Genomic DNA, 115,343 nt, shown 5'->3' on the forward strand with positions numbered 1-115,343 from the left:
TTGGTTTGCATAATTTGGATTAGCCATCGCTGGTACAAACATTACCTTAGCTGTTGATTCACCATTAACAGTTCCTGTAACATATTTTTTATCTACACCTGAATCTCTATGCAAATCTATAATTAAATCAAAGTTTCCATATTCACTTAAATATTTTTTCATAGTTTCACGTGATTTATAATAAGCAGCATTATAATCTGGTAGGTCATGTGCTGTTGTATCATGTATAACAGTAAATCCTTGTGCTTGTAAATTTTTTGTAAGTTCTTCGCCTACAGCAATTATATTCTGACTGGCATCTTTCTTACTTTCTTCTCCTGGTGAATAGGCTTCAGAAGAATGGCTATGATATATTAGCACTTTCTTATTTGCATTTTTGGTAGCATCTTCTTTTGGCACAGCACCTACTTCATTTTTATTTATATCATTTTCCCCTAAATTAAAAGCACTTATTTTATACTCTTCTGCTTTTACTTGTTTTACCTGCTCTTTGTCAAAAAAACCTAATTCTCCTTTGATAAGTTCTAGAATACTAAACGATGATATACCCTTGTCTTCTTCTCTTAACATATTATTAGATGAAACCCCTACAGTAGCCATACAATTATTTATAGCTTTAAAGTATAAAGTTGTCTTTATCCCATCACTATTATGCCCCTCATATATAATAAAACTTTTTGGCAAAATTACTAGTAACGTAGCCACTAAGATTATAATTATAAATTTCATATATTTAAAATTTAATTTAACATTTTTTACATTTTCATATGTTCTATTACTAACATATCTAGAACTGTATCTTGGGTTATATCTTGGATTATATCTTTTATATTTCTCCCTATTGTATCTCATTTTACCCTCCTGTTATTTGTATAAAATTTACATATAAAGCTATACTTTATAAGATTCCAAATTGATTTTTCAAATTATTCATTTGAAGATTGGGATGCCTAAAAGATTAGCACAAGTCCATAAATATCTAAAATAAGCACTCTATATTTATATAAAAATATTTTTTAGTTAAATGACCTTTGTAAATTACATAACTTGTCCTAAATTAAAATCCTTCTTTGTTTCAATCACTATAATATATGTTTAGGTTCTTTAAAATATAACAGCATAAAAATATCTGCTTTAAGATAAAACTTAAGTTTTATCTTAAAGCAGATTCTTTTGATGTTTTTAATTTAAATATCTATCAATGTCCTCCAATGTCAGGGCTGGCTGCAATGCTATATTTATGCCATTAGCTATAATTTTTGATAGACAATCTACTACCATATCTATATCTTTAGGTGTAACAACCATAGTAGCCATTTTTTCACCTAAAACTTGACCTATTAGTACTTCCTTTTCTTCTCTATCTAATGAATTTAAACTATTATAAAATTCACTACCACTTTTAGCTTCTTTCATTAAATCTTCTATTACTAGTTCTATAGTATCATTCGCTAATGTTGCCGCATCTACAACTGTAGGAACACCTATAGCTATTACAGGAACACCTAATTCTTTTTCATTTAACGCCATTCTATTATTTCCTATTCCTGCACCTGGTGATATACCTGTATTTCCAACTTGTATTGTTCTATTAACTCTTTGAGTTTTTCTTGATGCTAATGCATCTATACATATTACTACATTAGGTTTTACTCTATCTACAACACCTTTTACTATTTCACTAGTTTCTACACCTGTGATTCCAAGAACACCTGGTGCTATAGCAGAAACTGGTATTATTCCCTCATCTATACTATCTGGTACGTATTCTTTTAAATGTCTTGTCACCATTAACTTTGATGTAACTTTAGGACCTAACGCATCTGGTGTAATGTTCCAATTTCCCAAGCCAACTACTAACGCAGTGGTTTTATCATTTATCTTTACTAATTTTGAAAGTTCTTTTGCTAAACTTTGACTTAAATCTTCCTTTGCCTCTACGTCATAATAAACAAAATCGGCAAACTCTAAAGTTACATAACTTCCTTTAGGTTTTCCAATTATTTTTTCTCCATTCTCATTTATAACTTTAACATGAGAAACCATAACTTGTTTATCAACATATTCTTCAACTTCTACACCATCTATTTCACGTTCTTCACTATTTTGCTCAGTATAATACTCCCTAGCTTCTAATGCTAAATCCGTTCTAATATTATTCACTGGTATTCCTCCCTTAAACTTTTTAACTCTTAATTGTAAAACTAGTATTTATAGCATATTATTCTAAAATTATATCTGATTTTATTTTTTCCAAATAAAATATTAATATTCTTTAATTACTGCTTCTTAATTACAATTAAATAAATTAAATTTCCCATGTATTTTTTTAGCAATTAATATAAAGTTAAAAAATTTTATGTATTTTTGTTATTAATACTGTTATAATAAGATTTAGGGGTATTTATACATAAAATCAGTAATTTTTTCTAATTAACTTATAAAATTTACTTGAAGTGTAAAAAAATTAGTGATATAATATCACTTGTTGAATAAAAAGAACTCATACGCAGACTTCCCCAAAGCTGCTGAGACGTGATAAAAATACAAGGGGGTGAAGTGAAATGGCAAACATTAAGTCAGCAAAAAAGAGAATAAAAGTTACTAAAGCTAAAACTCTTAAAAATACAATGATAAAATCTGCACTTAAAACTAGAATTAAAAAGTTTGAAGTTGCAGTTGCTAACAAAAATGTAGAAGAAGCTCAAGCTAACTATACTGTAGTTGCTAAAGCTTTAGATATGGCTGCATCAAAAGGAATACTACATAAAAATAAAGCAGCTAGAAAGAAATCTAGATTAGCTACTAAATTAAACAATTTATCAGCTTAATAAATGAACCGGTTTTTACCGGTTTTTTTATTTTACTTTACATAAAAAATAACTAATCCTTAAAGATTAGTTATTTTTTATATCATAGAATTTATAATAAAGATTTCTAACTGTATTCTACTATTAGTTGTTAAACTCTTTATATTACCTTCAACTTCTAATGCTAATTCTAGATTTCTCTTAAGCTTTTCCAAAGTAAACTTCTTGCTTTGACCTATCATTTTTTCAGCTACATATGGATGCAATCTAAATTTTCTAGATATTTTTTCAATAGATTCTCCTTTTTCACTACTTACTCTTACAGATAATAGTAACCTAAATTGTCTTTGTATCATATATAATATAGACGTTACCTCTTGCCCTTTATAAATCAATTCATTTAATACATCTATAGATTTTTTTATATTTTTTTGAGATATATAATCTACTAAATTAAAGATATCATTTTCGCTCTTTTGAGACATTAATAATAGTATATCTTCTTTAGTTATGTTTCTTCCTTCACAATAGCAACAAAGTTTTTCCACCTCATTATTTATAATATCCATATTACCTTCTACTAAACTACAAAAAAAACTCAATTCAGGTTTATCTATCTTATTACCTTTTCTCTCAAAAACTTCTTTTACTTTAAAATATAAATTATTACCCTTTACTTTATCTACCTTTACTAATACACCATTTTTTTCAAGTTTTTTGACTTTACTACTAGGTTTATCTCTATCACTTTTAAATATATAGTACATTATTAATGTTGTATATGGTGGTAAATTTTGTGTGTATTTTAAAAGTTTATTAAAATCTATTGTTTTTTCATCATCTAAAGATTTAGTATCATCTAAAAAATTTGCTCTAAAAACTTCAACAACTTTTCGCTGACCCATAAAAGGCATAGTTTCACAAGCATTTATTATAATGTCATTATCCACTTTTCTTCCATCTAATCTTATAAAATTAAATTCTTTAAAATCTTCTCCCACTAATCCCTTTGATATCTTTTCTATAGATTCTTTTATCAAATTCTCATCGGAACCACAAAATACATATAAATTTTTCAAGTCACCTTTTTTTATATTTGCTTCAAATTGAACTAAATTAATCACCGATTTTCCCTTACCTTTCATAGAAAGAATGTATAAACTAAAAATTGATATAGGGTTCCAAGTTAAATCTTAAACTTATTCATTTATCAAATGAGAAAACTCAAATTAATATTTTTTTAATAACTAACAGATTATTTTAGTTAAAAGTTAATAGTGAATAGTGAAAAGTTTTGGTTATTACTACTCACTTCGTTCCTAGTAATTTTCAACGTATCTTTTTATAAATTTGTAAAGCAAATTATATTGATAGATTTTTTAAAATCATTTTCAGAAAGTGGTTGCCACTTTCATCCTAAATTCATAATTCATAATTCTTAAGTAAATATATTTGCACTTATTTCTCTCAACTGATAACAAAAATTTGATGAATAAATTTAAATGTCAGCTTGTTTTCCTATATATCTATATATTATATTTTTTTTTTTTATTTTACAATAACTCTTTACTTTAATAATATATTTTTACTATATCCTCATTTATAAGCTTATACTTTCCATATATAGTTCCCTTTGGTTTATATTTATCATCTTCAACCAATTCCACAATATTATATTTGTCTATGTTGGCTTTACTATAATTCTCTTTCTCAGTTATAAATATCTTTTTATTTTTACAAGCTATTATTAAATCTAAATAACCATCACTATTTATAGCTTTTATGTTATATTTATTATCTAAATTTAAATTTTTCTCACAATCTATTTCATCATAAATTCTATGTATATCTAATGGTTCTTTTATTTTTGAAAGTTTTACTGACTTATTGCTTAAAATAACATTTTTCATTTTGTAATTAATATTTATAGTAGTTCCTTTTTTTGTCTTTATATAATGTATATTGGGATAAAAGGAATATTGACTTATAATTGTAATCATAAGCATTATAACGGGTATATATTTGCTCTTTTTATAGCCACTTTTATAAAATATATAAGAACAATACATAGATAAAATAGTTAAAGAGGCAACATACCCTACATTATATACCTGATTAAAATCTTTTATTAAAAACCCTTCAAAGGTATTTATACATAATAATAATCCTTTTAAAAAACATAGAAATAAAGTGTTTATTTTAGGAATATAAATAATAAATAAAAACATATTACTTGCTATTATTAGAATTGTATAAAATGGAATTAACAAACAATTTCCTACTATACCATTTAAATTTACTGTACCAAAATTAAAAGCAATATATAATGTTGTAAAAGTCGAAGCGGATAATGTAATAACTATAGAGTCCCTTAATAGCTTAGGCAAAAAGTATAATGTTTCATCAAATTTTTTATTCATTACAAAGATACCTAATACTGATAAAAATGATAAATTAAAGGCAGGATCCAAAATATAATATGGATTCATTGTTATAACTATTATAAACGCTAATGCTAAACTACTTATACCATCATAATTTCTATAAACTTTTTTTGATAATACAAAAACGCAAATCATTATAAATGCCCTGACTGTAGAGGCTGTATAGCCTATAATTGTTATGTAGATAAGTGTAATTAATATAGATATCTTATATCCTAACAATTTTTCCATACATTTATATATCAACGCAATATGGAATCCTGAAACTGTAAGTATATGCACAATTCCTAAAGTATTCATATCATTTTTCTTTTCATAGTCTAGATATGATTTATCTCCTAAAGATATAGCCATAACAATTGATGCTAGATCCTCATCATACTTTGCAATTTTATTATAACAGTTATTTTTTATATTATAAATTTTTGTTATACTATCTTTGCCTTTTTCTATTTTATTTGTTTTATAAACTCCTATAATTCCATTTTTATAATCTAAATCTTTTATATACAATCCTTTTGCATTAAATAGTTGTCCTAGTTTTAAATCATCCAAATTATTGCCTTCTAAAAGTACTTTTCTACTTTCTATCTTAGCTATAACTTTACCATTATTATTTTCAATAATTCTACCTTGAACAGATTGTCCTAGTTCTGTAGTAAAGTATATACTATATGAAACAAATCCTATAAAAATAAAAGCTAGTACAAAGAAAAAATAATGCTTTTCTAATTCAATATAGGATATTATTAAAAAAATTAATAATATACAAAATATAAAATAAACATTTTGCAACAAAAACAATGCAGAAAAATTACCTATAAGTATACATATAGCATAAAATATTAATGGCCTTTCCATATAATCACCTATTATCATTTTTATAGAAATTATTGCCACATAATTCATATTTTATCCATTCAACTTAACACATAGGGAAGAAGGCTTAAATTTTATCATTTAATAGATAAATAATTTTAACTGATAGCTTCAAACCTTATAATAAGCTTAAAAAACATAAATTATCATAAATTCATATTTTTTAAGCTTATTGTTTTACTCTGGCTCTTTCTCTAGAGCTATATCTAATATTAAATATACAATGATACCAGATCCCCCTAATAAAATAGTTAGTGTAAATAGAATTCGAATCCAACTAGCATCTACCTCTAATGAATTTGCTATACCTGCACATACCCCGTCTATTTTTTTATTTTTTCTAGATTTATATATAGGTTTTTTGAAAAACTCCATTATCTTCACCTCCAGTTATACATAATTCTAAATTTATACTTATTTATGTAGTGTTATATAATTTATACTTACTTTTATTATACTATTTTATTATACTATTTTATTCTTCTATTGTACCCTAAATATTCTTTACATTGTTTGTTATAAAAATAAACCTTATATAATAAACATAAGGTTTTAGATTGTTTTTTTATATAAAATTTTATACATTAACTTTAATATTACTATTTATATATTCTTACTAAATTTTAAATCTAAAAGTATAACAAATAAATTCTGTATCTGTGAATACTCTGTTCAAAATTGTTTTAATTTCTACAGCCTTATCTTTAAATAATCTTTTCATAAATTTCAACTCCTAATACTTATTTTAGAAATCATACTTTTTAATATTTTTAGCAGAATTTTAGTGAATAGTTGGTTAATTACTTTATACTTTTTTAATGATACTAAAAATACTTTTCATTTGATTTTAAATTTAAGTACATTAAATTAAATTTTAATTTATAAAAAATAATATGTTACCTTAGTATATATTTCAAAGCTAATGATTCAGTTCCTTTTTTATATTAAGATTTTAATAAATAAGTTACATTTTAAATATATACTAATATATTACATTGTAGATTTTTTCAAATTATTTATACATTATATGCCATAGCTATTTTATTATATTACAATTCATTTTTATACATATTTTCAGGTTTTAAAAGAATTCATTCTAAATCTGGTATCTCCTAAGAAATTAATACTTCTAAAATTCAAATAAATATAAAAAGACTTATATAACCTTAAGATTATATAAGTCTGTATATACTTATTTGGCGGGAATATGTGGGAATCGAACCCACCCGTCGTGGTCTTAGCACGGCAACACGGTTTTGAAGACCGGCAGGCACACCAGCACCTATCTACTCCCAGAATATTTGTTTTTCAAATAATTATTGACACATCTATTATTATATCAAATTTTTCACATAATTCAACACTTTTTTTATGTTTCTAATAATTTATCTGTCTTTTTATAATTTTAATATAGAATTCTGTCGTTTTCTATCCTTTTAGTGAATTTTATGCCGTCAAAATGTTCTAACATAGCAACTGCATACTTTCTATTAGTTTCAAATAAATCTCTTGTTGATGATGCACTTATAGATCCATTTTTTTTGATATATTCTTTTAGCATAATTTTTGCTTTATCATAATTTCCCTTTTCTATTATACACTCTTCATTGAGTTTTACCAATAACTCTTGATCAAGTAAAGATTCAAAGACCATTTTAAAGTTACTTTTATCTTTTTCATTTAAAGCTAAATCACTATACTTGGGACAATTATATTTTGTTTCTTTATATGACTTTATCAATGTTTCCTTAATTCTTTGTTGTTCTTTATTATATTCAACTTTAAAATTAAACAAAGATATAAATTTAGAATTTACTTTTATTATATTTCTATCTTGTAAAAGATTTAAGATTTCATCATAATTTTTTTGTTTTAAAGCTTTACCAAAAACCTTACTTTTTATTTCCTCTTTTGACATTCCGAATTTTAAAGGATTAATCTTATGAAACTCTACTAAGTTTTCTTCTATGATATTTATCTTATTTTTTAAAAACTCTTTATGAACATATATATTATTTTCTGATGCTTTAAGTTCTATTATAATTTTATTTTCAACTAGTTCTTCTATTTTTTCATCAATATTTTCTAAATTTTTCCCAAGTGATTTTAATATATTAGCTTTATTAGGATATGTGTTGCTTAATTGATTTATGACATTTTCTAATATGCTTTCTGATTTTCCACTCTCTTTAATTTTTAACTCTTCTATATACTTTTCATCAAATCTTTTAGCTTTTTTAGCTACTGGCTCTATTATTGATCCACCTGCTATTGTAAACATAGGCGAATAGCTTCTAAGTACGTACCTGTCATTACGTTGTGCAGTTATTTGCTTTTCTAATCTCAATTGAACGTATCCACTTTCACCTGGTTTAATCTCATCTTTGTCTAATATAATTACTCTACAAAGTACTTCTTCTGTACCATGGTAAAGTCTAACTCTTTGTCTATTTACCAATGGTTTTTCTGCACTTTTTAAATAATATAAATTACAATCTATATTGTAAGAAGGTTCCATTATATTTTCCTTTGCTATAACATTTCCTCTTGACACTTCTTCTAATTTTATATTAGTAAGGTTTATTGCACATCTTTGTCCCGCTTCACCTATTTCACACGGTTCATCATGAATTCTTATACCTCGTACCTTAGTTATTATTTTAGATGGATATATTTCTATACTATCCCCAACTTTAACACGTCCACTTATTACTGTTCCTGTAACAACAGTACCAAATCCTTTTATGGTAAATACTCTATCTACCGGTAATCTAAAATGTCCTTCTGTATCTTTTGGATTTACTTCACTAGTAAGCTTTTCTATATCTTCAGTAAGAGCTTCAAATCCTAATTTTGTTTTAGATGATACTTCATGGATTGGAGCATTTTCAAGGAATGTACCCTCAAATTCTTTTTTTATATCTCCTTTTATCATATCTATCCATTCATCATCAACTAAATCAGCTTTAGTAAGTACAATTATTCCTTTTTTTACATTTAAAAGTTGTAGGATTTCTAAATGTTCCCTAGTCTGTGGCATAATTCCTTCATCTGCTGCTATAACTAATAGAACAACATCTATGCTACTTATTCCTGCTAGCATATTTTTTATAAATTTTTCATGACCTGGAACATCAATTATTCCTGCTCTTTTTCCAGATGGTAAATCAAAATATGTAAAACCTAAATTAATAGAAATCCCTCTATCCTTTTCTTCTTTTAAAGTGTCAGTTTCTCTTCCTGTTAACGCTTTAATTAATGTAGTTTTTCCATGATCTATATGACCTGCAGTTCCTATAATAACGTGTTTCATAACTAACATCCTTTCAAATTAAATTTTAAAAAGACATTGGTCTACCTTATTTAATAAAATAGACCAATAAACCTTAAACTATTATTTTTGTAAACTTAGTTTTCCATGTCTTTTAAAGCCTTTATAATTTCTTTTATATCCTCTTCAAAAACAGTTCTTACATCTATTATAAACTCATTATCAAAAACTCTACCTATAATAGGAATCTCATTTAGTCTTAGATTTTTTTCTATTTCTGCTGCTGATATACCCTCATTTCTAACCTTTATAACATATGTAGGTATTTTTTCTGTTGGCATAGATCCTCCACCAACCATAGAATAATCTTCTTCTATATCAAATTTAAAATCTTTAACTACATTTCTAAGTTTTTTTCTAAATCTTATAGCTTTTTTCTTCATTTCATCTTTAGATGCTAATATCATATTTAAAGTTGGAATGTTTTTTATAGCATTCCTTTCATCTAAATAATGTCTTAATGTTCCTTCTAATCCTGCTAAAGTCATCTTATCTATTCTAAGTGCACGAGTTAATTGATTTTTTTTCATTGCTTGTATATATTTTTTCTTTCCAACTATTATTCCAGCTTGAGGTCCTCCTAGCATTTTATCTCCACTAAAAGTAACTATATCTACCCCTTTTTTTATACTATCTTGGACAGTAGGTTCATGAGTAAATCCATACTTAGTGAAATCAACCAAAACTCCACTACCAATATCTTCTACTACAGGTATTTCTTTTGTTTGTCCTAATTCTACCAATTCATCAAGTTCTACTTCTTCAGTAAATCCATAAATTTTAAAATTAGATGTATGAACCTTTAATAATATACCTGTATTTTCATTTATATTATCTTCATAATCATATAAATGAGTTCTATTAGTTGTACCTACCTCTATTAATTTAGCTCCACTAAATTTCATAACTTCTGGAATTCTAAAAGATCCACCAATTTCAACAAGTTGACCTCTTGATACTATAACCTCCTTATTTTTAGATAAAGTATCTAAAACTAGCATTATGGCTGCTGCATTATTATTAACTACTATAGCAGCCTCTGCACCGGTTATTTTTGTTATTAATTCTTCTATATGACTATATCTAGAACCTCTTTTTCCTTCTTTTATATCATATTCTAAATTATTGTATCTACTTGCCACTTCCATAGCATTTTTAACTGCATCGCTACTTAATAAAGAACGCCCTAAGTTTGTATGTATAACTGTTCCAGTAGCATTTATAACTTTTCTTAAATTATGCTGTTTTTTTCTAGTTAAAATTCCTAGTGCATAGTTTAAAACATCTTCACTTTCAAAATCATTAATTTTATTTTCTAATATATTTCTTCTAAACTTATCTATAGCTTCTCTTAAAGAATCTACTACTAATACTCTATATGTAATATCTATTTCTTTTTGAATTAATGGCTCCTTTAATAACTCATCAATTTTTGGAAGTTTTCTTAATAATTCCTTGTTCATAAGCCTTCTCCTAAACCCTAATAAATTATTTTAATTTTTAAAAAATCAATTGATTTAAATATATAATTATTCTACAATTATATTCTTATCATTAAATTTTACAACTTCTCCTATTATGGCAGTTTTCAACTCTAATCTTTTTAATTCCTCAAAAAGTATAATGCCTTCTTCTTTAGGTATTGATATCAATAAACCACCTGAAGTCTGTGGATCAAATAATATATCGCAAATAAAATCATCAACATTATTTAATTCATATTTCCCATTTAAATAATTTCTGTTATTATAAGTTCCTGCTGGAACTAAACCCATCTTTGCATATTCTTCTACAGAATTTATTATAGGTAATTTATCTTTAAATATTTTAAATGTTACCTCTGATGCACTTGCCATCTCATAACTATGTCCCATTAAGCTAAAACCTGTAACATCTGTACATGCCGTTATATTATATTTGGTTATAATTTCCCCTGCATATTTATTTAAAGTGCTCATAACTTTTACACCTTCATTATAAGCATCCTTAGATGCCATTTCTGCCTTTATAGCAGTTGTAAGTATTCCAGTTCCTAATGGCTTGGTTAAAATTAAAATATCTCCAACCTTAGATCCATAATTTTTTAATATTTTCTCTGGATGAACTAATCCCATTACGGAAAGCCCATATTTAGGCTCATCATCAGCAACACTGTGTCCACCTATAATAACTGCCCCTGCTTCTATAACTTTATCTGCTCCACCTTTTAATATTTCTCCTAAAACATCTATATTAAGACAATTAGGGAAACATACTATATTCATAGCTACAGTTGGTTTTCCTCCCATAGCGTATACATCACTTAATGAATTTGCTGCCGCTATTTGACCAAAAATGTATGGGTCATCTACTACCGGCGTAAAGAAATCTAAAGTTTGTATTGTTGCTATATCATCATTTATTTTATAAACAGCTGCATCATCTGAAGTCTCTATTCCAACTATCAAGTTTTCATTTTCCATTTTAGGTAATTTACCTAATATTTTTGAAAGGGTCTCCGGCCCTATTTTTGCTGCTCAACCTGACGTTTTTGAAAGCTCTGTCAGTCTCTTATCCATGTTAAGCCTGCTACTCAAAATATGGACAAAAATACCCATATTGAGATTTTTCCTGTTTCAATGTACTCCATTTTGCCGAAGCTACTTTGGTTTATATAGCACTCCACAGGCCTAAATTCCCATCTAGCCAACGGTACATATATAAGTATCTATTTAACGTTAGATAATCTTATATTCTTTTGCATCTCTGAGATTATATGAAGCATTTGCATCTCTATCAAAACTATAACCACACTTGCAATTATATACTCTATCTGAAAGCTTTAAGTCCTTTTTTATGCTTCCACATTTATTACAAAGTTTAGATGATGGATACCATTTACTCACTTGTCTTATTTCAATATTATTTTGATGTGATTTTGAAATAAGTTTATTTCTTAAGTCATACAATTTTTGCTTTTGTATAGCTTTAGATAAATGCTTATTCTTAATCATATTAGAAATAGCTAAATCTTCTATAGTTATAAAAACTGGTTTGATTTTCACTAGTTCTGAAACTATTTTATTATTATAATCATTTCTAATATTATATAATCTTTGATGGATTTTCTGTACCTTAACTACTTGCTTTTGGATATTTTGTCTAGTAGCTCCCTCCTTATTATTTTTATTTCTTATTTTAAAACTTTCATATTTCCTTGAAAGTTTTCTTTAAAATTCAATATCTGTTCACCCTAATAATTTTATAATATTAACTATCTAATGTCCACCTTATCTCTTAATTTCTCTAAAGTCTTACCTCCTATACCATCTATATTAGAAAGTTCATCTATACTTTTAAATCCACCATTACTTTCTCGATAATCTAATATTGCCTTTGCTTTACTATCTCCTATTCCTGATAATGTTTTTAGTTGTTCTATAGATGCTTTATTTATATTTATTTTATTATTTTCTTTTCCTGTATTTTTTACACCTTTTTCTGTCTCAACTAAATCCTTAACTTCATCATTTTCTTCTAACTCTTCTCCTATTTTAGGAATGACTATACAATCTTCATCATTTAGTTTTTTAGAAAAATGTATTAAATTTTCATTGGCCTCTTTAGTTAATCCTCCTGCCTCATTTATTATATCTCTTATCCTACTGCCTTCTAACAGCACATATTCTCTAGGATTTTTTACCGGACCTTTTATATCAACAACAATATATTTTTTTTCAGTTGCATTTTCAGTTGTATCTTCATTTTCTATCTCATTAAAAACATCTTTTTCAGTTGTTTTATCTTTATTATGAGTTGTTTCTTCCGAAAAAATTTCATCGCATTCAATTGATCTATTACTCTTTGAAATAAAATAACCGCCTAAAACAAAAATTATTGACATCATTACCATACAAATTGAACCTATTATTTTCTCTTTTTCTTTCATAAAATTATCAACTCCTTATATAATTGAAATAATTTACATTTCAAGGCTAAATCTTTAATTATATCCATATTATTGCCAAATATAATTTATTAATTTTCTTTTTCTGTATTTTTCTGATATAATTTAAATACATATAATGCAGTAAATAAAATATCTTTAACTTTATAAGGGAAAAGTTAATTTTTATTATATATTTTAATAAAAATATTTCATTTACAGTTTTATTAAAATGATTTTAAAACATTTGTAATCCTATAAAAGCATAGTAAGACTAAACTTGATTATAAAATAAGTTAATTGGTTAAAATCATTAATATTAAATTTAAATTACTAGGAGATGATTATGAATACATTAAAGAAACTTTTAATTTGTACATTTACGCTTATGACGCTTAATACCAATCTGGCCGTGGCAGCAACAACAGCTCCAAGTGCTAGTGCAGAAGGGGCTGTTGTCATAAATGCTTCAACTGGTGAAATTATTTATGGCAAAAATGAAAATATTCAATATGCTCCAGCATCCCCTACTAAACTTATGACTGCTTTGCTAACACTAGAAAATTGTGATTTAAACGAACAAGTAAAGATTAGTACCTTACCACCTACTATAGAAGGCTCTAAAATATATCTTGATACTGATGAAATTCTTACAGTTAGAGAACTTTTATACTCTTTAATAATGGTATCTGCAAATGATTCTGCTACTGCTTTAGCTGAGCATATTGGTGGCAATGTCGATAATTTTGCTAAAATGATGAATGAACGTGCCAAAAAGTTAGGTTGTAAAAATACTAATTTTAAGAATCCTCATGGATTATACGAAAAAGAGCATAAAACTACAGCTTATGATTTAGCTTTAATGGAAAAGGAGTTATTAAAAAACTCTACATATTTAGAAATATCTCAAACTAAAAATACACTTTTAGAACCAACAAACAAATTCAAAGAACAAAGACCTCTTTGGAATGACAATCGACTTATACAACCTACTTCTGAATATTATTATCAGCCTTGTTTAGCTGCCAAAACAGGATTTACAGATGAAGCTTTACATTCTTTTGTGGCTTCAGCTAAAAAAGGAAATGAAACTTTTATAGTTTCTCTTTTAAGAGATCAAAATAAAACATATTTCAAAGATAGTAAGGAACTTTTTGAATGGGCTTTTAATAACTTTGAAACTGTGAAATTATATGAAAAAAATAGTAAAGTCACTGATTATAAATGTACTACAACTGGTATAGAAATACCTTTAGTTGCCGGTGAAAGTTTTTACTATACTAAAGATAAAACAGTAACAGATGAACCTAAAATTACTTACGATATAACAGCCTTAGATAATAGTGCTATTTTAGCTGGTCAAAAGGTAGGAGTTGCTCATTTTAAATATAATAATATAGAAAAAGATATTCCCCTTATAAGCAGCAAAGACTATTATCCAATAAAAACTGTCAATACTTACGAATATATAAACAATACAATAACTGATACCACAAATAACTTTACTTTAATTTTAACAGGTATTTGTGTGTTATTTTTAGGGATTATAATTATTTTTATTCTTTTAACGATAAAAAAAAGAAGTGAAAAAAATATGTTTTTCTTAAAAAATAAAAGACATTAGATGTTTCTAATGTCTTTTATTTGGTATCTTCCTTTAAGATATGTATAAGTCTTTTCATGTCTTCTGGCATTTCCTTTTGAACTTCAATAACTTCACCAGTTCGCGGATGAGGAAGTATCAATTTATATGCATGTAATGCCTGCCTTTTTATATATTGTCCTTCTTCTTCACCATATAAGGAATCACCATATATAGGACAATTTAAATAACTAAGATGTACTCTTATCTGATGTGTTCTTCCAGTCTCTAAATTTAATTCTACTAAACTACCCTTTTTAAATCTTTCTAATACCTTAAAATGTGTTACACTTCGTTGTCCACTATCAATTACAGATCTTTTTATACTATCTTCTTTTGCTATACCTATATTAGCATCTATAGTGCCACTATCTTCTAATATATTATTATGGCATATAGCAAGATATTTTTTAGTTATAAGATTATTTTCCATACTTTTAGCTAAACTCATATGGGCAAATTGATTTTTAGCAATCATTATTAGACCTGAAGTATTCATATCTAATCTACTAACTAATCTTACTATACATTTTTCATCATTCTCTCTAAAATAATTTAAAACTCCATTTGAAAGAGTTCCTTTAGGATAACTTTTAGTTGGATGAACCACCATATTCACTGGTTTATTTACTATTATTAAATCCATATCCTCATATACAACATCAATATCCATTTTTTCTGGTATTATGTTTTGACTCTCATTTTTTTTCTCTACTTGAATTATTAATATATCTCCTTCTGTCAACTTATAGTTTAATCTCACAACATTACCATTTATTTTTATTCTATCACTTAATCCAACTTTCTTTATGAATCTACCTGAAAGCTCTAAAACATCTTTCATGTAGTCTCTAACCTTCATACCTTCACCTTTTGATTCAACTTTATATATTAAATTACTATCCAAGATTTCACCACCTATTATTATTTTATATAAAATATTGTATATAATTTCCGATTGCCTAGAGATATGACATTCATTCAACCCTTTAGTCCTAAAAATTCAAAAAAATATTAGAGTTTTTCGAAATAACGGTTTAAAATTATGTTATCATTTTTTTACAATAAGCTCCTTACATAATTTTAAATACCAACTTTAAACCCTATAATATTTACAAACATATTTAAATTCCTCTTAATATTTTATATTATATCAAAAAACTTTTTTCTACACAAAAAAACTCCAGAATATAATCTGGAGTTCTAATTTATTATTCAGCTATTGCTACTACTTCTATTTCAACTAAAGCATCTTTTGGTAATGCTCCAACTTGGAAACAAGATCTTGCTGGTGGATTTGATGTAAAGAATGTTCCATATACTTCATTCATAGCAGCAAAATCATTTATATCTTTTAATAAAACTAATGTTTTAACTACTTTATCCATTGAAGTTCCAGCTTCTTCTAATATAGCTTTAACGTTGTTTAAAGATTGTTCTGTAGCTTTTCTTATATCGTCATTTACTAATTCTCCAGTTGCAGAGTTTATTGCTAATTGTCCTGAAGTGTAAACCATATTTCCTGCTTTAACAGCTTGAGAGTATGGTCCTAAAGCTGCAGGCGCTTTTTCTGTGTGTATTATTTTCTTTTCCATTTTAAATTCCTCCTTAAAATTGTGTGTATATTTATAAATTCAATTTCTAATGAATCTATTATCTAATTAAATTACTGTGTCTTATCTTCTCCTAAAATTACTTCTATCTCACAATCAGGATTTACTTCTTTCATTATTTTAATATTACTTATTCCAAAATCTTTTTCTATACTAGCTTTATCTTCCTCTTTAAGACCATATAATCTAATTTCAGATACGCTAACTGGTTTTAAAGATTGATCATAATTTCCATATATACAATTTTCATATCCTTTTGCAAGTATTCCATTTGCAAAAGTTTCTGCTAACCCACCTTGATTAGTCCCATTTAAAATACTAACTCTAAGTTTTGATTTACTAATAGTAGTTGGGTCTTCATTGTTTAATATGGATATAATATCACTATTCATTTCTTCTTTATATATATAATACGATGTTTCATCAATCCATGCATCTTCTCCCATTAAAGTATGGAATGCTATATTATTTTTAGGTGTTGAAATCACATTTAATCCATAATCCATAATTTCCATAGCATTTAAATTAGTCTCTAAATATTTAGGAAAAACACCTAATATTTTTGGAGCTTTAGTTATTATTGATGGACTTTGAACTTTAGATAACAAGGCATTATAAAATTTTTGTTGCTGTTTTATTCTTCCTATATCACCTTCTACAAGTCCTGTACCATCATTGTTTTTTCTCCATCTAAAGAACTCTTCTGCTTTCTTTCCATCTAAATGCTGAGGCTCTGTACTAGCAGTAAAATTTATATGCAAGTCTTGAACTGGGTCATCATAGTACATGTTTTGATCTATAACTATATCAACACCACCGACAGCATCTATTATTTCTCTAAACGCTATTGTATCCAATTTTACATAGTAATCTATATTTACATTTAACAAATCTTCCACTGTATCAACTAAATATTGAACTCCACCAATAGCATGTGCTGCATTTATTTTACGAGTTCCTTCTTCCAACTCTACTAAAGTATCTCTTGGAATTGAAATTACATCATACTTTTTATCAACTTTATTATAATGAACCAACATTATAGTATCTGTTCTTTTAGGATCATTTTTGTCATTTTCATCACCTGAACCTAAATCTACACCCATAACTAAAAAATTTGCTGATTCTACATCTTTAGTTTGATTTCTGTCTTTGTCATTACCAGTAATATCTATAGAGTTATTACTAAACGTAGATAAATACATATATCCGCCGCCAACTACCATAAATATTAAAAAAGAAAATATTATCAATATTTTTTTTAGTGATGATGACTTTTTATTTCTTTTTTTCTTTGTTTTTTTATTATTTTCTCCCATATTAATACCTCAATTATTTTATTAGTAGGTAATTTCTAGCCTCTATCGTTTTCGGATAAAGTAATTGATTTTTAGATATTATATACTTTATAGTTTGATTATACATCATAAGTAAAGCTTTATCTAAATCTTTTATTGCTACTTCTCTAATATCGTCTACTCCTTCAAATTTTCTTGAAGGTTCTATACCATCTGATACATATATTATTTTCTCTAAAATACTCATATTAGGTCTTCCAGTTGTATGATATTTAATTGAATTGATAATATCTACATCATTTATATTAAATTTTTCACCTGCTATATATGCTCCTACAAATCCATGCAATAACATAGGCGAATGTTTTATAATTTCATCTACTTCTATTAAGTTATTTTCTTTAGTTATTTTAATTAATTCATCGTCACTCATATTTTTAGCACAATCATGTAAAAGTGCAGCTATTCGTGTTTTATATTTATCACAACCATAAATTTCACATAAACTCTCAGCAGTTTCTAAAACACCTAATGTATGAGTATACCTTTTAGGCCTTAAAGCTCCTCTAATGTACTGATATATTTCAGTCTCATTAACCATTTCTCCACATCCTCTTGAATATAACTTTAGTTCAAGTATTTTATGAAAAGCTTCATTTGGAATAAGGTACTTAATATTTTCACCTTTTAAAATTTTCTTTTTTATATTAGTTGATGAAATATCTACTAATGGAACGTTTAAAAACATTATTTTCGCTTTATATTTTTTTTCTATATATTTTTTTTGTTGTTTAACATCTTGAATATCATAACCAGGTCTATTAAAAACTATGAGATTACATAGTTTTAATAGTCCCTTTACATTTTTCCATTTTTCTATTTCAAGTAAACTGTCTGCACCAACAATAAAATACCAATCTGTATTAGATTCTATTTTTTTAAAATGCTCTAAGGTTTTATATGTGTAACTAGCTTCATCTCTTACTATTTCATAATCATCTATTTCAAAATACTTTTCACCATTTATAGCAGCATTAACAATGTCATACCTTATTCTTCCATCAGTCACATTCCTTTTATCTTTATGTGGTGGATTTCCACTTGGTACAAAAATTATTTTATCCAACTTTAACTTATATAACGCTTCATACGCAATATTCATATGACCATTATGTATTGGGTCAAAAGTTCCTCCAAATATAGCTTTTTTCATAGTAAAACCTTCTCTTTTAAATCTATTATATATAATATCACATAAAATAATATTTACCAAATTTAAAATTTCATTTACCCTTTTAGTTATTTAAATTTAACTAAAAGATACTTTTATTTGCTTTATATTACTTTGGTAATTCTATTTTAGGTTTTTTCTTTGACTTTCTATATAATACAAGCTTACTACCTATAGCTTGAATTCCTTCACAGTTTAATTTTTCGCATATATAATCAGATGCTTCTCTTGAAGTAATTCCACTATTGTTAAGAGTTTTTATTTTTATTAACTCTCGTGCTTCTAAAGCAGTATCTACTTGTGCTAAGAAATTTTCTTCTATTCCACCTTTACCCACTTGAAATATAGGGTTCATATCATTTGCTAATTTTCTTAAGTATCCTCTTTGTTTAGTTGTTATCATATTTTCCTCCTATAGTAAAAACTCAAATTCAAAATCATTAAGCCTTATAATATCTCCGTCTTGTACTCCCATTTCTTTCAAATCATCAAATACTCCCTTATTTCTTAATACTTTATGGAAATATCTTAATGAATCTGGCTCATTAACATTTACACTGTTAAGTAGTCTATCAACAAAAGATCCTTCTACTACAAATATACCTTCTTCTTCTTCTTTTATAGTGTACGTAAATCTTTTTTCTTCTGGTATATATTTTTCATCATCACTTATTTGAAGATCTTCTACTGGTATGTGTGTTAACATTTCAGCTGCTTCTTTCATCAGTTCATCTACACCTTTATTAGTAGCTGCAGAGATTTTAAACACTTTGTCATATCCCATTTTATTCAATTCTTTTTTAAAGTTTTCAAAAACTTCTTCATCAAATAACATATCAGATTTATTTGCAGCAATTATTTGTGGTCTATCCCATAATTTAATACTATATTTTTTTAATTCTTCATTTATTCTTTTAAAATCATCAATAGGATCTCTACCTTCTAATCCTGAAATGTCTACTACATGTATAAGAAGTCTTGTTCTTTCTATATGTCTTAAGAAATCAAGCCCTAACCCTATACCTTCAGATGCTCCTTCTATTATTCCTGGTATATCAGCAATAACAAAGTTTTGTATTCCTTTTAAACTTACAACACCTAAATTGGGCTTTAATGTTGTAAAATGATAGTTTGCTATTTTAGGTCTTGCCTTTGATACAACAGAAAGCAATGTTGATTTACCTACATTAGGGAATCCTAAAAGTCCAACATCGGCAAGTAATTTTAATTCTAATTTAACAAATCTTTCTTCTCCTGGCATACCTGGCTCTGCAAAATTTGGAGCCTGTCTTGTTGGTGTACAGAATTTACAGTTTCCTTTTCCACCTTTTCCACCTTTACAAACTACATATGTATCGTCAGCATGTGATAAATCACACATTATTTTATTTGTCTGAGCGTCTCTTATAACTGTTCCCATTGGAACATTTATTACAAGGTCTTCACCATCTCTTCCATAACATTTGGAGCCTTCACCTTTTCCTCCATCATTTGCTATAAATTTTCTATTATATGAAAAATCTAATAGCGTTGTCATATTACGGTCAGCTTTTAATACTATACTTCCGCCGTTTCCACCGTCTCCACCGTCTGGTCCTCCAAGTGGAACATATTTTTCTCTTCTAAATGAAATACATCCATTACCACCAGTTCCTGATTTAACAAATATCTTGGCTGTATCTATAAACATATATCTTCACCTTACTTTCTAAAATTATATTTAGTCATACTTAATTAAATCACAAATGAAGTTTAACGTGTCTTTTTAAATAATACACATTACAGCTTTCTTCTGTTATTTGCTTTTATATGACTTAAGAATTAGGAATTAGGAATCATTTCATATTAATTCTTTCTCTTACCTTCATATTATAAAGTTTTGCCCATATATAATTAATAATACGCATTTATATTCTTATACACAATAACTTTTTATAAGTTTAGAGCTTAAAATTTAGAATTATAAAAGTTAATACTGATAAATTCCTAGTTTCTAATGTTTTAAATCTTATTTATCCTTTTTAACTTTTTAAAATCATAGTAACTAAATTTAAATTATATTTTTCTAATTCTTAATTCCTAATTCTTAATTAAAAAAGCACCCCTATAAAGGGTGCCTTTAAACTATTCAGCTATTGCAACTTCTACATCAACTGGATAAATACTAGCTTTTTTCTTGTCTTTACCCATTCTCTCGTATCTTACAACACCATCTATTTTAGCGAAAAGAGTATCATCTCCACCTATTCCAACGTTGTTTCCTGGATGGATTTTTGTTCCTCTTTGTCTAACTAAGATGTTTCCAGCAAGTACAAATTGTCCATCTGCACGCTTAACACCAAGTCTCTTAGATTCACTATCTCTTCCGTTTTTTGAGCTACCTACTCCCTTTTTGTGAGCACATAACTGAAGGTTTATTAGTAACATATCACTGCACCTCCTCTACTAATACTTTAAGGTATTTTCCATAACTTATTTCTAAATTTTGCAACCCTAGTAACATCGTTTCAAGCAGAACCTGTGCACTCTCTATTTCACTATGTAATAAGTTTGATATATCTAACTGTATATCACCTTCATCTGCAACATAAGTTGCATTTAGCTTTAACACTTCTACCAACCCTAAGATTGTTACCTGCGCTAAATTTGATACACATCCACAAACTACATCATCATAAACAGTTACTTTTTCTTGTCGATCATAATATTCAGCATGACCATTTACACGAAACGATACTAACTCACTAGATTTCTTTGTAAAATTTATATTAATCACAATTAAGCCTCTATTTTCTCAATTACGATTTTAGTGAAAGGTTGTCTGTGTCCTTGTTTCTTTCTGTAGTCTTTTTTAGGCTTATATTTGAATACTATAACCTTTTTAGCTTTTCCTTGTGCTACAACTTTAGCAACAACTTTAGCTCCATCAACTACAGGCTTACCAATTACTAAACCTTCCTCTTTTCCAACTGCTAACACTTGATCGAATTCTACAGTTGAATCAACTTCAGCTTCAAGTTTTTCAACGAATAAAACGTCTCCCTCTTGAACTCTATATTGTTTTCCTCCAGTAAGTAATACTGCGTACATGTAAATACACCTCCTCAATCCAGTCTCGCCTTTTAAGGTACTTAATTAAATAAGTTTCAACACCTTTTCCGTGCGGTCTACAAAAGCCATTTTAGCACATAAAAATATCTTTGTAAAGATTTTATTGTTAAAATTTATTTTTAATTACCCACATAAAATAAAATAATCTACAGTAATAATAGAGTATATTTTACTCTATTATTTAATTAAATATACTTTAATCAATATACTCCTCAGGATAAACCTTATATATATGTAGGTTTTTTATTTGACTATTAAAAATAAGTGGCTCTATTTTAAATGTATCTATCCCATGTACATAATTAACATAGATATTTTTATCTAAACCATGAATATTTTTCACAAAAGATAATATATCACTTTTTATTTCATTTTTATAGATATCATTTATTTCTATATACATATTCTTTACATCTTGTTCCACTTTTAAACGTTCTATATTGTTTTGAATCATTGTTTCTATATACGAAAGTTTCACTTTCACTCCCTTGCCATTGCAAGAAGTACATTTTTCAAATATATATTCAAAAATAGACTTTCCACTTCTTCGTCTTGCTATTTGTACAAGGTTTAACTCAGTAAAGTCATATATACTTACTTTATTTTTATCATTTTTAAAATGCTTTTTTAATTCTTCTATTATTATTTTCTTCTCTTCTGATTCCTTCATATCTATAAAATCTACAACTACGATTCCACTTATGTTTCTAAGCTTTATCTGATCTGCAATTATTTCAGCTGCTTCCAAATTAGTTTCAAATATAGTTTTTTTCATAGAGGAATTTTTAGTATTTTTAGCAGAATTTACATCTATAACGTGCATTGCTTCTGTTTTTTCTATAACTATATTTCCTCCACTTGGTAGATTCACTTTATTGTTTCTTAAACTTAAAATTTCTTTTTCTATCCCAAAATAATTAAATAGACTTATAGCATCTTCATATATCTCTAAATTAACTTTTTCAAATTTATATTCTAGAATTTCTTTACAAAAATTGAAGTCATTTAGATTATTTACTATAACTTTATAGTTTTCATGTTTTAATCCCTTTAATATATTTCCTATTATTCCATCATTATCATATAATAGACCTATATTTTTAGAATAAGTAAACTTTTTAGTGACATTTTCATAAATGGAATAAATAGTTTGAATTTCCCTATTTATTTCATCACTTTGAACTCCATATGCACCGGTCCTTAGGACAACTCCTATATTTTCAGGTTTATGTATGTTTATCATAGCATTTTCTTTAAATTTATCATCTTTTATTTTAGGCGAAAATCTTATTTCTTTATGACCATTTGATAAAACTACATAATTTCCTGGGAAATTCACATTTTCTGTTACCTTTGCTCCTTTTTTGCCACTTTGTTCTTTTATAACCTCTACTAGAACCTCTTGCCCCTTTTTTAAAGTTTTTAAATCTCCTTTTAAATACATATAAGCATTCTTTTTTGTTCCTATATCTATAAATGCAGATTTTATGGATGGCACTATATTTTGCACCACTCCTTTATATATATTAGAGACTTTAGGTTCATTATTCTCTTCTTCTATATAACACTCTGATAATTGTCCATTAGTTTTTACCGCTATTCTAACAATTTTCTCATGTCTTTCAATAAATATTTCTTTCAATTAGAAACACTCCAAACTACTTTAAAAATATTCATTAAGTGGAAGCATAGTTTTCCCTTTTAATGCATACATATCTATTCTTTCTATATCTACAAAAGCGTCTTTTTCTATGGCATCTACATGGTTCTTTATAAAATCAGCTAATAAACTTGCAGATAGATTTGCTCTACTACCACATGCTAATGTAGAATTTAATACTATATAGTTATCTTCTTTAGAAAAAGATATCTTTTTTATTAAAGGTCTAATATCTACATCTTTTTCGCCTTTTTTACTTTTTTTAATAGTATTCCATTCTTTTATATTATTTAACTTTTTTATTCCTTCTAAAGCTTCTTCTGAATTAATAGTTCTTAACTTTATTTTATATTTAGCTTCATCTATTATAGCCATTGCTTGCGGACATTTAGTATTTTCTTCTTTTTCAACTTTTTTAGCATCTAAAAATTTAATACCAATTGGCGCATTTTCATTTAATAAATTTACTATTTCCTCTAAAGGCATCTCTTCTTTAAATACAACATCCATATATTCTCCACTAGAATAGACCCCTACAGAAAGTGGTTGAGCTATAGATATTGTCATATGAGGATTAAATCCTTTTGAATATTCAATTGGTAAATCTGCTCTTCTTATTGTTCTTTGTATTGTTCTCATTAAATCTAAATGTGATATAAATTTTATTTCACTTTCTTTAGTGTATTTTATTAAATAACGCACCTTCAAAGCATTTTCCCTCCTTAAAGTTTACATTTACTCCACACCCAGTACATCTTTCTCTACAATCTGGAGTTAAGCTTGCTTTTTTTGCATTTTCATTTTCTTTCATTAAGTATTCTTTTGTAACACCTATATCAATAAACTCCCATGGAAGTATTTCATCATAACTTCTTTCTCTATATGTATAGAAGTCTCCATCTACTCCACACTCTTGCAATGCTTCTTTCCAAGTTTCAAAGTTAAAGTATTCACCCCAACCATCAAATCTTGCCCCTTTTTTAAAAGCTTTAATTAAGACATCACATAATCTTCTATCACCTCTTGCAAATACTGCCTCCATATAGCTTACTGGTGATTCATGCCAATTATAAACTATAGCTTTGCTTTTTATAGAATCTCTTAAATTTCCAATTTTACCTTTAACACTTTCCATTGTATCCATTGACGCCCATTGGAATGGAGTAAATGCTTTTGGAACAAATATAGACGTACTTAAAGTAACTCTAAGTCCTCTTTTCCTTACATTTTTAGGAACTTTAAAATATTCTTCTACAACTTTTTCTCCAAGAGTTCCAATTCCTATAACATCATCCATAGTTTCATAAGGAAGTCCTATCATAAAGTATAACTTTAATGTTGACCATCCAGCTTCAAAAGCGCTTCTACTAGAGTTTAATAGATTTTCTTCATTTACACCTTTATTTATTATATCTCTCATTCTTTGACTACCTGCTTCTGGCGCAAATGTAAGTCCTGTTTTTCTAACTTTTTGTATCTCATTAATTAAATCTACTGAAAATGAATCTATTCTAATAGAAGGTAGTGAAACCCCTATTTTTTTATCTTTATATTTTTCTATTAAAGAAAAAACTAGGTTTTGTATATCTGAATAGTCACATATACTAAGTGATGTTAATGAAACTTCCTCATATCCTGTCTTCTTTATAATATCATCTACTTGATTAACTAATGTAGATGTCTTCTTTTCTCTAACCGGTCTATAAATCATACCTGCTTGACAGAATCTACATCCTCTTGTACATCCTCTAAAAGTTTCAAGAGTTATTCTGTCATGAACTATCTCTGTATAAGGAACTATAAGTTTATCTGGATATGTATTTTCATCAAAATTTGTAATTATTCTTTTCTTAACTTTTTTTGGTACATCTTCATACTTAGGTTTAAAGCTTTTTATCGTATTATCATCGTTATATTCTACATTATAAAGACTTGGAACATATATTCCTTCAATTTTTGAAGCAGCTCTTAAGTACTCTTCTCTAGATTTGTCTTTATATTCTTTATATAGATTTAAAAGTTCATTTAAGACTTCTTCCCCTTCTCCTAAGCTAAATAAATCTGCAATATCATAAAGGGGTTCTGGATTGTAAGCACAAGGTCCTCCCATCATAACTATTGGGTGATCCTTTGTTCTTTCTGATGCTCTAAGTGGTATATTAGACATATCTAACATATTTAATATGTTTGTATAACTCATCTCATATTGAAGAGTAAAACCTAAAAAATCAAACTCACTTAAAGACTCTTTACTTTCTAACGCAAATAATGGAATACTATTATCTCTTAAAGCTTTTTCCATATCTGGCCATGGTGCATAAGCTCTTTCACAAAATGTGTCTTCTCTTTGATTTAACACATGATACAGTATTTTACTTCCTAAATGAGACATTCCTACCTCATAGACATCTGGAAAACAAAATGCATATCTTATATCTACTTTGTTTATATCTTTATTATAAGAATTAAATTCTCCACCTATATATCTAGCTGGTTTTTCAACTTTATATAGTATATCATCGGAAATTTTCTTCATTTAAATTCCTCCTTAAGTTAATTACAATACTTTATTTTATCATAAGCTAATAATAATTCAAAATATATATTAATATTTTTTTATTAATTCTTCTAAGGTTATATTTCCATCATTTTTTAAAAACTCTATTATCTCTTCCTCATATATAGTTTTTAAAACTTCCATGTTATCATCTAATACAGTAAATATATGATAATGGTTCTTGTCTATGAAATCTAATAACTGTATAAGGTTTAATTTGTAATAAACAGATATACTTTTATTTTCTATATAACCTCTCTTTAAGAGTTTTTCTCTTTTCTTTATTGTATAACCCATAATTACATAAACTATCCTTTCTTTCTCTTTCTTTGTGATTATTAATATAAAAATAGCTATTAAAACTATATTTATATTCGACACATCACAAGGCAAAGAAATTATACCTAATATTAAAATTATATAGGCACAAAACATACTGATATTTAAAGCTATTTCATTGGCCTTTTTATATAAAAATTTAACTCTTAATACATCTTTTAAAACCCGTCCTCCATCCAAAGGAAATAATGGCAATAAATTGAACATGCCTAAAGCTAAATTATAGTCTAAAAATTTTTTGATTATCATATTTCCATATACTACGTATAAAGATAGACTTATTAAGGCTAAAATAAAATTTCCTATTGGTCCACTAATAGATATTAGTATATCTTCCTTTATTGAAGCTTCATCTAAATCTTTAAGTTTTATAGATGCCCCAACAGGAAGTAATTCTATACAAAAACCTTTAAACCCTAAAGTTCTAGCCATAAAATAATGGCAAAACTCATGAATAATAACTATGGAAAATCCCATAAATAAATTTTTATTTAATCCTAAAATTATTAAAAATATTAGATAAGGTATTAAATATTTATTAAATTTTATCAAAATTTCACCTATATCTTCAAATTACCATACTATTATATATATCTTGTGCTTTTCCCATGTAAAGTATCTCAAAATAAAAATTTGTGATACCTTCTGGTGATACATCCACTTCACCAATAACTGTATCTTTGTCTACCTTATCTCCTACTTTAACAAATATTTTTGATATATTATAATATTTACTTTCTATTCCTTTACCATGATCTATTATTATATATTCACCTAAATTTTTATCCACATCTATTTTTTTTATCTTTCCTGAATTGCAGCTCTTTATAGGTGTCTTTTCTTTTATTGAAAATGTTATAATATTATCTTTATCTTTCCTATGAGCATCATCTTCAAAAGACTTATTTGCCATAACTGGTATTGAATATTCTGTTTCTAGCTCTTCAATTATCGTTTTTCCACCTACAAATCCGGCTTTTATTTTATCAATCATTTGCACACTAACATTTTCCACATCATCCAAGGTCATATTATCTAATCTATTTACAACATATTTATAATCATATTTTTTATTTATAGCTCCATTAGCACATTTCAGTACTTTATTGCCATATTCATTATTTACAGTTTTGCATCCTAAGAAAAATATCATCATAAATATAGCTATTGATAGTTGAATTATAAATTTATTAGCTAAACTTAATTTTTTTTCACTATTAAAATTAGGTTGTACATAACCCTGCCTTCGATTTAAACTACTGTTTCTTTTTCCTTTTGTAAGATTATTATAATATCTTTCATAAAGTTCTTTATAATGATTCATAATCCTCTCTCCCCATTTAATATTTTAGATTATTTAATATCATATTATGTATTTAAAATGTCTATTGATATAAGGTTCCAAGTTAAGTTTTAAAGTTATTCATTTATCAAATAAAAAATTTAAGATTAATATCTTACTGCTAGTTAACATCTTATTTTAGCTAAGAATTAATAGCGAGGTACGCTTCGAATCACTTAGAATTCAACACTACATTTTATATGAAAATATTTTAAAGCTATTGAATAAATTTAAATACGAGCTTGTTTCCCTATACATAGGTTTTTTAATAAAATTCATTTAGGTTCTTTCTATCCAAATATGATATTAGTTTTTAAACTCCTACTTTTTTATTTATATTTAATTGGTTGAGCTTTTATGAATATTGTTTTTATTATAAAGACCTATTTTAATTATTTAAAAGTAATTTTTATATAACAAAAAGCTATTCTAGATAGATTTTTTCACTACCTAGAATAGCTTAAATTTTCTTTATTTATTTTTCATTGCAGCAATAATTGTTTCTGCTGTACCTAGATTTGTTGCCAATGGCACTGAATGCACATCACAAAGTCTTATAAGAGCATTTACATCGGGTTCATGTGGTTGAGCCGTTAATGGATCTCTAAAGAAAAACACCACATCTATTTCTCCTTGAGCTATCTTTGCTCCTATTTGTTGTCCCCCACCCATGGTTCCTGTTAAAAAAGTGTGTATATCAAGGTCTGCAAGTTTTCCAACAAATTTACCAGTAGTGCCTGTTGCATACAATTCATGTCTACATAATATTTTTCTATATCTTCTTGCAAAATCTATCATTTCATCTTTTTTCTTATCATGAGCAATCAATGCAATTCTCATATAATTCCTCCTAGAAATTAATCTTCTTTCTTCTCATTCCTACATTTAGCATTAATCCTAAAGAAATAAAGTTCGTAAGCATAGAACTACCTCCATAACTTACAAAGGGAAGAGTTATTCCTGTTACTGGCATAATTCCTATTGCCATGCCCATATTTTGAATTATAGAAAACATAATAAATCCAATAATACCAGCACACAATATACTTCCTGATACATCTTTTGATGTTTTAGCTATATTTATAAGTTTATATAAAAGTATTCCATATAATGTTAGTAATATTATAGCACCTAACATTCCCCACTCTTCACCTATAACTGCAAATATAAAATCAGTGTGATTTTCTGGAACAAATTTATATTGCTTACCATTTAAAAATCCAAGACCAAATAATCCACCAGATCCTATAGCTATTTTAGATTGTATAATTTGATGTCCATATGTCAACTCAAATTGTTCTGGATTTAAAAATGAAATTAATCTATTTTTCCAGTAGTCATGCATTAATGGAGAATTCCATAATGCAACTATAGTTACAATCAGAAAAGACAAACCTCCCGTTATTATTTTCCAATCTACATTTGCTACAACCACTATTGGAAGTATAATAAAAAATGATACCATAGTCATTCCCATGTCTGGTTGTGAGACTATTAATATCATAGGAATAGCTGCATAAAACATCATAGTCAAGATGCTTTTTAAATTATTAACGTCACCTTCCATATCTTGAATAACTCTTGCTAACATAAGTATCATACCTATTTTAGCAAACTCAGCTGGTTGAATAGCCCTACTACCAATACTAATCCATCCTGTAGCTCCATTTACAGTACTTCCTAAAACATAGTTATTTAAAATAAGTAATATTACTCCACCCCAATAAATTATAGAAGCATAATTTAGAATTAAATTATAATCCCAAATAAGCATTATGTACATAGCTATTAATCCAACTATAAGCCACATAAACTGTAACTTAGCATAATATATTCCAGCGGTACTGTTAGTTGCACTATATATATTTAATATAGAAAATGCAACAATTAAAACAACTACAATTATGATGCTATAATCTAATCTTTTTACAAGTTTACTATTTAATTTAAGCTTATTTATCATATTCATCAGCATAATTATCCCTCCAACATAAATATGATTATAGCACATTTAAAATAATAACAAAAGTTTTTATAATTTATATCTATATTGTTTTTATAAATTCTTAAATTAAATTATATATTATAAAATAAGCGTTGAAATAAAATATTAATTTTATCTCAACACTATTTTCATTTATCTTTGTTTTATATTTTTTATAGGTATACTAGCTATTAATGCTGGTGAAGATCCTTGTATTTCTTCTGTTTTTGTTATTTTTACATCTACTTCACTATCATCTATTTCAACATACTTAGATATAACCTCAAGCAAGTCTCCTTTTATCATATTTAATAAATCTGGAGAAAAATTTGCCCTATCATGTATTAGTATTAACTTTAGTCTATCTGTAGCTATACCTTTCGATGATGCTTTGTTTGAAAATAATTTAAAGAATTCCATAACTTCCTCCTATTTATTACCCCCAAATATTTTCTTTATTGTTGCAAAAAAACCTCCTTGTTGAACTGTTACGCTTAAATCTAAAAACGGAACTTCATATCCCATTATTCTTTTAGCAATATTATTAAATGCTTGCCCTGCATCAGCGGAATTGTCTAATACTATAGGTTCACCTTTATTAGTAGATACTGTTACCTTTTTATCATCAGGCACAACTCCTATTAATTTTATAGCAAGACATTCTTTTATATCTTCAATATCCAACATATCTCCATTTTGTGTCATCTCAAAATTTATTCTATTAACTATTAATTGGGTATCTTCTAATCCTTTTGCACATAATTTCCCTATAACTCTATCAGCATCCCTTACCGATGTTATTTCTGGGTTAACTACAACCACAGCTCTATCAGCACCTACTATAGCATTTTCGAACCCTTGTTCAATACCAGCTGGACAATCAATTATAACATAATCAAAATTATCTTTTAAATCATTAACAACCTTTAACATAGCCTCTATATTAACATCATTTTTATCCCTAGTCTGAGCTGTAGGCAATAAAAACAAATTGCTAAATCTTTTATCCTTTATTAATGCCTGTTTTAATCTACATTTTTCATCTATTACATCAAGTAGTGTAAAAACTACTCTATTTTCAAGACCCATAAGAACATCTAAATTTCTAAGTCCTGTATCACCATCTATTACTACCACTTTTTTTCCCGCAGAAGCTAAAGCAGTACCTATATTTGCTGTTGTTGTTGTTTTGCCAACTCCACCTTTTCCTGAAGTTATAACAATTGATTCTCCCATACTATCTCCTCCATTAAATGTATTTATTAACTAAATACGGTTCAACTATTATGTTTCCATTTTTTATTTTTGCAATTTCTGGATATGTAGGTTTAATTCCATCATCTGGAGATATTGTCATCAAATTTGCAATCTTTAATATTTGAGGATTTAAATAAAAAGCCCCTATTATAGCTTTTTCATTTCCTGTACATCCAGCATGAACACAACCCTTTATACTTCCTAAAACTATAATGTTACCAGCAGCACATACTTCTGCTCCTGGATTTATATCTCCTATTATAACTAAATTTCCTAAATACTCATAAGTTTGTCCACTTCTAATACTCTTTCTAAGATATTTAGTTCTTCCTTCATAAACGCCATTAAACATTTTTGTATTTGTTTCTTCTATGTCTATAAATATACAATCTTTTATATAAATTTTTTCAAACAATATATCTTTTATATAATTTAATTCTCGCTTTGTAAATTCCTTTATCTGAGTAGTTATTTTTATAGTACAACCTTTATAAAAATTTTTCCTTTTTGAAAGTTTTTCTATTAAACAACTAATCATATCTTCAAAGCTTCTAAACTTATTAATATCTATAATAACATTAAGTCCATCTCTATTTCCTTTTAGTATAATATTATCTCCTTGCATACATATCCTCCACACTATGCTATTTGATATATTTCAACATGTTTAATTAAAATCCTTCTTTTTGATTAAAAAATTTCTATTTTTTAGCAAATCTAGAAAGAATCCATGTTTTAAACTTTTAATTACAAAAAAAATATATCACAATTTCACATTAAAATCTATTGATATGATTAAAAGTTGGAAATTTAATAAAATATAGGTTGTTATATACAAAAGACACCATAAATTTATGGTGTCTTTCTATTTTATTCTTAGTTATTATCATTACCATCTGTATTCTCTTTGTTAAGGTTATCATTAGTATTTTCATTCGTTTGATTTTTAGAGCTATTCTCTCTAGAATCTGGATACTTAAATTCATACCCTGGATTTGTTGATAATATTTCATCTCTAAAATATTGCTCATAAACTGCTCTTGCAACGTAACCTACATTTCCACCATGTCCCCCGTCAAAAACAACAATACAAGATACTATTTGCGGGTCATCTAGTGGAACAAATCCTAAGAATGTTGCATATGAAGTTCTTCCTAGAGAATCCTGTTTATTTTGGTTAAATGTTGATGAACCAGACTTAGCTCCAGTTGATATTGGAAAACCATGAAATGCAGTTGCAGCAGTACCTTCATCATTAAATACAGCACGTTGCAACCCTTCTTTTATAGCATTAACATATTCCTCAGTTAAATCTATATGTTCTAGTAGTTTTGGCTCTATTTCAGTTTTCTCTCCTGTTACTGGATCTATTATACTATCTACTAAATGCATTTCATATCTATTTCCACCATTAACTAAAGTTGCCATATAATTTGCTAATTGAAGTGGAGTAAAATAGTTCATACCTTGACCAATAGATGCATCATAAGCATTTGCCCCTGATATTCTATTGGCTATAGCATCTCCTATAGAATAGTTTATTGCTACTGCCATATTTTCTATATCCTTATCAGAATATTTTTTAGCTCTTAGCTCATCACTTGATTCTATTAAATCTTTTAATAAATTTTGCATCTTTGGTAATATATCTTCTTCTTTTACTTTTTTCTCTTTTTTCATCTCTTCTTTTATATCATCTACCAAAGCAGTTTTCTTTTCATTTATTTTTTTAATTGCTTCTTTTTCCTTATCAGTGCCTGTTTCATTCTTTTTAGTAATGTCAATATCCTTATAATGACGTTCAGTATTTATTGAATTAGTACCTGTTTGTAGATAATTGACTACATGATTAATATACTCATCTGCAAATCTATTTTTGCTTGATTCATAATTATATACTTGGCCAAAATTTTCTGCTATTTCTATACCAGTTGAAGGTTTTGTATTTGAGCCTGGCTCAACACCTAGTCCAAATTTCCAAGCATATTTTGCTAAATAATTAAGTCCACTTGAATTTTCCCCACCTTTTGCAAAAAGTCTATCTGCAACATCATAGAAAAAGTAGTTACAAGATACTTCCAATGCCTTTCTCACATCTGTATCACCATGTGAACCATGTTGGGTATTATAAATCCAACAGGCACCAGGATAATCAGAATATCTTTTATTATATTTACCATCATCATATACAGATGTATATGGCGTTATTACACCTTCTTCTAAACCTGCGATGGATGTCAACGGTTTAAATATAGAACCTGGTGGTATTAATGTAAATGTTGCATAATTATAAAATGGTTTGGGAAATATATCATAACTATCCTCTCTTATTTTAGTGTTACCGTCAATAGAATCATTTAAAGGAAACATTCTATTTAACATAGTATTAACTTTATCCTCATAACTCATTGTAGCAACTTCATTTTCACTTAATACTCCTGGTATTGATGTAAGACCTCTACTTTCAATATACTCTTTTCCCATTTTTTCTAAATCAGGATTAAAATATTTTTCTGAATCCTCTGCACTAAGTGATCCTCCTATAAACATATTAGGATCATATCCAGGTCTACTAGCTAATGCTAATATTTTTCCTGTTTTAATATCCATAAAAACAGCTGCACCTCTAGTAGCATTAGTACTATCAACATCATTTACTCTACCTTTACTCTGTAAATTTGCCATAGTATCATCTAAAGCCTTTTCTGCTATTTTTTGTAAACTTTTATCAATAGTAAGTTGAATATTTTTACCTGGGTAAGCTTCAACTTCACCTAATGTCTTTACTTTTCTACCTTGTTTATTAACTTCAATACTTTCCTGACCTTTAGTTCCTTTTAATATATCTTCAAAGCTTGACTCAATTCCTGCTTTACCAACGCTATCGCTACTTACATCACAACCTTTTTCTTCATATTTTTCTTGTTGCCATGAATCTATCTTAGATGTGTACCCTAAAAATGCTGAACCTAAATCACCATTTGGATAATATCTCATCGGTTGAGTTTCTACACTTACTCCAGGTAAATCTGGTTGCAGTTGTTCAAAAATAAATGCAACTTCCTTTGATAAATTGTTTGCAATAGCCACAGGTTTATATCCTGAATAACTTTGCATTTTCACAGCATCTAAAACAACTAATAATCTTCTTTTTTCCTCTAATGTATACTCATCTTTATCTAATAAATCATATTCTTTTAACAATTCATTTAAACACTCTTCTGCAGACACATTTAATAATTCTTCATCTACATTTTTAAGCTGCTCCTCACTAAGATCTTTTTCATCTTTTCCTGGATAAAGCTTTTTTATTGCTATACTTTGAATTCCCCTATCTTTTTTAAACCTTAACTCCATCCATCGTCTATTTTCATTATCTGTATCCTTAAAATTAAATTCAGCTTTTGGCTCTTTAGATGAATCTATAGCTATTGCAAATTCATCTACCATCGCAACACCTTTTTTATCTAATTTTTTAAAGACTTTATCCATAGTAGTTAAAAAACTTTTCTTACTTTCTGTTGTTTCTGTAAACATCAGTGTATAGCTTTGAATGCTAGTTGCAAACACTTCTCCATTTTTATCTAAAATTTTACCTCTAGGTGCTGCTTTAGATACATTTTTATAGTTTTTTTGTGTTGATTTTTTTTTAAATTCTTCACCCATTATAACTTGCAGGTAAAAAAGTCTGGAAATTATAGCTGAAAATATTATTCCCATTGCAATAAAAAACATCGTATACCTTGAAAATTTTTTATCTATTTTTCTGTTTCTAATCATAATATTCCTTTCTCAAAGTCATCTTCTTTTTATAAATTTTTTCTTTAAATATTTTTTTATCAAATAAGTTAATCATAACTCCAAAATTTCTAATCGTAATAATATCTATTTCCTTTTCTATAGTATTACATTCCTACACTACTATTTTCCACATTATCCTATTTGATATATTTCAACACATTTAGTTAAATTCCTTTTTTTATCTAAAAAAAATTTCTATATTTTAGTAAAGATAGATTTTTTTTTATTAAAAATTTAATTTTAAAAAACATTTTTATAAAATATAAATAATAGTAAAATAAAAAACACCATGAAATCATGATGTTTTTTACTTTACTATTATTTATTAATACTACTTTCTATTTGTTAAGATTTTCGGTAGTCTTTTCATTTGTTGCATCTTTAGAATTCTTCTCTCTAGAATCTGGATACTTAAATTCATATCCTGGATTTTTTCCTAATATTTCATCTCTAAAATATTGCTCATAAACTGCTCTTGCAACTGGACCTGCATATCCTCCATGTCCTCCATCAAAAATAACAATACAAGATACTATTTGCGGGTCATCTAGTGGAGCAAATCCTAGAAATGTTGCATATGAAGTTCTTCCTAACGAATCCTGTTTATTTTGATTAAATGTTGATGAACCAGACTTAGCACCATGTTCTATTGGGAATCCACTAAATGCAGTTGAAGCTGTACCTTCATCATTAGAAGCACCACGTCGTAAACCCTCTTTTATGGCATTAACATATTCCTCATCTAAATCTATATGTTCTAGTAGTTTTGGTTCTATTTCAGTTTTATCTCCTGTCACAGGATCTATTATACTGTCCACTAAATGCATTTCATATCTATTTCCGCCATTAACTAAAGTTGCCATATAATTTGCTAATTGAAGTGGAGTAAAATAATTCATACCCTGACCTATAGATGCATCATAAGCATTTGCTCCTGATATTCTATTTGATATAGCATCTGCTATAGAGTAATTTATTGCTATAGCCATATCCTCTATATCTTTATCAGAATATTTTTTAGCCTTTAACTCATCACTTGATTCTATTAAATCCTTTAATAGATCTTGCATCTTTGGTAATATTTCTTCTTCTTTAGCTTTTGTCTCTTTCTTCATCTCTTCTTTTATAGCATCTACCAAAGCAGTTTTCTTTTCATTTACTTTTTTAATTGCCTCTTTTTCTTTATTACTACCTTTTTCTTCTTTTTTAGTAATATCAATCCCCTTATAATGAGGTGTAGTATTTATTGAATCAGTACCTGTGTTCATAAAATTAACTAATTTATTAATATACTCATTTGCAAATATATTTTTACTTGATTCATAATTATATACTTGACCAAAGTTTTCTTCTATTTCTATACCTGTTGAAGGTTTTATATTTGAGCCTGGCTCAACACCTAATCCAAATTTCCAAGCATATTTTGCTAAGTAATTAAGTCCACTTGAACTTTCCCCACCTTTTGCAAAAAGTCTATCTGCAACATCATAGAAAAAATAGTTACAAGACACTTCTAAGGCTTTTCTTATATCTATAGCTCCATGTGATCCACCTTGTGTATTATAAATCCAACAAGCTCCATTATAATCAGAATATCTTTTATTGTATTTAGCATCATCATATATAAGTGTATCTGGTGTTATTACACCTTCCTCTAAACCTGCAATAGCTGTCAGTGGCTTAAATATAGAACCTGGTGGTATTAATGTAAATGTTGCATAATTATAAAATGGTTTTGGGAATATATCATAAATATCCTCTCTTACTGTAGTGTTACCTTCAATAGAATCATTTAATGGAAACATTCTATTTAACATAGTATTAACTTTATCTTCATAACTCATTGTAGCAACTTCTTCTTCAGTTAATACTCCTGGTATTGATGTAAGACCTCTACTTTCAATATACTCTTTTCCCATTTTTTCTAAATTAGGATTAAAGTATTTTTCTGAATCCTCTGCACTAAGTGATCCTTCTGTAAATATATTAGGATCATATCCTGGTCTACTAGCTAGTGCTAATATTTTTCCTGTTTTAGCATCCATGAAAACAGCTGCAGCTCTAGTAGCATTAGTACTATCAACATCAGCTACTCTACCTTGTTTTTGTAAATTAGCCATAGTATCATCTAAAGCTTTTTCTGCTATTTCTTGTAAATTTTTATCAATGGTAAGTTGAATAGTTTTACCTGGGTAAGCTTCTACTTCACCTAATGTCTTTACCTTTCTACCTTGTTTATTAACTTCAATACTTTCCTGACCTTTAGTTCCTTTTAATATATCCTCAAAGCTTGACTCAAGCCCTGCTTTACCAACACTATCGCTACTTACATCGTAACCTTTTTCTTCATATTTTTCTTGTTGCCATGAATCTATCTTAGATGTGTATCCTAAAAACGCTGAACCTAAATCACCATTTGGATAATATCTCATTGGTTGAGTTTCTACACTTATTCCTGGCAAATCTGGTTGTAGCTGTTCAAATAGAAACGCAACTTCCTTTGATAAGTTGTTTGCAATAACTACAGGTTTATAACCTGAGTAACTTTGCATTTTTACAGCATCTAAAACAACTAATAATCTTCTTTTTTCCTCTAATGTATATTCATCTTTATCTAATAAATCATATTCTTTTAATAATTCATTTAGACAATCCTCTGCAGATATTTTTAATAATTCTTCATCTACTTTTTTAAGTTCTTCTTCATTAAGATCTTTTTCATCTTTTCCTGGGTAAAGCTTTTTTATTGCTATACTTTGAATTCCTCTATCTTTTTTAAATCTTAACTCCATCCAACGCCTATTTGCATCATCTGTAGCTTTAAAATTAAATCGCACTTTCGGCTCTTTAGATGAATCTATAGCTATTGCAAATTCATCTACCATCGCAACACCTTTTTCATCTAATTTTTTAAAGACTTTATCCATAGTAGTTAAAAAACTTTCCTTACTTTCTGTTGTTTCTGTAAACATCAGCGTATAGCTTTGAATACTAGTTGCAAACACTTCTCCATTTTTATCTAAAATCTCACCTCTAGGTGCTACTTTAGATACATTTTTATAGTTTTTTTCTGTTGATTGCTTTTTAAATTCTTCACCCATCACAACTTGCAAATACAAAAGTCTGGAAATTATACCTGAAAATATTATTCCCATTGCAATAAAAAACACTGTATATCTTGAAAATTTCTTATCTGTTTTTTTGTTTTTTACCATAATATCACGTTCCTAAAATCTCCATTCTTTCTTTATAAATTTTGTTTCTGAAAGTTTGTAAACATATCTATATAATATAATCGATAAAACCATATTATATAAACTAGTATATAATATATTTTCCGTATTTATTTTTATATTCATTAAATATAATACTATTAGTATTATTATACCTTTCAAAATACTAAGGAATAATGTAGAAACTATTGGTACAAATGATTTTTCTTTAAAAATACTTTTTCCTACTACTGCTGCTATATAACAAATTATCATATTTGTTAGCATATTGACCCCTATTCCATTAAAAAAGTATAAATCTTGAATTGCACCTGAAAATATTCCTAATAGTATAGCTTCCTTTTCCCCATTTATAATTGAATAGGATATAATAAAGATTAATACTAAACTTGGGTACACAGACTTTATAGCAAAAAATGTTACCAATGTATTATCTAATATAGTAAGTACTAATATTATCCCTATCAGTGTTAATATTTTCTTCATATTATCACCTAATTTCTTTTTTCTTTTTGCACTACTATAAGTACTTGCTCTAATTTATTAAAATCTACATTTGGCTTTACCACCGCACTTTTCATAACAGCTGCCTTATCTTCTTTTACATCTAAAACTTTTCCTATTTCTATACCTTTAGGATAAATTTTACCTAATCCAGATGTTACTATTGTATCTCCTACTTTTATTCCTGAGTCAATAGATAATCCTGTTATTTCAGCTAAAAACTTATCCTCATTTCCTTTATATCCCTTTACTATACCATCACTTTCTTTCGTTGATAATACATATCCTGCTACTGCTATATTTTCATTACATAATGTTTGAATTGTAGCACTATTATTTCCAACACTTGTAACTTGACCTACCAATCCAACAGAAGTAACTGCAATCATTCCTTTTTCTATCCCATCTTTGCTACCTCTATTAATAGTAAATCCATCTAAAAAATTTTGTCCGCTTCTTCCTACTATATCAGCACCTATATATTCATATTCTAACCTTGTGTCCTTAAATTTTAAATTTTCCCTCAACCTAGCATTTTCGTCTGCTAGCATTGTATTTTCATTCTTTAACTTATCTAAATTTTTATTGTCTTCTTTTAACTTTTCATTTTCAGATTTTAAATCTTTTATATGAAATATAAAAGAAAATGAATTTTTAACTTTATTACCAATATTATAAACAACACCTTGAACACTATTTAAAGTTGTTCCTACACCATTTTCCACGAAAGACACATGTTTTCTTTGCACAGTATAACCTATAAGAAATAAAAAGCATACTGACAGTATTATTACTAGTACTGCCAGTTTATTTTTTAGTTTATCCAATTTTTAGCCTCTTTTATCCATTATATCAAGATTATCTAGTGCTTTACCTGCTCCTATAGCAACACAATCTAATGGTATCTCCGCAGCTTTTACAGGCATATGAGTTTCGTGGTTTATTAGCGCATCTAGTCCTTTTAGCATAGCACCGCCACCAGTTAACATTATACCTTTATCCATTATATCTGCAGCAAGTTCTGGTGGTGTTTTTTCTAGTGTAGTTTTTATTGAATCTATAATTGATGCTACTGGCTCTTTTAAAGCTTCTCTTACTTCACTTTCGCTTATTTCTATAACTTTAGGAAGTCCTGAAACTAAATCCCTTCCCTTAATTTCCATATGTTTATCTTCTTCTCCTAGATCAAAAGCTGAACCTAGTTCTATTTTTACTGCTTCTGCAGTACGTTCACCAATCATTAAATTATACTCTTTTTTTATGTAAGCAATTATGGCTTTATCAAGCTCATCACCAGCAACTCTTAAAGATTTACTAGTTACTATTCCCCCTAGAGAAATTATTGCAACTTCTGTTGTTCCTCCACCAATATCTACGACCATACTTCCTGTTGGTTCATTTACTGGAAGTCCTGCACCAATTGCAGCTGCCATTGGCTCTTCTAAAAGACACGCAAATCTAGCACCTGCACTTTTAGTTGCTTCTTCTATAGCTCTTTTTTCTACTTCTGTTACTCCTGATGGAAAACATACCACTATTCTAGGGCTTTTAAATCCATTTTTCGCACCAGCTTTTTCTATAAAACTTCTTAACATTTTTTCAGTTACATCAAAATCTGCAATAACACCATCTCTCATTGGTCTTATAGCTACTATATTTCCTGGAGTTCTACCTATCATTTGTTTTGCTTCTTCACCAACTGCTAAAACCTTATTAGTTTTTTTATTTATAGCCACAACTGATGGCTCTCTTAATACTATTCCTTTTCCTTTTACATACACTAGAGTATTAGCCGTTCCTAGGTCTATACCCATATCTCTTGACTTTGAAAAAAATCTCATCATCTTTTTTCTCCTTTCGTTTCTATAAAAATGCTCTTTCTTTTAAGCTAACATATATACCATTTCCTATAATAATATGATCTAAAACTTCAATACCAATTATTTTTCCACATTCTCTTAATCGCATTGTAATGTTTATATCTTCTTTACTTGGATTAGGATCACCTGAAGGATGATTGTGGCATACTATAACTGAAGCACTATTATTCTTTATGGCCTCAACAAACACCTCTCTTGGATGTACAATTGAGCTATTTAAACTTCCTATAGATATATCTTTTACAGACAAAACTATATTTTTAGTATTTAACATTATAAGCTTTAAATATTCCTTTTTCAAATGTTTCATATCTTCCATAACATAATTAGCAGCACTTAGTGGACTTAAAATTCTATACTCTTCACCTGACTTAAATGATTTAAACCTTTTAGAAAGTTCACATAATGCTACAAGTTGTGTAGCTTTAGCTTCACCTATCCCTGATAATTTCATAAAATCATTTATACTAGAATTTAAAAGTCCATTTAACCCCTTACAACTTACAAGTATCCTATTACATAATTTAAGAACATCTTCCTTTTTACTTCCTGTTCTTAATATTATTGCTAAAAGCTCAGCATTGGATAAACATTCACTGCCATATCTTAATAGCTTTTCTCTAGGTCTCTCACCTTTCGGCAAATCCATAATACTTAAATTCTTCAAAAAATCACTTCCCTGAAATAATTGTACTTAAAGATTTACCCCCATCTCATTAATCATTGAATTTAACCTATTTAAAGGCAATCCAACAACATTATAATAACAACCATTAATTTTTTCAATAAAAACAGCTGCTTTTCCTTGTATACCGTAAGCCCCTGATTTATCCATAGGTTCTTTAGTTTGTATATATTCTAATATTTGATCATCAGTCAACTTTGAAAATTTAACTTCTGTACAAACTGCATCTGATAGCATTTCATTTGTTTCCAAATTCAAAACTACTATTCCAGAATAAACCTTATGGGTATTATCACTAAGACTTTTTAGCATATTAAATGCTTCTTTTTCATCTTTAGGCTTAAGCATTAGATTTTCATTATTAAAAACAATGGTATCACTAGCAATTATTAGTTTCTCACCTTTAACTCTATCTGCAACTTCCAAAGCTTTTCCTTTTGAAAGCTTAATAACATACTCCCTGCACTTTCCCTCAAAAGACACAGTGCTTTCATCAAAATTACTTGGAATTATTTCAAATTTATTAGTAATTAAATTTAAAAGTTCTCGCCTTCTTTGTGATGAGGATGCTAAAATTATATCCATACAAATTCACTCCTAATATTTCCTAAATAATATCATTGCTACTATTATACAAATAATAGACATTAAATTAAGCTTAAATTGTAATCCAAACGTTATACTTATAACCTTAAGATCTAGTAATATAGGTTGTTTCAGCCCTATAAAATAGGATAACCCTAAAATGTCTAAAAAGCTAACACTTTTTGACAAAACTTCCCCAATAAAGCTTCCAGAAATGCAGGCTAATAAAATAACAAAAATATACTCTTTTGCCTTTTTATCTGAACTCTTCAAATTTTAATCCCCCATTTTATTTCTTTATCTTATATAGTTTATCACTTAATAAAATTATTAACAAGTATATAAAACACATAATAATAAAAAATATATTTATTTTTATGTTTGAATTCTTTTTAATTTTTTTTAATAAACTATTAATTTTATGTAAATAATGTAATATTATACAAACATACATTATCATACTAAAAATCTATAACAATAGATTTTTAGTATGACTATTTATTTTTAATTTTTAACAGTATATACGTTTTCTAAAAAACACATAAAAAAAGCAAAGACTTTAATGTCCTTGCTTCCTTATTTTTAACTTTATAAATATATATAGTTCCAAGTTGACTTTTAAAATTATCCATTTCAAAACTTGCATACCCAAATAGTGAGACATGCTTCGAATCACTTAGAATTCAACACTGCATCTTGTATGAAAATATTTTAAAGTTATTGAATAAATTTGAATTGGAGCTTGTTTCCCTATATATTTAATACTTATTTACTTTGCTGCTTTTCTTTAAATTTTGATATTTGATTATAAATAAAAGAATTCATCTCTGATGCCTTACTTTTATCCACTTCTTCAGGAAGTTTATTTATATGTTCTTTTAATTCATTCACTTCTTTATATGCATCATGATTTTCATTTATAGGATCTAATTCTGAAACCCATTTTTTAAGTTCTGTGGTTTTTACAGATTTTATTTTCGGATCCATTGCATTGTTTATAATATCTAATTCTGCCTCTATTATTTTTGCTAGCTCAATCATAGATAAATCTTTATAATATATCTTTATTATGTTTTTACTTGTATTTATTCCACTTTTCTCTAAAGTATTTATAACTTTTTCACTTTCATTTATGTTTTTATACATACCATAATATATTTTATATAAATCATTGTCTTCTATGACAAATGGACTTCCTGTTGCTGAAAGCTCTTTTAAAATTTTATCAGCATTATCTTTCACTTTAAATACTCCACACTGCAAAAGTACTATTTCACTTTTTTCTATTTCACTTTCTCTTACATTATTTTTTTCTTTAGATTCTATATTACTTTTATTGTTTCTAATATTAATTCCTTTCACTCCATCTAAAATCAAATAACTAAATAGCACACAAAAGAAAATAATAACTATCAATGGAAACAACTTAGTTCTTTTTCGTTTTGGCCTCACATCATATCTTGTGTATTTCATTTTTATCACCTTCCCTAATTTCTTGTTTATAAATTTATATTTATAAACCTAAGAGAATATGACTTTTAAATGAAAAAGTTAGATTATACTACCTTAATATACTAATCGAATATTCTTCTTGCGCCTACATAAACATCAGAATAATATTTATTTATTAAACTACCCTTTATAACTCTTCCTGTAGTTTTATCCGCATAAACAAAATTATTGTTTCCAACATATACTCCTGCAATAGATAAATTTTGATTATCTGTTTTTAGAAACACCAAATCTCCATTAACTAATTCATTTTTAGAAACAGCTTTACCAAATTGAATTTGTTTAGAAACACAATGTGGCAAATCTACATTATACTTGCCATAAATATATTTTGTAAATCCTGCTGAGTCAAAAGATTCTGTTCCTTCTGCACCTTCTACATAAGGTCTACCTAATTTTGATAATGAAATATTTACTACTTCATTAGATTCTATAGGTATATTTTTTTCTTCTCCTCTTGACACTCGTTCAATGTTTTCATCACTATTAGAAACCGTTATAACTTTATCTGTAGATATAGTTGTGGCTCTTAGTTTCATGTTTATTTTCTCATTAAATATAGTATATGCATAAGTTATCTTATTACCAAAGGCTACTGCAATTAAAAACACTAGAAAAATACTAATTACACTTTTTCTAATCATTGTTTTTTTAATCATTAAATTTCCTCCTAATTCTTAAATCATCTAAATAACTATTATAAAAATATGAGTTACCTTATTATTGTATATAAGCTATCATATCTTTTTTAACTAATTACTTAAATTAACATTTGTTAGTTTTTAATTTTAATTTGCAAATTACTAAAATAATTTCTTGCAACAAAATTATTTTATATGCAAAATTCACTAACTAATTATCTGATTCTTATAGCTATTATAAATTATTAAAATACCATAAGTCAAATTTTAACCACTAAATTTAAAATGGAATTTTCAAAAAAATAATTAATGACACTTTTTATTATATATTTATCTTAATATTCATTATATTTTAAAAAGTATTTTTCTAATAAACTTACAATAAATATATTCACTATAAATTTTAAGCTCTTCTCAACTATTGAAAAGAGCTTAATTAATTTATTATCTATATAACATAGCTAATTTTACTATTTTTTCAACTATTTTTATGCTTTGTCTGTAAGGTAACCCTGTAGACAATAAAAACTTAATTATTTCTGGATTATTCTTTTCTATTCTATTTATAGTCTTATTAATCTTCAAATCATCATACTTCTCCTTTATATACTCAAATTTATGTTCATTTTTAGATTCTATTAAACTATGTTTCACAAACTCATTTTCTTCAATTACAGCAGGCATTGGCGTTAAAAAACCTATGAATTTATTTTTTTCAAAATTGATAAGACCTCTCATACTATAAAGAGCCATAAATTCTTCCATTTCTTCTGATAATCTCATATTGTTTATATTTTGTAATGGAATTAAATCATATTCATCATAATTCATAATTTTACTGTCGCCAACATTTTAACTATATATTTTTTTGGCAACTTTCCCTCCTTTTTGTATTTTAGACCTATAATATATTGTTTAAATTTTCATTTCATAATATATACAATATAACGTATGCTCTATATATTTATTTTATGATAAACTTCCTTTTGTGTAATATATAGGGAAACAAGCTCAAATTTAAATTTATTCAATAACTTTAAAATATTTTCATATAAAATGCACTGTTAAATTATAAATGATTCAGAGCTTGCTATTTTGGGTATTTAAGTTTTAGAGCGATCAATTTTAAAAGTTAACTTAAAATCTTATATAGTGAGATGATCTTAAATTACAATTTATTCATTATATTATTTATTCATTATAAAAAATCTTATTCTAAATATATTTTATAAATTCATAGGATTTTAAGTCATTCATTTATGCAATATATTTTTTAATGTTAAATAAAGCACAACTTAAAAATTCCCTTACTTTATGAATTAATTAATTAAAATACTATTTTAAAATAAAAAAAGATTAAAAACGAAGGATTAACTTCGTTTTCAATCTTTTTATTTATAATTTAAAATTCTCCACTTCACTTATAAAGTATATCTAATTTACACCTTCTTAAAGATATTTTTTAAAAAATATCTATTGCATCTCCTGCATTATTTTTAAGTGTATCTATTGAATGTATATACCTATTAGTTGTAGCTATATTTCTATGTCCTGCAAATTCTCTTACTTTTTCTATTGTCACGCCTTTAGTTATTGCTAAAGTTATAGCTGTATGTCTCATAGAGTGAACCTTTATTGCTTTTGTTATATTTGCATTTTTGCATATATTTTTTATTATATAATTTAAACTACTAGGATCTAATTTATTATCTTTTTTACTATTTCTTGAATGACCTAAAAACAAGTAGTCTTCTTTATTACCAACCTTATCTCTTGACGTAATAGATAGGTATTCATAAATAAACTCTAAAACCTGCTTTTGAAGCTTTACCATATCTTGTTTATTACCTTTTCGCTTTACTATAATTACATCATAATTTCCATAAGTACAAATATCTTTTATTTTTATATTTATTATTTCTGATTTTCTCAACGCTGTCGTAAGTGCTAATCCAATAATAGCTCTATTTCTTATACCAATAACGTTATCTGTTTTTATGCTATTTATTACTTTTTTACACTCTTCTTCTGTTAAAAACTCCGTTTCTTTATTATTAACTATAGGTTTTTCTTCTTTTAATCCAGAAAAAGGATTATATCTTATAATTTCTACTTCGTTATAATTATCCTTATATTTTAATAACCATTTATAAAGAGCACTTAATGAAGAAATTTTTCTATTTATTGTAGCTGAAGAAAATCCCTTCTCTGTAAGATATAATATATAATTTTGGACATGAAATATATTCACTGATTTAATATGATTTAATGTTATTTCTTCAACATTACTCACATTAAAAAAATCTTTTATATCTCTTTCATAACCTTTTGCCGTATTAACACTTCTATTACCTTTTATATCTAAAAAATTTTTTATAAAATGATTATTATTAACTCCTATATGTTTTAGTATTTCATTTTTTTCATTTGATAATATAATTTCATTCATATTCATCACCTATTTCAATTATAATAAAATATAAGAAAAACTGCTAATAAATCATTAGCAGTTTTTCTTATATTATTCTAAGTTGTTTATCAATTCACAAATATTTTCTAATGCTTTTTCTTCATCACTACCTTTTATCACTATATTAACAGTACTATCCTTATTAATTCCTAAAGATAGAATCCCTATTAAGCTTTTAGCGTTAGCAGCTTTATCATTATATTCAATACTTATTGATGACTTAAATGACGATGCTACTCTAACTAATAACGTAGCTGGTCTAGCATGTAATCCTTGTGAATTTCTAATTTTTAACTCTTTTGATACCACTGGCATCACCTCTTAATTATTGTATGTTTTTTATAAATTTTTCTATTCTGTTTAATCCTTCTTTTATATTTTCTACAGATGTAGCATAAGATAATCTTACAAACTCATCAACTCCAAATGCTATACCTGGAACTAACGCAACTTTTTCTTCCTCTAACAATAATTGTGAGAAAGTTAATGAATCTTTTATTGTTACACCATTAAATTCTTTACCTAAAACTTTACTTATATTAACCATAACATAAAATGCGCCTTCTGGTTTTACACAAGATAAATTATCTATTGAATTAATTCTATCAACCATAAAATCTCTTCTATTTTTAAATTCTTTTATCATATTTTCAACTTCGCCTTGTTCCCCATTTAAAGCTTCAACTGATGCATATTGAGATATTGAACAAGGATTTGATGTTGTATGACTTTGAATATTTGACATTAATTTTGCAATTTTTTCTGGAGCTGCAACATAACCAATTCTCCAACCTGTCATAGCATAAGCTTTGGAAACACCATTAATAACTATTGTTCTATTGTAAGCATCTTCTGAAAGGCTTGCTATTGATATATGACCTTCTGATCCATATAATAATTTTTCATAAATTTCATCTGAAATAATCATTATATCTTTTTCTTTAGCAAACTCTGCTATAGCTAATAATTCCTCTTTTGTATATGCTGTTCCTGTTGGATTATTAGGACTATTTAATATTAAGGCTTTTGTTTTTTCTGTTGTAGCTTTTCTTATTGCATCTACTGTTAATTTAAAGGCATTTGATTCTGAAGTTTCTACAAAAACTGGCTTTCCATCTGCTAGTTGTACTAGTTCAGGATAACTTACCCAATAAGGAACTCCAATTAGTACTTCATCATTAGGATTTAAAATAGCTTGAAATGCATTTGCTAAACATTGTTTAGCTCCTGTAGAAATTACTATTTGAGATGTTTTATAAGTTAAATTATTATCATTTTTAAACTTATTAACTATTGCTTCCTTTAATTCAACTATTCCTGAAGCAGCAGTATATCTAGTCAATCCCTTTTGAATTGCATCAATAGCAGCATTTTGAATATTTTTTGGAGTATTAAAATCTGGTTCTCCTGCTCCAAATCCAATCACATCTATTCCATCTGCTTTCATTTGTTTTGCTTTAGCTGTTATTGCTAAAGTTAAAGATGGTGAAATTTGTAAAGCTTTATTTGATAATTTCATAAATTAAACCCCCATTGCTCAGTATATTTTATGTAAACTTGAATTGATACCTTCATTTTTCCCTCTTATGAAGGATATGCTTCATACAATTTATACTATATCATTTATTATATGAAGTGTAAACAAGTTTATAGCGTATTTTGAACATTTACTAAATAAAGTGACACATTATATATTTATTTGTATATCACTTTTATTTTATATTAAATTATGATTCATTATATATTATGGTTTGTTTTTTATTATTCATTCTATATTTTTTATTTTTTTATAATAAAGTAAATTTAATGCTTAACTTTTTATTATATTTTCTCTATAGTCTTTAAAAAAACAATCCCAAAATAGAATTTAAATACTATTTTGGGATTGTGCCTATATAATTTATTTTCTAATAATTATCTAGGTTGTACAATTAATCTTATAGCAGTTCTTTCTTCTCCATCAATTTCTATATCTGTAAATGCTGGAACACAAACTAAATCTATTCCACTCGGTGCTACAAACCCCCTAGCTATGGCAACCGATTTCACAGCTTGATTAAGAGCACCAGCACCTATAGCTTGTATTTCTGCTGCTCCTTTTTCTCTTAATACCCCTGCTAAAGCTCCTGCTACTGAATTTGGGCTTGATTTTGCTGAAACTTTTAATACTTCCATGATTAACCCTCCTAGTAAATTTAAATTCTGTATAATTAGTTATTCTACAAAAGTTAAAAAAATCCTCTTAAATTTTTGATAAAAATAAATTTTTTCAAAATTTAAGAAGATTATTTTTGTCTATTTTATAAAAATTTACTATTTTGCATACTCTATAGCGCGAGTTTCTCTGATTACATTTACCTTTATTTGACCTGGGTACTCTAATTCTCCCTCTATTCTCTTCACAATATCCCTTGCCACCTCAATAGCACCTGTATCATCAATCTCTTCTGGTTTAATCATAATTCTAACTTCTCTTCCAGCCTGAATGGCATATGACTTTTCTACACCTTCATATGAATTTGCAATTTCTTCAAGCTTTTCTAAACGCTTAATATAAGCTTCTAAAGTTTCTCTTCTAGCTCCTGGTCTTGCCGCTGAAATAGCATCAGCCGCTTGAACTAAAACAGCTTCAAGTGATTGTTGTTCAACATCTCCATGGTGAGCAGCTATAGCATTTACAACTATTGCTGATTCATGATATTTTTTTGCAAGTTCTGATCCTATTAATGCATGCGGACCTTGAACTTCATGATCTACTGCTTTACCGATGTCATGTAATAAACCACATCTTTTTGCAACTGTTGGATCTATTCCTAACTCTGAAGCCATTAGCCCTGCTAAATAAGAAACCTCAATTGAATGTTTTAACACATTCTGACCATAACTTGTTCTGTACTTAAGTCTTCCTAATAGTTTTAACACTTCTATATGTAGACCATGTACACCTGTTTCAAAAGTAGCCTGTTCGCCTTCTTCTCTGATATCATTTTCTACATCCTTCTTAGCCTTTTCAACCATTTCTTCTATTCTAGCAGGATGTATTCTTCCATCAACTATTAATTTTTCTAAAGCTATCTTAGCAACTTCTCTTCTAATCGGATCAAATCCTGAAAGAATCACGGCTTCTGGAGTATCATCTATAATTAAATCTACACCTGTAAGAGTTTCAAGTGCTCTAATATTTCTACCCTCTCTACCAATTATCCTTCCTTTCATTTCATCATTTGGAAGTGAAACAACATGAACAGTAGATTCTGCAACATGGTCTGCTGCACATCTTTGTATAGCATAAGTTATAATTTCTCTAGCTTTTTTATCTGCTTCTTCTTTTGCCTTTTGTTCAACATCTTTAATCATGATTGCTGTTTCATGTCTAATCTCTTTTCTTACTTCCTCAAGCAAAACTTGCTTGGCTTCTTCTGAAGTAAGCTTTGATAATCTTTCTAATTCTTCTCTTTCTTTAGTATACAAATCTTGTATACTCGTTTCTAATGCCTCTACCTCTTGTTGCTTCTTATTAAGGGTATCCTCTTTTTTTTCTAATATTGCATTTTTCTTATCTAATGACTCTTCCCTTTGAATTACCCTTCTTTCAAGTCTTTGTACTTCATTTCTTCTTTCTCTAGACTCTCTTTCAAAATCCGTTCTTAATCTATGGACTTCTTCTTTAGCCTCTAGTATAGATTCTTTTTTTGTAGATTCGGCCTCTTTTTTAGCCTCCTCTATAATTTTTTTAGCATCTTCCTCAGACTTAGCAATATTAGCTTGTGATATATTTTTTCTAGTATAAATAACAACAAAAGTTCCAATTAAAATAATAATTAATAATCCTATTATAAACAATGCAGTCATTGTATATAAACACCTCCTTCTTCATTTTTAGTGCAATCTATTTTACTCCAAAATAAAAGTTAGAAAAGGTGTCATATTTTATTCAATTGGTAGCAATTATATTATGCTAAACCAGTATTTGTATTTATTTTATATTACTTTCTATATAATGTCAAGGTGATTAACATTTGCTAAAGAGTGCATAACACTAACCTTTACAAGGTTTTCATAGTGTCATTTTTATAATTTATTTTATTTTTTTATATTTTAAAATAATCAGGATATTATCTAAATTATAACCAAAATTCAATAGGTATATTCAAAGTCTTATTTTAAATATAATAATAATATTTTTTTTAATCTTGTAGTTTATAAAATACTTAACTGATACCAATTTACACCTTATTCTATGAATATTAACTTTCATTTAGAGACCTTGTATAGTTTTTTTATTGTTATAGCTGTTTTATATAAATAACCCTTAGAAAAACTATTCCTCATTAAGTATATATTATTAATATTAATATAAACAAGTATTTTAAATAAACTCTTTAATTTTTTTTTAATTTAACTAGCTTATATCTTTTTGGCATAAAAAAAAGGGGCTTTAACCCCTTGAATTTAAAAAATTTATTTTTTCACTTCTTTTTCTTCTTTTGAAGCCTTTTTTGATGAATTTGTTGATTCATTGTATAATGGCAAATCATATTTAGCTCTTATCTTATTTTCTATCTCTAACCTTAATTGAGGATTTTCTTTAAAATAGTTTTTAGCATTTTCTCTACCTTGTCCTAGTCTTACATCACCATAAGAGAACCATGCACCACTCTTTTGAACTATTTCTTCTTTAACGCCTATATCTAAAACATCACCCTCTTTAGATATACCTTCTCCATACATTATATCAAACTCTGCTTGTTTAAACGGAGGCGCCACCTTATTTTTAGTTATTTTTACTCTTGTCCTATTACCTAAAAATTCATCACCTTGTTTTATACTATCTATTCTTCTAACATCTAATCTCACAGATGCATAGAATTTTAACGCTCTTCCTCCAGGAGTTGTTTCTGGATTACCAAACATTATTCCAACTTTTTCTCTTAGCTGATTTATGAATACTGCTACACATTTAGATTTATTTATAGAACCTGCTAACTTTCTTAATGCTTGTGACATAAGTCTCGCTTGAAGTCCCACATGTGCATCACCCATTTCACCTTCTATTTCAGCCTTAGGCACTAATGCTGCAACAGAATCTACTACTACTATATCTACTGCGCCTGAACGCACTAATGCTTCTGTTATTTCTAATCCTTGCTCTCCAGTATCTGGCTGAGATACAATTAAATTATCAATATCTACACCTAATGCTTTTGCATAAACAGGATCTAAAGCGTGTTCTGCATCTATAAATGCAGCAACTCCACCAGCTTTCTGAGCTTCCGCAACAATATGTAAAGCTACTGTTGTTTTACCTGATGACTCTGGGCCAAAGATTTCCATAATTCTTCCTCTTGGAACACCACCTATTCCAAGTCCTATATCAAGTCCTAAACAACCAGTTGAAATAGCATCTATCTCTAACACACTATTTTCTCCTAATTTCATTACAGAACCTTTTCCAAATTGCTTCTCTATTTGAGTCATAGCCGACTCTAAAGCCTTAAGCTTTTCACTATTCATATCGCGCCACCCTTTCTAATAAAAATCTAATATATAAACTTAATATATCATACTAGCAATATTTTTTTACTTAGTTAAACAAGTATACATTTTAAAATAAATGTTGTCAATTTATTTTATCATATTATTATTATACTTAACATTATATATTTTTTTAATCATTTTTTTAACTATAGGGTTCCAAGTTGACTTTTAAAATTATCCATTCCAAAACTTGGATACCCCAAATAGTGAGACATGCTCTGAATCACTTGGAACTCAACACTATATTTTGTATAAAAATATTTTAAAGTTATTGAATAAATTTAAATTTGAGCTTGTTTCCCTATATATTTAACATAGTATTAAATAAAAAAACTAGTTAAAAACTAGCTTTTTTATCTGCAGTAAAATCATTTTCAAACTAAATCTGTTTTACTTCTCTGTATTTATGATATTTTTATTTTTTACGAAATAATCAATTCCTGAAATTAAAGTTATAATCACAGATAAAATCATAAACACTTTAGTTACAGCAATCAATATATTATTTGGAAAATTTAATGTTACTAAAGCTAATATTATAAAAGTCATTTGTACAACTGTTTTCCATTTGCCCCATTGACTAGCAGCAATAACTACTCCTTCTGAAGCAGCAACTGTTCTTAATCCAGAAACAGCAAATTCTCTAGCAATTATTACCATAACCATCCATGCTGGCATAATTCCTAATTCCACTAAAACTACAAGTGCAGATGTAACTAAAAGTTTATCTGCTAAAGGATCCATAAACTTTCCAAAATTAGTTATTTGATTTCTACTTCTTGCTATATATCCATCTAACTTATCTGTTATCGATGCAACTATAAATATTATAGTTGCAATAAATATGCCTATTTTAGTATTAAAAGCCATGAAAAATAAAAAAAATGGCACTAAAATCATTCTTATTATTGTAAGCTTGTTTGCAAGATTCATAAAACACAACTCCCACTAAATATTTTTAAAACTTAACTTTAAAGCTATTTTTCCAATACAGCTATTAAATCATACTCTAATGCTTTAATAATTTTCACTTTAACAAATTGACCAATTTTTAACTTTTCCTTAGATTCTATAAATATTTCCCCATCTACATCTGGACACATAACAGAGTTTCTACCTATATAGACTTCTCCATCTTTGCTTTCTACTAAAACATCATAGACTTTTCCAACTTCATTTTTATTAACTTCTTTAGATATTTTTTGCTGTGTTTGCATAATTTGATGATATCTCTCTTCCTTTATTCCTTCATCAATCTGATTATCCATTTCTGCAGCTACAGTATCTTCTTCTTGTGAGTAAGTAAATACTCCTAGTTTATCAAACTTTATTTCTTTTACAAACTCATTTAATTCATTAAAATCTTCTTCACACTCTCCAGGGAACCCTACTATAAGAGTTGTTCTTAAAACTACATCTGGTATTTGCTTTCTTAATTTTAGTATATTTTCAGTTATATTTCTTTTTCTTCCTTTTCTACGCATTGATTTTAATATATTATCACTTATGTGTTGTATTGGAATATCTACATATTTACAAACTTTATCATTAGTTGCAAATTCATTTATTATATCATCTGTAAGTTCTTCTGCATAACAATATAAAACACGTATCCATTTAATACTATTTATTTTAGATAATTCTTTTAATAAAATATGTAGGCTTTTCTCTTTATATATATCTATTCCATAACTTGTTGTATCTTGAGCTACTAATATTATTTCTTTATAGCCATTTATAGCTAATTCTTTTACTTCCGAAATTATATCTTCCATTTTTCTACTTCTATATCTACCTCTTATTTTAGGTATAGCACAATATGCACAGGTATTATTACAACCTTCAGCAATTCTTACATAAGCAGTTGTACTGCCAGTTGTAATTATTCTTTTTCCTACATTTATATTAGAATCACTATAATTTGTATATGCTATTTGTTTATTAGTTTTTAATACTTTTTCAACACTTTCAATTAATTTATCATAATCATTAACTCCTAATATAATGTCTAATTCAGGAATTAAATTTAAAAGTTCACTTCCATATCTTTGAATTAAACATCCAGTTGCTATTAAAACCTTACAATTTTCCTCTTTAAATCTTGACATTTCCAATATAGTATTTATAGATTCTTCTTTAGAACTTTCTATAAAACCACAAGTATTTATAATTATTATATCCGCATTTTCTGGTTCATTAACTACTTCATATTTTTCTTTTACTTTACCAACTATTATTTCAGAATCTATTCTATTCTTATCGCAACCTAAATTTACTACTCCTACTTTTAACTTGTTCATTTATTTCCTCCTGTTTATTATATATAATTGGAAGTTTTTCATTAGTTTTATAGTATAACACTTATATTTAAGAAGAATATTCTATAATTTTTCTTAAAGTTTAGAATATAATCATATTTGTACTAATTATAATATAGATTATTTAACCTAAATTCAATATTACAATTACATTATAACCTTATATTACAATTTTTAAAACATTTTATATTTCTTCCTTACTTAATAAAACTTGTCTTGGTTTACTCCCATTTCTCCCAGATATAATTCCGCGTTCTTCCATTTGGTCGATAATTCTTGCCGCTCTATTATATCCTATTTTTAATCTTCTCTGCAACAGTGACGTAGATGCTTGTTCTTCCTCAACTATTATTTTTATAGCTTCATTTAAAAGCTCATCACATTCACTATCTTGAGATGGTTTTATTCCCTCTTCTATTTGCTCAATTATTTTTTCCGAATACACATGTTCTTCAATTTGATTTTTTATAAAACTTACAACTCTTTCCACCTCTTCTTCTGATACAAAGGCTCCTTGTATTCTTAAAGGTTTAGATTCCCCAACTGGATAAAATAACATGTCTCCTTTTCCCAGTAATTTTTCTGCCCCAGATGAATCTAATATAGTTCTAGAGTCAATTTGGCTTGAAACTGCAAAAGATATTCTTGAAGGTATATTAGCTTTTATAACTCCTGTAATTACATCTACAGAAGGCCTTTGTGTTGCTATAACTAAATGCATTCCTGCCGCCCTAGCCATTTGTGCCAACCTTCCAATATAATCTTCAACATCATGCGGACAAACCATCATAAGATCTGCAAGTTCATCTATAATAATTATTATCCATGGAAGCTTCTCTTCTACGATTCCTTTAGATGCCATTTCATTATATCCTTCTATATTTCTTACTCCACTATCTGCAAAAATTTTATATCTTCTTGTCATTTCATTTACTGCCCAGTTTAATGCCCCTGCTGCTTTTTTAGGATCAGTTACTACTGGAATTAAAAGATGTGGAATTCCATTATATACATTTAATTCTACAACTTTAGGATCTATCAACACTAATTTGACTTCATCAGGTGAATATTTATATAAAATACTCATAAGTAATGTGTTTATGCATACACTTTTACCAGATCCTGTAGCTCCTGCAACAAGTAAATGAGGCATTTTAGTAAGATCTGATATAATAGAATTTCCTGCTATATCCTTTCCTAAACAAAATGCTAAATTTTTATTAAAATTATTAAATTCCTCAGATTCTATTACTTCTCTTAAGTATACCGCTGAAAGTTCTTTATTAGGCACTTCTATGCCAACAGCTGCCTTTCCTGGTATAGGTGCCTCTATTCTTACTCCTGAAGCCGCTAAGTTTAGAGCAATATCATCTGCTAAATTGACTATTTTACTTACTTTTACCCCTGCACTAGGTTGAAGTTCAAATCTAGTTACTGATGGACCTTTTGTGACTTGTGTAACCTTTGCTTCTACTCCAAAACTTTGCAGAGTATCTTGAAGTTTACTTGCACTATTTAAAAGTTCTTTTTTATCACCCTTTTTTAATTGACTTTGATCATTTTTATAAAGCAAACTAATATCTGGATTTTTATAATTTAAAATCTTATTATTATTAAAGTCATTTATATTTAATTCTTCTACTTTTTCCTCTTGACTTAAATTATATTTTTTTATTCCATGAAGGCTATTTTTTCCTTTTTCATCTGAATTTTCAAAAGCAAAATCTGTATTATCACAATTTTTATCTTCTTCTTTTAAAAATTCTATAATTTTTATTTTATTATCATCATTATTCTCTTTTTTATTTGTAAGGTCAAAAAATGGGTTATCTAATGATATGTCTTCTGTTACTGCAACGGTATCATTTATTGGTATATCGTTTTTTATAATTGTATTCTCAATGTTTTTATCTGAACTTTTAATTGTTGAACCGAAATTGGTAACCACATTTTTTGTGGTATGAATCATTTCTTTAATAGTACTATCTTTAATTAAAATTATTGCTAATAAATATACTGTTACAAATATAATATAACTTCCTATACTTCCTAAAAGTTTATATATTGGAAGAGTTATAAGATATCCTAGAACACCTCCATGAACTACAGTATAAGAATTATAAACTAACTTAAGACTTTCCATTAAGTTCCCATCTACATAATATTTAGGCAATGTAACCATTTGTACTATAAGAATAGTATCTATAATAAATAAAATTATTCCACAAACTTTTTTAGAAAAATCCATTTTGCCTTTAGTTATATAATTAAACCCTACAAAAATTAATATCAGTGGTAAGACATACGCTCCTATACCTACAATTCCAACTAATAAACTATAAAGAAATACTCCTAAAACGCCTGTAAAAGATTCTTTTTGATTAAAAAGAGTAGAACAAAGACTTAGCAATATTATTAGTGCTAATACTATTAATAATATTCCTTTCATTTCCTTACTCATAGATTTCGCTTGTTGTTTTTGTACTTTAGCTTTTGTCTTCTCTGACCTTTTTTTACCTTTTGTGCTACTTTTTGCCACTGTATCACCTCCGACATGATATATTTTAATTCTGTAACATAAGATAGAAACACAGTAATTAGATTTTTAAATACATATGTAAAACCTTTATTTTTAATTTAAAACTTATATTGATTACCATATACACCTATAGTATCCATTATAACCTTTTACAATATTTAAATCCATTTCATGAAATATTTTCATCTTATTCTTAAATAACATTATATATTATACTATATATATTTTATCTTTATATATATTTTTTTAAATGATATCATGTTTTTAATAAAAAATAATGCTTGTACATTTTTATATTAAAGTAAACTATTGATATAATTTACAAGTACTTTTGAATATAGGGTTCCAAGTTGACTTTTAAAATTATCCATTCCAAAACTTGGATACCCCAAATAGTGAGACATGCTCCGAATCACTTAGAATTCAACACTATATTTTGTATAAAAGTATTTTAAGGTTATTGAATAAATTTAAATTGGAGCTTGTTTCCCTATATAAACCACCTAATTTTAATTTCAAACTAAAAAATAGGTCAAAAGACCTATTTCAAGTTTGTTTTTATAAGCGCATTTAACTTATTTAAAGCTTGTGATATTCCACCAACTTCATCAATTAAACCACATTCTACAGCTTGTTTTCCTATAAGTATAGTTCCCATATCATTTAAAAGTTCATCAGTTTGAGCCATCAGCCTTCTTAATTCATCTTCTGAAATTTTAGATGTCCTAACTATAAACTCTACTATTCTGTCTTGCATTTTTCTAAAATATTCAAATGTTTGTGGAGCTCCTATAACCAAACCATTCATTCTTACTGGATGAACTATCATTGTTGCTGTAGGTGATATAAAAGAATAATGTGATGATGTTGCTAGTGGCACTCCTATAGAATGCCCTCCACCAATAACTAAAGACACTGTAGGTTTTGTCAAACTATTAATCATTTCAGCTATAGCAAGACCTGCCTCTACATCTCCACCTACTGTATTTAATACAACTAGTATACCCTTTACATTTTTATCTCTTTCCATTGCAATTAATTGTGGAATTACATGTTCATATTTTGTAGCTTTTGTTTGTGGAGATCCCACATTATGGCCTTCAATTTGACCAATTATAGGCAATACCTGTATACTTTCATCTACTTCTGGAACACTTTGAACCCCTAATTCCTTAATATTTTCAATATTTTCACTAGCTCTTATCTCATCTTCATTTTTTTCTACTTCATTTACAACATTCTTTGTTACTTCCTTTTCTTCTTTTTCTAAATTCATAAAACAACCTCCCTAAATGACATACTTATATTCTGTGCATTTAGGGACATGGTTATACTTATTGTTCTAAATTAAATTCTTTATGAAGGAGGTTTATAGCTGACTGTGTGTTTATTTCCTCTACTAAACACCAAATTGTCATATGCGAGTCTGCTGTTTGTAAAACCTCTATGTTTCCTTTCGTTAATGCCTTTAATATTCGTGCCATTACCCCTGGAACACCTTTCATTTTAGAACCTATTACAGCTATTTTACTGCAATTTTCTATATAAGAATACTCTAAGTTAATTTCTTTTAATATATATTTAAATTTATCTAAATCTTTACTTTCTATAGTAAAGATTTTTTGTTTCGGAAATACACTAATAAGATCTATACTTATATTTTCATTTGCTAAAATTTCAAATAAATCTATATATTCTTCAGTTCCATTGTGACTTACTGTTATTTGTACTCTATCTTTAATATGTGTTATCCCAGTAATAATACTGCTAGATAAATCACAAATTTCATTTGATATTGTAGTTCCTTCACAATCACTTAATGTATTTTTGATAACTAATGGGATCCCATATTTCTTTGATATCTCCACAGCTCTTGGATGTATAACTTTTGCTCCTTGATCTGCAAATTGAAATACCTCATCATATCCTATTTGTTTTATAAGGGCAGCTTCAGAAACTATTCTTGGATCTGCAGTCATTATTCCATCTACATCTGTATATATATGAACTTCCTTAGCATTTAACCCCGCTCCTAAAATTGCACCAGTAACATCGCTTCCGCCTCTCCCTAATGTTGTTAAATATCCATCTTCTCCAATTCCTTGAAATCCTGCAACAACTGGCACAATTCCTTTTTCTAACAGCTCAAGTATTCTCTTAGACTCAACATTTAATATAGTTGCATTTCCATAAGTATTATCTGTTTGTATTCCTGCAAGTCCTCCTGTTAATGGAACAGCATTAATATCCTCATTGTATAATTCGTTACACATTACTACTGTACTTATTATTTCTCCACACCCTAAAATAGCATCTGTCGCTAACAAATTGCTTCTTTTAAATTCATCATCTAATAATTGAAGTAATGTGTCAGTTGCATAGTTATCTCCTTTTCTTCCCATAGCAGAAACTACAACAACTGGACTATACCCATTTTCTATAGCAGATTTAACCTTTTTTACAACTAATTTTCTATTATTTTTACTTGAAACAGAAGTTCCTCCAAATTTTTGCACTAGTATCTTCATTAATACACCCCCGTTATATATGAGACCTTTTTAAAACTTCATCTTCTACATCAATTATTATAGTTCTTGATCCAATCTTCTTCACATGTTCCCATGGTACTTCCATAAGTCCATTACTTTTTAAAAAGCTAAATCCAGATTTATTTTCATTTAATAATAATAATTTTAATACACCTTGTTCATCTATAACAATATCGTTATTAGCTAAAAAATTGTATTTATCTCCGTCATTGATATTTATAATCTCATATCTCTCCATTTCACTTAAATATTTAATATTTTCCTCCATAGTTACCCCCCATTTCTTTTATGTGTATAAAGATAACTATGACTGTGTCTTTATATTTATGATATAAATTGTCTATTATTTTTCTATATTAAGTACATTTTCTTTATAACATTCATTTAATACATCTATATTCTTACCTACAAATGCTGCATTAACAACACCCTGTTTGAATGTTTTTTCTAGTACTCTCTCCACACTATCCATATCTATTTTATCAATTTTTTTTATTACATCCATAGGTGTATTTATTTTATTTTGAAACATAACGGATTTTCCATTACTAAACATTCGGCTACTAGTACTTTCTAATCCTAATATATAATTTCCCTTTAATTGTTCTTTAGTTTTAGCTAATTTATTATTATCTATTTTCTTATTAGCAAACTTATATATTTCACCCCTTATTGACTCTATAGCATGTTTAGCATGTTTAGGATTTAATCCAGCATAAACATTAATTAAACCATTATTAACATGTGAAGTCATATACATATATACTGAATAGCATACACCTAATTCTTCTCTTATTTTCTGAAATAATATAGATGATGCACCTCCACCTAAAATGTTAGATAATAATATAGATGTATACAAATCGTCATCGCCTACTTTAAATCCATTCAATCCCAAATTTATATGGAGTTGTTCTATATCTTTTTTTCTAAAACAATTGTTTTTTAAAATTTTTGGCGTTGAATATAAAGTTATATTTTTATTTACTGATTGCCATTTTCCAAAATAATTCTCTACTAATTTTTCTATATTTCTCATGTCTATTCTTCCACATATAGATATTACACAGTTTTCTGGTATGTAATGCGCTTTAACATACTCTATTAATAAGGCTTTACTAAATGATTTTACAGTAGACTCGTTTCCTAAAATAGGAAGTGACAATCCATCGTCTCCCCAAGCAGCCTTCGCATGTAAATCTGCAAGTACATCTTCCGGATTATCTTCACTCATATTTATTTCTTCTATTACAACACCTTTTTCTTTTTCTATATCATCTTCATTAAATAAACTATTAAATAACATATCAGATAAAATTTCCAACCCAAGATCTAAATGTGTATCCAAAGTTTTTATATAATAGCAAGTAGCCTCTTTACCTGTAAAAGCATTTATTTGACCACCTACATCTTCAATTTCTTCTGCAATTTCTTTAGATGTTCTATTTTCTGTGCCCTTAAACAACATGTGTTCTATAAAATGCGATATTCCATTATTGCTTAAATTTTCTTTCCTTGATCCATTTTCTACCCATAATCCTATAGAAACTGAATTAAAGTGCTCAATATTCTCAACAACTACCCGTAATCCATTATTAAGTCTAAATAAATTATACATTTTCTTCTCCTTGTTGAAGGTATTTTTAAAATTTATTATAAATATAATCTATATTTTGGTAAAAATCAATATAAACAATTTTATTTTTATATTTAATTTAAATCCTCTGTTATACGTTCTTATACTATTATTTAAAATAATAGCACTATATATACCTATAAAAAACATTATATACTTTACTTTTTAAAATTTAAATGTAATCACATATATAAGAGTACATTTATAATAAATTTTAATTCAACTTTTTTGTTTAACTATATAATTGCATAAAAAAATAAAAAGGCAATAAGCCCTTCTATTTATAATTACTTCTCTTCGTTATTACCCTGAGTATCTTTAATTGCATCTTTTCTTGAAAGATTAATTCTTCCTTGGTTATCTATTTCAGTAACTTTTACCAAAATCTCATCACCAACTGATACAATATCTTCTACTTTGTTTACTCTTTCTGCATCCAATTTAGATATATGAACTAAACCTTCTTTTTTAGGCATAATTTCTACAAATGCTCCAAATGCGGCTATTTTAGTTACTTTACCTAAATAGATTTCACCAACTTCAACTTCTTTAGTTATATCTTTTATCATCTTTACTGCTGCATTAGCACTTTCACTGTCATTAGACATTATAACTACTTTACCATCATCATTAGTATCTATTTTTACCCCTGTGTCAGCAATAATTTGTTTTATTGTCTTTCCACCAGGTCCTATTATATCTCTTATCTTATCTGGATGAACAGTAATACTATACATTCTCGGAGCATACTGAGATAACTCTTCTCTTGGCTCTGGTATACAAGTTTTTATCTTATCTAAAATATAAAGTCTAGCAATTTTAGCTTTTTCTATAGATTGTCTTATACAATTTTTAGATAAACCTTTTATTTTTGTATCTACTTGTATAGATGTTATACCCTCTTCAGTACCAGCTACTTTAAAGTCCATATCTCCAAAGAAATCTTCTATTCCTTGAATATCAGTTAAAACTTCTTCTTCACTTAAATCTTCACTAGTTATCAATCCCATTGCTATACCAGCTGCTGGTCTTTTTATTGGAACACCTGCATCTAATAGTGCTAATGTACTACCACATACACTTGCTTGAGATGTTGAACCGTTTGAACTTAAGACTTCTGAAACTAATCTTATAGTATACGGGAACTCTTCTATTGAAGGTATAAGTGGTTCTAAAGCTCTTTCAGCTAAAGCTCCATGTCCTATTTCTCTTCTTCCTGGTCCTCTTAATGGTCTAACTTCTCCTACGCTATAAGCTGGGAAATTATAATGGTGCATATATCTTTTGAATTCTTCTTCACCTAAACCATCTATTATTTGAACGTCTCCTAAAGCTCCCAATGTAGCAACGGTCATAACCTGAGTTAATCCTCTTGTAAATAATCCTGTACCATGGGTTCTAGGTAATATTCCTGTTTCACAGCTGATTTTTCTTATTTCTTCAAAGCCTCTTCCGTCTGGTCTTCTTCTTTCTTTTAGTAACATATTTCTTACTACTTCTTTTTGAATACCATATATAACTTCAGCTATATCACTCATTTTATCTTCATATTTTTCACCAAAGGCTTCGTTTATTTTTTCTTTAATTTCAGAAATTTTTACATTTCTTTCATCTTTATCAGTGATATACATAGCTTCTTTTAACATTTCGAAAGAAAATTCTCTTATATCTTTTTCTAAACTTTCTTCTACTTTATGAAGTTCTGGTGTAATTTTTTCTTTTCCAAACTTAGCTCTAGCTTCCTCTTGGAATTTTACCATTTGTTGACATTGATCAAATCCATAATTTATAGCTTCAATCATAGTCTCCTCTGGTATTTCATCTCCACCAGCCTCTATCATCATAACTCTATCTTTTGTAGCACAAACTGTTAATGATAATGAACTTTTTTCTCTTTCAGTTACTGTAGGGTTTGTTACAAATTCTCCGTCTATAAGTCCTACTGAAACTGTTCCTACTGGATCTACAAATGGAATACTTGATAAATATAATGCAGTTGATGCTGCATTCATCGCTAAAATATCTGGAACATTATCTTGCTCTACAGATACTACAGTACAAACAACTTGAACATCATTTCTATATCCCTTTGGAAATAAAGGTCTTATAGGTCTATCTATAGCTCTACCATTTAATACCGCTTTTTCCGAAGGCTTACCTTCCCTTTTTATAAATCCTCCTGGAATTTTTCCTACTGAATATAATCTTTCTTCATATTCAACACTTAGAGGGAAAAAGTCTATTCCTGCTCTAGGTTGTTCTGATGCATTTACATTAACAAGTACAACTGTGTCTCCATAATTCATGAAGAGCGCACAATCGGAAAGCATTCCTACTTTGCCATATTCAACCTTCATTTGTCTTCCTGCCACAGTAGTTTCTAATGTGTGAATCATTTGTTTGCCTCCTTTCAATTATTATAATTACTATATTATTTGTAACTATATTATTTGTTTTTTTCATTTACCTAAAATAATAGAGCGGCACAGCCGCTCTAATTATTTTCTTATTCCTAACTCAGCTATTAAAGCACGATATCTTTCTATATCTTGCTTCTTTAAGTAGTTTAAAAGACCTTTTCTTTGTCCAACCATCATTAGTAGACCTCTTCTTGAATGGTGGTCTTTTTTGTGAACTTTTAAGTGCTCAGTTAATTCTTTTATTCTTGCGCTTAATAAAGCCACTTGAACTTCTGGTGATCCTGTATCTCCTTCTGTTCTTGCGAATTTAGCTATTATTTCTTGTTTTCTTGCCTTATCCATGTGTAAAACACCTCCGATTGTAATATCCCCTTATTCCAAGTAGCCCGTTGGCAATTCAGTAAACTTAGCATAAGGTTCAAAGAAATTATATCAAATAAAATTATCTTTGTAAATTATTTATTGCTAATTTATATTTATATTTAGTTTTATACTTATATTTTTGACAAATTCTTTATCTTTATTCAATTGATTTACCAAATCTTCTATTATATTGAATCTTTTTTCTTCTCTAATTTTATGTACAAAATATAATTCTACAGATTCACCATAAATTTCTTTATCAAAGTCAAAAATATTTGTCTCTACGCTAAGATTTTTTCCATTAACTGTAGGATTAAATCCTATATTAGTCATAGCATGATACACGTTACCTTTATATCTTACTAATGTATAGTATACACCTCTACTAGGTAATATTAATTTGCTATCATACTTTAAGTTTATAGTAGGAAACCCCATTATTTTACTGCCTATTTGTTTTCCTTTTATAACATTACCTGAAATTGAGTATGTTCTTCCTAGCATTTCATTTGCTTTTTCTAGATTGCCTTCTTTTATATATTTTCTTATTTTAGAACTGCTAATTACCTCATCTTCTATTTTTACTGGCTCAACTATACAAAGAGAAAAATTTAATAATTTACTATATTTTTTCAATAAATTAACATCTCCTAAATTTTTATATCCAAATTTATAATTAAATCCTACAACTATACCTTTTACATTATAAGTTTTAACTAGTTTTGTTATAAATTCTTCTGGAGATATTTGCATAAGTTTTTTGTCAAAGGTCATAAAATTCAAAATATCTAATCCTAAATTTTCTAGCACCTTAATTTTATTTTTATTATCCATAATAAGTTTAGGTGCTATAACACTATTTATAGTTACTAATGGATGAGGATAAAATGTACAGACCATTGACTTTGCATTTTTACTTTTATTGCTTAAATTAAATTTTCTAGTCATTTCAATTGTTTGCTCTACTAGTTTTTGATGCCCCAAATGTATTCCATCAAAACTCCCCAATGCAACAAAAGTATCTGTGTTTATTTTTTCAGAAAAATTATCCCTCAATACTTTCATACATAATACCTCTAAATTAAAATTTTTATTAATTTAAATCCTATCTCTGTTTTCCTACCTATTGCTATTAAATCATTACTTTCATTATAAATTCTATGTATTTTAAAATCTTCAATATTATCAATGAAACTTCTATCTTTTACAGCAACACCATTTAAAAGTAATTTTTCAAATTTATTATTTACTATTAATTTAGGATAATCTAAAAATGCATTTTCAACTGGAACAATATACTGCTCTACATTGTCTTTATGTAAATCTTTTATATTTATACTATTTTCTTTAGTAAATCTACCAGTTGATGTTCTTTCTAAATCTGTCATAACTGCACCACATTGCAATTTTTCTCCTATATCATAGCATAAACTTCTTATATATGTCCCTTTAGAACATCTTACTTTAAATGTTGCATATGGTATATCTATATTTTCTATAGTAATATCATGTATTTTTACATCTCTTGCTGCTCTTTCTATTTCTATACCTTGTCGTGCTAATTCATAAAGTTTCTTTCCATTAACCTTTAATGCAGAATACATAGGAGGTACCTGTTTTATATCCCCTTTAAAAGAGTTTATAGCAGTTCTTACTTCATTTTCTGTAACATTTACTTCAAATGTTTTTATTACTTTACCTTCAACATCGTAAGTATCTGTTACTTCTCCAAGTTTTAGTGTAGAAACATACTCTTTTGTACCTTCCATTATATAATCTATTATTTTAGTGGATCTTCCAAAACATACTGGTAAAACCCCACAAGCTTGTGGATCTAAAGTCCCACAATGACCAACTTTCTTTTCTCCCAATATTTTTCTTAAATCCCTTACAACATCAAAAGAAGTCATATTTTTAGGTTTATAAATATTTAATATACCACTTTTTTTATTACTAAAACTCATTTATATCAACTCTTTTTCTAATATAGCTATTAATTTTTCTTTAATTTCTTCCATAGTAGATTCATAGTAAAATCCTGCTGCTCTAACATGTCCACCGCCATTAAATTCTTCTGCAATTTTTCTTACGTCCACTTTTTCCTTTGAACGCAAACTTACTTTAACCCCATTATCTGCCTCTTTTATAAGAGCAGTAACATCTGCACCCTTTATTTTAGTTCCAAAAATCAATAAATCCGATGTATCACTTTGTTCTAACCCAAGAGATTCTAAATCTGTTTTGTTTAAGTACATAAATACTGCATTATTTTCACATTGCATTTCCATTTTATCTATAACTTTTCCATACAATTTTACTCTATTAAATTCTTTGTTATCAAAAATTTTTCTATGAATTTCACTAAAATTTAAACCATTTTCTATAAGATAACCTGCAATTTCATGAGTAACTTTTGTTGTGTTACTATGTCTAAAAGATCCTGTATCAGTAAGTAATGATGTGTATATTCCCGCTCCCATGTCTTCTGTTATATGTATTTTAAGCATTCTTATAATGTTAAATACTATTTCTCCTACTGCCGCAGACTCAATACTTACATAATTAATATCTCCATACATTTCATTGGACATATGATGATCTATATTAATTATTGAATATTTTCTATTTTCAAAATCCAATTCTGCATTAATTCTTTTTTTGTCTCCACAATCTAAAACTATAACTAAATCAATATTTTCTTGTGGTTTATATTCCTCTATGTTAATTTCTTCAGCTACTTTCAAATAAGAGAAAGTATTTGGTATTTCTTCTTTACAAAGCACTTGCACATTTTTATTTAAACTTTTAAGCGCTAACATTAATGCTGTTGCGCTTCCTAGGGAATCTCCATCTGGTGATACATGGAAAGTAATAGCTATGCTATTACTTTCCATAATTTTTTCTACAACTTTTTCTAAATTCATACTAACTATTTCTTTATTTTATCAAATAAAGATTCTAGATGCATTGCTTTATCTAGTGTTGTATCTAATTCTATAATCACCTGTGGTACTTGTCTTAACTTAACATTTTTCCCTATTTCTTTTCTTATAAATCCAACTGAACTTTTTAATGCTGCAAGTGAGTCTTGTTTTTCTTTTTCATTTCCAAAAATACTAACATATATTTTAGCATAGCTTAAATCTTTACTTACGTCTACATCAGTTACGCTTACCATTGCAGTTAATCTAGGATCTTTTATTTTATTTTGTATGGTATTACTTACGTCTTTTTTTATTTCTTCGTTTATTCTACCGCCTCTATAATTTGCCACGTAACTCACTCCTTAAACTATATTTGTTTTGGTTTAATTTCTTCCATGATGTATGCTTCTACTATATCTTCTTCTTTAATATCATTGAATTTTTCTACGCTTAAACCGCATTCAAATCCTGAAGCTGCTTCTTTAACATCATCTTTAAATCTCTTTAATGAAGCTAGCGTAGATTCAAATATAACTACACCATTTCTTATAACTCTAACACTAGAGTTTCTTGTAATTTTACCATTTAATACATAACATCCTGCTATAGTACCAATGTTAGATATTTTATATACCTGTCTTACTTCTGCTCTACCTTGGATAACTTCTTTATATTCTGGATCAAGCATTCCAAGCATAGCTGCTTTTATGTCTTCAATAGCATCATATATTATTCTATATGTTTTTATTTCAACACTTTCTTTTTCCCCAGCAGCTATAGCATTGTTATCTGGTCTTACATTAAATCCTATTATTATCGCATTTGAAGCTGTTGCTAATGTAACATCTGTTTCTGTTATAGCTCCAACCCCACCATGTATTACTCTTACTTTTACATTGTCTGTTGAAAGTTTTTCTAAAGATTGTCTTATAGCTTCTACTGAACCTTGAACATCAGCTTTAACTATAACACCTAGTTCTTTAACTTTACCTTCTTGTATTTGACTATATAAGTTTTCCATTGAAACCTTATTAGAAGCTGTAAAGCTTTCTTGTCTAATTTTTTCTTTTCTATTATCAGCCATATTTCTTGCAGTCTTTTCATCTTTAACTACATTAAATCTATCTCCAGCTGCTGGCACTTCAGATAATCCTAAAATTTCTACTGGTATAGATGGTCCGGCTGATTTTATTTTCTTTCCTTTATCATCTATCATAGCTCTTATTCTACCGTAAGTAGTTCCAACTATTATAGAGTCTCCAACATGTAATGTTCCATTTTGAACAAGTAATGATGCTACTGGACCTCTACCTTTGTCAAGTTTAGCTTCAATTACTGTACCTTTTGCTCTTCTATCTGGATTTGCTTCTAATTCTAACATCTCAGAAGTTAAAACTATCATTTCTAATAGCGTGTCTAAACCTTCTCTAGTATGTGCAGATACAGGTACACAAATAGTATCTCCACCCCAGTCTTCCGCTACTAATCCATGTTCTGTTAATTCTTGTTTAACTCTATCTGGGTTTGCTGCTGGTCTATCCATTTTGTTTATAGCAATAATTAGAGGTACTTCTGCTGCTTTACAGTGGTTTATAGCTTCAATTGTTTGAGGCATTATTCCATCATCTGCTGCTACTACTAATACAACAACATCTGTTATTTGCGCTCCTCTTGCTCTCATAGCAGTAAAGGCTTCATGTCCAGGAGTATCTAAAAATGTTATTTTTTGACCATTTACATCTACAGTATAAGCTCCTATGTGTTGAGTAATTCCTCCAGCTTCTGTAGCTGTAACTTTAGAATGTTTTATAGCATCTAAAAGTGATGTTTTACCATGGTCAACGTGACCCATTATTGTAACAACTGGTGGTCTTTTTTTCATTTCTTCATCTTCTAATTGAATGTCTTCAACTTCTATTTCTTCACCTAGTTTTCCAGCTTCTTCTTCTTTTAATACAGCAAATGCACCAAACTTTTCTATTACTTTTTCAGCTATGTTAAAGTCTATTTCCTGGTTCATATTTGCCATTACACCTAAAAACATTAGTTCTTTAATTACTTCAACTGAAGATTTATTTAATTTTTCAGCTAAATCTTTAACAACTATAGTGTTTTTAATTTCAATAACTTCATCTACTGAATCATCGTCTTCTGAATCGTCATCTCTACCATCTCTATTTTTGCCTTTGTTTTTGTTTTTCTTTTTGTTTAATTTATTAACACTTTCATTTTCTATATGTTCATAAATTTCAACTATGTCGTTTTCTTTTGACTTATTCTCAGCAAAAAGTTCCTTAATTAATTCAGCATCTTCCTCATCTATGACACTCATATGATTTTTTGCTTCAACACCAAATTCTTCAAAAAGAACCGTTATTAATTCTTTACTTGAAACACCTAATTCTTTAGCTAATTCGTATATTCTTGTTTTCGCCAAAGCTTTCACCTCCAAATTTATATGCTTTTGTGATTATTCCATAATTCTATAAGCCTTTTGCTCATATTATCATCTTTTACACACAGTACATTTATCTCTTCTCTACCTAGTGGTTTTCCTAATTCATTTTTAGGAATATCCTCTATTAGTTGTACTGATTTTTCTTCCGAAATTTTTTTAAATTTCTTCTTAGTATTATCTGCGCATTCTTTTGACAATATTATAAGATAAATCTTTTCTCTTTTTATTGCCTCTTCACATTTATTGTAGCCTTCTATTAAGTTTCTTGATTTTTTCGTTAAACCTAAAAATTGATAAAACTTATTGTTCATCATTTATCTCTTCCTTTAGCTTTATAAAAACCTCTTCGTCTATATTTACTTCTAAATTTCTCTCTAATCTCTTGGCTTTTATAGCTTTTTCAAGGCAATCAATACTTTTGCAAATATAAGCTCCTCTGCCTGGCTTTTTACCTGTCATATCTATAGAGATTTCTCCATCTTTATTTCTTACAACTCGTATAAGTTGTTTTTTATCTTTCATTTCCATACAACCAGTGCACATTCTTTGAGGTACTTTTTTTACCTTCATAGTTATCACCTACTCTTGAATTTCTTCAACTATTAAAAGTTCTTCATCATTTTCTTCAATAATTTCTAAAGCTTGTGATTTGCTTTTTATGTCTATTTTCCAGCCAGTAAGTCTTGCTGCTAATCTTACATTTTGACCTTCTTTACCTATAGCTAATGATAGTTGATTGTCATCAACTACAACTTTTGCACTCTTAGTCTCTTCATCAACCTTCACTTCTAATATTTTAGCTGGACTTAAAGCATTGGCTATATTTTCTTCAGGTAATTTACTATATTTTATTATATCAATTTTTTCATTTTTAAGCTCATTTACAATGTTTTGCACTCTTATTCCTTTTGGTCCAACACAAGCACCCATTGCTTCTACATTGTCATCATTTGAATAAACTGCTATCTTAGTTCTTGAGCCTGCTTCTCTTGCTATGCTTTTTATTTCTACAATACCATTGTATATCTCTGGAACTTCTCTTTCGAATAATCTTTTAACTAAACCTGGATGAGTTCTTGAAACTATTATTTGAGGCCCTTTTGTGCCATTTTTAACTTCTACTATATATAAACTTAATTTTTCATTGAAGTTATATTGTTCACCTGGCATTTGTTCATTAGGTCCAAGTATAGCTTCTATTTTTCCTAAGTTTATAAATACATTACCTCTATCTTTTCTTATTATTGTTCCTGTAATTATATCAAATTCTTTTTCTTTGAATTCATTATATATAATAGTTCTTTCTGCTTCTTTAATTCTTTGAATAACAACTTGTTTTGCTGATTGAGCTGCTATTCTACCAAAGCTTCTAGGAGTAACCTCCATTTCAGCTATGTCCCCAATAGTATATCTTGGGCTTATTTCTTTTGCTTCTTCTAAAGATATTTCGCAAGTTTCATCATATACTTCTTCTACAACTTCTTTTTGAGCATATACGTGAGTTTCTCCTGACTCTCTATCCATTGTAACTTTTACATTTTGTCCGTTTACAGAAGAGTTCGCATAATTCTTCTTATACGCTGCAACTAACGCATCCTCTATTGTAGTAAATAATAAATCTTCACTTATTCCCTTTTCATTTACAATTTCTCTAAGCGCATCTATAAATTCTTCATTCATTTTTAGTTATCCTCCTTATAGCGATGGGTTTAAAGTAACTTGTGATACTTTTTCTCTTGGAATAACTATTTCTTCACCTGAAATTTCTATTACTAAATTTAAAGTATCAAATTTCTTTAATACACCTTCATATTTTTTCTTCCCATTTAATAATTTTTTCAAGTTAACTTTAACATCGTACCCTATGTATTTTTCAATATGTTTATCTGTAAATAATGTTCTAAATATTCCTGGTGATTGAACTTCTAAAGTATACTCATCTGTTATAGGGTCCTCTATATCTAAAACATCACTTAACTCTCTACTAACCTTTTCACATTCTGAAAGCGATATTCCTTTTTCGCTATCTATATAAACTCTAAATATATATTCGCCTGCTTCTTTTACATATTCTAGATGATACATTTCACATCCACTTTTCTCAACTATTGGCTGTGCTAATCCGTTAAGCTTTTCAACTAAAATACTATTTTCCATACATTAACCTCCTTTTAACTTTTTATGAAGTTATACTGTCTAACTTCACTTTTTATTATAGAATGCATAAATATATGATATGTTCTATTGTCTAATGAATTCCACTGAATTTACTTTTTATTATATGACAAAACGCAACCTTAAAGTGTTGCGTTTCAATAAATAGAGAGTAGGCATAACCTACTCTCCCAAAAGTACAATTATCTCAAATCACTAAACCTTAGTGTTAGTATATCATAAAAAACAATCTATTTCAAGGGAATTTAAATAGGTATACTCTTACACCTATTTTGCTCTATTTTTCTAAAATTAATAACAAATAATCAAATTTTTTTAAAATAAACTTAATTGATTGGTTTCTGGTAAATTTTCTAATGCACCATGATTATCTAAAGATTCTATAACAGTTTTAGAAACTGCACTTCTTTCTTTTAAATCCTGTTTAGAAAGAAATTCTCCATGTTCCCTAGCTTCCATAATACTTTTAGCAGCATTAACACCAACACCTTGTAATCCACTAAGTGGTATTCTTATATATTCACCTTCTATTAAAAATTTAGTTGCATGAGACACATATATATCTACTGGCAAAAATTTTATATTCCTTTTATACATTTCATAGGATAATTCTAATATTGTCATTAAACCTTTTTCTTTTGGTCCTACCTTATTACCAAGTTCAGCTATTTCATCCATTTTTGCCTTTATGGCTTCCTCTCCTTTTATAACAACATCTCCATCGAAATCATCAGCCCTTACAGTAAAATACGTTGCATAATATGCTTTAGGATAATAAACCTTATAATACGCAATTCTAACCGCCATCATAACATACGCTGCAGCATGGCCTTTAGGAAACATATATTTTATTTTTTTACAAGATCCAATATACCAATCTGGTACATTATTATCTCGCATTATTTGTTCATGTTCCTCTGAAAGCCCTTTTCCTTTTCTTACTTTTTCCATAATATTAAAGGCTATTTTAGGTGGCAACCCTTTATATATTAAATAAACCATAATATCATCCCTTGTTGATATACAGTCTTTTAGTGTAGTAAAACCTTCTTTAATATAATATTGAGCATTGTTAAGCCAAACATCTGTACCATGTGATAATCCAGATATTCTTACAAGATCTGAAAAAGTTTTAGGTTTAGTATCTAGTAGCATTTGTCTTACAAATTTAGTACCAAACTCTGGAATTCCATAACTACCAACTTCACATCCCAATTCCTCTACTGTTACTCCTAAGGCTTCTGGTGATGTAAATATACTTAAAACCTTAGGGTCTGAAAGTGGTATTGTTTGAGGGTCAAGACCTGTTATATCCTGAAGCATCCTTAATACAGTCGGATCGTCGTGACCTAGTATATCTAATTTCAGCAGCCTACCACTTATAGAGTGATAATCAAAATGAGTTGTTATTATATCGGAGTTAGGATCATCTGCTGGATGCTGTATAGGACAAAAATTATATATTTCGTTGTCGCTTGGAACTACCATTATACCACCTGGATGCTGTCCACTTGTCCTTTTAACTCCACTACATCCAATTGTCAATCTATCTATCTCTGCTGATTGAACATTAATCTCTTTTTCATCTAAATATTTTTTTACAAAGCCATATGCAGTTTTTTCTGCAATTGTTCCTATAGTACCTGCTTTAAAAGTATGCCCTTCTCCAAAAAGCACCTCAGTATATCTATGTATGTCTCCTTGGTTGTCACCGGAGAAGTTAAGGTCTATATCTGGCTCCTTATCTCCTTCAAAACCTAAGAAAGTTTCAAAAGGAATGTCATGTCCATCTCTAATATATGGAGTTCCACATTTCTCACAATTTTTTTCTGGCAAATCAACTCCAGAAGCTACTGAACCATCCATAAAAAACTCACTATGTTTACACTTTGGACAAACATAATGTGGCGGCAATCCATTAACTTCCGTTATATCTGTCATTGTAGCAACAAAAGAAGATCCTACCGATCCTCTAGACCCAACCAAATACCCATCTGATATTGACTTTGCAACTAATTTATGAGCTATAAGATAGAGCACCGCATATCCATTGTTAATTATAGAGTTTAACTCTTTGTCTAATCTCTTTTGTATTACTTCAGGTAAATCATCTCCGTATATCCTTTTTACATTTTTCATTGTCATATTTCTGATATCTTCATCAGCACCTTCAATTTTAGGTGGAAATGTTTCATCTGGAATTGGTTTTACCTCTTCAATCATATCTGCTATTTTATTTGGATTTTCTATTACTACCTCTCTAGCTTTATCCTCTCCTAAATATGAGAATTCCTTTAACATTTCTGTAGTAGTTTTAAAATATAGTGGTGGCTGGTTATCTGCATCTGAGAATCCTTGCCCTGCCATAAGTATCCTTCTAAAAACCTCATCATTAGGATGTAAAAAGTGCACATCACCTGTAGCTACAATTAATTTATTATATTTTTCTGCAAGTTTATAAATTTTACTGTTTATTTCTCTTAGCTGATTATCATCTTTAACTGTTCCATTTGCAATCAAAAATTTATTATTACCTATTGGCTGTATCTCTAAATAATCATAGAAATTCACTAGTTCCTCCATTTCTTCAAAAGATTTACCTTGTAATACCTCTTTATATATTTGACCCGCCTCACAAGCAGATCCAATTATAAGTCCTTCTCTAAACTGTTCTAAAAGACTTTTAGGTACCCTGGGCCTTCTATGAAAATATTCTAAATTAGATTTTGATATAACTTTATATAAATTTTTTATACCTACTTGATTTTTTGCAAGTATTATTATGTGATAAGTAACAGCCTTTTTTATATCAAAATTTCCTAAAAACTCTTTATTTAACTTATATACATCAAATATTTCCTTCTCTTTTAACATATCTAAACAATGTAGTAATATTTCTGCTGTTGCTTTTGCATCATCAACAGCTCTATGATGATTTTCTAAAGATATACCTATATGCTTACATATTGTATTTAACTTGTATCTTTTTAAATCTGGAAATAAAAATTTTGCTAAAGGAATAGTATCCATTATTGAATTTTTAAATTCTATTTTGATTTTTTTGCAATTAGCTTTTATAAAGGATGTATCAAAAGGAGCATTATGAGCTGCAACCATAGAATCTCCAACGAACTCTAAAAATTTAGGTAATACATTCTCTATAGAATCTGCATCTTTAACCATACCATTGGTTATTCCTGTAAGCTCTGTTATTTTATAAGGAATAGACCTATTAGGATTTACAAATTCATTAAATTTATCTACAATTTGATTATCTCTAATCTTAACTGCCCCGATTTCAATGATACAATCATTTTCACTAGAAAATCCTGTAGTTTCTAAATCAAATACTACGATATCTTCATTTAACTTCCTATTTTCATCAGCTATTATAATGGGTACTCCATCATCAACTAAATAGCCTTCCATCCCATATATAACTTTTATATCTTTTCCTTTAGATGCATTCATAGCTTCTGGAAATGCCTGTGCCACACCATGATCAGTTATTGCAATAGCCTTATGGCCCCATTTTATAGCTGTATTTATAAGTTTGGATGCTGATACCAATCCGTCCATTGAACTCATATTTGTATGTGCATGAAGTTCTACTCTTTTCTCTTCACTTATATCATTTCTTTCAATTCTAGCCATTTTGTACATATGTTTCCCCATAAGTACTATTTCTCTTGCATAAGTATCGTATATCACTTCACCACTAACTTTACAGTGTAGTCCTACCTTTAAATTTTCCAGAAGTTTTTCTAATTCTTGATTTTTAAGAAAGCATTTTACCATTATGGAACTAGTATAATCTGTAATACAAAACGTAGGTATAATTCTCCCTGTTTTTGTTTCTATTATTTCAACTTTAAATATATCGCCAATTATGGATACAAATCCAGAAGTTTGATCTAAGTCACAAATTTGTGTTGGTTCCGTTGTAACATGACGCCCAATAATTAAATTCTCATCATTAGCATCTTTAGAGTTATCAAATCTTGGCTTTCTGTAAGAATTTACGCTTCCATTATTATTTTGCATTGAAGATTTTGGTTTGCTGTTTTCTGTAGAATTGCTTTTATGCTCTATATTAGTATTTTTCATAACTTCTTGTATTATATTTACATTTTCTTCTTCTTTTTCTTTAAAATAATCCACCGTTACAGTATTATCATTAATTATTTTTATATGCCCATCTATACCATATACTTTTCTTAATGTGGATTTAATAGTTTGTTCCATATGTTTATTTTTTAATATATCACATATGAATTTATTAGAAATTTTTATTTTTACAGTATTATCTTCAACTTCTTTTTCACAACTTAATAAAGCAGTTCTCACTGTTGGATTTTTTACTGTAACATCATTTATAAGATCTGTCCAATACATAGTACATACTTCTTGTAAATTTGCAGCTTTTATATCTACATACCATATATACTCTATATTTTTAAATACTTTTAATGCCTTATAAAGTATTAGCTCTACCTTATCTTTTATATCTTCATTTAGTCCACTGTCACCACTTAAGTATATTATTAGTTTTTCCGTTTTTTTAAGGTACTGAATCCTCAGTACCTTAATTTTATAATCAGAAATATCCTTATTTTCATCTAAATGATCTTTTAAAAGTTCAACTAGGCTTTTATTCATATTTTATCCTCCTAGTCCTATAGTTTTTCGATCTCCTTCATTAACTCTGAAACAAGATCTTTTTCATCTACTTTTTTTATAATTTCACCTTTTTTAAATATTATTCCACAGCCTTTTCCACCAGCTATACCAATATCTGCTTCTCTTGCTTCTCCTGGTCCATTTACTACGCATCCCATAACTGCTACCTTTATGTTCTTATTAATTCCTGCAAGTAATCCTTCTACTTCGTTAGCAATTTTTATAAGATTTATTTCTGTTCTTCCACAGGTAGGACAGGATACAAATTTTATTCCTTCTTTAATATATCCTAAAGATTTTAAAATTTCTTTTCCAACTTTAACTTCTTCCTCAACATCTCCAGTAATAGATACTCTTAAAGTATCGCCTATTCCTTGTGCTAACAATGAACCTATTCCAACACTTGATTTAACAGTAGCTTTAAAAGGAGTTCCTGCCTCTGTTACACCTAAGTGCAATGGATAGTCAACCTTTTCTGACATCAATTTATAACTTTTTATCATTTCACCTACATCTGATGATTTGATAGATATAACTATATCATAAAAGTCCATATCTTCTAATATTTTCACATGTCCTAATGCACTTTCCACTAAAGCCTCCGCACAAGGTCTTTTATATTTTTCAAGAATATCTTTTTCTAAAGACCCTGAATTAACTCCAATTCTTATTGGTATTTTCTTTTCTTTAGCAACTTTTACAACTTCTCTAACCCTTTCTTCGCTTCCTATATTTCCTGGGTTAATTCTAAGTTTGGACACACCATTTTCCATAGCTTTAATTGCTAATTTATAATCAAAATGAATGTCTGCTACAAGAGGTATATTAATATGTTTTACAATCTCTTTAATAGCTTCTGCTGCTTTTATATCTGGAACTGCACATCTAACTATATCACATCCTGCTTTTTCAAGTCTTAATATTTGTTCTACAGTTGCTTTAACATCTCTTGTATCTGTATTAGTCATAGATTGAACTGCTATTTTAGCATCTCCACCAATTTCTATATTCCCTATTTGTATCTTTCTAGTTTCTCTTCTTATCATCTTAACCACTCCTAAAATTGAATAGGATTAACAATATCCTTCACAAGCATAAATATCATAAGCCCCATAAGTGCCATATATCCATAGTAATTTATTCTTGCAATAACTTCTTTATTAAACTCTCTTCGCGTTATTATTTGTAATATTAATATTAAAGTCCAACCACCATCTAATGCTGGAAATGGTATTATGTTAAATATAGCTAGTTGAATACTCAAGTATGCTCCTAAAAACATAAGGTTTGTAACACCTTGTCTTGCTACTGCAGTTGAAATCCTAATTATAGAAATAGGTCCACCAAAATCATCACTTGATATCTTCCCTTTGAATAACCTTCCAAAGAATTGAAAAGTTTGTTTTGTGAGACTTATTGTTTGATCAACACCATATTTAAAAGCTTCTCCAATTGTTGGAGTTTTCAATTCTGGATAAATACCTATTAAGAACTGATTTTCTTCTTTTGAAAATACTGGCTTTAAGTTTAAATTTTTATAATCGCCATTTCTTTCAATAGTAATTTTTAGTTCTTCACCCTCACTTAACATAACCTTTGTCGCAAAATCATTCCAAGTAGTTATTTTTTTATCGTCTACAAGTTTTATAATGTCTCCTTTTTCTACACCTGCAGTATATGCTGGGCTATCTTTTATTATATCACTTACAGTTGGAACATGGATACCTTCTACATTTCCAACAAAGCCAAATAAGAATATAGCTAAAAATATATTCATTATTGGCCCTGCTAAAACTATTGAAAGTTTTTGCCATGAATTTTTATTTGCATATGCCCTTGGATCTACAGTAGTTACTTCATCATCTTCTCCATACATTTTCACATAACCACCTATAGGTAAAAGACATATCTTATATTCTGTTTCTTTTCCTTTTATGCCAAAAAGCTTAGGTCCCATACCTATTGAAAATTCATCTACACGTACATCATTTATTTTTGCAAGTATAAAATGGCCAAATTCATGTACTACAACCAAAACTCCAAAAGCTATTATAGCCATAAGTATATGTCCTATATTTTCAAATAACACTCCCATACTAATTTATCTCCTATATACCAAATTTATTTTTAACATATTTTCTAACCTCTTTATCTGTAAGTATGACTTCTTCTAAAGTAGGATTTTTTATAAATTTTAATGTTTCCATACATTCTTTTAAAATTTCTTCTATTTGTAAATAACCAATTTTGCCACTTAGAAATAATTCTACTGCAATTTCATTAGCTCCATTCATTATTGCAGGCATGTTGCCGCCTTTTCTTCCTGCTTCATAAGCAAGTTTTAAACACCCAAAAGTGTCCATATCTGGTTTCTCAAAAGTTAATTGTCCTAATGTATAAAAATTTAATTTTTCAGTAACAGATGGTTTTCTTACTGGATAGTTCATTGCATATTGTATTGGTAATTTCATATCTGTACTTCCAAGCTGAGCTATAACACTTCCATCTATATACTCTACCATTGAATGAACTATACTTTGTGGATGAACTACCACCTCTATATCTTCATAATCAACACCAAATAAATAATGTGCTTCTATAACCTCTAATCCTTTATTTACTAACGTAGATGAATCTATAGATATCTTTTTACCCATGTTCCATTTAGGATGCTTTAATGCCTGTTCTGCTTTTATTGTAGTAAGTTCTTCTCTAGTTTTTCCTCTAAAAGGCCCCCCTGATGCCGTTAATAATATCTTGTTTATCTTTTGAGTTTCATTACCTTGTAGGCACTGAAATATAGCTCCATGCTCTGAATCTACTGGTAATATTTTAACATTATTTTCTTTAGCTTCTCTTATTACAATCTCACCTGCTACTACAAGAGTTTCTTTATTTGCAAGTGCAATATCTTTTTTAGCTCTTATAGCTTTTATAGTAGGTATAAGTCCTATCATACCTACAACTGATGTAACTACCATTTCTATTTCTTCTAATGTTGATATTTTGATTAATCCCTCTAATCCTTCATAAACTAATATATCTAATTCACGTTCTTCACAATATGCTTTTACTTTAATATAACTATCGTTATCCATCATGGCTACATATTTAGGTTTAAATTCATCTATTATATCTATAACCTTTTTATAACTGGTATTTGCAGATATACCTATTACATTAAACTCTTCATTTTCTTGTCTAACCACATCTAATGTCTGAGTTCCTATAGAGCCTGTAACCCCTAATATACTTATGTTTTTCAAAAAAATCGCTCCTTCTTCTAGCTATACTATATAATTTAAATTTATAGCCTTTTGTTAAAACTTGTTATAAACTTACCTTTTTAAAATTATACTATTATGCCATAATTTCTTCAAATATAAATTTATTTTGCGTTATAAATTTTATCAAAATCATATGACTTTTCAAAGACAAATTCATTACAAGTTATCACATATAATACTCCTGTAATCATTCCAATTATACCAAAATTTTTAGTGCCAATATATATTGCAAGAATTAGTGGTATTGGAGGAATATTTAGTTTGCAACTCATAAATTTTCCTTGAATTATTTGTGTAGTTAAAAACAATATAATATATAATGTTAATAGCCCTATAACTATAAAATGATTTTTTATATAGAAATAATATAATGTTAATGGAACAAACACTATAAAAGTTCCTATATAAGGAATTATATCTAATATTGCGCAAATAATACCTAAAGATATACAATTTTTTATAGATAGTATCTTAAACCCTATTATTACAATAATCATATTTATAAAAGCAGAGTAAATTATTATTTTTATTAATTTGCTCATTTCATAAAACTTCTTCCTAACTCTCATATAATTCTCTCTACCTATTAATTCAATTATAAATAGAGCTACTGATTTTATATCAGCTAAGACAAAATATGCTATTATATTTCCAACAAAATAAGTTAATAATCCATCCGTTGTGTGAATAGCACCTTTTTTCAATACTCCACTTTTTAGAAACTTCTCCATAGTATTTAAAATTCTATTTTTAGCATCCATATCATTTAAACTTTGAAAAGGTATTATTTTTTTATAAATTTCACTAATATATAATAACAATCCACTTAATTCATCATTTATAAAAGAGACACCTTTATCAAATAAAAATGTACCTATAAACAATAAAACAAGAAAGAAAAGGCAGTTTATAAAAACTATGCTAATAATAGCACTTGCCTTTTCTCCAAAAGTATCCCTTTTCCTTAACATTTTGTATAATGGTAGCGATACTAAGATTAAAGCAGTTGTCACCATAATAGGTCTTATATACTTTGTTATTATTATAGTTCCAATTATAAATAGTATAAGTAAAACAATAGAATAAAATAATTTTTTATATTTCAAACTCTACATCCCCATAAAAATTGTTATATAATAATATACTACAACTGATACAAAAAGTATGCTATCAAATCTATCTAATATTCCACCATGTCCAGGTATAAGATTACTATAATCCTTAATTTTCGCATGCCTTTTTATAGATGACGCTACAAAATCGCCTAACTGACCTACTATTCCTCCTAAAATTCCTATTATCGCATAATTATAAAGTGATATATTCACTCCAAATTTTTTTATTACATAACCATAGATAACGCAACCTAAAACACTACCAAATAGTCCACCAATTGCACCTTCAACCGTTTTTTTAGGACTAACTTTAGGAACCAATTTGTGCTTTCCCAAAGACCTTCCTGTGTAATATGCTAAAGTATCGCATCCCCAAGAAGATATAAATACTAACCATATTAAATATTGTCCATATTCTAACATGTTTATAAGTGGTAATAAACTAAAAAATATCGTTACATATAAAATACCAAACATTGTAGTTGCTACATCTATAAAATTATATTCTGTATTAAACACAGGTACAAACATAGTTATAAAAGTACCTAATACTAACATATATGAAACCATTTCAAAATTAAAACTTTCACCTAATGTAACAAAATACACTAAAGTTATTATATATCCTATAATGGAAATAGGTTTTAACTGGGATTTTTTACAAGCATTGTAAAACTCATAAAGTCCACACAGTGCTAAAACTAAAACAAAATATTTAAGTATAACTCCTCCTATTAGGAAGAATACTAGTGCCGGAGCTATCATAGCTGCACCAATGTACCTTTTATTCATAAAAATCTCCTTCCATTACTTTATATCACCAAATCTTCTATCCCTATTTTGATAATCATAAATAGCTCTTTCTAAATCTTTTTCACTAAAATCTGGCCACTTTATGTTAGAATACCAAAACTCTGAATATGCACTTTGCCATAATAGATAATTGCTCAATCTTTGCTCTCCACTTGGTCTTATTATTAAGTCTGGATCTGGCATACCTGCTGTGTATAAATTATTATTTACTAATTCTTCATTTATATTATCTATTGATATTTTTCCATCTAATAATTGCTTACATATTTCTTTTGTTGCTACTATAATTTCATCTCTTCCACCATAATTTAATGCAATATTTAATACAATACCTGTATTATTTTTTGTTTCTTCTTTTAACATATTTATTGCTTCTAAACTAGTATTAGGTAATTTATCTAAATCCCCTATTGTTTTTACTATTACATTGTTTTTCTTTAGGTCTTTACATTCCTTATGAGCAAATTCAATTATTAATTTCATAAGCGCACCGACTTCTTCCTTAGGTCTTTTCCAATTCTCCGTGGAAAAAGCATATAATGTTAAATATTTCACCCCTAAATCAGATGCCCTATTCAAAATTCTTTTTATAGTTTTCATACCTTCTCTATGACCAAGCATTCTAGCTAGTCCTCTATCTTTAGCCCATCTTCCATTTCCATCCATGATAATTGCTATATGTTTTGGTATATTATTACTATCTAAAATTATTTCTTCTTCTTTTTTTTCATTTCCCTTAAAAAAATTCAACATGTTTATCTCTCCATTCTAAATCTAAAAAGTAATTTCACTTTATTTTTTATCTATTGTTTCTTTTATATGATTCTAAGCTAACTATTTAAATTTTTCATTTTAAAATCTAAATATCCCAAAGATCCCTACAATCTTATATATATATCTAAATTCAATAGTTTATTTGGGATGAAAATATTTTTAGTTATTGAATAAATTTTAACTCAACCCTATATATCTATAAGATATGTTAAAGTAGAATTATAGTTAATAATAATTTTATCAAATATAAATAAAAAATAAAGATTTATTTATATTTAAGTTTTTAAAAATAGATTTAAAAATTTATTTTATATTATGCATTTTTAGTAATATAAATTCAAATTTAATTTTAAACCAATAAAAACCTGCATAAATGCAGGTTTTTATCTATTAATATAAAATTAAATTGACATAACTTCTTTTTCTTTTGCTGCAACAATTGTATCTATTTCTTTTACATATTTGTCAGTTTCCTTCTGAATGCTATCTTCTGACTTTTTAGCTTCATCCTCAGTAATTTCTCCGTCTTTTTTAAGGGCTTTTATTTTATCATTAGCATCTCTTCTTATAGCTCTAACTGCAACTTTTCCATCTTCGCCAACCTTTTTTATATTTTTAACAAGATTTTTTCTTGTCTCTTCTGTTAGCTCAGGAATCATTAATCTTATAACCGCACCATCGCTAGTCGGATTTAATCCTAAATCTGATTTTAAAATAGCTTTTTCAATATCTTTTAAAGAACTTTTATCCCATGGCTGTATTAAAAGTACTCTCGCTTCTGGAGCAGATATATTAGCTACTTGGTTTAGCGGAATCATGCTACCATAGCATTCAACTTCTATTCTGTCCAACATTTTTGGATTTGCTCTTCCAGCTTTCATTGTTGATAATTCACCTTTTAAAACTGTAAGAGTCTTTGTCATTTTTTCATCAGCATTTTTTATTATTTCTTTAACCATACAATAAACTACCTCCAAAAATTATTTATTACAAGATACTTTAGATACTAGAGTACCAATTTTTTCACCTTTTACAGCTTTAATTATATTTTCTGGTTTATCTAATCCAAATACTAATATTGGAATATCATTATCCATACATAGTGATGTTGCTGTAGTATCCATAACTTGAAGACCTTTTTCTATAACATCAAAATAGCTTAAGTTATTAAATTTAACAGCATCATTATATTTATATGGATCTTTATCATAAACCCCATCTACTTTTTTTGCTAATAATATTACATCTGCTTCTATTTCTGCAGCTCTTAAAGCTGCTGTAGTATCTGTTGAAAAATATGGATTTCCAGTACCCGCTGCAAATATCACTACTCTTCCTTTTTCTAAGTGTCTCATGGCTCTTCTTCTTATATAAGGTTCAGCAATTTCTTTCATTTCAATAGCTGTCTGTACTCTTGTGTGTACTCCAGCACTCTCTAATGAATCTTGAAGTGCTAATGCATTTATACATGTTGCTAACATACCCATATAATCCGCAGTTGTTCTATCCATATCTTCACCTTGTCTTCCACGCCAGATATTTCCTCCACCAACTACAGCTCCAACTTCAACACCCATTTCTACTAATTTTTTAATTTGTAAAGCTATTTCACTAGCTATATCAAAATCTATACCATATCCCTTATCAGCAGCTAAAGCCTCACCTGAAAGTTTAAGCATTACTCTTTTATATTTTGCAGCTTCCATATATATTGTACCTCCAAATTATTATAATTCCATCAAAAATTTGTAAATTTATATGTTTATTTTAAAAAAAGAGAACACAGAGGTTCTCTTTTATTTTTTATTATTTACCTTGCATTTTTGCAACTTCTTCTGCAAAGTTATCTTCTTTTTTCTCGATTCCTTCTCCTCTTTCGAATCTAGCGAATCTAGTAATTTTTATGTCAGCACCTATTTTCTTAGACTCTTCTTGAAGATATTTAGTTATTGTATAGTCAGGATTTTTAACCCAAACTTGATCAACTAAGCAAACTTCTTTTAAGTATTTTTTAACTCTTCCGTCAACCATTTTTTCTACTATTTTTTCTGGTTTGCCTTCATTTAAAGCTTGAACTCTATAAATTTCTTTTTCTTTTTCTATAGTTTCATGATCAACAGCTGTTTCATCTAAGAATAATGGGTTTGCAGCAGCAACTTGCATAGCAACATCTTTTCCAACTTGAGCTACAGTTTCATCTTGTTTATCACAAGCAACTTCAACCATAACAGCTATTCTTCCGCCACCATGTATATAGCTTTGAAGCATTCCATTTTCTACGCTAAATCTTTTAAATCTTCTTACAGACATATTTTCTCCGATTTTAGCTATTAATGCTGTTAATGTATCTTTTATAGTAGAAGCTTCATCTTCTATGTATTTTTCTTCTATTAGTTCTTCTACAGTAGTAACATTTGAATAAGTTATTTGCTTAGCTATGTTTTTAGCTAGTTTAACAAACTCTTCATTAGCTGCAACGAAATCTGTTTCACAGTTTAATTCTACTATAGCACCTTTTTTATTATCTTCTGAAATATAAGTAACAACTAGTCCTTCAGCTGCTATTCTTCCTGCTTTTTTAGCAGCTGCAGCTAACCCTTTTTCTCTTAATATTTCTATTGCTTTATCCATATCTCCATTAGTTTCACTTAAAGCTCTTTTGCAGTCCATCATTCCTGCACCAGTTCTTTCTCTAAGTTCTTTAACCATGCTTGCAGTTATCATTTATAACTCCTCCTACTCTTAACTAATTTAAAAGGTAAATGAAAGTTATTTTCACTTACCTTTTAAATTTATTTACTCTACTAACATTTTTTATTCTAAAATGTCAATTATTCAAGGTAAAATAAAATTACTCAGCTAATTGTTCACCTTGTCTTGCTTCGATTATAGCATCGCTTAATCTCTCAGTTATTAGTTTTACCGCTCTTATAGCATCATCATTTCCTGGGATTACATAATCAACTTCATCTGGATCACAGTTTGTGTCAACTATAGCAACAACAGGTATTCCTAATATTTTTGCTTCTGATATAGCATTTTTTTCTTTTCTTGGATCTACAACAAATAATGCTCCTATATTATTAGCATCCATGTTTCTGATTCCGCCTAAGTTTTTCTCTAGTTTTTCTCTCTCATTTTTTAATAGAGTAACTTCTTTCTTAGGTAAAACGTCAAAAGTTCCATCTTCTTCCATGTTATCTAATTCTTCTAATCTTCCGATTCTAGTTTTGATAGTTGTGAAGTTTGTTAACATTCCACCTAACCATCTATTATTTACGAAGTGCATTCCTGATCTTATTGCCTCTTCTTTAATAGCTTCTTGAGCTTGTTTTTTAGTTCCAACGAAAAGTACATCTTTTCCTTCTTCTGATACTGATTTTAAGAAATCATAAGCTTCATCGATTTTTTTAACTGTTTTTTGTAAGTCGATGATATATATTCCGTTTCTTTCTGTGAATATATATGGAGCCATTTTAGGGTTCCATCTTCTTGTTTGGTGTCCAAAATGTACACCAGCTTCTAATAATTGTTTCATTGATATTACTGCCATTTTTAAATTCCCTCCTGGTTTTTCCTCCATTGCCCTCATTTTTTCTAAAAAACCTTCAAAATAAGGCACCTTTCTAGAAAATACAGCAATGTGCGTATTCTTACCTGTGTTAGTATATCATAATACTAAACAGTATTCAATATAAAATTTCACTTCATTTAAAAGTATTTTTAATTATAAATTAACATTATTATTATATCCAAATAAATACTTTAATAAACGTATTTTTATTTTTAGCTTCTATTTAATGGTATTAATTTCAATATAATACAGCATATGATTAAAAAAAATAGAGCATAATGCTCTATTTTAATTTATCCAATTCTTCTATTAACTTCTCATTAAGTATTTTTATATGAGTACCTTTCATACCTAAAGATCTTGATTCAATAACTCCAGCACTTTCAAATTTTCTTAATGCATTTACTATAACTGATCTAGTTATTCCAACTTTATCAGCTATTTTAGAAGCTACTAACAGACCTTCATATCCGTCTAACTCATTAAATATATGTTCTACAGCTTCTAATTCTGAATAAGAAAGTGTTCCTATTGCTAATTGAACTATAGCTTTCTTTCTTGCTTCTTCTTCTATTTCTTCATTTTTAGCTCTTAATATTTCCATACCTACTATAGTTGCACTATATTCAGCAATGACTAAATCTTCTTCAAAGAATTCTTTATTAAATCTAGCTAATAATAAAGTTCCTAATCTTTCTCTATTTCCATTTATAGGTACTATAGTAGAAAGTTTTCCTTCAATTTCACAATCTTTTTCTCCTTCAAATACGCAAATTCCTTTGCTTGAAAGATTAGCTCTTGTTTCATCTACACCTAAAAGTCTTTCATTATAATCTTCTGGGAATCTCATGTTGTTCACAACATGATCTTTAACAGTTTCACACTCAAATCCTCCAGCAAAATTATATCCTAAAACTTTTCCTTTTCTGCTTATAACATATACGTTACAATCTAATACTTCGCTTAATAAATTACATATCTCATCAAAAACTACTGGTTCTGTTCCTGACTTTTGTAAAATTTTATTTAATCTTCTTGTTTTATCTAATAGCGACACTTCTACTTCTCCTCCTTTATAAACACTAGTTTATATTCTTTCTTGTTTCTACTCCCACAAATCAATCTACTACAAATAAGCTGTCACCCGAAACATTTCTTGCAATTTTTAGGTAATTAAAAATTTTTTGAATTGTTTATGATACTAATTATCATATCATATCATTTTTAAAATTTCAATGTTTTTTTACCTATTTCGACAAATATATTATTTTTTTGTAAATTTATATATTTATAGAAATATTAAATTAAAATTAAGTATATAATAAATTTTAAAGCAATTAATTTAATTTTTTTTATGTAATTATTATTATTTTACTATATTTTTAATAAAATATACTTGAAATTTTTTCATGTTTCAAAAATTATGTAATATCTAAAGTATATAGCATATAGATTTTGCTATATACTTTTTTAATAAAAAATTATAGCAAAATCTAATTAATTTGTAGCGCTTATAATAAATATTAATTAAGAATGATTTTATTTAAATAATATATTTCTATTTTATTTTACCAACTCAAGCATTATAAAACTTTTTAACGAATTTGTAAAGTTTTTTGTTTTTCACAACAATTAATATTTAGTTTTCTTCTTCTTTTGCTTCTTCTTTTAGCTCTTTTCTATATTTGCATTCTTTATTTGCACATTCTAAATAGTTTCCTTTAGTTTTAGTATATCTTTTAACTAAAATATCATTACATTCTGGACATTTTTCCCCAGATGGTTCAAACCAACTCACGAAATCACATTCTGGATATCCACTGCATCCATAAAAAGTTCTTCCTTTTCTACTTCTTTTTTCCAGTATTTTCTTTCCACATTTAGGACATGGTACATCTAATTCTTTTGCTATTGGTTTAGTATTTTCACATTCTGGATATCCAGGACATGCTAAGAAATCTCCAAATCTACCATGTTTTACAACCATCAATCTTCCACATTTATCACATGGTATATCTGTTACTTTATCTTCTATTGTTATTTTAGCTATTTCTTTCTCAGCTATTTCTATAGCTTCTTTTAATGGTGTAAAAAATTCATCAACAATTTTTTTCCACTCAGCAGTACCTTCTTCTACATTATCAAGTTTACTTTCCATTTCTGCTGTAAATTCCACATCTACAATCTGCTTGAAATACTCGGAAATTAAATTATTAACTATATGACCTAATTCTGTAGGATCCAACACCTTTTTATTTCTTTCAATATACTTTCTATCTAATAATGTTGATATTGTAGGTGCGTAAGTACTCGGTCTTCCTATTCCATTTTCTTCTAACGTTTTAACTAATGATGCCTCGGAAAATTTTGGAGGCGGTTGAGTAAAATGTTGTTTTCCTTCAGTATTGTTTTCTTTTAATTCATCACCTGATTTTAAATCTGGTATTTTAAGTGTTTTACTTTCTTCATCGGATTCACTTTTATAAACTTTAGTAAATCCATCAAATTTTACAACTGATCCACTAGCTTTAAAAGTATAATCATTATTATTAATATTTATTGATGTACTATTTAATATACAAGAAGCCATTTGACTAGCCATAAATCTATTCCATATTAAAGAATATAATTTAAATTGAGTATCTTTTAATGTTTGTTTAGCAATTTCAGGTGTTATCTCAACATTACTTGGTCTTATAGCTTCATGTGCATCTTGGCTATTTTTTTTACCCTTATAAACTCTTTTTACATCTGGAATATACTCATTTCCAAAAGTATCTTTGATATATTGTTTTGAAGCCTCTTGAGCTTCATCAGATACTCTAACAGAATCTGTTCTCATATATGTTATTAATCCTACAGTCCCAAAACCTTTTATTTCTATACCTTCATATAATTCTTGTGCCACTGACATTGTCTTTTTAGTAGAAAAATTTAATTTTCTATAAGCCTCCTGTTGCAATGTACTTGTAGTAAATGGTGGTAATGGATTTTTATTTTTTTCTGTATTTTTAATATTTCCAACTACAAAATTACCTTGTTTTAATTCTTTTATTATTGCATCATTTTCTTCTTTTGATGATATTTCTATTTTTTTACCTTTTTTATTGTGTAATTTAATTGAAAACTTCTCTTTTAGAGAATTTTTATAAACTTCACATTCTATAGACCAATATTCTTTCGGTATAAATTCCTTTATCTCTTTTTCTCTATCACAAATTATTTTAAGTGCTACTGACTGAACTCTTCCTGCACTTAATCCCCATCTTACTTTTCTCCATAATATAGGGCTTATCTTATATCCTACCAATCTATCTAAAACTCTTCTTGCTTGCTGAGCATCAAATACATTTTCATTTATTAATCTAGGATTCTTTATTGCAGATTTTACAGCATTTTTAGTAACTTCATTAAATTCTATTCTGCATTTTTCACTTCCATCAATCTTTAATATATTAGCTAAATGCCAAGAAATAGCTTCACCCTCTCTATCAGGGTCAGTTGCAAGATAAACTTTTTCACTTTTTTTAGCTTCTTTTTTTAATTTTTTTATTAATTCACCTTTTCCTCTAATAGTAATATATTTAGGTTCATAATTATTCTCTATATCAACGCCTAATTGGCTTTTTGGTAAATCTCTAATATGTCCCATAGAAGCTTCAACTACGTAATTTTTTCCTAAATATTTTTTTATGGTCTTCGCTTTAGCTGGTGACTCAACTATAACTAGTTTTTGACCCATCGTATCCCCTCCAGTAATTTCGTCATTATTTAATTTAACATTATACTACTTTAATTTAATATATTAAAACAAGCTAAAACTTTAACTTACATATTAACTTAAAATGTTTATTTGTAGTTTAAAAAGTTATTCAATTGAAAACTTTACAAGCTTGCCATCACTCTTTTAAGAATCAAAATCTTACATGTATAACTTAAGAAACAATTTTGTATTCCTATAATAGTTATTCATATTAAATATTTATGTGTAAAAATGTTATTTTATATACTCTTATTTACCTTAACATAATAATTGCCATTTAAACAACATATTTCTTCTCGTAGTTGCATTTCAAATAATACCCCATACAATTGAGTTATGTCAATATTAGAACTTCTTGCTATTTCGTCAACATGCATTGGTTCACTGGTTAAAATCTCGTATATTCTATCACATATCTCACTATAACTTTTCCTAACATTTTTATTTGCATTATAAGTTTTTTCAATTTCTAATAAATTTATAATATCTTCTACACTTGTAAATGGATATGCACCATCTTTTATTAATTTATTTGTACCTTTATTTTGCTCTAAAAATATGGATGCAGGTACTGCCATAATATCTTTTCCTTGTTCCAATGCCCAATTAGCTGTTATTAAAGATCCACTCTTTTCACTAGCTTCTACAATTATTATCAAATTAGAAAGTCCACTTATTATTCTATTTCGAAGAGGAAATCTAAACCTTTCTGGTGGTGCATCAGGTGAAAACTCTGATAATATACATCCCTGGTTTTCAATAATTTTTTTATATAAATTTTTATGTTCTTTAGGATATATAACATCTATGCCACAACCTAGAACCCCGCAAGTATATATTCCATTTTCTATTGATCCTTTATGTGCTTCTCCATCTATTCCTCTTGCAAGTCCACTTATTATTTGAACATTAGTATCTTTAAGTTCTCTACAAATAATTTCCACTATGTTTTTCCCATAATAACTAGCTCTTCTAGAACCAACAATAGCGATTTTTTTATCATTATTATTTAATTTGTCTATATTCCCTTTATAAAATAGTCCATAAGGCATCTCATTTATATTTAACAAGCTCTTAGGATATTTAGTATCCTTTATATTTAAAAAACTTATACCTTCCCTCTCACATAGTTCTTGAAGGTTATATAACCTTTCTTCACTATAAGTTCTTAAAAGGGTTTCTACAAGTCTATTTTTTCTATTACTATTTTCTTTCATAAAATTATAAATATTTTTTTCATCTTTAAGTTCTTTTAAAAGTTCTAGTTTTATACTATTTTTTATAGGGGCTATAGCTAACCAAATCTTATACTTATCGTACATATTTAATTCTCCCTTTATATAATTTCACTATTTATAAATTTTCTATAATTCAGTGCTTCGATTATATGTTTTTCTTCAATATTTTCTTTACCTTCTATATCTGCTATAGTTCTACTTACTTTTAAAATTCTACTGTACACCCTTGTACTTAAATGAAATTTATTAAAAGCTAATTCTAGTATTTTACTTGTCTTATTATTTATTTGACAATATTTTTTTATATGTTTTTGTTTCATTTCAGAATTACTCTTTATGTTTTCACTTTTAAATCTTTCTACTTGTATTGTTCGTGCATTTTCAACCCTTTCACGTATTTCTTTTGAACTTTCTTTTTTTATATTACAATTTATCTCTCCATAGGATAAAGGATTAACTTGTGTGAATATGTCTATTCTATCTAGAAGTGGTCCCGATAATTTTCCAATATATCTTTTTATTTCATAATCACTACATCTACAAGGCTTTATATTGGTTCCATAAAATCCACAGGGACATGGATTTAATGCAGCAACTAACATAAAACTAGATGGATAGGAAACTGTTCCTGCATTTCTAGTTATTTTAATTGTTCTATCTTCTAAAGGTTGTCTTAACATCTGTAATAAACTTTTTTTAAACTCTAATATTTCATCTAAAAATAACACTCCATTATGGGCTAATGAAATTTCACCAGGCATTAGATTCCTTCCACCACCAACAAGAGCTACTTCTGTTATAGTATTATGCGGACTTCTAAAAGGTCTTCTTTGTATAAGTCCGCCTTCATAATTCACACCCTCGTGAACGCTATATATTTTTGTGACATCTAAAGCCTCTTCATAAGTCAAATTAGGTAATATTGATGTTATTCTTTCTGCTAACATTGTTTTACCAGACCCTGGAGCACCATGCATTAATATATTATGCCCTCCTGCAGCAGCCACTTCCAAAGCTCTTTTTGCCGCTTCTTGTCCTATAACTTCTGAAAAATCTCTAGAACTTTCTTTTGCTATTTCTTTTACCTCTTCATAGTGATATGACGGCATATCTTTATGCAATAAAAACCCCACTGCTTGCTTCAAGCTATTTAGTGGATAAATTTGTATACCCTTTATCATTGAACAATCAACATAATTGTCATAAGGAATTAATAACTTTTTAAATCCTTTTTTACTTCCTTCAATAGTTATTGGTAAAACACCCTTAACTTTTTTTAGTTTTCCAGATAAAGATAATTCGCCCATTACCAAGTACTGATCCATACTTTCTATCTCTATTTGCTTACTCGCTATTAATATACCTATAGCTATAGGCAAATCAAATATAGTACCTTCTTTTTTTAAATCAGCAGGTGCTAAATTTATAGTTATCCTATTATTAGGAAATTTATATCCTGAATTAATTATTGCAGCTCTAACCCTATCCTTCGCCTCTTTTACAGAAGTATCTGCCATACCAACTATATTAAATGATGGTATTCCTCTTGAAATATCTATTTCTACAGATATAATAATTCCTTCTACTCCTAAAAATGTGGCACAGGATAATTGTATAGCCATATTTATCCCTCCTTATTGTTTTCATGTTAATTGTTGACAGGTTCCTATGATAATAAACATTTTCAAATCTAATTTGTTTATTATAGTTATACTTGTCAATAATGAAAATATATTTGTTTTGGTTTTAGGAGGTCATATCATTGAAAATTTTTAATAAAATCATTGGAGATAATGGTGAAGATTTAGCTGCGAGCTATCTAAAAAAACATAAGTATAAAATATTATGTAGAAACTTCACTTGTAATATTGGTGAAATAGATATAATAGGTAAAAATGAGGATTCTATTTGTTTTATAGAAGTTAAAACTAGGCAATCAAATTATTATGGATATCCTAGTGAAGCTGTAAATTTTTATAAAGAAAAGAAAATAATAAAAACTGCACAATATTATATCTGCAAAAATAAACTATTTAATTATAGTATACGATTTGATGTTGTTGAAATTCTTCTAAATGACTATAAACCTCAAATAAATTTAATTAAAAACGCGTTTTGGGTAAACGGTTACGTATAATTTTATAAGTAGTCTCAAAATAAAAATCAAACTTTATTTTGAGACTATAATTTTACTTATTTAATATGTTTGTTAAAAAGCTTTTTCTATGTATTTCAGTTATACCAATTTTTTTTATAGCCTGAACATGTTCTTCTGTTCCATACCCTACATTTTTGCAAAATTTATATTCTGGATAATACTGGTGATAATCTTCCATGATTTTATCTCTATAAACCTTAGCTAATATAGACGCACAAGCTATAGATGCACTTTTAGTGTCACCTTTTATTACACTTTTATTTTCTATATCAAAGTCTTTTATTAAATACCCATCAGACAAAACTAAATTTGGCTTTCTATCTAACCCATGACATGCTCTTCTAAAAACCTCTTGGTTGCACCATCCAATACCTTTTCTATCTATTTCTTTATTATCTATAACTGATATATTATAACTTACAGCTTTAGACTTTATTATTTCACTTAGATAATTTCTCTTTTCTGGTGAAAGCTTTTTAGAATCATTAATATATAGCATTAATTCTCCATCATCCATATAATCCAGGTCCAATATTACAGCAGCTGACACTATCGGACCTGCTAAAGGACCTCTTCCAACTTCATCTACACCTGCAACATATTTGAAATTTCCAAAGCTTTTATCAAAAAGGTACATATTTTTTACTCTGTTAATTTCAGCTTCATAGGTTATTATGAACTTTTCTAACTTTTCACCTAATTTATTTACATTTTTTCTGCTATCATCACTTAGCATTTTTATAAGTTCTATAAATTCTAATTTTGAAGTTTTTATATCATGGCCATTTTGAAAATTCAAAACATATTCTTTAACAAGAGCAAATTTCATTTGACTCAAATCTATAATTTCCAATGTATATCACCCTATTTCTCTGGTTTTTCTAATGATATATTTCCTAACTTACCACCTCTAAATTCATCCAATAGCATAACGGCTACTCTATTATAATCTATATTACCACGTGCTATAACTGCCCCTCTTTTCTTCCCTATATTATCCATATTTTCTAGTGCTGATTCACTAAGTTCAGGAAGCTTATATCTTTCCTTCAATCTTTCTGGATAATTAATTTGAAGAGTTTCTATTAATTTCAAAGCTAAATCTTCTATATCCATAATTTCGTCCTTTATAGCCCCAGTAAAAGCTAAATCAAGCCCTACAGTTTCATCCTCAAATTTAGGCCATAACACCCCTGGAGTGTCCATAAGCTCTATACCTATTTTAGTTTTTATCCATTGCTTATTTCTAGTTACTCCTGGTTTATCTCCTGTTTTAGCTATATTATTTTTAGCTAATTTATTTATAAATGTAGATTTTCCTACATTTGGTATTCCAACCACCATTACTCTAGTAACTATATTAACTACACCTTTACTTCTTAAATTATCATGCTTTTCCTTTAACATTTCATCTAATGCAGGTTTTATATTTTTAAGTCCTAATCCTTTTAAACAATTTACACTTAAAACTTTTGTATGTTCATTAGACAATTCCTTAACCCATTGCTTTGTCACTTTTTCTTCACTTAAATCACTTTTATTTAACAAAATTATTCTAGGCTTATTTTGACAAATATCTTCTATATCCGGATTAGCACTAGATTTCACTATTCTAGCGTCTCTTATTTCAATTACTGCATCAACAAGTTTTAAATTTTCTTTTATTTGTCTTCTTGTTTTAGCCATATGTCCTGGGAACCAGTTTATACTCATAAATACACCTTCTTTATCTAATATTGTATTAAAATTTATTTTATCTTTTATAGATTCATAAACTTAAAATGTAATTTATACCAACAAAATAATTTTTATGAAAATAGCTAGTAGTAACTATTCCTCTTATTTTGTAAACTCTCCTTTACATATAAGTCAAATCTAAAATGTTTCTATAATAATAATCTATAATTTTTATAATAAAAAAAGGGACACTAACGCCCCATTTTTTACAAAATTATCTTATTAATTCTTTAACCTTAGCAGCTTTTCCTACTCTATCTCTTAAGTAGAATAATTTAGCTCTTCTTACTTTACCTCTTCTTACAACATCAACTTTCTCTATTACAGGAGAGTTAACTGGGAAAGTTTTTTCAACTCCTACACCAGAAGCTACTCTTCTTACTGTGAAAGTTTCTCTTGCTCCACCGTTTTGTCTTTTAAGAACTGTTCCTTCGAAAACTTGGATTCTTTCCTTGTTTCCTTCACTTATTCTGATGTGAACTTTAACAGTATCTCCTACATTGAATTCTGGTAAATCAGTTCTGATTTGTTCTGCTTCGATTTGTTTTATTATGTCTAACATTGTGCGTTACCTCCTAAAATTTATTTGACGTTCTTAATCATATGTAAATGACAGAGGACCGCCCAGCACAAAAATGATTTTATCATATAAATTTAATGTTATCAACTTATTTTTTAGTTTTGTAGTGATTTTCTAACATTTTTTTATCTTCTTTTGTAAGTTCAATATTTCTATATAAGTCATTTCTTTGCTTTTTTGTTATTAATAATGATTGTAGTCTTCTATACTTTCGTATATTTTCATGATGTCCTGAAATTAATATTTCTGGAACTTTTTTTTCTTCAAATTCAAAAGGTCGTGTGTATTGAGGATATTCTAAGAGTCCATCATAAAAAGATTCATCCATAAAACTTTCGTCACAGGATAATACATTAGGTATCATTCTACTTATACTGTCAACAATAGGGATGCATGCCATTTCGCCACCAGTTAATACAAAATCCCCTAATGATACTTCCATATCTATATAATCATAAATTCTTTCATCAATCCCTTCATAGTGACCACAAAGGAATATTATTTCTTTTTCTTTACTAAGATCCTTAGCCATTTCCTGATTAAAAGTCTTTCCTCTTGGTCCCAAAAACACCACTTTACCATTATTAACTTTTTTAACATCTTTTATGCAATCAACTATTGGTTGTGGCATCATCACCATTCCAGCACCACCACCATATGGATAATCATCAACTTTTTTATGCTTATTATTTGTATAGTCTCTTATATTTACACATTCTATATTTAAAATACCTTCCTTTTGTGCCCTTCCTAAAATACTGTGATTCAAAACATCAAACATTTCTGGGAAAAGAGTCAATATATGTATTTTCATTATTCACTCCAAACCTTCACAGGTTTTATTACAATTTCACTTTTTTCAATATTAATACTAACTATTATTTCTTTTAATGCAGGTATTAAAACTTCCTCTTTTCCACCTTTTACCCAATATACATCATTGCTACCTGTTTCTAAAACATCATACACTCTGCCAAGCTCTATTCCATCAGTATCAAAAACCTTGCAATCTATCAAATCAGCAACATAGTAGCTATCTTCTTCAAGCTGTTTTGCATCACTTCTATGAATTTTTAAATATTTATTTCTATATTCTTCTGCTTCATTCATAGAGCCTATACCTTCAATTTTTAATATTGCTCTATCACTTTGTAGTTTACATGATGTTATTTTTCTTTCAACACCATCTATATAAACTTTTTCTAACTCTCTAAATTCCTCTAAACTATCTGTAAGCGAAAAAACTTTAACCTCACCTCTAACTCCATGAGGTTTAGTTATTTGTCCTATACTCATAAACTCCTTCATTTTAAGAGCCTCCTAATAATATATTTGGGATACTTTATAAGAATTAACGTCATTAACTTAGTTGTATCCCCTAACGATCTGATTTTTAATTGTCAATTTATATATTAAATTATGTTTTTATTATTATCAACAAAAATATAATTTATTTAATTTTAATCTATATTTTAACTTTCTAAGTTAAAATTCAACACTGCATTTTGTATAAAAACATTTTAAAGTTATTGAATAAATTTAAATTTGAGCTTGTTTCCCTATATTAATAAAAATTTATATTAAAATAAGAGTTAGGCTAACCTAACTCTTATGATTCTATTATTTCTACAACAACTCTCTTGTTTTCCTTAACAGCTGCTGCTTTTACAACAGTTCTAATAGCTTTAGCTATTCTTCCCTGTTTTCCAATTACTTTCCCCATATCAGCTTTATCAACTTTTAATTCCAAAATAATTGAATGATCACTTGAAACTTCATTTATTGACACTGCCTCTGGGTTATCAACTAAAGATTTAGCAAGTACCTCTAGTAATGTTTTCATGGAATGCGCCTCCATTCAATTCAACAAGAATTATTTTATTCCAGCATTGTTGAAAAGTCTTTTTACAGTCTCTGTTGGTTGTGCTCCATTTTGAACCCATTTGTTTGCTTTTTCTTCATCGATCTTAACTGTAATTGGTTCAGTTGTTGGATTGTAGTATCCTATTTCATCGATAAATCTTCCATCTCTTGGAGATCTTGAATCAGCTACGATTATTCTATAGAAAGGAGCTTTTTTAGCACCCATTCTTTTTAATCTTATTTTTACTGCCATGTGTATTTCACCTCCTTAAAAAATAAATTGTATGTTAAAAAGGTAATTTTCCAAATAACCCTTTTTTCATCTGTCTTTGCGTATTTTTTTGCATACCCTTCATATTCTTCATCATCTTTTTCATTGTTTCATAGTGCTTTAGCAATTTATTAACTTCTTGTATAGTTGTGCCTGCACCATTTGCTATTCTTTTCTTTCTTGATGGTGAAGATGATATTAAACTTGGTTTTCTTCTTTCACTTAATGTCATGGAATTTATCATTGATTCTATCTTTGACATTTCTTTTTCACCTTGTGACAAATCTAAGTCTTTTAATTCTTTAGTATTTGCACCTGGTAACATTTCTACAATTTTTCCTAAAGGTCCAAGTTTTTTCATTTGATGAAGCATATCTAAGAAATCTTCAAAGTTAAATTCTTGACTTAACATTTTATTTCCTAGTTCTTGTGCTTTTTCTTCATCTATTGCAGCTTGTGCCTTCTCTATTAAAGAAAGCATATCTCCCATTCCCAATATTCTAGATGACATTCTTTCAGGATGGAAAATTTCAAGATCTGACATTTTCTCTCCCATACCAACATATTTAATTGGCTTTCCTGTCATTGCTTTTATAGAAAGCGCTGCTCCACCTCTAGTGTCTCCATCTAATTTAGTAAGAATAACACCTGTTACATCTAACTGCGAGTTGAAACTCTCTGCTACATTAACAGCATCCTGACCAGTCATAGAATCTACAACCAAAAGTATTTCATTTGGGACTATATTTTCTTTTATGTCTTTAAGCTCATTCATAAGCTCTTCATCTATATGAAGTCTTCCAGCTGTATCTATTATAACTATATTACATCCTTCGTTTTTTGCATGTTCAATAGATGCTTTTGCTATATCAACCGGACTTGTTTTATCTCCCATAGTAAAGACTGGTATGTCTATTGACTTACCTACTACCTGCAATTGTTTTATTGCAGCTGGTCTATAAACATCACAAGCTACTAAAAGAGGTTTTTTATTATTTTTTCTAAGGTTAAGCGCAAGTTTACCAGCCATTGTAGTTTTACCAGCACCTTGTAATCCAACAAGCATAATCACAGATATTCCATTAGGATTTAACTCTAATTTACTTTCTGTATTTCCCATAAGTTTTGTTAATTCATCATTAACAATTTTAATAACTTGTTGTCCTGGAGTTAAGCTTTCTAAAACTTCATTCCCTAGGCATTTTTCACTAACATCCTTTACAAAGTTTTTTACAACCTTATAGTTAACATCAGCTTCTAACAAGGCTAATTTTACTTCTCTCATGGCTTCTTTTATATCTTTTTCTGAAAGTTTGCCCTTACCTTTTAACTTCTTAATGGTTTCTTGTAATTTAGAAGCTAATCCTTCAAAAGCCATAGCAGACCTCCTAAATTTCGATAATATTTTTTATAATATCACCTATTAATATAGAATTTTTTTCACTATCTATTTTTACATTCTTTAGTTCTTTTATAATCTTTTGCTTAATACTCTCACTTTTCATACTCTTTTCTAAAAGGTTAAGCTTTTCCTCATACTCTACCAAAAGATTTTCACACCTTTTAATTATATCATGAATTGCCTGCCTACTAGTTTTTGTAATTTCTGATATTTCCTTTAAGGATAAATCCTCATTAAAGTAAAGATCCATTACATTTTTTTGTTTTTCCGTAAGCAATGGTCCATAAAAATCTAAGAGTAAAGATAATTCAAATCTCTTTTCCATAAAATCACCTAACTCACAAATGATATATTAGCAAAAAGATTTATGCCTGTCAAGTATTTTTACTTAACATCTAATTATAAAATTAATATTTTACTTTTCAAAATTTTTTAAAATAATGCCTCAACAAATTCTCTTGAATTAAATTCTTGAAGATCATCAATCCCTTCACCTACACCTATAAATTTTACAGGTATATTTAATTGATTTTTTATAGATATTACAACCCCACCTTTTGCTGTACCATCTAATTTGGTAAGTATTATACCATCAATAGGACAAACCTCCATAAATTGTTTTGCTTGTATAACTGCATTTTGTCCTGTAGTAGCATCTAATACTAATAATGTTTCTCTGTGAGCTTCACCAAATTCTCTATCAATGACTCTATTAATCTTTGAAAGTTCATCCATTAAATTCTTTTTATTATGAAGTCTTCCTGCCGTATCACATATTAATACATCTACATTCCTAGCTTTAGCAGCCTGCACTGCATCATAAATTACCGCTGCCGGATCAGAACCTTCCTGATGTTTTACTATATCTACTTTTGCTCTTTTACTCCAAATTTCTAATTGATCTATAGCTGCTGCTCTAAAAGTATCTGCTGCAGCTAATAAAACTTTATAATTTTCATTTTTTATTTTTGTTGCTAATTTACCAATAGATGTAGTTTTACCTACCCCGTTAACTCCTATTACAAGCTTAATTTCTGGAGTTTTTTCAGGTGATATAGTACTAACTTCCTCACCCATCATTTCTATTATTACTTCTTTCATACATGGTTTTACCATAGCTACATCTTTTATTTTTTCTTCTTTTATTTTTTCTTTCAATCTTTCTATTATTTCTACAGATGTTTCTACTCCTATATCACTTATTATTAACGCTTCCTCAAGTTCTTCGTATAAATCATCATCTATAGTTACAGCTAGATTTAAAACATCTGATACAGCAGAACTTATACTATCCCTTGTTTTTGTTAATCCTTCTTTTAATTTATCAAAAAATTTTCCAAACATGGTTAATTACCTCCATTAATTTTATCTTGTAAAGTCAACTGATACAACTTTAGATACACCTTTTTCTTCCATGGTTACTCCATACAACATATCACTTGCTTCCATTGTACCTTTTCTATGTGTTATTACTATGAACTGTATATTAGTTGAAAACTTCTTTAAAAATTCTGCATATCTTATTACATTAGCATCATCAAGAGCTGCCTCTATCTCATCCAATATACAGAATGGGGTAGGTTTCATTTTTAATATAGCAAATAATAGTGCTATTGCAGATAAGACTTTTTCTCCACCGGATAACAAATTTATATTTTGTAATTTTTTACCTGGTGGTTCCACATTAATTTCAATTTTAGATGTTAATTCATCTCCATCTTTTAAAATTAGATCTGCACTTCCACCCTTAAACAATTGCTTAAAAGTCTCATTAAAATTTTTTCTAAGCTTTATAAAGTTTTCTTTAAAAACTTCTCTCATTTTAGCTGTCATTTCATCAATTACTTTTATAAGTTCATTTTTAGCATCAACTAAATCTTCCTTTTGAGATACCATAAATGTATATTTCTCTTTTACTTCCTTATATTCTTCAATAGATCCTACATTTACAGTTCCTAAATTTCTAATTTCTTCTTTTATAAATAGTGCTTCTTCCTTCACTTTAGATATATTTGTTATAGGTTCTTTAAAATCTAAAGCTTCTGCATAAGTCAAATTAAATTCTTCATTTAATTTTGAAAGAAGATTTTCTTTCTCTGTTTCTATTTTAGCTAATGTTACTTGATATTTATGTAATTCTTTTTCTGTATTTTCAAGTTCTAAACTTATATCTTCTTCTTGTGATCTTATTTTATTAATTTCATCTTTAATTTTTATTTTTTCTAACTGACTATCTTCTATAAATTTTTCCATGTTTTCTATTTCAGTTATTATATCTTTTACACTATGTTTATTATTTTTTAAAATTTCTTCATAGTTTTTCTTGTTAGTTTGTAATGATATTACTTCCTTTTGTACATTTTCTTGTTTTTCTCTTAATACATTTATTTCATTTTTTATTCTTTTAATATCATTTTCTCTATTTATAACAATTTCATCTATTTTTGCTTTTTTAATTTTCAGTTCTGTTAAAATATCTTTATATTTTTCCACTGAAGCTTCACTTTCTGTTATTTTTTCTCTCAAGCTATTTTCTTCAATTTCTAATTTATTAATTTCACTATCCATAGATTTAAAATTTTCTTCTAAAATTTTAATTTCTTCTACCAATTTTTTTCTTTCTACTTCTTTTGCACCTAAATTCTTTTCATTTTCATTTAAACTACTTTTCAATCTAATTGTATCATCTTTTAAAGAATTAATTTTTTCATTTATCTTTGTCTTCTCTATATTTTCAAAATGCACATAATCTCTTAAATTTAAATTTTCTTCATCTAATTCTTTTATCTGTTCATTTAAATTTTTTAATAATATATTTTTCTCTTTAACTTCTTTATTTAATACATCAAATCTAATTTTCAACTCTTCTATCTCTCTTTTTCTACCTATAATATTATTAGATTTATTGTAAATACTACCACCTGTCAATGCTCCTCCAGGATTTATAACCTCTCCAGATAAAGTAACTATTTTTTGTCTATAGTTAAGTGCTCTTGCTATTTTTATTGCATTATCCATATTATCGCATATTACAGTTCTACCTAAAGCATAATCTATTATACCCTTAAATTTACTATCATAACTTAAAATTTCGCTAGCTATCCCAATAAAGCCATTCATGGATTTTATATTGTTTCCGAGTTCTATAACTCTACCTTTCACTGTATTTAAAGGTAAAAATGTTGCTCTACCCAAAGAATGTTTTTTTAAATATTCTATAAGAATTTTAGCTCCATTTTCATCTTCAGTTATTATATTAGATAAACTAGAACCTAATGCTATTTCCATAGATGTTTCAAATTTTTTATCTACTTTTATAATTTCCCCCAAAATATAACATTTGCCTTTAAAACTACCTACTCTATTATTATCTATGTGCTGCATTAAAGTTTTCACTGATTTATTATAACCTTCATACTGCTTTTCTAAATTTATAAGCATATTTAAATTAGCATCAACTTTATTAGATGTAGCTAAAAGTTCTCTTAGCTTTTTCTCTTCTAATGTTTGATTATGTCTTAATTTTCCTATGCTTATTTTGTTTTCTTTTATTTCATTGTTATAATCATCAATCTTTTTTAGTATTTTAATGCCTTCTTCATTAAGTATAGCTTTAGTAGTTTCATTTATTTTCACGGAATTACGTATTCCTTCTATTTCGGTTTTAATGCTTTCTAATTTTTGTTCTATTCCATCTATATTATTATTTAAAATAATAATATTATTACCTTCATCATTTTTTTTCATATGTAATGAATTTTTTATGTTTTCAATTTCTTTTAATCTAGAGTTTTCTTTTAAATTATTATTGTAAATTTCTTCAACCAGTTTTTCATTTGATTTAATTTTTTCCTTTAAATCCTCATGAGAATTTAAAAAATCTTTTAATGCAATTTCAAGCTCTTTTATATTTTCTTCTAAATTTCTTACTTTATCTATTAAAGTTAACTTTTCATCATCAATTTTAGAAATAGAACTCTTTATAATTTCTATTCTTTCTTCTAAAATTTTAATTTCAGATAAAACTTGTTGGTGTTTAGACTTATTATCATAAAACTTTTGCTTATCTTTAGATATCTTACTTTCAAATTCTTCTAGTTTTAAACTATTTTCTTCTAACTTAGTTTTTAATATTCTTCTTTTGTTTATCTTACCTTGTAGTTCTTTGTTTATAATTTCACATTGAGACTTATAACTAGAAATTTTTATGTAGTTCTTTTCTATGAAATCAATTATAATATTTATTTCATTTGCTTTTAACTGCTTAGAAAGTTCTAAAAATTTATTTGCCTTATCGCTTTCGCTTTTTAAAGGTTCTAATCTCTCCTCATATGTACCTAATATATCATCTATTCTTATTAAATTCTGATTAGTATTTTCTAGTTTTCGTTCTGATTCTTCTTTTCTTGTTTTATACTTTACAATCCCAGCAGCTTCCTCTAGTAACTTTCTTCTTTCTTCTGGCTTTCCGCTTAATATTGCGTCAATTTTACCTTGTCCTATTATAGAATATCCTTCTTTTCCTATTCCCGTATCCATAAAAAGATTTTGAACATCTTTAAGCCTACATATTGTGTTATTTATTAAATATTCACTTTCTCCAGATCTATATAATCTTCTTGATATAACTACTTCTGAATATTCAACATCTAGCTCTGCATCAGAATTATCTAAGATTAGAGAAACCTGTGCAAGTCCAACAGGCTTCCTAAATTGAGTTCCCGCAAATATTACGTCCTCCATTTTATCTCCTCTTAGAGTTTTAACACTTTGTTCTCCTAAAACCCATCTTACAGCATCAGATATATTACTTTTACCGCTACCATTAGGACCAACTACTGCAGTTATACCTTTTTTAAACATAAGCTCTGTCTTATCTGCAAAGGATTTAAAACCTCTTATTTCAATAGATTTTAAAAACATCCATTCACTCTCCTACTATCTTATAATAAGTGGCAATACTATACCTAAAACCATAAATACAGATATACATATTGCTAGTATTTTTGTTAATTTATCTCTTTGTTTTTTATTCATAAAAAACACCTCTCTTTTTATTTATATTAATATAAGTAACTCCATTTTTACCGTAGTTCACTAATGTAAGTTTATATTATTTTTATATAAAATTCAAACCATAATTTATTTTCATATTATCATCTTAAACCATTAAAAACCGTGAAATCACGGTTTTTAATATTTTTGTAAATATTCATTTATACAGATTTTTATTGTCTCATAATTAAATTGTAAATTAATATTACCTCTATCTAAATTACTATCTTGATAGACTTTTATTTTTTTAATTCCTAACACTGATAACGCTTCTTTGAAATACATTTTTTTATTAGCATATAATTTAGATATATCCTTAGGATTTATAGATAAACTTTTTATTTCACCTTTTTTATTAAAATATTCAATTAGTATATCTTTATATATAGAACCTTCAACAAGCTCCCTAAACGCAGGATGGAATGGCCCCTCAACAAATTCTTTACCATAATTTATTTCCTCTGTTGGTTGCAATCCAATTCTTATTACATTTATTCCACTTGCAGTATACATACCATATAAAACTTTACTTGTTTCAACAGCTTCCTCTAAAGTATATGGCCTATATTCTTTTCTCTCTAAAAGCTGTTCCATAGGAGTTTCTCTTATAACAAGTGCTGGATACAATCTACATATATCAGGATTCATCTCTATGCTCTTTCTAGCTGTTTCAATATCCTTCTCCATTGTGTCACCTGGAAGTCCTAACATTATTTGATGTCCTAATGTTATTCCATATTTTTTTATAAGCTGTGAGGCCTTTTTAACAGATTCTGCATCATGCCCCCTACCAGATTTTAAAAGAACTTCTTCATCTAAAGATTGAACTCCTAATTCTATTATATCAGCATCATACCTTTTTAAATTTGTAAGAATAAAATCATCTATATAATCTGGCCTAGTTGACATTCTTATATAATCTATTTTTCCTAAATCTTTAAATTCTTTCGCTACTGCCAATAATTCTTTTTGCTTTTCAATATCTATAGCTGTAAATGTACCTCCAAAAAAAGATACTTCTACTATAGCATTTTCTCTATTTATTGTTTCTAAATATTCCTCTATAGTATTTCTAACAAAGTTACCATCAATTTTAAAACAACTTCCTGTAATACTGTTTTGATTACAAAATACACATGTATGCGGACATCCCTCATGAGGAACAAAAATAGGTATTATGTAATGAGACTTATCCATTATTCTTCTCCTTAACTAATACAACTTCTTTAGCTGCATTTTGTTCTGCTTCTTTTTTGCTATATCCTATACCATTTCCTTTTGAAACCCCATTTACAAGAACTTCTACAAAAAACTGTCTTCTATGTGGCGGTCCTTCAAATTTTACTAAATTATATACTATACTTACCTCACCATTTTTCTGAAGTGTTTCTTGTAATTTAGTTTTATAATCTATAATAATTTCATTTCTTAATGCTTTTTCTATTACAGTTTCAAAATTACCCAATATAAATTTTTCTGCAATCTCTAATCCTTGATCTAAATATATAGCTGCTATTATAGCCTCTACTGCATCAGATAGTATAGAAACCCTTGTTCTTCCTCCCGTAAGTTCTTCTCCTCTACTCATTGTTAAGTAGCTTCCTAAATCCCACTTCTTAGCTATTTCATATAAAGAATTTTCGCATACAATTAGTGATCTAACTCTAGTTAAATATCCTTCACCTTTTTTTCTGCAACTATTATATAAATACTGTGATATTACAAGTTGTAATACAGAGTCTCCTAAAAACTCTAAAGTTTCATTATACTCAACACCTTTTTTTTGATTAGCATAAGAACTATGGGTAATTGCTGTTTGAAGTAATTTTATATCTTTTATATCCACATTAAGTTTTTCTTTTAGTTCAATAGTAGTATTTCTTATTTTCATAATTCAGCTCCTTCTTAGGAGTGTATTCCTCAGCTTATTATAATTAATAGGCTTAATTTAATAAGTTGAGGAAAAAACTCCAATTATTAATATTTATTTAATTTAAATAAAGTTCCGCATAGATGCGGAACTTTTATTATTCATCTACACGTGTTTTTATGTATTCAACTACATCGCCAACTGTAGATATTTTTTCTGCATCTTCATCTGGAATTTCAATATCAAATTCCTCTTCTAAAGCCATAATTAACTCCACTATATCCAATGAGTCCGCTCCTAAATCATCTATAAAAGAAGATTCTAATGTAATATCATCCTCATCCAAGCTTAATTGTTCTGATATTCTTTTTCTAACTTTTTCAAACATATATTCCAGCCTCCTATAAATAAATCATATGATAATAATATTATATTAATAGTATTATCAAAAGTAATCAACATATATTTTAAATATTTAATTCTTTTTAATAATATACTTAAATTTATTAATTTTATACACTGTTTACAATTTATTTTTATTTTCTGTTGTCTTTTCTATTTCTTCCATTATTTTCTCTATGATGTTATTATCATAAACTTTTTTTGCCTGTCTTATTGCATTTTTAAAAGCTTTAGCATTAGAGCTACCATGTGCTTTTATGCATATACCTTTTACCCCTAAAAATGCTGCTCCACCATATTCAGTATAGTCAAATTCTTTCTTTATTTTTTTAAAGGCAGGTTTTGACATAGCTGCACCTATTTTTGTTGTTAATGATGACATTAAATTCTTTTTAATCATAGAAAATAAGTTAGATGCTACACCTTCATACATCTTTAAAACTGTATTTCCTACAAATCCATCACATACTAAAACTTGAACATCCCCATCAGTAACTTCTCTTGGCTCAACATTTCCTATAAAGTTTTTATTAGACTCTTTTAAAAGTTTATGAACACTTTTAGTAAGTTCATTTCCTTTTTCTTCCTCAGAACCAATATTTATTAATCCAACTTTCGGATTTTCATGCTTTAATACACTTTCAAAATATATTTTACCCATAAGTGCAAATTGTTCTAAATAATGTGGTTTACAATCAACATTCGCACCTGCATCTATAACCATAAATGGACCATTTAGTCCTGGCATTATAGGTGCCAACGCTGGTCTATCTATTCCCTTTATTCTACCAACTATTAGTGTACATCCAGCTAAAAAGGCACCAGTACTTCCAGCAGATACTATTCCATCTACTTCTTTTTGCTTAACTAATTGCAAAGCTTTATTTATGCTGGAATCTTTCTTTTTCTTAATAGCCATTACAGGGTGTTCATTAGTACTTATGACCTCAGTTGCATCTAGTATGGTTATCTTTCCTTTTTCATACTGATATTTATCTAATTCATCCTGTATAGCCTGTTGTGGTCCTGTAATAACAAGTTCTATATCACTAAAATCATTTACAGCCATAACAGCACCTTCTACAACTGCTGAAGGTGAATTATCTCCACCCATTCCGTCTACCACAAATCTCATTATCAGACCCTCGCTTATTTTTATAAATTACTTTTTCTTAAGTCAATGATTATTTTGTGTAAACTTTTATAATTTACACATCACTTAATATTATATCTATTTTGTATTAAAAATACTATCATATTTTTTTATGTTATGTGAAAATATTATATAAAAAATAAAAGAAAGTCAAGTGACTTTCTTTTATTATTTCTCAGTTGAAACAACTTCTCTATTTTTGTAGTATCCACAGCTTTTACAAACTCTGTGTGCAAGTTTCATTTCATGGCACTGAGGGCACTCAACTATTCCTGGTAAACCAAGTTTAAATGTTTGCGCTCTTCTTGAATCTCTTCTAGCTTTAGAAGACTTTCTAGCAGGATTTCCCATAATTACACCTCCTTACGAGTTAGAAAATAATTCTTTTAATTTTGCCAACCTCGGATCAACTTCATTCTCATTGCAATTACAACAAGATTGGTTTAAATTCGTTCCACATTGTTGGCATAACCCCTTACAATTTTCATTGCAAAGTCTTTTTATAGGAAACTCTATTCCTATATTATTTTCTATAATTTGATAAAGATCTAATTTATTACTATCAAGTGAGATAATTTCTCCATCAATATCCTCAACAGTATGCGAAAATCTCTCTTTTATATCAAATGATATATCATAAGCAAAATCTTCACTACATCTTGAACATGCTAATAATACTTTAGTGATAACTTTCCCAGTTAAATAATAAACATCATCAACTAGTCTTAACGTTCCATTAAAATTTATCGGCTTAAGAAATTTGACCACTTCACCGTTATCATTAAAACTTTCCTTAGATATTTCTAAGTTTAATTCTTTGCGTCCATAATTCTTGTTTTTTAATTCCGAAAGGTCTATGTACATATTATATACTCTGGAAGTTTCTTCCTCATATGGACGAATCCATACATAATGTGACATAAATCACATAGCTTGAGTAAAAGCTGCTACACCCCTCCTTATTTTCATTCAAGACTCTACTATTTCAAACATTAATTATTATATAAATTATGCTATTAAAAGTCAAGAACAATTTATTATTTTAAAACAACATTTCAGAAGGATATAGCAGTTTTATAGTTTTATACTATTTTGTAGTTAAAGTTTTAGTATCTCTAGCTATCATTAATTCTTCGTTTGTCGGAACAACAAATACTTTAACTGTAGCATCAGTAGCACTTACTTCAACAGCTTTTCCTCTTACATTGTTCTTTTCTGAATCAATTTTAATTCCCATGAATTGTAATCCTTCACAGATTGCTTCTCTTGTTGTTGGAGAATTTTCACCAAGACCAGCTGTAAATACAACTGCATCTACTCCGCCCATAGCTGCTGCATAAGCACCTATCATTTCTCTTACTCTGAAGTTGTAAACATCTAGTGAAAGCTCTGCTCTAGCATTTCCTTCTTTAGCAGCGTTTTCTATATCTCTAAAGTCACTACTTACTCCTGAAATTCCTAAAACACCTGATTTTTTGTTGAATAAGTTATCAACATCATCAGCTGTCATGTTTTCTTCTCTCATTAAGAACATAGCTATAGCTGGATCTATGTTACCACATCTTGTTCCCATTGCTATTCCTTCAAGTGGAGTGAATCCCATACTTGTATCAACAACTTTTCCACCTTTAACTGCAGCTAAACTAGCACCATTTCCTAAGTGACAAGTTATTATGTTAACATCTTCTATATTTTTTCCCATCATTTCTGCTACTTGAGCTGAAACGAACTTATGAGAAGTTCCGTGGAAACCATATTTTCTTATTCCATGTTTTTCATATAATTCATATGGTAATGGGTATATATATGCTTGTTTATCCATTGTTTGATGGAATGCTGTATCAAATACACCTACCATTGGAGTTTTTGGCATTAATTCTTTGCATGAATTTATTCCAATTATATTTGCTGGATTATGAAGTGGTGCAAGTTTTGTGCACTCTTCTAATTGAGCCATTACCTCATCATTTATAACAACTGATGCTGCATATTTTTCTCCGCCATGAACAACTCTGTGTCCAACTGCGTTTATTTCATCCATGCTTGTTATTACACCATGTTCTTTATCTGTTAAAGATTCAATAACATGTTGTATAGCTTCTTTATGAGTTGCCATAGGTTGTTGAACTATGTATTTATCTCTTCCTGGAACCTTTTGAGTTAATATTGATCCCTCAATTCCTATTCTTTCAACCAATCCTTGTGCTATAGCTTCTTCATTTTCCATATTTATTAATTGGTACTTTAATGAAGAACTTCCACAGTTAATTACAAGTATTTTCATTGTAATTCCTCCTTAAATATGATTCTCTTAGTAATTTAAAATTTATTTAGTATGATCTTAATAAATTATAAGACCTGTATTTTTTAGTATATAATATTTTTTCTACTTATTGCAAGCATTTTGAGCTTGAATAGCAGTTATCGCAACAACATTTACTATATCATTTACGTTGCATCCTCTTGATAAGTCGTTTATTGGTTTTGCAAATCCTTGACAAACTGGTCCTATTGCTTCAGCTTTTGCAAATCTTTGAACTAATTTGTATCCTATATTTCCAGCTTGTAAATCTGGGAATACTAAAATATTTGCATTTCCAGCAACTGTACTATTTGGAGCTTTTTGTTTAGCAACTTTTTCAACTATTGATGCATCTAATTGTAATTCACCATCTATTGCAAGATCTGGTCTTTGAGATTTTGCAAGTTCAGTTGCAGTTCTTACCTTATCTACATTCTCATGCTTAGCACTTCCCATTGTTGAAAAAGAAAGCATAGCAACTTTTGGATCAATTCCGCATAAAACTTTAGCATTTTCAGCTGTGCTTATTGCTATTGACGCTAATTCTTCTGCATTTGGATTTGGGTTAACTGCACAATCTGCAAATAATAAAGTTCCATCTGCACCATATTCACAATTTGGAACTTCCATAACAAAGAAGCTTGATACAACTTTTATTCCTGGAGCTGTCTTTATTATTTGAAGACCTGGACGTAATAAATCTCCTGTACTATGAACTGCACCTGATACTAATCCATCAACGTCATCCATTTTAACCATCATAGTTCCAAAATAAACAGGGTCTTTAACTGTTTGTAAAGCCTTTTCTATAGTAACACCTTTATTTTTTCTTAACTCATAGAAAGCTTCAGCATATTTTTCTGTTTTATCAGAAGTTGCTGGGTCAGCTATTTCTATTCCTTCTATGTTTACACCTAAATTTTTAGCGTTATTTCTTATTGTTTCTTCATTTCCAACTAAAACAACTTGTGCTAATTTATTTTCAGTTATGATTTGAGCAGCTTTTAAATTTCTCTCTTCATCACCTTCTGGTAAAACTATTTTTTTTACATCTTCTTTGGCTAATTTCCAAATTTTATCTACAAAACTCATTTCAAAATTCTCCTTTCGAGTAAGAAACTTTAATATACCTTATTAATATACCCCTTTTTAAGTATAATTTTCAACCTTAATTGTTAAATTTATTAACATTGACATTATATAATTAAATTTTATTACATAGAAATGAGAAATCTTCATTATTTATCGTCAAAAAAATAAATTTCCTGAATTTTCGTCCACTAAATATGGGAAAAATGTATTTTATACTTTATACATAAAATTCATCATTTTATCTATTAATTAAAATAATAACCAAATTTATAGTTATTATTACTTAAATCTTAATTATATGTAAAGTTAAATTACTGTCTACTCATAATAAATTATACAAGTTTTTTCAATTGTTTCTTAACACTTACCAAATATATTTTACATATTGTTTGTATTGTTACAAATTTAGTTTTTCAATCTTAATAAGTCCCATAAAACAACTTTTAAATATTCACTCTTAACTCTTAACTAAAATAAACATTAATTAACAGTAAAATATTAATTTTAGATTTTCTTATTTTATAAATTTAAAATTTAACTTTGGTACCAAAAATAGCGAGACATACTCCAAATCACTTAGAATTCAACACAATATCTTCCATGAAAATATTTTAAGATTATTGAATAAATTTAAATTTGAGCTTGTTTACCTATATATGGTTCCAAGTTGACTTTTAAAATTATCCATTTCAAAACTTGGATACCTAAAATAGTGAGACATGCTCCGAATCACTTAAAATTCAACACTATATCTTGTGTGAAAATATTTTAAAGTTATTGAATAAATTTAAATTGGAGCTTGTTTCCCTATATACGGTTCCAAGTTGACTTTTGAAATTATCCATTCCAAAACCAAAACTTGGATACCTAAAATAGTGAGACATGCTCCGAATCATTTAAAATTCAACACTGTATCTTGTGTGAAAATATTTTAAAGTTATTGAATAAATTTAAATTGGAGCTTGTTTCCCTATATACGTGGCATATTTTCTATAGGCAATTACTTATGCATTAATGTAGTTATATTACCATAAGTACTTGTAACAGAATTTTAATATCATTATTCAAAATCCAATTTTGAATATACCCAATTTTCTTTATTTTGACTTTTAAGTTTTATTTATTTCTATTTTCAATAAATTTATTCATTTATTTTATCTAACTATTTCAATATTAAATTTTAGTACCTATAACCAATTATGACAAAAATAAATTTTATAGTATACTATATGGATATAAGTTTAAACTTTAAATAATCTTTTAGGCATACAATAAATTTATATTTATTTTGATTGGAGTGATTTTTTATGAATTTAGCAGGTATAATAGTTGAATATAATCCAATGCATAATGGACATATACATCATATACAAAAGACCAGAGAACTTACTAAATGCGATGGTTTAATAGCAGTAATGAGCGGGAATTTCAATCAAAGAGGTATACCTTCATTAATAGATAAATACGAAAAAACTAATATGGCATTACATAATGGTGTAGATTTGGTTTTAGAACTTCCTACAATTTATGCCCTTTCTTCAGCTGAATTTTTTTCCTATGGAGCACTAACTTTATTAAACAATTTAAATGTAGTAAATAGCCTCTGTTTTGGTAGTGAACATGGTAATATTGACACTTTAAAGGTAATTTCAAAAATTTTATATGACGAACCTATTGAATTTAAAGGATATTTAAAAGAAAAACTCAAGGAAGGGGAACTGTATCCTAAAGCAAGAACCTATGCAATTAAAAAATATTTAAATGAAAAAGATATTTTCATTTCAAACTTAGAAGATATATTAAATTCTTCAAATAACATCTTAGCTATAGAATATTTAAAAAGTATTATAAAATTAGATAGTACTATTATTCCATATACTATTAAAAGAGAAGGTGGAAGTTATAATAGTAGTGATTTCAATGCCACCTTTTCAAGTGCTACTTCTATCAGAAACCATCTAAAGAGTACTGACTCTTTAGACGAGCTTGTTAATCACATTCCTAGCTATAATTTTAAAAGGCTAAAGGAACTAGACTCACTTGGATACAATTTTACCTTTGAGGATAGTATGCTACCTTATATAAAGTATAAAAACTACTCTAAATTTAATTTATTAAATAAAATTCCTGATGTATCTGAAGGTCTTCATAATAAAATAGAAAAAAGTATTAATAACTTGTACAATTATAATGATATACTTTTAGATATAAAATCTAAACGTTATGCTCTAACTCGTATAAGTAGAATTCTTTGTCAATTCTTTATAGGGTTTGAAGATTTTAACTGTGACCATTTAAGAAAAGAGCCTGCTTCTTATGCAAAAGTTTTAGGGTTTAATGATAAAGGAAAAAATATTTTAAAATCTATAAAAACCAATTCTGATTTTCCTATATACACTAAAGTTCCTAGGATACAAAACGAAAGCTTAAAATTAGATTTACAAGCATCTAAAATGTATAGCTTATTAAATAAGAATTATAAGTATAATGAAGATTTTCTTAGAGGACCAATAATTATAAAATAGTATAAATAATTTTAAAACAAAAGATGCATCTTAAATTTTAAAACCTATTTTAAGATACATCTTTTTCTTATTATAATTATAAAAAATTTACTCATATATATCTATCCTATAAATATAAATTAATTAAGACATTAATTTTCGGAGGGTATATTGATGGTTTACTATTTAATTTTTATTATTATAATTTTACTAAGTTTTATTTTTATTAAAAAATATAAATTTAATGGTTTTTTTACTTTATTATGTACTTTAACAATACTATACATAATTTCAGATCCGAAACATTGTATAGAGCTTACAATTTTAGGTTGTAAATTATTTTTTTATTCAGTGTTTCCATCTCTTTTTCCCTTTCTAATACTTGTAAATATGATTATTTCCTGTGGCGGAATAAATATATATTCCAAAATATTAGGTAATTTTATATGTACTCCCTTACACTTACCTAAAAATTGTAGTTTAGCTCTATTAGTAAGTGTATTTTGTGGATACCCTTTAGGTGCTAGATATGCAACTATATTATATAGTGAAAAATTTATAGATTTTAAAACCTACGAAAGACTTTTAAATATTGCTTCAAATGGAAGTCCTCTTTTTATTGTTGGTGCTGTAGGTACTTCTATGCTTTTAAATCCTAAAATAGGCTATTTACTACTATTATCTAATATGCTCTCTTGTATAGCTATGGCCTTTGTATTACCTAATAAAATTAAATCCAACAAAAATTTGTATACTAATAAAATATTTACAAATGTAGCAAGTAACCATTCTGTAAATCTTGGACAATCCTTTATGGCTGCTGTAGAAGATGCGATTAAGACATCCTTGTCCATAGGTGGATTTATAGTGATTTTTTCTGTATTAATAGGCATAATAAACGACAGTGTATTATTCAACACTGTCGTAAACAAACTATCAAATATATCAAATATTCCTTTGGATGTTTTAAAAGGAATATCTCTAGGTATTTTAGAGTTAACTAATGGCTGCAATATAATTGCTAACGGAACTCTTTCTTTAAATAATAAATTAATTTTAATAAGCTTTTTAATAGGATTTAGTGGTATATCTATAACATCACAGGTTTATTCTATAATTTCTAAATTCAATGTAAGTATAAAAAAATACTTATTTTTAAAATTAATTCAAGGTGCTATAAGTGCTTTTTTCACAGCTTCCATTTGCAAAATACCACTATTATCACCTGTGTTAGAGACTTTTAACACTAATCCATATTTTAATAATATAAATTCTCAACTTTATATCTTAATATCTATGTTTATACTTATCCCATTTTTAGCTTTTAATATAAAAAACTTATTTAAACGCATTTAGTTCTTTTATATTTTCAACAATAGTGGATGTAGTGCTTTGAAAATCTTCATATATACCTCTAAGCATAATATCCACTTCTTTATTTACCCTTAAAACCATCTCTTCACTTTTAGTATCTATCTCTCTTTGTAATTTTGTTAATACCTCATCAACATAATTAACTGTCCCTAGCCTTAATTCCTTTGAAAACTTATTAGCATCAGCTTTTATTTTTCTCGCCTCCATATTAGCTTCATCTAACATTTGAGCAGCTTTTACTTCCGCTTTTTTTAAAACCTCTGCATTTTCAAATTGTTTTTGAATTATTATAGACGCTTCTTGCTTCATTTCCTCAGCCTCTCTACGTGCTGCTAAAAAAATTTCTTCTCTTTTATCTACAATAGTCTTTGCATCATTAAATTCCTGTGGTAAATTTTCTTTTAATTCATTTATAAGACCTAATAATTCTCCTTTATTTATACTAACTTTCCCCAATAAATTACTAGATGTCTTAGCAGTTTTTTCAAGATAATCTACAAGTTCTAAAACGTTGCTAATACTTTTATCCAAAACCTATTCCCCCCTTTTTACTTTAGCCCTAGCCTTCACTTCTTCTTGTGTAACCTCTGGAACTAAATCTTCTAAACACCCTCCAAATAATGCTACTTGCTTTGTTGACGATGAACTTAAATAGGAATATTTAGAGTTTGTCATCATAAAC

The 115,343-nt window shown here is 27.8% G+C and carries 104 protein-coding genes, 1 tRNA gene and 2 pseudogenes (2 of these 107 only partly in view); 5 read left to right on the plus strand and 102 right to left on the minus strand.

Translation table 11 applies throughout. The annotated features are described in order from the left end of the window. On the minus strand, nucleotides 1-852 hold the 5' portion of the coding sequence (locus AZI32_RS06020) for a stage II sporulation protein P (protein WP_061994989.1). The gene continues 228 nt to the left of window position 1, outside the view; only the first 852 of its 1,080 coding nucleotides appear in the window; the start codon lies at nucleotides 850-852; the stop codon falls past the left edge of the window. 330 nt (nucleotides 853-1,182) lie between these two features. Next, nucleotides 1,183-2,163: a GPR endopeptidase gene (gene gpr, locus AZI32_RS06025; protein ID WP_061994990.1), complete on the minus strand. Its 981-nt coding sequence runs from the start codon at nucleotides 2,161-2,163 to the stop codon at nucleotides 1,183-1,185. Between the two features lie 401 nt (nucleotides 2,164-2,564). On the opposite strand from gpr, the gene rpsT reads away from it, so the two are divergent. After that, nucleotides 2,565-2,831, plus strand: a complete 267-nt coding sequence (rpsT, locus tag AZI32_RS06030; protein WP_010292636.1) for a 30S ribosomal protein S20 — start codon at nucleotides 2,565-2,567, stop codon at nucleotides 2,829-2,831. Between the two features lie 77 nt (nucleotides 2,832-2,908). On the opposite strand, the gene holA is transcribed toward rpsT, so the two are convergent. The 9 genes and pseudogenes from holA to AZI32_RS06070 all read right to left on the minus strand — a co-directional run bounded on the left by holA (nucleotide 2,909) and on the right by AZI32_RS06070 (nucleotide 13,392). Then, nucleotides 2,909-3,934: a DNA polymerase III subunit delta gene (holA, locus tag AZI32_RS06035; protein WP_242865263.1), complete on the minus strand. Its 1,026-nt coding sequence runs from the start codon at nucleotides 3,932-3,934 to the stop codon at nucleotides 2,909-2,911. A 447-nt stretch (nucleotides 3,935-4,381) separates the two neighbouring features. After that, nucleotides 4,382-6,163 carry a ComEC/Rec2 family competence protein gene (locus AZI32_RS06040; RefSeq protein ID WP_061994992.1) on the minus strand — a complete coding sequence of 594 codons (1,782 nt, stop codon included), beginning with the start codon at nucleotides 6,161-6,163 and terminating at the stop codon, nucleotides 4,382-4,384. Between the two features lie 147 nt (nucleotides 6,164-6,310). Continuing rightward, the gene (locus tag AZI32_RS06045) at nucleotides 6,311-6,508 is read right to left on the minus strand and encodes a PspC domain-containing protein (RefSeq protein ID WP_082761153.1); all 198 of its coding nucleotides are present in this window, start codon (nucleotides 6,506-6,508) and stop codon (nucleotides 6,311-6,313) included. Nucleotides 6,509-7,330: 822 nt separating this feature from the next. Continuing rightward, nucleotides 7,331-7,427: transfer RNA gene (locus AZI32_RS18325), tRNA-Sec, on the minus strand. Nucleotides 7,428-7,538: 111 nt separating this feature from the next. Next, entirely contained in the window at nucleotides 7,539-9,446 is a 1,908-nt protein-coding gene (gene selB / locus AZI32_RS06050; RefSeq protein WP_061994993.1) for a selenocysteine-specific translation elongation factor, read from the minus strand. Nucleotides 9,447-9,541: 95 nt separating this feature from the next. Next, nucleotides 9,542-10,927: an L-seryl-tRNA(Sec) selenium transferase gene (gene selA, locus AZI32_RS06055; RefSeq protein WP_061994994.1), complete on the minus strand. Its 1,386-nt coding sequence runs from the start codon at nucleotides 10,925-10,927 to the stop codon at nucleotides 9,542-9,544. A gap of 66 nt (nucleotides 10,928-10,993) precedes the next feature. Beyond that, nucleotides 10,994-12,022, minus strand: a complete 1,029-nt coding sequence (gene selD / locus AZI32_RS06060) for a selenide, water dikinase SelD (RefSeq protein WP_082761154.1) — start codon at nucleotides 12,020-12,022, stop codon at nucleotides 10,994-10,996. 159 nt (nucleotides 12,023-12,181) lie between these two features. Next, nucleotides 12,182-12,673 (minus strand): annotated as a pseudogene (locus AZI32_RS06065) (transposase); the annotation flags it as partial. Between the two features lie 44 nt (nucleotides 12,674-12,717). Continuing rightward, nucleotides 12,718-13,392, minus strand: coding sequence for a helix-hairpin-helix domain-containing protein (locus AZI32_RS06070; RefSeq protein ID WP_061994996.1), 675 nt, complete (start codon nucleotides 13,390-13,392; stop codon nucleotides 12,718-12,720). 343 nt (nucleotides 13,393-13,735) lie between these two features. Between AZI32_RS06070 and AZI32_RS06075 the strand changes: the two genes are divergently transcribed. Next, nucleotides 13,736-15,013, plus strand: coding sequence for a D-alanyl-D-alanine carboxypeptidase family protein (locus tag AZI32_RS06075; RefSeq protein WP_061994997.1), 1,278 nt, complete (start codon nucleotides 13,736-13,738; stop codon nucleotides 15,011-15,013). A gap of 16 nt (nucleotides 15,014-15,029) precedes the next feature. Here the strand turns inward: AZI32_RS06075 and AZI32_RS06080 are convergent, their stop codons facing one another. The 70 genes and pseudogenes from AZI32_RS06080 to AZI32_RS06420 all read right to left on the minus strand — a co-directional run bounded on the left by AZI32_RS06080 (nucleotide 15,030) and on the right by AZI32_RS06420 (nucleotide 92,520). Continuing rightward, entirely contained in the window at nucleotides 15,030-15,938 is a 909-nt protein-coding gene (locus AZI32_RS06080; protein WP_082761155.1) for an RluA family pseudouridine synthase, read from the minus strand. 304 nt (nucleotides 15,939-16,242) lie between these two features. Beyond that, on the minus strand, nucleotides 16,243-16,626 hold the full coding sequence (locus AZI32_RS06085; protein WP_010292649.1) for a RidA family protein: 384 nt from the start codon (nucleotides 16,624-16,626) through the stop codon (nucleotides 16,243-16,245). Nucleotides 16,627-16,697: 71 nt separating this feature from the next. Next, nucleotides 16,698-17,963, minus strand: coding sequence for an LCP family protein (locus tag AZI32_RS06090; protein ID WP_242865264.1), 1,266 nt, complete (start codon nucleotides 17,961-17,963; stop codon nucleotides 16,698-16,700). A 13-nt stretch (nucleotides 17,964-17,976) separates the two neighbouring features. Continuing rightward, a complete protein-coding gene (gene yqeK / locus AZI32_RS17905) occupies nucleotides 17,977-18,543 on the minus strand; it encodes a bis(5'-nucleosyl)-tetraphosphatase (symmetrical) YqeK (RefSeq protein ID WP_082761160.1) in 567 nt (188 codons plus the stop codon). 18 nt (nucleotides 18,544-18,561) lie between these two features. Beyond that, a pseudogene (gene nadD / locus AZI32_RS06095) lies at nucleotides 18,562-19,155 on the minus strand (nicotinate-nucleotide adenylyltransferase); the annotation flags it as partial. A gap of 127 nt (nucleotides 19,156-19,282) precedes the next feature. Next, entirely contained in the window at nucleotides 19,283-19,576 is a 294-nt protein-coding gene (yhbY, locus tag AZI32_RS06100; protein ID WP_010292656.1) for a ribosome assembly RNA-binding protein YhbY, read from the minus strand. Between the two features lie 9 nt (nucleotides 19,577-19,585). Beyond that, on the minus strand, nucleotides 19,586-20,863 hold the full coding sequence (obgE, locus tag AZI32_RS06105; RefSeq protein WP_061994998.1) for a GTPase ObgE: 1,278 nt from the start codon (nucleotides 20,861-20,863) through the stop codon (nucleotides 19,586-19,588). Nucleotides 20,864-21,297: 434 nt separating this feature from the next. Beyond that, entirely contained in the window at nucleotides 21,298-21,600 is a 303-nt protein-coding gene (rpmA, locus tag AZI32_RS06110; protein WP_010292658.1) for a 50S ribosomal protein L27, read from the minus strand. Nucleotide 21,601: 1 nt separating this feature from the next. Further along, nucleotides 21,602-21,949: a ribosomal-processing cysteine protease Prp gene (locus AZI32_RS06115; protein ID WP_010292659.1), complete on the minus strand. Its 348-nt coding sequence runs from the start codon at nucleotides 21,947-21,949 to the stop codon at nucleotides 21,602-21,604. 2 nt (nucleotides 21,950-21,951) lie between these two features. Then, complete coding sequence (rplU, locus tag AZI32_RS06120; protein ID WP_010292661.1) at nucleotides 21,952-22,263, minus strand: 50S ribosomal protein L21; 312 nt, start codon at nucleotides 22,261-22,263, stop codon at nucleotides 21,952-21,954. Nucleotides 22,264-22,480: 217 nt separating this feature from the next. Beyond that, a complete protein-coding gene (locus AZI32_RS06125) occupies nucleotides 22,481-23,926 on the minus strand; it encodes an Rne/Rng family ribonuclease (RefSeq protein WP_061994999.1) in 1,446 nt (481 codons plus the stop codon). A gap of 21 nt (nucleotides 23,927-23,947) precedes the next feature. Beyond that, nucleotides 23,948-24,652 carry a TIGR03936 family radical SAM-associated protein gene (locus AZI32_RS06130; RefSeq protein WP_206406626.1) on the minus strand — a complete coding sequence of 235 codons (705 nt, stop codon included), beginning with the start codon at nucleotides 24,650-24,652 and terminating at the stop codon, nucleotides 23,948-23,950. Beyond that, a complete protein-coding gene (locus tag AZI32_RS06135) occupies nucleotides 24,621-26,480 on the minus strand; it encodes a TIGR03960 family B12-binding radical SAM protein (RefSeq protein WP_061995000.1) in 1,860 nt (619 codons plus the stop codon). The genes AZI32_RS06130 and AZI32_RS06135 overlap by 32 nt, the downstream gene beginning before the upstream one ends. Nucleotides 26,481-26,549: 69 nt before the next feature. Further along, the gene (locus tag AZI32_RS06140; protein ID WP_061995001.1) at nucleotides 26,550-27,392 is read right to left on the minus strand and encodes a M50 family metallopeptidase; all 843 of its coding nucleotides are present in this window, start codon (nucleotides 27,390-27,392) and stop codon (nucleotides 26,550-26,552) included. A gap of 16 nt (nucleotides 27,393-27,408) precedes the next feature. Continuing rightward, nucleotides 27,409-28,164 carry a M23 family metallopeptidase gene (locus tag AZI32_RS06145; protein ID WP_061995002.1) on the minus strand — a complete coding sequence of 252 codons (756 nt, stop codon included), beginning with the start codon at nucleotides 28,162-28,164 and terminating at the stop codon, nucleotides 27,409-27,411. Between the two features lie 489 nt (nucleotides 28,165-28,653). Next, nucleotides 28,654-29,022 (minus strand): methylglyoxal synthase, encoded by a 369-nt coding sequence (mgsA, locus tag AZI32_RS06150; RefSeq protein ID WP_061995003.1) that lies wholly within the window; start codon nucleotides 29,020-29,022, stop codon nucleotides 28,654-28,656. A gap of 10 nt (nucleotides 29,023-29,032) precedes the next feature. Next, nucleotides 29,033-30,145 carry a rod shape-determining protein RodA gene (rodA, locus tag AZI32_RS06155; protein WP_061995086.1) on the minus strand — a complete coding sequence of 371 codons (1,113 nt, stop codon included), beginning with the start codon at nucleotides 30,143-30,145 and terminating at the stop codon, nucleotides 29,033-29,035. A gap of 174 nt (nucleotides 30,146-30,319) precedes the next feature. Beyond that, entirely contained in the window at nucleotides 30,320-30,586 is a 267-nt protein-coding gene (gene minE, locus AZI32_RS06160; RefSeq protein ID WP_010292678.1) for a cell division topological specificity factor MinE, read from the minus strand. 9 nt (nucleotides 30,587-30,595) lie between these two features. After that, nucleotides 30,596-31,402 carry a septum site-determining protein MinD gene (minD, locus tag AZI32_RS06165; protein ID WP_061995004.1) on the minus strand — a complete coding sequence of 269 codons (807 nt, stop codon included), beginning with the start codon at nucleotides 31,400-31,402 and terminating at the stop codon, nucleotides 30,596-30,598. 13 nt (nucleotides 31,403-31,415) lie between these two features. Then, nucleotides 31,416-32,048, minus strand: coding sequence for a septum site-determining protein MinC (minC, locus tag AZI32_RS06170; RefSeq protein ID WP_061995005.1), 633 nt, complete (start codon nucleotides 32,046-32,048; stop codon nucleotides 31,416-31,418). A 251-nt stretch (nucleotides 32,049-32,299) separates the two neighbouring features. After that, complete coding sequence (locus AZI32_RS06175) at nucleotides 32,300-35,203, minus strand: penicillin-binding transpeptidase domain-containing protein (RefSeq protein ID WP_082761156.1); 2,904 nt, start codon at nucleotides 35,201-35,203, stop codon at nucleotides 32,300-32,302. Between the two features lie 359 nt (nucleotides 35,204-35,562). Next, a complete protein-coding gene (locus AZI32_RS06180; RefSeq protein ID WP_061995006.1) occupies nucleotides 35,563-38,439 on the minus strand; it encodes a penicillin-binding transpeptidase domain-containing protein in 2,877 nt (958 codons plus the stop codon). Nucleotides 38,440-38,451: 12 nt separating this feature from the next. Next, nucleotides 38,452-38,943 carry a rod shape-determining protein MreD gene (gene mreD / locus AZI32_RS06185; RefSeq protein WP_061995007.1) on the minus strand — a complete coding sequence of 164 codons (492 nt, stop codon included), beginning with the start codon at nucleotides 38,941-38,943 and terminating at the stop codon, nucleotides 38,452-38,454. Nucleotides 38,944-38,951: 8 nt separating this feature from the next. Then, nucleotides 38,952-39,788: a rod shape-determining protein MreC gene (gene mreC / locus AZI32_RS06190; RefSeq protein WP_061995008.1), complete on the minus strand. Its 837-nt coding sequence runs from the start codon at nucleotides 39,786-39,788 to the stop codon at nucleotides 38,952-38,954. Nucleotides 39,789-39,791: 3 nt separating this feature from the next. After that, nucleotides 39,792-40,802 carry a rod shape-determining protein gene (locus tag AZI32_RS06195; RefSeq protein WP_061995088.1) on the minus strand — a complete coding sequence of 337 codons (1,011 nt, stop codon included), beginning with the start codon at nucleotides 40,800-40,802 and terminating at the stop codon, nucleotides 39,792-39,794. Nucleotides 40,803-40,824: 22 nt separating this feature from the next. Then, nucleotides 40,825-41,490, minus strand: coding sequence for a DNA repair protein RadC (gene radC, locus AZI32_RS06200; RefSeq protein ID WP_061995089.1), 666 nt, complete (start codon nucleotides 41,488-41,490; stop codon nucleotides 40,825-40,827). A gap of 45 nt (nucleotides 41,491-41,535) precedes the next feature. Beyond that, nucleotides 41,536-42,111, minus strand: a complete 576-nt coding sequence (locus tag AZI32_RS06205; RefSeq protein WP_061995009.1) for a Maf-like protein — start codon at nucleotides 42,109-42,111, stop codon at nucleotides 41,536-41,538. Nucleotides 42,112-42,123: 12 nt separating this feature from the next. Further along, entirely contained in the window at nucleotides 42,124-42,384 is a 261-nt protein-coding gene (locus AZI32_RS06210) for a DUF4321 domain-containing protein (RefSeq protein WP_010292695.1), read from the minus strand. Nucleotides 42,385-42,876: 492 nt separating this feature from the next. After that, a complete protein-coding gene (locus AZI32_RS06215; RefSeq protein WP_061995010.1) occupies nucleotides 42,877-43,584 on the minus strand; it encodes an SPOR domain-containing protein in 708 nt (235 codons plus the stop codon). A gap of 101 nt (nucleotides 43,585-43,685) precedes the next feature. Then, nucleotides 43,686-44,282: an NlpC/P60 family protein gene (locus AZI32_RS06220; RefSeq protein ID WP_061995011.1), complete on the minus strand. Its 597-nt coding sequence runs from the start codon at nucleotides 44,280-44,282 to the stop codon at nucleotides 43,686-43,688. Between the two features lie 426 nt (nucleotides 44,283-44,708). Beyond that, a complete protein-coding gene (locus AZI32_RS06225; protein ID WP_061995012.1) occupies nucleotides 44,709-45,095 on the minus strand; it encodes a hypothetical protein in 387 nt (128 codons plus the stop codon). A 631-nt stretch (nucleotides 45,096-45,726) separates the two neighbouring features. Further along, nucleotides 45,727-46,713 carry a tyrosine-type recombinase/integrase gene (locus tag AZI32_RS06230; RefSeq protein WP_061995013.1) on the minus strand — a complete coding sequence of 329 codons (987 nt, stop codon included), beginning with the start codon at nucleotides 46,711-46,713 and terminating at the stop codon, nucleotides 45,727-45,729. 72 nt (nucleotides 46,714-46,785) lie between these two features. Next, complete coding sequence (locus AZI32_RS06235; protein WP_061995014.1) at nucleotides 46,786-47,043, minus strand: HPr family phosphocarrier protein; 258 nt, start codon at nucleotides 47,041-47,043, stop codon at nucleotides 46,786-46,788. A gap of 16 nt (nucleotides 47,044-47,059) precedes the next feature. Next, complete coding sequence (locus tag AZI32_RS06240) at nucleotides 47,060-48,253, minus strand: pyridoxal phosphate-dependent aminotransferase (RefSeq protein WP_061995015.1); 1,194 nt, start codon at nucleotides 48,251-48,253, stop codon at nucleotides 47,060-47,062. Between the two features lie 395 nt (nucleotides 48,254-48,648). Further along, the gene (locus AZI32_RS06245) at nucleotides 48,649-48,909 is read right to left on the minus strand and encodes a stage V sporulation protein S (protein WP_010292705.1); all 261 of its coding nucleotides are present in this window, start codon (nucleotides 48,907-48,909) and stop codon (nucleotides 48,649-48,651) included. Between the two features lie 138 nt (nucleotides 48,910-49,047). Continuing rightward, nucleotides 49,048-50,586 (minus strand): ribonuclease Y, encoded by a 1,539-nt coding sequence (gene rny, locus AZI32_RS06250; protein WP_061995016.1) that lies wholly within the window; start codon nucleotides 50,584-50,586, stop codon nucleotides 49,048-49,050. A gap of 609 nt (nucleotides 50,587-51,195) precedes the next feature. After that, the gene (gene recA, locus AZI32_RS06255) at nucleotides 51,196-52,248 is read right to left on the minus strand and encodes a recombinase RecA (RefSeq protein ID WP_061995017.1); all 1,053 of its coding nucleotides are present in this window, start codon (nucleotides 52,246-52,248) and stop codon (nucleotides 51,196-51,198) included. A 414-nt stretch (nucleotides 52,249-52,662) separates the two neighbouring features. Then, on the minus strand, nucleotides 52,663-53,205 hold the full coding sequence (gene pgsA, locus AZI32_RS06260; RefSeq protein WP_061995018.1) for a CDP-diacylglycerol--glycerol-3-phosphate 3-phosphatidyltransferase: 543 nt from the start codon (nucleotides 53,203-53,205) through the stop codon (nucleotides 52,663-52,665). Nucleotides 53,206-53,249: 44 nt separating this feature from the next. Next, on the minus strand, nucleotides 53,250-54,572 hold the full coding sequence (gene rimO, locus AZI32_RS06265) for a 30S ribosomal protein S12 methylthiotransferase RimO (protein WP_061995019.1): 1,323 nt from the start codon (nucleotides 54,570-54,572) through the stop codon (nucleotides 53,250-53,252). Between the two features lie 202 nt (nucleotides 54,573-54,774). Next, nucleotides 54,775-57,129: a DNA translocase FtsK gene (locus AZI32_RS06270; RefSeq protein WP_082761158.1), complete on the minus strand. Its 2,355-nt coding sequence runs from the start codon at nucleotides 57,127-57,129 to the stop codon at nucleotides 54,775-54,777. 541 nt (nucleotides 57,130-57,670) lie between these two features. Beyond that, complete coding sequence (locus AZI32_RS06275) at nucleotides 57,671-58,405, minus strand: ATP-dependent Clp protease proteolytic subunit (protein ID WP_061995020.1); 735 nt, start codon at nucleotides 58,403-58,405, stop codon at nucleotides 57,671-57,673. 58 nt (nucleotides 58,406-58,463) lie between these two features. Continuing rightward, the gene (dapG, locus tag AZI32_RS06280) at nucleotides 58,464-59,657 is read right to left on the minus strand and encodes an aspartate kinase (RefSeq protein ID WP_061995021.1); all 1,194 of its coding nucleotides are present in this window, start codon (nucleotides 59,655-59,657) and stop codon (nucleotides 58,464-58,466) included. A 13-nt stretch (nucleotides 59,658-59,670) separates the two neighbouring features. Next, the gene (locus AZI32_RS06285; protein WP_010292723.1) at nucleotides 59,671-59,946 is read right to left on the minus strand and encodes a YlmC/YmxH family sporulation protein; all 276 of its coding nucleotides are present in this window, start codon (nucleotides 59,944-59,946) and stop codon (nucleotides 59,671-59,673) included. Between the two features lie 75 nt (nucleotides 59,947-60,021). Then, nucleotides 60,022-61,296, minus strand: coding sequence for a pitrilysin family protein (locus tag AZI32_RS06290; RefSeq protein ID WP_061995022.1), 1,275 nt, complete (start codon nucleotides 61,294-61,296; stop codon nucleotides 60,022-60,024). A gap of 305 nt (nucleotides 61,297-61,601) precedes the next feature. Continuing rightward, a complete protein-coding gene (locus tag AZI32_RS06295) occupies nucleotides 61,602-63,710 on the minus strand; it encodes a polyribonucleotide nucleotidyltransferase (RefSeq protein ID WP_061995023.1) in 2,109 nt (702 codons plus the stop codon). 102 nt (nucleotides 63,711-63,812) lie between these two features. After that, the gene (rpsO, locus tag AZI32_RS06300) at nucleotides 63,813-64,076 is read right to left on the minus strand and encodes a 30S ribosomal protein S15 (RefSeq protein WP_010292729.1); all 264 of its coding nucleotides are present in this window, start codon (nucleotides 64,074-64,076) and stop codon (nucleotides 63,813-63,815) included. A gap of 123 nt (nucleotides 64,077-64,199) precedes the next feature. Continuing rightward, a complete protein-coding gene (locus AZI32_RS06305; protein WP_061995024.1) occupies nucleotides 64,200-65,162 on the minus strand; it encodes a bifunctional riboflavin kinase/FAD synthetase in 963 nt (320 codons plus the stop codon). Nucleotides 65,163-65,173: 11 nt separating this feature from the next. Next, the gene (gene truB / locus AZI32_RS06310; protein WP_061995025.1) at nucleotides 65,174-66,061 is read right to left on the minus strand and encodes a tRNA pseudouridine(55) synthase TruB; all 888 of its coding nucleotides are present in this window, start codon (nucleotides 66,059-66,061) and stop codon (nucleotides 65,174-65,176) included. Beyond that, nucleotides 66,062-67,021 carry a bifunctional oligoribonuclease/PAP phosphatase NrnA gene (locus AZI32_RS06315; protein ID WP_061995026.1) on the minus strand — a complete coding sequence of 320 codons (960 nt, stop codon included), beginning with the start codon at nucleotides 67,019-67,021 and terminating at the stop codon, nucleotides 66,062-66,064. A 5-nt stretch (nucleotides 67,022-67,026) separates the two neighbouring features. Further along, nucleotides 67,027-67,371: a 30S ribosome-binding factor RbfA gene (gene rbfA, locus AZI32_RS06320; protein ID WP_010292736.1), complete on the minus strand. Its 345-nt coding sequence runs from the start codon at nucleotides 67,369-67,371 to the stop codon at nucleotides 67,027-67,029. A 17-nt stretch (nucleotides 67,372-67,388) separates the two neighbouring features. Next, nucleotides 67,389-69,458, minus strand: coding sequence for a translation initiation factor IF-2 (gene infB / locus AZI32_RS06325; protein ID WP_061995027.1), 2,070 nt, complete (start codon nucleotides 69,456-69,458; stop codon nucleotides 67,389-67,391). 17 nt (nucleotides 69,459-69,475) lie between these two features. Continuing rightward, the gene (locus tag AZI32_RS06330) at nucleotides 69,476-69,793 is read right to left on the minus strand and encodes a ribosomal L7Ae/L30e/S12e/Gadd45 family protein (RefSeq protein ID WP_345968954.1); all 318 of its coding nucleotides are present in this window, start codon (nucleotides 69,791-69,793) and stop codon (nucleotides 69,476-69,478) included. Further along, nucleotides 69,780-70,049 (minus strand): YlxR family protein, encoded by a 270-nt coding sequence (locus AZI32_RS06335; RefSeq protein ID WP_061995028.1) that lies wholly within the window; start codon nucleotides 70,047-70,049, stop codon nucleotides 69,780-69,782. The genes AZI32_RS06330 and AZI32_RS06335 overlap by 14 nt, the downstream gene beginning before the upstream one ends. Nucleotides 70,050-70,058: 9 nt before the next feature. Further along, nucleotides 70,059-71,159 (minus strand): transcription termination factor NusA, encoded by a 1,101-nt coding sequence (gene nusA / locus AZI32_RS06340; protein ID WP_061995029.1) that lies wholly within the window; start codon nucleotides 71,157-71,159, stop codon nucleotides 70,059-70,061. A gap of 15 nt (nucleotides 71,160-71,174) precedes the next feature. Next, nucleotides 71,175-71,636, minus strand: coding sequence for a ribosome maturation factor RimP (gene rimP, locus AZI32_RS06345; protein ID WP_061995030.1), 462 nt, complete (start codon nucleotides 71,634-71,636; stop codon nucleotides 71,175-71,177). Nucleotides 71,637-71,969: 333 nt separating this feature from the next. Beyond that, nucleotides 71,970-76,313 (minus strand): PolC-type DNA polymerase III, encoded by a 4,344-nt coding sequence (locus AZI32_RS06350; protein ID WP_061995031.1) that lies wholly within the window; start codon nucleotides 76,311-76,313, stop codon nucleotides 71,970-71,972. Between the two features lie 17 nt (nucleotides 76,314-76,330). Next, nucleotides 76,331-77,380 (minus strand): flavodoxin-dependent (E)-4-hydroxy-3-methylbut-2-enyl-diphosphate synthase, encoded by a 1,050-nt coding sequence (ispG, locus tag AZI32_RS06355; RefSeq protein ID WP_061995032.1) that lies wholly within the window; start codon nucleotides 77,378-77,380, stop codon nucleotides 76,331-76,333. Nucleotides 77,381-77,391: 11 nt separating this feature from the next. Continuing rightward, nucleotides 77,392-78,429, minus strand: coding sequence for an RIP metalloprotease RseP (gene rseP, locus AZI32_RS06360; RefSeq protein ID WP_061995033.1), 1,038 nt, complete (start codon nucleotides 78,427-78,429; stop codon nucleotides 77,392-77,394). Nucleotides 78,430-78,442: 13 nt separating this feature from the next. After that, nucleotides 78,443-79,600, minus strand: coding sequence for a 1-deoxy-D-xylulose-5-phosphate reductoisomerase (locus tag AZI32_RS06365; protein WP_061995034.1), 1,158 nt, complete (start codon nucleotides 79,598-79,600; stop codon nucleotides 78,443-78,445). A gap of 122 nt (nucleotides 79,601-79,722) precedes the next feature. Next, on the minus strand, nucleotides 79,723-80,727 hold the full coding sequence (locus tag AZI32_RS06370; RefSeq protein WP_061995035.1) for an AI-2E family transporter: 1,005 nt from the start codon (nucleotides 80,725-80,727) through the stop codon (nucleotides 79,723-79,725). Between the two features lie 3 nt (nucleotides 80,728-80,730). Beyond that, on the minus strand, nucleotides 80,731-81,528 hold the full coding sequence (locus tag AZI32_RS06375) for a phosphatidate cytidylyltransferase (RefSeq protein ID WP_061995036.1): 798 nt from the start codon (nucleotides 81,526-81,528) through the stop codon (nucleotides 80,731-80,733). A 15-nt stretch (nucleotides 81,529-81,543) separates the two neighbouring features. Then, complete coding sequence (locus tag AZI32_RS06380; RefSeq protein WP_061995037.1) at nucleotides 81,544-82,302, minus strand: isoprenyl transferase; 759 nt, start codon at nucleotides 82,300-82,302, stop codon at nucleotides 81,544-81,546. Between the two features lie 422 nt (nucleotides 82,303-82,724). Next, nucleotides 82,725-83,282, minus strand: coding sequence for a ribosome recycling factor (gene frr, locus AZI32_RS06385; RefSeq protein ID WP_061995038.1), 558 nt, complete (start codon nucleotides 83,280-83,282; stop codon nucleotides 82,725-82,727). A 21-nt stretch (nucleotides 83,283-83,303) separates the two neighbouring features. Further along, nucleotides 83,304-84,029: a UMP kinase gene (gene pyrH, locus AZI32_RS06390; RefSeq protein WP_061995039.1), complete on the minus strand. Its 726-nt coding sequence runs from the start codon at nucleotides 84,027-84,029 to the stop codon at nucleotides 83,304-83,306. Between the two features lie 100 nt (nucleotides 84,030-84,129). Further along, on the minus strand, nucleotides 84,130-85,047 hold the full coding sequence (gene tsf, locus AZI32_RS06395; protein WP_061995040.1) for a translation elongation factor Ts: 918 nt from the start codon (nucleotides 85,045-85,047) through the stop codon (nucleotides 84,130-84,132). Between the two features lie 127 nt (nucleotides 85,048-85,174). Next, nucleotides 85,175-85,876 carry a 30S ribosomal protein S2 gene (gene rpsB / locus AZI32_RS06400; protein WP_061995092.1) on the minus strand — a complete coding sequence of 234 codons (702 nt, stop codon included), beginning with the start codon at nucleotides 85,874-85,876 and terminating at the stop codon, nucleotides 85,175-85,177. A gap of 304 nt (nucleotides 85,877-86,180) precedes the next feature. Continuing rightward, nucleotides 86,181-86,954 carry a GTP-sensing pleiotropic transcriptional regulator CodY gene (gene codY, locus AZI32_RS06405; RefSeq protein ID WP_010292762.1) on the minus strand — a complete coding sequence of 258 codons (774 nt, stop codon included), beginning with the start codon at nucleotides 86,952-86,954 and terminating at the stop codon, nucleotides 86,181-86,183. A 582-nt stretch (nucleotides 86,955-87,536) separates the two neighbouring features. Next, on the minus strand, nucleotides 87,537-89,639 hold the full coding sequence (gene topA / locus AZI32_RS06410; protein WP_061995041.1) for a type I DNA topoisomerase: 2,103 nt from the start codon (nucleotides 89,637-89,639) through the stop codon (nucleotides 87,537-87,539). Nucleotides 89,640-89,899: 260 nt separating this feature from the next. Continuing rightward, the gene (gene dprA / locus AZI32_RS06415; RefSeq protein ID WP_061995042.1) at nucleotides 89,900-90,982 is read right to left on the minus strand and encodes a DNA-processing protein DprA; all 1,083 of its coding nucleotides are present in this window, start codon (nucleotides 90,980-90,982) and stop codon (nucleotides 89,900-89,902) included. A 14-nt stretch (nucleotides 90,983-90,996) separates the two neighbouring features. Beyond that, nucleotides 90,997-92,520, minus strand: coding sequence for a YifB family Mg chelatase-like AAA ATPase (locus tag AZI32_RS06420; protein WP_061995043.1), 1,524 nt, complete (start codon nucleotides 92,518-92,520; stop codon nucleotides 90,997-90,999). 140 nt (nucleotides 92,521-92,660) lie between these two features. Between AZI32_RS06420 and AZI32_RS06425 the strand changes: the two genes are divergently transcribed. Next, nucleotides 92,661-93,035 carry a YraN family protein gene (locus AZI32_RS06425; protein ID WP_061995044.1) on the plus strand — a complete coding sequence of 125 codons (375 nt, stop codon included), beginning with the start codon at nucleotides 92,661-92,663 and terminating at the stop codon, nucleotides 93,033-93,035. A 52-nt stretch (nucleotides 93,036-93,087) separates the two neighbouring features. Here AZI32_RS06425 and AZI32_RS06430 read toward each other — a convergent pair whose 3' ends face one another. The 19 genes from AZI32_RS06430 to pta all read right to left on the minus strand — a co-directional run bounded on the left by AZI32_RS06430 (nucleotide 93,088) and on the right by pta (nucleotide 110,783). After that, complete coding sequence (locus AZI32_RS06430; RefSeq protein ID WP_061995045.1) at nucleotides 93,088-93,909, minus strand: ribonuclease HII; 822 nt, start codon at nucleotides 93,907-93,909, stop codon at nucleotides 93,088-93,090. Between the two features lie 11 nt (nucleotides 93,910-93,920). Beyond that, nucleotides 93,921-94,769 (minus strand): ribosome biogenesis GTPase YlqF, encoded by an 849-nt coding sequence (ylqF, locus tag AZI32_RS06435; RefSeq protein ID WP_061995046.1) that lies wholly within the window; start codon nucleotides 94,767-94,769, stop codon nucleotides 93,921-93,923. A gap of 238 nt (nucleotides 94,770-95,007) precedes the next feature. Continuing rightward, the gene (gene rplS / locus AZI32_RS06440; RefSeq protein WP_010292772.1) at nucleotides 95,008-95,355 is read right to left on the minus strand and encodes a 50S ribosomal protein L19; all 348 of its coding nucleotides are present in this window, start codon (nucleotides 95,353-95,355) and stop codon (nucleotides 95,008-95,010) included. A 106-nt stretch (nucleotides 95,356-95,461) separates the two neighbouring features. Then, nucleotides 95,462-96,187: a tRNA (guanosine(37)-N1)-methyltransferase TrmD gene (trmD, locus tag AZI32_RS06445; protein WP_061995047.1), complete on the minus strand. Its 726-nt coding sequence runs from the start codon at nucleotides 96,185-96,187 to the stop codon at nucleotides 95,462-95,464. Then, nucleotides 96,187-96,681 carry a ribosome maturation factor RimM gene (rimM, locus tag AZI32_RS06450; protein WP_061995048.1) on the minus strand — a complete coding sequence of 165 codons (495 nt, stop codon included), beginning with the start codon at nucleotides 96,679-96,681 and terminating at the stop codon, nucleotides 96,187-96,189. The genes trmD and rimM overlap by 1 nt, the downstream gene beginning before the upstream one ends. Nucleotides 96,682-96,982: 301 nt before the next feature. Further along, entirely contained in the window at nucleotides 96,983-97,216 is a 234-nt protein-coding gene (locus tag AZI32_RS06455) for a KH domain-containing protein (protein ID WP_061995049.1), read from the minus strand. A 30-nt stretch (nucleotides 97,217-97,246) separates the two neighbouring features. Beyond that, nucleotides 97,247-97,489 carry a 30S ribosomal protein S16 gene (gene rpsP / locus AZI32_RS06460; protein WP_010292779.1) on the minus strand — a complete coding sequence of 81 codons (243 nt, stop codon included), beginning with the start codon at nucleotides 97,487-97,489 and terminating at the stop codon, nucleotides 97,247-97,249. A gap of 34 nt (nucleotides 97,490-97,523) precedes the next feature. Then, nucleotides 97,524-98,885: a signal recognition particle protein gene (ffh, locus tag AZI32_RS06465; protein WP_061995050.1), complete on the minus strand. Its 1,362-nt coding sequence runs from the start codon at nucleotides 98,883-98,885 to the stop codon at nucleotides 97,524-97,526. 10 nt (nucleotides 98,886-98,895) lie between these two features. Then, nucleotides 98,896-99,234: a putative DNA-binding protein gene (locus AZI32_RS06470; protein ID WP_061995051.1), complete on the minus strand. Its 339-nt coding sequence runs from the start codon at nucleotides 99,232-99,234 to the stop codon at nucleotides 98,896-98,898. Between the two features lie 107 nt (nucleotides 99,235-99,341). Then, nucleotides 99,342-100,253 (minus strand): signal recognition particle-docking protein FtsY, encoded by a 912-nt coding sequence (gene ftsY, locus AZI32_RS06475; RefSeq protein ID WP_061995052.1) that lies wholly within the window; start codon nucleotides 100,251-100,253, stop codon nucleotides 99,342-99,344. A gap of 21 nt (nucleotides 100,254-100,274) precedes the next feature. After that, nucleotides 100,275-103,832, minus strand: coding sequence for a chromosome segregation protein SMC (gene smc, locus AZI32_RS06480; RefSeq protein WP_061995053.1), 3,558 nt, complete (start codon nucleotides 103,830-103,832; stop codon nucleotides 100,275-100,277). Between the two features lie 270 nt (nucleotides 103,833-104,102). Beyond that, on the minus strand, nucleotides 104,103-105,161 hold the full coding sequence (locus tag AZI32_RS06485) for a radical SAM protein (RefSeq protein ID WP_061995054.1): 1,059 nt from the start codon (nucleotides 105,159-105,161) through the stop codon (nucleotides 104,103-104,105). Next, nucleotides 105,154-105,855, minus strand: a complete 702-nt coding sequence (rnc, locus tag AZI32_RS06490) for a ribonuclease III (RefSeq protein WP_061995055.1) — start codon at nucleotides 105,853-105,855, stop codon at nucleotides 105,154-105,156. The genes AZI32_RS06485 and rnc overlap by 8 nt, the downstream gene beginning before the upstream one ends. A 136-nt stretch (nucleotides 105,856-105,991) precedes the next feature. Further along, the gene (acpP, locus tag AZI32_RS06495; protein WP_010292791.1) at nucleotides 105,992-106,222 is read right to left on the minus strand and encodes an acyl carrier protein; all 231 of its coding nucleotides are present in this window, start codon (nucleotides 106,220-106,222) and stop codon (nucleotides 105,992-105,994) included. Between the two features lie 135 nt (nucleotides 106,223-106,357). Next, nucleotides 106,358-107,371 carry a phosphate acyltransferase PlsX gene (plsX, locus tag AZI32_RS06500; protein WP_061995056.1) on the minus strand — a complete coding sequence of 338 codons (1,014 nt, stop codon included), beginning with the start codon at nucleotides 107,369-107,371 and terminating at the stop codon, nucleotides 106,358-106,360. A gap of 186 nt (nucleotides 107,372-107,557) precedes the next feature. Continuing rightward, complete coding sequence (gene rpmF, locus AZI32_RS06505) at nucleotides 107,558-107,740, minus strand: 50S ribosomal protein L32 (protein WP_010292793.1); 183 nt, start codon at nucleotides 107,738-107,740, stop codon at nucleotides 107,558-107,560. A 12-nt stretch (nucleotides 107,741-107,752) separates the two neighbouring features. Further along, the gene (locus AZI32_RS06510; RefSeq protein WP_242865265.1) at nucleotides 107,753-108,310 is read right to left on the minus strand and encodes a DUF177 domain-containing protein; all 558 of its coding nucleotides are present in this window, start codon (nucleotides 108,308-108,310) and stop codon (nucleotides 107,753-107,755) included. Nucleotides 108,311-108,476: 166 nt separating this feature from the next. Then, a complete protein-coding gene (locus AZI32_RS06515; RefSeq protein ID WP_061995057.1) occupies nucleotides 108,477-109,673 on the minus strand; it encodes an acetate kinase in 1,197 nt (398 codons plus the stop codon). 102 nt (nucleotides 109,674-109,775) lie between these two features. Further along, nucleotides 109,776-110,783 carry a phosphate acetyltransferase gene (gene pta / locus AZI32_RS06520; RefSeq protein ID WP_010292799.1) on the minus strand — a complete coding sequence of 336 codons (1,008 nt, stop codon included), beginning with the start codon at nucleotides 110,781-110,783 and terminating at the stop codon, nucleotides 109,776-109,778. 1,307 nt (nucleotides 110,784-112,090) lie between these two features. Here pta and AZI32_RS06525 point away from each other — a divergent pair. After that, nucleotides 112,091-113,308, plus strand: a complete 1,218-nt coding sequence (locus AZI32_RS06525; RefSeq protein WP_061995058.1) for a nucleotidyltransferase — start codon at nucleotides 112,091-112,093, stop codon at nucleotides 113,306-113,308. 153 nt (nucleotides 113,309-113,461) lie between these two features. Then, nucleotides 113,462-114,643 (plus strand): sporulation integral membrane protein YlbJ, encoded by a 1,182-nt coding sequence (ylbJ, locus tag AZI32_RS06530; protein ID WP_061995059.1) that lies wholly within the window; start codon nucleotides 113,462-113,464, stop codon nucleotides 114,641-114,643. Here the strand turns inward: ylbJ and AZI32_RS06535 are convergent. Then, on the minus strand, nucleotides 114,626-115,192 hold the full coding sequence (locus AZI32_RS06535) for a hypothetical protein (RefSeq protein WP_061995060.1): 567 nt from the start codon (nucleotides 115,190-115,192) through the stop codon (nucleotides 114,626-114,628). The two genes, ylbJ and AZI32_RS06535, sit on opposite strands and share 18 nt — an antisense overlap. Before the next feature lie 3 nt (nucleotides 115,193-115,195). Then, nucleotides 115,196-115,343 carry the final stretch of a pantetheine-phosphate adenylyltransferase gene (coaD, locus tag AZI32_RS06540; protein ID WP_061995061.1) on the minus strand. It continues 344 nt past the right edge of the window, so the window shows 148 of its 492 coding nt (coding positions 345-492); its start codon lies off the right edge, out of view; it ends in the stop codon at nucleotides 115,196-115,198.

The organism is Clostridium sp. ATCC 25772 (assembly GCF_001573875.1).
Lineage (GTDB): Bacteria > Bacillota > Clostridia > Clostridiales > Clostridiaceae > Clostridium_J > Clostridium_J senegalense.

Coding starts and splice junctions, on each gene's coding strand:
- dprA (WP_061995042.1), bottom strand. CDS start 90,982: ATGTACGATAAGTATAAGATTTGGTTAGCTATAGCCCCTATAAAAAAT.
- AZI32_RS06290 (WP_061995022.1), bottom strand. CDS start 61,296: ATGTATAATTTATTTAGACTTAATAATGGATTACGGGTAGTTGTTGAG.
- rimM (WP_061995048.1), bottom strand. CDS start 96,681: ATGAAGGAGTTTATGAGTATAGGACAAATAACTAAACCTCATGGAGTT.
- AZI32_RS06245 (WP_010292705.1), bottom strand. CDS start 48,909: ATGGAAGTATTAAAAGTTTCAGCAAAATCAAGCCCAAATTCAGTAGCA.
- ffh (WP_061995050.1), bottom strand. CDS start 98,885: ATGGCTTTTGAAGGATTAGCTTCTAAATTACAAGAAACCATTAAGAAG.
- AZI32_RS06485 (WP_061995054.1), bottom strand. CDS start 105,161: ATGGATAAGTCTCATTACATAATACCTATTTTTGTTCCTCATGAGGGA.
- truB (WP_061995025.1), bottom strand. CDS start 66,061: ATGAGTTTTAGTAATAAAAAAAGTGGTATATTAAATATTTATAAACCT.
- AZI32_RS06195 (WP_061995088.1), bottom strand. CDS start 40,802: ATGAGATTTTTTTCAAAGTCAAGAGATATGGGTATAGACCTAGGAACG.
- selA (WP_061994994.1), bottom strand. CDS start 10,927: ATGAACAAGGAATTATTAAGAAAACTTCCAAAAATTGATGAGTTATTA.
- AZI32_RS06330 (WP_345968954.1), bottom strand. CDS start 69,793: ATGATGAACAATAAGTTTTATCAATTTTTAGGTTTAACGAAAAAATCA.
- AZI32_RS06275 (WP_061995020.1), bottom strand. CDS start 58,405: ATGAATTTAGAAAAAGAAGAAAAGGAAGTAACAAAGAATGTTGTAAAT.
- nusA (WP_061995029.1), bottom strand. CDS start 71,159: ATGAATGAAGAATTTATAGATGCGCTTAGAGAAATTGTAAATGAAAAG.
- minD (WP_061995004.1), bottom strand. CDS start 31,402: ATGGGAGAATCAATTGTTATAACTTCAGGAAAAGGTGGAGTTGGCAAA.
- AZI32_RS06525 (WP_061995058.1), top strand. CDS start 112,091: ATGAATTTAGCAGGTATAATAGTTGAATATAATCCAATGCATAATGGA.
- AZI32_RS06230 (WP_061995013.1), bottom strand. CDS start 46,713: ATGAATGAAATTATATTATCAAATGAAAAAAATGAAATACTAAAACAT.
- trmD (WP_061995047.1), bottom strand. CDS start 96,187: ATGAAAATACATATATTGACTCTTTTCCCAGAAATGTTTGATGTTTTG.
- AZI32_RS06215 (WP_061995010.1), bottom strand. CDS start 43,584: ATGAAATACACAAGATATGATGTGAGGCCAAAACGAAAAAGAACTAAG.
- ftsY (WP_061995052.1), bottom strand. CDS start 100,253: ATGTTTGGAAAATTTTTTGATAAATTAAAAGAAGGATTAACAAAAACA.
- frr (WP_061995038.1), bottom strand. CDS start 83,282: ATGGTTAAAGAAATAATAAAAAATGCTGATGAAAAAATGACAAAGACT.
- rimO (WP_061995019.1), bottom strand. CDS start 54,572: ATGAACAAGTTAAAAGTAGGAGTAGTAAATTTAGGTTGCGATAAGAAT.
- rny (WP_061995016.1), bottom strand. CDS start 50,586: ATGACTGCATTGTTTATAATAGGATTATTAATTATTATTTTAATTGGA.
- AZI32_RS06145 (WP_061995002.1), bottom strand. CDS start 28,164: ATGAATCATTATAAAGAACTTTATGAAAGATATTATAATAATCTTACA.
- AZI32_RS06285 (WP_010292723.1), bottom strand. CDS start 59,946: ATGGAGGAAAATATTAAATATTTAAGTGAAATGGAGAGATATGAGATT.
- AZI32_RS06420 (WP_061995043.1), bottom strand. CDS start 92,520: ATGGCTATACAATTATCCTGTGCCACATTTTTAGGAGTAGAAGGAATT.
- AZI32_RS06220 (WP_061995011.1), bottom strand. CDS start 44,282: ATGATTAAAAAAACAATGATTAGAAAAAGTGTAATTAGTATTTTTCTA.
- pgsA (WP_061995018.1), bottom strand. CDS start 53,205: ATGAATCTTGCAAACAAGCTTACAATAATAAGAATGATTTTAGTGCCA.
- tsf (WP_061995040.1), bottom strand. CDS start 85,047: ATGATAACTGCAAGCATGGTTAAAGAACTTAGAGAAAGAACTGGTGCA.
- AZI32_RS06375 (WP_061995036.1), bottom strand. CDS start 81,528: ATGAATAAAAGGTACATTGGTGCAGCTATGATAGCTCCGGCACTAGTA.
- yqeK (WP_082761160.1), bottom strand. CDS start 18,543: ATGGTTAATGAGACTGAAATATATCAGTACATTAGAGGAGCTTTAAGG.
- AZI32_RS06305 (WP_061995024.1), bottom strand. CDS start 65,162: ATGAAAGTATTGAGGGATAATTTTTCTGAAAAAATAAACACAGATACT.
- rpmA (WP_010292658.1), bottom strand. CDS start 21,600: ATGTTACTAATAAACCTTCAGTTATGTGCTCACAAAAAGGGAGTAGGT.
- rimP (WP_061995030.1), bottom strand. CDS start 71,636: ATGGAAAATAGTATTTTAGTTGAAAAGCTTAACGGATTAGCACAGCCA.
- ylqF (WP_061995046.1), bottom strand. CDS start 94,769: ATGAGTATAAACTGGTTCCCAGGACATATGGCTAAAACAAGAAGACAA.
- rseP (WP_061995033.1), bottom strand. CDS start 78,429: ATGGGAGTGTTATTTGAAAATATAGGACATATACTTATGGCTATAATA.
- topA (WP_061995041.1), bottom strand. CDS start 89,639: ATGGGTCAAAAACTAGTTATAGTTGAGTCACCAGCTAAAGCGAAGACC.
- AZI32_RS06380 (WP_061995037.1), bottom strand. CDS start 82,302: ATGTTGAATTTTTTTAAGGGAAATGAAAAAAAAGAAGAAGAAATAATT.
- AZI32_RS06040 (WP_061994992.1), bottom strand. CDS start 6,163: ATGAATTATGTGGCAATAATTTCTATAAAAATGATAATAGGTGATTAT.
- rpmF (WP_010292793.1), bottom strand. CDS start 107,740: ATGGGAAATCCTGCTAGAAAGTCTTCTAAAGCTAGAAGAGATTCAAGA.
- plsX (WP_061995056.1), bottom strand. CDS start 107,371: ATGAGATTTGTGGTAGACGGAATGGGTGGAGATAATTCACCTTCAGCA.
- rpsP (WP_010292779.1), bottom strand. CDS start 97,489: ATGGCAGTAAAAATAAGATTAAAAAGAATGGGTGCTAAAAAAGCTCCT.
- minC (WP_061995005.1), bottom strand. CDS start 32,048: ATGCAAGGAGATAATATTATACTAAAAGGAAATAGAGATGGACTTAAT.
- pta (WP_010292799.1), bottom strand. CDS start 110,783: ATGAGTTTTGTAGATAAAATTTGGAAATTAGCCAAAGAAGATGTAAAA.
- smc (WP_061995053.1), bottom strand. CDS start 103,832: ATGTTTTTAAAATCTATTGAAATAAGAGGTTTTAAATCCTTTGCAGAT.
- yhbY (WP_010292656.1), bottom strand. CDS start 19,576: ATGATAACAACTAAACAAAGAGGATACTTAAGAAAATTAGCAAATGAT.
- AZI32_RS06240 (WP_061995015.1), bottom strand. CDS start 48,253: ATGAAATTATCAAATAAAGCTTTACAAATTTCACCATCTTTAACTTTA.
- AZI32_RS06515 (WP_061995057.1), bottom strand. CDS start 109,673: ATGAAAATACTTGTAATTAACTGTGGAAGTTCTTCATTAAAGTACCAA.
- AZI32_RS06205 (WP_061995009.1), bottom strand. CDS start 42,111: ATGGATATAATTTTAGCATCCTCATCACAAAGAAGGCGAGAACTTTTA.
- rnc (WP_061995055.1), bottom strand. CDS start 105,855: ATGAAAATAAGAAATACTACTATTGAACTAAAAGAAAAACTTAATGTG.
- AZI32_RS06090 (WP_242865264.1), bottom strand. CDS start 17,963: ATGGGAGAAAATAATAAAAAAACAAAGAAAAAAAGAAATAAAAAGTCA.
- minE (WP_010292678.1), bottom strand. CDS start 30,586: ATGGAATTCTTTAAATTATTTTCAAACAAAGCATCATCGAAAGGTATA.
- AZI32_RS06350 (WP_061995031.1), bottom strand. CDS start 76,313: ATGAATAAAAGCCTAGTTGAACTTTTAAAAGATCATTTAGATGAAAAT.
- AZI32_RS06085 (WP_010292649.1), bottom strand. CDS start 16,626: ATGGAAAAGAAAATAATACACACAGAAAAAGCGCCTGCAGCTTTAGGA.
- rpsB (WP_061995092.1), bottom strand. CDS start 85,876: ATGGCAGTAATATCAATGAAACAATTATTAGAAGCTGGTGTACATTTT.
- AZI32_RS06470 (WP_061995051.1), bottom strand. CDS start 99,234: ATGGAAAAGAGATTTGAATTATCTTTACTCTTAGATTTTTATGGACCA.
- AZI32_RS06455 (WP_061995049.1), bottom strand. CDS start 97,216: ATGAAAACATTACTAGAGGTACTTGCTAAATCTTTAGTTGATAACCCA.
- recA (WP_061995017.1), bottom strand. CDS start 52,248: ATGAATAGTGAAAAGCTTAAGGCTTTAGAGTCGGCTATGACTCAAATA.
- dapG (WP_061995021.1), bottom strand. CDS start 59,657: ATGAAGATACTAGTGCAAAAATTTGGAGGAACTTCTGTTTCAAGTAAA.
- rpsO (WP_010292729.1), bottom strand. CDS start 64,076: ATGGATAAGGCAAGAAAACAAGAAATAATAGCTAAATTCGCAAGAACA.
- radC (WP_061995089.1), bottom strand. CDS start 41,490: ATGGATTTGCCGAAAGGTGAGAGACCTAGAGAAAAGCTATTAAGATAT.
- AZI32_RS06135 (WP_061995000.1), bottom strand. CDS start 26,480: ATGAAGAAAATTTCCGATGATATACTATATAAAGTTGAAAAACCAGCT.
- AZI32_RS06075 (WP_061994997.1), top strand. CDS start 13,736: ATGAATACATTAAAGAAACTTTTAATTTGTACATTTACGCTTATGACG.
- mreD (WP_061995007.1), bottom strand. CDS start 38,943: ATGAAGAAAATATTAACACTGATAGGGATAATATTAGTACTTACTATA.
- AZI32_RS06045 (WP_082761153.1), bottom strand. CDS start 6,508: ATGGAGTTTTTCAAAAAACCTATATATAAATCTAGAAAAAATAAAAAA.
- obgE (WP_061994998.1), bottom strand. CDS start 20,863: ATGTTTATAGATACAGCCAAGATATTTGTTAAATCAGGAACTGGTGGT.
- AZI32_RS06510 (WP_242865265.1), bottom strand. CDS start 108,310: ATGTCACATTATGTATGGATTCGTCCATATGAGGAAGAAACTTCCAGA.
- AZI32_RS06070 (WP_061994996.1), bottom strand. CDS start 13,392: ATGAAAGAAAAAGAGAAAATAATAGGTTCAATTTGTATGGTAATGATG.
- ylbJ (WP_061995059.1), top strand. CDS start 113,462: ATGGTTTACTATTTAATTTTTATTATTATAATTTTACTAAGTTTTATT.
- rplU (WP_010292661.1), bottom strand. CDS start 22,263: ATGTACGCAGTATTACTTACTGGAGGAAAACAATATAGAGTTCAAGAG.
- AZI32_RS06315 (WP_061995026.1), bottom strand. CDS start 67,021: ATGAATTTAGAAAAAGTTGTAGAAAAAATTATGGAAAGTAATAGCATA.
- selB (WP_061994993.1), bottom strand. CDS start 9,446: ATGAAACACGTTATTATAGGAACTGCAGGTCATATAGATCATGGAAAA.
- ispG (WP_061995032.1), bottom strand. CDS start 77,380: ATGATAAGAAGAGAAACTAGAAAGATACAAATAGGGAATATAGAAATT.
- rplS (WP_010292772.1), bottom strand. CDS start 95,355: ATGTTAGACATAATAAAACAAATCGAAGCAGAACAAATCAGAACTGAT.
- AZI32_RS06175 (WP_082761156.1), bottom strand. CDS start 35,203: ATGATTAGAAACAGAAAAATAGATAAAAAATTTTCAAGGTATACGATG.
- acpP (WP_010292791.1), bottom strand. CDS start 106,222: ATGTTTGAAAAAGTTAGAAAAAGAATATCAGAACAATTAAGCTTGGAT.
- mgsA (WP_061995003.1), bottom strand. CDS start 29,022: ATGAGAATTGCATTGATTGCTCATGATAAGAAAAAAGATGAAATGATA.
- AZI32_RS06295 (WP_061995023.1), bottom strand. CDS start 63,710: ATGATTCACACATTAGAAACTACTGTGGCAGGAAGACAAATGAAGGTT.
- rpsT (WP_010292636.1), top strand. CDS start 2,565: ATGGCAAACATTAAGTCAGCAAAAAAGAGAATAAAAGTTACTAAAGCT.
- pyrH (WP_061995039.1), bottom strand. CDS start 84,029: ATGGAAGCTGCAAAATATAAAAGAGTAATGCTTAAACTTTCAGGTGAG.
- rodA (WP_061995086.1), bottom strand. CDS start 30,145: ATGATAAATAAGCTTAAATTAAATAGTAAACTTGTAAAAAGATTAGAT.
- AZI32_RS06225 (WP_061995012.1), bottom strand. CDS start 45,095: ATGAATTATGATGAATATGATTTAATTCCATTACAAAATATAAACAAT.
- AZI32_RS06180 (WP_061995006.1), bottom strand. CDS start 38,439: ATGGTAAAAAACAAAAAAACAGATAAGAAATTTTCAAGATATACAGTG.
- AZI32_RS06335 (WP_061995028.1), bottom strand. CDS start 70,049: ATGAAGGTAAAAAAAGTACCTCAAAGAATGTGCACTGGTTGTATGGAA.